Source organism: Paraburkholderia sp. BGA-UO-ETr-F21 (genome assembly GCF_059567925.1).
Genome location: NZ_JCAQOY010000036.1, coordinates 56714 through 172056, shown reverse-complemented (window position 1 = coordinate 172056; position 115343 = coordinate 56714). Strand labels below are relative to the sequence as shown.

98 protein-coding genes and 1 riboswitch (2 of these 99 running past the window's edge) are annotated in these 115343 nt (G+C 63.5%); of the genes, 62 read left to right on the top strand and 36 right to left on the bottom strand.

Annotation, left to right across the window (positions count from 1 at the left end; genetic code table 11):
- The 3 genes from AC57B1_RS21860 to AC57B1_RS21850 all read left to right on the top strand — a co-directional run.
- On the top strand, window positions 1-214 hold the 3' portion of the coding sequence (locus AC57B1_RS21860; protein WP_408346215.1) for a hypothetical protein. It extends 71 nt beyond the left edge of the window; 214 of the gene's 285 nt are visible here — the last part of the coding sequence; its start codon lies beyond the left edge, outside the window; it ends in the stop codon at window positions 212-214.
- A 67-nt stretch (window positions 215-281) separates the two neighbouring features.
- On the top strand, window positions 282-1484 hold the full coding sequence (locus tag AC57B1_RS21855) for a CpaE/TadZ family protein (protein WP_496418630.1): 1203 nt from the start codon (window positions 282-284) through the stop codon (window positions 1482-1484).
- 153 nt (window positions 1485-1637) lie between these two features.
- On the top strand, window positions 1638-3080 hold the full coding sequence (locus tag AC57B1_RS21850) for a nicotinate phosphoribosyltransferase (RefSeq protein WP_496418843.1): 1443 nt from the start codon (window positions 1638-1640) through the stop codon (window positions 3078-3080).
- On the opposite strand, the gene AC57B1_RS21845 is transcribed toward AC57B1_RS21850, so the two are convergent.
- Window positions 3062-4924 carry an ABC transporter ATP-binding protein/permease gene (locus AC57B1_RS21845; RefSeq protein ID WP_496418629.1) on the bottom strand — a complete coding sequence of 621 codons (1863 nt, stop codon included), beginning with the start codon at window positions 4922-4924 and terminating at the stop codon, window positions 3062-3064. The genes AC57B1_RS21850 and AC57B1_RS21845 overlap by 19 nt on opposite strands.
- 5 nt (window positions 4925-4929) lie before the next feature.
- On the bottom strand, window positions 4930-5820 hold the full coding sequence (locus tag AC57B1_RS21840) for an extracellular solute-binding protein (protein WP_408186228.1): 891 nt from the start codon (window positions 5818-5820) through the stop codon (window positions 4930-4932).
- Between the two features lie 167 nt (window positions 5821-5987).
- On the opposite strand from AC57B1_RS21840, the gene AC57B1_RS21835 reads away from it, so the two are divergent.
- The 3 genes from AC57B1_RS21835 (at window position 5988) to AC57B1_RS21825 (ending at window position 7643) form a co-directional block, all read left to right on the top strand.
- A complete protein-coding gene (locus AC57B1_RS21835; RefSeq protein ID WP_408346203.1) occupies window positions 5988-6476 on the top strand; it encodes a molybdopterin-dependent oxidoreductase in 489 nt (162 codons plus the stop codon).
- Between the two features lie 128 nt (window positions 6477-6604).
- A complete protein-coding gene (locus AC57B1_RS21830) occupies window positions 6605-7189 on the top strand; it encodes a nitrogen fixation protein NifQ (protein ID WP_496418628.1) in 585 nt (194 codons plus the stop codon).
- A 52-nt stretch (window positions 7190-7241) separates the two neighbouring features.
- Window positions 7242-7643 carry a winged helix-turn-helix domain-containing protein gene (locus AC57B1_RS21825; RefSeq protein WP_286162198.1) on the top strand — a complete coding sequence of 134 codons (402 nt, stop codon included), beginning with the start codon at window positions 7242-7244 and terminating at the stop codon, window positions 7641-7643.
- A 24-nt stretch (window positions 7644-7667) separates the two neighbouring features.
- Here the strand turns inward: AC57B1_RS21825 and AC57B1_RS21820 are convergent, their stop codons facing one another.
- Entirely contained in the window at window positions 7668-9011 is a 1344-nt protein-coding gene (locus AC57B1_RS21820; protein ID WP_496418627.1) for a DUF2325 domain-containing protein, read from the bottom strand.
- Window positions 9012-9157: 146 nt separating this feature from the next.
- A complete protein-coding gene (locus AC57B1_RS21815) occupies window positions 9158-9706 on the bottom strand; it encodes a hypothetical protein (protein ID WP_496418626.1) in 549 nt (182 codons plus the stop codon).
- A gap of 450 nt (window positions 9707-10156) precedes the next feature.
- On the opposite strand from AC57B1_RS21815, the gene AC57B1_RS21810 reads away from it, so the two are divergent.
- Together AC57B1_RS21810 and AC57B1_RS21805 are read left to right on the top strand one after the other, a co-directional pair.
- Window positions 10157-10636, top strand: a complete 480-nt coding sequence (locus AC57B1_RS21810; protein ID WP_091809265.1) for a nuclear transport factor 2 family protein — start codon at window positions 10157-10159, stop codon at window positions 10634-10636.
- A gap of 92 nt (window positions 10637-10728) precedes the next feature.
- A complete protein-coding gene (locus AC57B1_RS21805; protein WP_496418625.1) occupies window positions 10729-11607 on the top strand; it encodes a 2OG-Fe(II) oxygenase in 879 nt (292 codons plus the stop codon).
- Window positions 11608-11697: 90 nt separating this feature from the next.
- Here AC57B1_RS21805 and AC57B1_RS21800 read toward each other — a convergent pair whose 3' ends face one another.
- From AC57B1_RS21800 to AC57B1_RS21790, 3 genes are all read right to left on the bottom strand, one after another.
- Window positions 11698-12132, bottom strand: a complete 435-nt coding sequence (locus AC57B1_RS21800) for a GNAT family N-acetyltransferase (protein WP_496418624.1) — start codon at window positions 12130-12132, stop codon at window positions 11698-11700.
- A 37-nt stretch (window positions 12133-12169) separates the two neighbouring features.
- Entirely contained in the window at window positions 12170-13609 is a 1440-nt protein-coding gene (locus AC57B1_RS21795) for an MFS transporter (RefSeq protein ID WP_408186233.1), read from the bottom strand.
- A 357-nt stretch (window positions 13610-13966) separates the two neighbouring features.
- Window positions 13967-14848 (bottom strand): isocitrate lyase/PEP mutase family protein, encoded by an 882-nt coding sequence (locus AC57B1_RS21790; RefSeq protein WP_408297580.1) that lies wholly within the window; start codon window positions 14846-14848, stop codon window positions 13967-13969.
- A 159-nt stretch (window positions 14849-15007) separates the two neighbouring features.
- Here AC57B1_RS21790 and prpR point away from each other — a divergent pair, with 159 nt between their 5' ends.
- The 4 genes from prpR to AC57B1_RS21770 all read left to right on the top strand — a co-directional run bounded on the left by prpR (window position 15008) and on the right by AC57B1_RS21770 (window position 20996).
- On the top strand, window positions 15008-17041 hold the full coding sequence (gene prpR / locus AC57B1_RS21785; RefSeq protein WP_496418623.1) for a propionate catabolism operon regulatory protein PrpR: 2034 nt from the start codon (window positions 15008-15010) through the stop codon (window positions 17039-17041).
- 126 nt (window positions 17042-17167) lie between these two features.
- The gene (gene ahpC, locus AC57B1_RS21780) at window positions 17168-17731 is read left to right on the top strand and encodes an alkyl hydroperoxide reductase subunit C (RefSeq protein ID WP_408186236.1); all 564 of its coding nucleotides are present in this window, start codon (window positions 17168-17170) and stop codon (window positions 17729-17731) included.
- Between the two features lie 152 nt (window positions 17732-17883).
- On the top strand, window positions 17884-19476 hold the full coding sequence (gene ahpF, locus AC57B1_RS21775; RefSeq protein ID WP_496418622.1) for an alkyl hydroperoxide reductase subunit F: 1593 nt from the start codon (window positions 17884-17886) through the stop codon (window positions 19474-19476).
- 365 nt (window positions 19477-19841) lie between these two features.
- Window positions 19842-20996, top strand: a complete 1155-nt coding sequence (locus AC57B1_RS21770) for an alkane 1-monooxygenase (protein WP_496418621.1) — start codon at window positions 19842-19844, stop codon at window positions 20994-20996.
- An 85-nt stretch (window positions 20997-21081) separates the two neighbouring features.
- Here the strand turns inward: AC57B1_RS21770 and AC57B1_RS21765 are convergent, their stop codons facing one another.
- Both AC57B1_RS21765 and AC57B1_RS21760 read right to left on the bottom strand, forming a co-directional pair.
- Window positions 21082-21495 carry a DoxX family protein gene (locus AC57B1_RS21765; RefSeq protein WP_091808088.1) on the bottom strand — a complete coding sequence of 138 codons (414 nt, stop codon included), beginning with the start codon at window positions 21493-21495 and terminating at the stop codon, window positions 21082-21084.
- Between the two features lie 125 nt (window positions 21496-21620).
- Window positions 21621-22346 carry a pirin family protein gene (locus AC57B1_RS21760; protein WP_496418620.1) on the bottom strand — a complete coding sequence of 242 codons (726 nt, stop codon included), beginning with the start codon at window positions 22344-22346 and terminating at the stop codon, window positions 21621-21623.
- Between the two features lie 130 nt (window positions 22347-22476).
- Between AC57B1_RS21760 and AC57B1_RS21755 the strand changes: the two genes are divergently transcribed.
- Window positions 22477-23367, top strand: a complete 891-nt coding sequence (locus tag AC57B1_RS21755; RefSeq protein ID WP_091808092.1) for a LysR family transcriptional regulator — start codon at window positions 22477-22479, stop codon at window positions 23365-23367.
- A gap of 123 nt (window positions 23368-23490) precedes the next feature.
- Here the strand turns inward: AC57B1_RS21755 and AC57B1_RS21750 are convergent, their stop codons facing one another.
- Window positions 23491-24507 carry a 1-aminocyclopropane-1-carboxylate deaminase gene (locus tag AC57B1_RS21750; RefSeq protein ID WP_496418619.1) on the bottom strand — a complete coding sequence of 339 codons (1017 nt, stop codon included), beginning with the start codon at window positions 24505-24507 and terminating at the stop codon, window positions 23491-23493.
- Window positions 24508-24669: 162 nt separating this feature from the next.
- On the opposite strand from AC57B1_RS21750, the gene AC57B1_RS21745 reads away from it, so the two are divergent.
- From AC57B1_RS21745 to katE, 3 genes are all read left to right on the top strand, one after another.
- Window positions 24670-25203 carry an Lrp/AsnC family transcriptional regulator gene (locus AC57B1_RS21745; RefSeq protein ID WP_496418618.1) on the top strand — a complete coding sequence of 178 codons (534 nt, stop codon included), beginning with the start codon at window positions 24670-24672 and terminating at the stop codon, window positions 25201-25203.
- A 330-nt stretch (window positions 25204-25533) separates the two neighbouring features.
- Window positions 25534-26430 carry a MipA/OmpV family protein gene (locus tag AC57B1_RS21740; RefSeq protein WP_496418617.1) on the top strand — a complete coding sequence of 299 codons (897 nt, stop codon included), beginning with the start codon at window positions 25534-25536 and terminating at the stop codon, window positions 26428-26430.
- Window positions 26431-26730: 300 nt separating this feature from the next.
- Window positions 26731-28854: a catalase HPII gene (gene katE / locus AC57B1_RS21735; protein ID WP_496418616.1), complete on the top strand. Its 2124-nt coding sequence runs from the start codon at window positions 26731-26733 to the stop codon at window positions 28852-28854.
- A gap of 59 nt (window positions 28855-28913) precedes the next feature.
- On the opposite strand, the gene treF is transcribed toward katE, so the two are convergent.
- Complete coding sequence (gene treF, locus AC57B1_RS21730; RefSeq protein WP_408346160.1) at window positions 28914-30728, bottom strand: alpha,alpha-trehalase TreF; 1815 nt, start codon at window positions 30726-30728, stop codon at window positions 28914-28916.
- 264 nt (window positions 30729-30992) lie between these two features.
- On the opposite strand from treF, the gene AC57B1_RS21725 reads away from it, so the two are divergent.
- The 5 genes from AC57B1_RS21725 (at window position 30993) to AC57B1_RS21705 (ending at window position 38148) form a co-directional block, all read left to right on the top strand.
- Entirely contained in the window at window positions 30993-34577 is a 3585-nt protein-coding gene (locus AC57B1_RS21725; protein ID WP_496418615.1) for a response regulator, read from the top strand.
- Between the two features lie 30 nt (window positions 34578-34607).
- Window positions 34608-35453: a CheR family methyltransferase gene (locus AC57B1_RS21720; protein ID WP_091808107.1), complete on the top strand. Its 846-nt coding sequence runs from the start codon at window positions 34608-34610 to the stop codon at window positions 35451-35453.
- 10 nt (window positions 35454-35463) lie between these two features.
- Window positions 35464-36102 carry a chemotaxis protein CheB gene (locus AC57B1_RS21715; protein WP_408346154.1) on the top strand — a complete coding sequence of 213 codons (639 nt, stop codon included), beginning with the start codon at window positions 35464-35466 and terminating at the stop codon, window positions 36100-36102.
- Window positions 36099-37226, top strand: coding sequence for a hybrid sensor histidine kinase/response regulator (locus tag AC57B1_RS21710; RefSeq protein ID WP_091808113.1), 1128 nt, complete (start codon window positions 36099-36101; stop codon window positions 37224-37226). The genes AC57B1_RS21715 and AC57B1_RS21710 overlap by 4 nt, the downstream gene beginning before the upstream one ends.
- A gap of 103 nt (window positions 37227-37329) precedes the next feature.
- On the top strand, window positions 37330-38148 hold the full coding sequence (locus AC57B1_RS21705; RefSeq protein WP_408186251.1) for a helix-turn-helix transcriptional regulator: 819 nt from the start codon (window positions 37330-37332) through the stop codon (window positions 38146-38148).
- 37 nt (window positions 38149-38185) lie between these two features.
- Here the strand turns inward: AC57B1_RS21705 and AC57B1_RS21700 are convergent, their stop codons facing one another.
- On the bottom strand, window positions 38186-39127 hold the full coding sequence (locus AC57B1_RS21700) for a LysR family transcriptional regulator (RefSeq protein ID WP_408346148.1): 942 nt from the start codon (window positions 39125-39127) through the stop codon (window positions 38186-38188).
- Between the two features lie 268 nt (window positions 39128-39395).
- Between AC57B1_RS21700 and AC57B1_RS21695 the strand changes: the two genes are divergently transcribed.
- From AC57B1_RS21695 to AC57B1_RS21685, 3 genes are read left to right on the top strand one after another with little or no spacing between them, the layout of a single operon-like run.
- Window positions 39396-40595: an amino acid aminotransferase gene (locus AC57B1_RS21695; RefSeq protein WP_408186252.1), complete on the top strand. Its 1200-nt coding sequence runs from the start codon at window positions 39396-39398 to the stop codon at window positions 40593-40595.
- 44 nt (window positions 40596-40639) lie between these two features.
- On the top strand, window positions 40640-41431 hold the full coding sequence (locus tag AC57B1_RS21690) for a class II aldolase/adducin family protein (RefSeq protein ID WP_496418614.1): 792 nt from the start codon (window positions 40640-40642) through the stop codon (window positions 41429-41431).
- A 4-nt stretch (window positions 41432-41435) separates the two neighbouring features.
- Window positions 41436-42419 (top strand): 2-dehydropantoate 2-reductase, encoded by a 984-nt coding sequence (locus AC57B1_RS21685; RefSeq protein WP_496418613.1) that lies wholly within the window; start codon window positions 41436-41438, stop codon window positions 42417-42419.
- A 112-nt stretch (window positions 42420-42531) separates the two neighbouring features.
- Here AC57B1_RS21685 and AC57B1_RS21680 read toward each other — a convergent pair whose 3' ends face one another.
- The 3 genes from AC57B1_RS21680 to AC57B1_RS21670 form a co-directional block, all read right to left on the bottom strand.
- Entirely contained in the window at window positions 42532-42723 is a 192-nt protein-coding gene (locus AC57B1_RS21680; RefSeq protein WP_091808128.1) for a hypothetical protein, read from the bottom strand.
- Between the two features lie 18 nt (window positions 42724-42741).
- A complete protein-coding gene (locus AC57B1_RS21675; RefSeq protein WP_496418612.1) occupies window positions 42742-44487 on the bottom strand; it encodes an FAD-dependent oxidoreductase in 1746 nt (581 codons plus the stop codon).
- 187 nt (window positions 44488-44674) lie between these two features.
- On the bottom strand, window positions 44675-45610 hold the full coding sequence (locus tag AC57B1_RS21670) for a LysR family transcriptional regulator (protein ID WP_496418611.1): 936 nt from the start codon (window positions 45608-45610) through the stop codon (window positions 44675-44677).
- A 468-nt stretch (window positions 45611-46078) separates the two neighbouring features.
- Here AC57B1_RS21670 and AC57B1_RS21665 point away from each other — a divergent pair, with 468 nt between their 5' ends.
- From AC57B1_RS21665 to AC57B1_RS21650, 4 genes are all read left to right on the top strand, one after another.
- Entirely contained in the window at window positions 46079-47242 is a 1164-nt protein-coding gene (locus AC57B1_RS21665) for a porin (RefSeq protein WP_408186258.1), read from the top strand.
- A gap of 183 nt (window positions 47243-47425) precedes the next feature.
- Entirely contained in the window at window positions 47426-48679 is a 1254-nt protein-coding gene (locus tag AC57B1_RS21660) for an efflux RND transporter periplasmic adaptor subunit (protein WP_496418610.1), read from the top strand.
- A gap of 49 nt (window positions 48680-48728) precedes the next feature.
- A complete protein-coding gene (locus AC57B1_RS21655; protein WP_496418609.1) occupies window positions 48729-51959 on the top strand; it encodes an efflux RND transporter permease subunit in 3231 nt (1076 codons plus the stop codon).
- A 1-nt stretch (window position 51960) separates the two neighbouring features.
- The gene (locus AC57B1_RS21650; protein ID WP_496418608.1) at window positions 51961-53421 is read left to right on the top strand and encodes an efflux transporter outer membrane subunit; all 1461 of its coding nucleotides are present in this window, start codon (window positions 51961-51963) and stop codon (window positions 53419-53421) included.
- 151 nt (window positions 53422-53572) lie between these two features.
- Here AC57B1_RS21650 and AC57B1_RS21645 read toward each other — a convergent pair whose 3' ends face one another.
- Window positions 53573-55531, bottom strand: a complete 1959-nt coding sequence (locus tag AC57B1_RS21645) for an AI-2E family transporter (protein ID WP_496418607.1) — start codon at window positions 55529-55531, stop codon at window positions 53573-53575.
- A 137-nt stretch (window positions 55532-55668) separates the two neighbouring features.
- Window positions 55669-56949 (bottom strand): DUF445 domain-containing protein, encoded by a 1281-nt coding sequence (locus tag AC57B1_RS21640; RefSeq protein WP_496418606.1) that lies wholly within the window; start codon window positions 56947-56949, stop codon window positions 55669-55671.
- Window positions 56950-57153: 204 nt separating this feature from the next.
- Between AC57B1_RS21640 and AC57B1_RS21635 the strand changes: the two genes are divergently transcribed.
- From AC57B1_RS21635 to AC57B1_RS21615, 5 genes are all read left to right on the top strand, one after another.
- Window positions 57154-58296, top strand: a complete 1143-nt coding sequence (locus tag AC57B1_RS21635) for a metallophosphoesterase family protein (RefSeq protein WP_408346115.1) — start codon at window positions 57154-57156, stop codon at window positions 58294-58296.
- Entirely contained in the window at window positions 58293-60917 is a 2625-nt protein-coding gene (locus AC57B1_RS21630; RefSeq protein WP_496418605.1) for an AAA family ATPase, read from the top strand. Before AC57B1_RS21635 ends, AC57B1_RS21630 begins: the two co-directional genes overlap by 4 nt.
- A 259-nt stretch (window positions 60918-61176) precedes the next feature.
- Window positions 61177-61653 carry an Hcp family type VI secretion system effector gene (locus AC57B1_RS21625; RefSeq protein ID WP_496418604.1) on the top strand — a complete coding sequence of 159 codons (477 nt, stop codon included), beginning with the start codon at window positions 61177-61179 and terminating at the stop codon, window positions 61651-61653.
- A gap of 19 nt (window positions 61654-61672) precedes the next feature.
- Complete coding sequence (locus tag AC57B1_RS21620) at window positions 61673-62152, top strand: DUF2778 domain-containing protein (protein WP_496418603.1); 480 nt, start codon at window positions 61673-61675, stop codon at window positions 62150-62152.
- Window positions 62149-62760, top strand: a complete 612-nt coding sequence (locus AC57B1_RS21615) for a hypothetical protein (RefSeq protein ID WP_496418602.1) — start codon at window positions 62149-62151, stop codon at window positions 62758-62760. The genes AC57B1_RS21620 and AC57B1_RS21615 overlap by 4 nt, the downstream gene beginning before the upstream one ends.
- Window positions 62761-62769: 9 nt before the next feature.
- On the opposite strand, the gene cobJ is transcribed toward AC57B1_RS21615, so the two are convergent.
- Genes cobJ through cobG form a run of 4 tightly spaced genes read right to left on the bottom strand, consistent with a single transcriptional unit; the run spans window position 62770 to window position 67350 of the window.
- Window positions 62770-64491: a precorrin-3B C(17)-methyltransferase gene (gene cobJ / locus AC57B1_RS21610; protein ID WP_496418842.1), complete on the bottom strand. Its 1722-nt coding sequence runs from the start codon at window positions 64489-64491 to the stop codon at window positions 62770-62772.
- Window positions 64488-65219 (bottom strand): precorrin-2 C(20)-methyltransferase, encoded by a 732-nt coding sequence (locus AC57B1_RS21605; protein WP_091808162.1) that lies wholly within the window; start codon window positions 65217-65219, stop codon window positions 64488-64490. Before AC57B1_RS21605 ends, cobJ begins: the two co-directional genes overlap by 4 nt.
- Complete coding sequence (locus AC57B1_RS21600; RefSeq protein ID WP_091808165.1) at window positions 65220-65846, bottom strand: precorrin-8X methylmutase; 627 nt, start codon at window positions 65844-65846, stop codon at window positions 65220-65222. It abuts the gene before it with no gap.
- Complete coding sequence (cobG, locus tag AC57B1_RS21595; protein ID WP_496418841.1) at window positions 65839-67350, bottom strand: precorrin-3B synthase; 1512 nt, start codon at window positions 67348-67350, stop codon at window positions 65839-65841. Before cobG ends, AC57B1_RS21600 begins: the two co-directional genes overlap by 8 nt.
- Before the next feature lie 52 nt (window positions 67351-67402).
- Window positions 67403-67581, bottom strand: a riboswitch (cobalamin riboswitch).
- An 84-nt stretch (window positions 67582-67665) separates the two neighbouring features.
- Between cobG and cbiE the strand changes: the two genes are divergently transcribed.
- From cbiE to cobM, 4 genes are read left to right on the top strand one after another with little or no spacing between them, the layout of a single operon-like run.
- Complete coding sequence (gene cbiE / locus AC57B1_RS21590; protein WP_496418601.1) at window positions 67666-68910, top strand: precorrin-6y C5,15-methyltransferase (decarboxylating) subunit CbiE; 1245 nt, start codon at window positions 67666-67668, stop codon at window positions 68908-68910.
- Window positions 68910-70007 carry a cobalt-precorrin-5B (C(1))-methyltransferase gene (locus tag AC57B1_RS21585; RefSeq protein ID WP_408346097.1) on the top strand — a complete coding sequence of 366 codons (1098 nt, stop codon included), beginning with the start codon at window positions 68910-68912 and terminating at the stop codon, window positions 70005-70007. The genes cbiE and AC57B1_RS21585 overlap by 1 nt, the downstream gene beginning before the upstream one ends.
- Window positions 70004-70729, top strand: coding sequence for a cobalt-precorrin-6A reductase (locus AC57B1_RS21580; protein ID WP_496418600.1), 726 nt, complete (start codon window positions 70004-70006; stop codon window positions 70727-70729). The genes AC57B1_RS21585 and AC57B1_RS21580 overlap by 4 nt, the downstream gene beginning before the upstream one ends.
- Before the next feature lie 58 nt (window positions 70730-70787).
- Entirely contained in the window at window positions 70788-71513 is a 726-nt protein-coding gene (gene cobM, locus AC57B1_RS21575; RefSeq protein ID WP_408346091.1) for a precorrin-4 C(11)-methyltransferase, read from the top strand.
- An 84-nt stretch (window positions 71514-71597) separates the two neighbouring features.
- On the opposite strand, the gene metE is transcribed toward cobM, so the two are convergent.
- The gene (gene metE / locus AC57B1_RS21570) at window positions 71598-73892 is read right to left on the bottom strand and encodes a 5-methyltetrahydropteroyltriglutamate--homocysteine S-methyltransferase (protein WP_496418599.1); all 2295 of its coding nucleotides are present in this window, start codon (window positions 73890-73892) and stop codon (window positions 71598-71600) included.
- A gap of 135 nt (window positions 73893-74027) precedes the next feature.
- Between metE and AC57B1_RS21565 the strand changes: the two genes are divergently transcribed.
- Window positions 74028-74960: a LysR family transcriptional regulator gene (locus tag AC57B1_RS21565; protein WP_496418598.1), complete on the top strand. Its 933-nt coding sequence runs from the start codon at window positions 74028-74030 to the stop codon at window positions 74958-74960.
- 56 nt (window positions 74961-75016) lie between these two features.
- Here the strand turns inward: AC57B1_RS21565 and AC57B1_RS21560 are convergent, their stop codons facing one another.
- Window positions 75017-76510, bottom strand: coding sequence for an MDR family MFS transporter (locus tag AC57B1_RS21560; RefSeq protein ID WP_408346082.1), 1494 nt, complete (start codon window positions 76508-76510; stop codon window positions 75017-75019).
- 231 nt (window positions 76511-76741) lie between these two features.
- On the opposite strand from AC57B1_RS21560, the gene AC57B1_RS21555 reads away from it, so the two are divergent.
- From AC57B1_RS21555 to AC57B1_RS21545, 3 genes are all read left to right on the top strand, one after another.
- Entirely contained in the window at window positions 76742-77002 is a 261-nt protein-coding gene (locus tag AC57B1_RS21555) for a DUF1488 family protein (RefSeq protein ID WP_091808185.1), read from the top strand.
- Window positions 77003-77356: 354 nt separating this feature from the next.
- Window positions 77357-78508, top strand: a complete 1152-nt coding sequence (locus AC57B1_RS21550; RefSeq protein ID WP_408346079.1) for a porin — start codon at window positions 77357-77359, stop codon at window positions 78506-78508.
- 204 nt (window positions 78509-78712) lie between these two features.
- Complete coding sequence (locus AC57B1_RS21545; RefSeq protein WP_408346076.1) at window positions 78713-79021, top strand: DUF4148 domain-containing protein; 309 nt, start codon at window positions 78713-78715, stop codon at window positions 79019-79021.
- Between the two features lie 49 nt (window positions 79022-79070).
- Here the strand turns inward: AC57B1_RS21545 and AC57B1_RS21540 are convergent, their stop codons facing one another.
- A complete protein-coding gene (locus AC57B1_RS21540; RefSeq protein ID WP_177205168.1) occupies window positions 79071-79241 on the bottom strand; it encodes a hypothetical protein in 171 nt (56 codons plus the stop codon).
- A gap of 231 nt (window positions 79242-79472) precedes the next feature.
- On the opposite strand from AC57B1_RS21540, the gene AC57B1_RS21535 reads away from it, so the two are divergent.
- The 3 genes from AC57B1_RS21535 (at window position 79473) to AC57B1_RS21525 (ending at window position 82225) form a co-directional block, all read left to right on the top strand.
- On the top strand, window positions 79473-80108 hold the full coding sequence (locus AC57B1_RS21535) for a carbonic anhydrase (protein ID WP_091808191.1): 636 nt from the start codon (window positions 79473-79475) through the stop codon (window positions 80106-80108).
- Between the two features lie 118 nt (window positions 80109-80226).
- Window positions 80227-80946, top strand: a complete 720-nt coding sequence (locus AC57B1_RS21530; RefSeq protein WP_496418597.1) for a carbonic anhydrase — start codon at window positions 80227-80229, stop codon at window positions 80944-80946.
- 163 nt (window positions 80947-81109) lie between these two features.
- Window positions 81110-82225, top strand: coding sequence for an alkene reductase (locus AC57B1_RS21525; protein ID WP_496418596.1), 1116 nt, complete (start codon window positions 81110-81112; stop codon window positions 82223-82225).
- Window positions 82226-82268: 43 nt separating this feature from the next.
- Here AC57B1_RS21525 and AC57B1_RS21520 read toward each other — a convergent pair whose 3' ends face one another.
- On the bottom strand, window positions 82269-82850 hold the full coding sequence (locus AC57B1_RS21520) for an alpha-ketoglutarate-dependent dioxygenase AlkB family protein (RefSeq protein ID WP_408346067.1): 582 nt from the start codon (window positions 82848-82850) through the stop codon (window positions 82269-82271).
- 233 nt (window positions 82851-83083) lie between these two features.
- Window positions 83084-85408, bottom strand: a complete 2325-nt coding sequence (locus tag AC57B1_RS21515; protein ID WP_496418595.1) for a PA14 domain-containing protein — start codon at window positions 85406-85408, stop codon at window positions 83084-83086.
- 805 nt (window positions 85409-86213) lie between these two features.
- Here AC57B1_RS21515 and AC57B1_RS21510 point away from each other — a divergent pair.
- On the top strand, window positions 86214-87206 hold the full coding sequence (locus AC57B1_RS21510; RefSeq protein ID WP_496418594.1) for a DUF4148 domain-containing protein: 993 nt from the start codon (window positions 86214-86216) through the stop codon (window positions 87204-87206).
- A 69-nt stretch (window positions 87207-87275) separates the two neighbouring features.
- Here AC57B1_RS21510 and surE read toward each other — a convergent pair whose 3' ends face one another.
- The 3 genes from surE to AC57B1_RS21495 form a co-directional block, all read right to left on the bottom strand.
- Window positions 87276-88055, bottom strand: a complete 780-nt coding sequence (gene surE / locus AC57B1_RS21505) for a 5'/3'-nucleotidase SurE (RefSeq protein ID WP_091808204.1) — start codon at window positions 88053-88055, stop codon at window positions 87276-87278.
- Window positions 88056-88203: 148 nt separating this feature from the next.
- Entirely contained in the window at window positions 88204-88944 is a 741-nt protein-coding gene (locus AC57B1_RS21500) for an LrgB family protein (RefSeq protein WP_091808206.1), read from the bottom strand.
- Window positions 88944-89312, bottom strand: a complete 369-nt coding sequence (locus tag AC57B1_RS21495; protein ID WP_496418593.1) for a CidA/LrgA family protein — start codon at window positions 89310-89312, stop codon at window positions 88944-88946. Before AC57B1_RS21495 ends, AC57B1_RS21500 begins: the two co-directional genes overlap by 1 nt.
- Window positions 89313-89499: 187 nt before the next feature.
- Here AC57B1_RS21495 and AC57B1_RS21490 point away from each other — a divergent pair, with 187 nt between their 5' ends.
- A complete protein-coding gene (locus AC57B1_RS21490; RefSeq protein ID WP_496418592.1) occupies window positions 89500-90666 on the top strand; it encodes an epoxide hydrolase family protein in 1167 nt (388 codons plus the stop codon).
- Window positions 90667-91224: 558 nt separating this feature from the next.
- Window positions 91225-92199 carry a hypothetical protein gene (locus tag AC57B1_RS21485; protein ID WP_408346049.1) on the top strand — a complete coding sequence of 325 codons (975 nt, stop codon included), beginning with the start codon at window positions 91225-91227 and terminating at the stop codon, window positions 92197-92199.
- Between the two features lie 49 nt (window positions 92200-92248).
- Here AC57B1_RS21485 and AC57B1_RS21480 read toward each other — a convergent pair whose 3' ends face one another.
- Window positions 92249-93334, bottom strand: a complete 1086-nt coding sequence (locus AC57B1_RS21480) for a TIGR03118 family protein (protein WP_496418591.1) — start codon at window positions 93332-93334, stop codon at window positions 92249-92251.
- Between the two features lie 223 nt (window positions 93335-93557).
- Here AC57B1_RS21480 and AC57B1_RS21475 point away from each other — a divergent pair, with 223 nt between their 5' ends.
- From AC57B1_RS21475 to AC57B1_RS21420, 12 genes are all read left to right on the top strand, one after another.
- Window positions 93558-94172: an HAD family hydrolase gene (locus AC57B1_RS21475; protein ID WP_496418590.1), complete on the top strand. Its 615-nt coding sequence runs from the start codon at window positions 93558-93560 to the stop codon at window positions 94170-94172.
- A 46-nt stretch (window positions 94173-94218) separates the two neighbouring features.
- The gene (locus tag AC57B1_RS21470) at window positions 94219-94554 is read left to right on the top strand and encodes an ArsR/SmtB family transcription factor (protein ID WP_496418589.1); all 336 of its coding nucleotides are present in this window, start codon (window positions 94219-94221) and stop codon (window positions 94552-94554) included.
- Window positions 94551-95003, top strand: a complete 453-nt coding sequence (locus tag AC57B1_RS21465) for an SRPBCC family protein (protein ID WP_496418588.1) — start codon at window positions 94551-94553, stop codon at window positions 95001-95003. The genes AC57B1_RS21470 and AC57B1_RS21465 overlap by 4 nt, the downstream gene beginning before the upstream one ends.
- Before the next feature lie 39 nt (window positions 95004-95042).
- Window positions 95043-95681 (top strand): glutathione S-transferase family protein, encoded by a 639-nt coding sequence (locus tag AC57B1_RS21460; protein ID WP_496418587.1) that lies wholly within the window; start codon window positions 95043-95045, stop codon window positions 95679-95681.
- A 36-nt stretch (window positions 95682-95717) separates the two neighbouring features.
- A complete protein-coding gene (locus tag AC57B1_RS21455; RefSeq protein ID WP_496418586.1) occupies window positions 95718-95927 on the top strand; it encodes a hypothetical protein in 210 nt (69 codons plus the stop codon).
- 130 nt (window positions 95928-96057) lie between these two features.
- Window positions 96058-97047, top strand: a complete 990-nt coding sequence (locus AC57B1_RS21450; RefSeq protein WP_496418585.1) for an aldo/keto reductase — start codon at window positions 96058-96060, stop codon at window positions 97045-97047.
- A 582-nt stretch (window positions 97048-97629) separates the two neighbouring features.
- Window positions 97630-99813, top strand: a complete 2184-nt coding sequence (locus tag AC57B1_RS21445; protein ID WP_496418584.1) for a M1 family metallopeptidase — start codon at window positions 97630-97632, stop codon at window positions 99811-99813.
- A 212-nt stretch (window positions 99814-100025) separates the two neighbouring features.
- Complete coding sequence (locus tag AC57B1_RS21440) at window positions 100026-100970, top strand: metallophosphoesterase family protein (RefSeq protein WP_496418583.1); 945 nt, start codon at window positions 100026-100028, stop codon at window positions 100968-100970.
- 30 nt (window positions 100971-101000) lie between these two features.
- On the top strand, window positions 101001-101345 hold the full coding sequence (locus AC57B1_RS21435) for a cupredoxin domain-containing protein (protein ID WP_496418582.1): 345 nt from the start codon (window positions 101001-101003) through the stop codon (window positions 101343-101345).
- Window positions 101346-102036: 691 nt separating this feature from the next.
- Window positions 102037-102711 (top strand): hypothetical protein, encoded by a 675-nt coding sequence (locus tag AC57B1_RS21430; RefSeq protein WP_496418581.1) that lies wholly within the window; start codon window positions 102037-102039, stop codon window positions 102709-102711.
- 67 nt (window positions 102712-102778) lie between these two features.
- Window positions 102779-103816, top strand: coding sequence for a GGDEF domain-containing protein (locus AC57B1_RS21425; protein ID WP_496418580.1), 1038 nt, complete (start codon window positions 102779-102781; stop codon window positions 103814-103816).
- Window positions 103817-104047: 231 nt separating this feature from the next.
- Window positions 104048-104926 (top strand): phytochelatin synthase family protein, encoded by an 879-nt coding sequence (locus AC57B1_RS21420; protein ID WP_496418579.1) that lies wholly within the window; start codon window positions 104048-104050, stop codon window positions 104924-104926.
- 134 nt (window positions 104927-105060) lie between these two features.
- Here the strand turns inward: AC57B1_RS21420 and AC57B1_RS21415 are convergent, their stop codons facing one another.
- The 5 genes from AC57B1_RS21415 to AC57B1_RS21395 form a co-directional block, all read right to left on the bottom strand.
- On the bottom strand, window positions 105061-106485 hold the full coding sequence (locus AC57B1_RS21415) for a DUF1254 domain-containing protein (protein ID WP_496418578.1): 1425 nt from the start codon (window positions 106483-106485) through the stop codon (window positions 105061-105063).
- A gap of 195 nt (window positions 106486-106680) precedes the next feature.
- The gene (locus AC57B1_RS21410) at window positions 106681-107124 is read right to left on the bottom strand and encodes a VOC family protein (protein WP_496418577.1); all 444 of its coding nucleotides are present in this window, start codon (window positions 107122-107124) and stop codon (window positions 106681-106683) included.
- Between the two features lie 126 nt (window positions 107125-107250).
- Window positions 107251-108840, bottom strand: a complete 1590-nt coding sequence (glgA, locus tag AC57B1_RS21405; protein ID WP_496418576.1) for a glycogen synthase GlgA — start codon at window positions 108838-108840, stop codon at window positions 107251-107253.
- A 315-nt stretch (window positions 108841-109155) separates the two neighbouring features.
- Window positions 109156-110628, bottom strand: a complete 1473-nt coding sequence (locus AC57B1_RS21400) for a sodium:solute symporter family protein (protein ID WP_091808232.1) — start codon at window positions 110626-110628, stop codon at window positions 109156-109158.
- Window positions 110625-110840, bottom strand: coding sequence for a DUF3311 domain-containing protein (locus AC57B1_RS21395; protein WP_408346009.1), 216 nt, complete (start codon window positions 110838-110840; stop codon window positions 110625-110627). The genes AC57B1_RS21400 and AC57B1_RS21395 overlap by 4 nt, the downstream gene beginning before the upstream one ends.
- A gap of 359 nt (window positions 110841-111199) precedes the next feature.
- On the opposite strand from AC57B1_RS21395, the gene AC57B1_RS21390 reads away from it, so the two are divergent.
- The 3 genes from AC57B1_RS21390 (at window position 111200) to AC57B1_RS21380 (ending at window position 113659) form a co-directional block, all read left to right on the top strand.
- Window positions 111200-111877, top strand: coding sequence for a MarC family protein (locus tag AC57B1_RS21390; protein WP_091809292.1), 678 nt, complete (start codon window positions 111200-111202; stop codon window positions 111875-111877).
- A 70-nt stretch (window positions 111878-111947) separates the two neighbouring features.
- A complete protein-coding gene (locus AC57B1_RS21385) occupies window positions 111948-112781 on the top strand; it encodes a class II glutamine amidotransferase (RefSeq protein WP_091808237.1) in 834 nt (277 codons plus the stop codon).
- Between the two features lie 17 nt (window positions 112782-112798).
- A complete protein-coding gene (locus AC57B1_RS21380; protein WP_496418575.1) occupies window positions 112799-113659 on the top strand; it encodes an MBL fold metallo-hydrolase in 861 nt (286 codons plus the stop codon).
- 18 nt (window positions 113660-113677) lie between these two features.
- Here the strand turns inward: AC57B1_RS21380 and AC57B1_RS21375 are convergent, their stop codons facing one another.
- A protein-coding gene (locus AC57B1_RS21375) for a cobaltochelatase CobT-related protein (RefSeq protein ID WP_496418840.1) crosses the window boundary here: on the bottom strand, window positions 113678-115343 show its 3' portion. Its footprint extends 89 nt past the window's final position; 1666 of the gene's 1755 nt are visible here — the last part of the coding sequence; its start codon lies beyond the right edge, outside the window; it ends in the stop codon at window positions 113678-113680.

The following is a 115343-nucleotide window of genomic DNA, read 5'->3' as shown; positions in this document are numbered from 1 at the left end:
CGTTTATCAACGCCACGTGGCCGCGCCGCGCGCCATGTCCGCCGCGCCGCCGGCTGATCTGCTGACGCTGGTCATTGCCGAAGCAATCAAGCGTAAGGCGCAGGCGGAGATCCAGCGCGAGGCGTTGCGCGACGCCATGTATGAGATGCCGGCATCTCCGGACCGATACCACGATCGCGGGGCGGACATTCGCCCCTCCGATTCCGACGAATAATCAGAACATAGACCGTTATCGCGGTGGCCACGGCAACCGGACGGCGGCAGAGCGGCGGAGAGCCGGCATGATCGACATCTTCCTGATTTCATCCAGCATGGAGCGCGCGCCGCAAATCGTCGCGCGTCTCGAGGCAAGCGGCGTGGCTTACCGGCTGCGCACCGCCCGCGGCTCGGCCCGGCAGGTGCGCGCGCACGCCCGTGCGATCCGCAGCGCCGAGCTGCTGATCGTCGACGATGTCGATCTGAGCGCACGCGACCTGGACGGCATCGAGGAGGCGCTTGCCTGTACGCCGGCGCTGCATTGCGTGCTGATGACGCCGGCGCCATCCACGGCATTGCTGGGCGTGGCGATGCGTGTCGGCGTGCGGCACGTCCTGTCGTGGCCGCTCGACGCCGACGAACTCACTACCATCCTGATCCAGGTCGAGGCGCGAAAAAACGCGAGCGGACGCCGCGCCGGACGTGTCGTCTCGCTGGCTTCGAGCAAAGGCGGCAGCGGCACGACGCTGATTGCCGTCAATCTCGCCTATTCGCTCGCCGCGCTGAGCAGCCGGCGTGTGCTGCTGATCGACCTGAGCCAGCAATTCGCCGACGCCAGCCTGCTCATGGCCGACAAACCGCCGCCCACCACGCTTGCCGATCTCTGCTCCCAAGTGGAGCGCCTCGACGCCGCGCTGCTCGAATCATGCGTGATGCATGTCCACGCAAATCTCGATGTGCTGGCGGGCGCAGGCGATCCGCTCAAGGCCGCCGAACTGCTGCCGGCCCAGTTGGCGCGGATTCTCGCACTGGTGCGCGAGCGTTACGACGCGGTGTTGATCGACATTGGCCAGAGCCTCAATCCGCTCACGATCCATGCGCTCGACCACAGCGATGTGATCTGCATGGTGGTGCGCCAGAATCTGCTTTACCTGCACGGCGGGCGCCGCATGCTCGATATTTTCAGGGAACTGGGTTATCCGGCGAGCAAGGTGCGGGTCGTGGTGAATCAATACGACAAGAATGCCCAGATCAACCTGCCGAAGCTCGAACAGACGCTCGGCGCGAAGGTGGCGCATCAGCTTCCGCGCGACGAAAAACAGGCCAACGAGGCGCTCAGCCGCGGCGTGCCGCTGGTGACGTCGGCTAAAGACAGTACGCTCGCGCAAGGCATCAGCCTGCTGGCGGACATGCTCTGGCCGTCCAGCGCCGAGCGCCGCAAAGGCGTGCTCGGCCGGCTGTTCGCGTCGCGGCGGAACACGCCGCCGCAGCTCAAGCCGGGGCATTGAACTCCACGGGTCAAGCGCGATCTGCTACGTGTGAGCAGGGAATTCGCACGCGCGTGGCATGATCCTGAGTGGAAGGACGCACCGGGTGAAAGTCCGGCCCGCCCGATCCGCCCGATCACTCTCGAGAGCGCCACCGTGAGCGCCGCATCGACCATGCAAAACGAGTTCAACGGTCTCAACGATATCGCGTCGATCCTGTCCAATCCGATTCTCAACACGGATTCGTACAAGGCGTCGCATTACCTGCAATATCCGCCCGAAGCGTCGGCGATGTTCTCGTACATCGAATCGCGCGGCGGGCGCTACGACCGCACGCTGTTCTTCGGCCTGCAGATGCTGATCAAGGAGTACTTGTGCCGCCCGGTCACGCCGGCCATGATCGATCAGGCCAAGGCATTCTTCACGACGCACGGCGAGCCGTTCAACGAAGCCGGCTGGCGCCACATCGTCGAACACTACGGCGGCTATCTGCCGGTGCGCATTCGCGCGGTGCCGGAAGGCTCGGTCGTGCCGACGCACAACGTGCTCGTCACGGTCGAGTGCGACGATCCGCAAGTGTTCTGGCTGGCTTCGTATCTGGAAACCATGCTGCTGCGCGTGTGGTATCCGATTACGGTGGCGACGCAAAGCTGGCATCTACGTAAAACGATCCGCGACTATCTGCTCAAGAGCAGTGACGACCTCACGCAATTGCCGTTCAAGCTGCACGACTTCGGCGCGCGCGGGGTGTCGAGCGCGGAGTCGGCGGCGATTGGCGGCGCGGCGCACCTCGTCAGTTTCATGGGCTCGGATACCGTGCTCGGCGTGGTCGCGGCGAACCACTACTACAACGAGGCGATGGCGGCGTTTTCCGTGCCGGCGGCGGAGCACAGCACGATCACCTCATGGGGACGCGAACGGGAGACCGATGCGTTTCGCAACATGATCGCGCAGTTCGGCAAGCCAGGCGCGATCGTTTCGGTGGTGTCCGATTCCTACGATCTGTTCGCCGCGTTGCATGCCTGGGGTACGGAATTGAAGCAGACGGTGCTCGACTCTGGTGGCATGCTGGTGATCCGGCCCGACTCCGGCGATCCGCGCACGATCGTCCTGCAAACCATGCAGGCCCTGGAGGCGTCGTTCGGTTCGTCGGTGAACGGCAAAGGCCGGCGCGTGCTCGACAACGTGCGCGTGATTCAAGGCGACGGCGTGAATCCCGACTCGATCGAAGCGATCCTCGCCGCCATCGACGAAGCCGGTTTCGCGGCGGACAACATCGTGTTCGGCATGGGCGGCGCGCTGTTGCAGCAGATCAACCGCGACACGCAGCGCTTCGCGATGAAATGCTCCGCGATCCGTTTAGGCGATGAGTGGCACGACGTGCTCAAGGACCCGGTCACGGACGCTGGAAAGCGTTCGATGAAAGGGCGGCTCACCCTGCTGGTGAATCGCCATACCGGCGAGTATCGAACCGCGACGCTACCCATTGAGTGGAACGAAGGCACGGTCGAGGGCGATTGGGAAGAGGCGCTGGTGACGGTCTTCGATTCCGGCAAGTTGCTGATCGACATGTCGCTGGCCGAGATCAGGAGCCGGGCTCACGCGCACGAAGCCTGACGCGAGCCGCTCGCTTGCCAGACCGCAACGCCTGAAGCGCGGAAGTCCACCCTGCATGGCGCGCCTTCGCGCAGGCGGGTATCTTCATTGGCCATGTCGAACCGGACGCCGGCAATATTCACGCGGACATAACGCTCACCGCGCCGCAATTCGACCGCGTCGATCACGCCGGCATGCATGCCGGCGTCCGTCACGTGAATGGCGTGCGACGACACGCGCCACATGACCCGCTCGCCGGCGTCGAGCGCGAGCCCGCTGTCACCCGTGCCGATCACGAAGCCCGGAGCGATCTCCACGTGGGCCGATGCGCTCATCACCCCTTCGCCGACGTTGTGCAAGCCGAGCAGGGCGGCCACCCGCATCGACGCCGGCCGCTCGAACACGGCGTCGATCGGACCCGCTTGTAACACGCGGCCCTGTTCGACGACCAGCACTTCGTCAGCCAGCAAAGCGGCTTCATCCGGATCGTGCGTGACGATGATCGTCACCGCCGCGATCTCGCGCTGCAAGGCGCGCAACGACTGCTGCAAGCGGCGCCGCCGAGGCGTATCCAGCGCGGCGAACGGCTCGTCGAACAGCAGCAGTTCGCTATGCCGGGTCAGCGCGCGCGCAAGCGCGACCCGCTGCCGCTGGCCGAACGACAATTGATGCGGCAGGCGCGCGACTAGTTGCGCGAGACCCAGATGATCGAGCCAGTAACGCGCGCTGGCGGGATCGGCATCGACGGGGAAGGCCAGTTGCCGCGCTACCGTCATATGCGGAAACAGGCCGTAGTCTTGCGGCATATAACCGATCTGCCGACGCTCGGGCGGCAGCGTGTCCAATTGCGTCGTGCCGAGCATCACATTGCTCGACGCGTTGGACTCGAGCCCCGCAATCAGCCGCAGCGCCAATGACTTGCCAGAGCCGGACGGCCCGATGATCGCGAGACGCCGCGTGAGCGGCGTCCATGCAATGTCGAGATCGAACGCGCCGAGGCGGCGCCGCAAATGGAAGGCGAGGCGCAGGTCCGTGGTGTCGCCGCGGCTCGCGGTCAGGTCCGTGCCGGGTTCGAGCGCGTCGTCGCCATTTTCGGTCTGTGGGAGTGCGCGCTTCTGCCGAAGGCTGTAAATCGACAATGCCGCGCAGACGATCGCGATGCCAAGCGTGGGCAGCAGCAAGGGCATCATCGCCGGAAGGCCCTGGCCGCCGAATACGACATATGTATAGACCGGCAACGAATACGGGTGATAGGCGACCATCACGGTCGCGCCGAATTCGCCGAACGCGCGCAGCCACGCGAGCGCGAGTCCCGCGCGAATCGCCGGCCAGGCCACCGGCAACATGACCCGGAAAAAGCGGCTGGCGGCGTGATGGCCAAGTGTCGCGGCCACGTCGTCGAGTACCGGATCGACGGCGGCGAACGCGGATTTGGCGGCGATGATCAGGAACGGCGCGGCGACGAAAACTTCCGCGAGCACGATGCCTGCGAACGAATCCGTCAGCATGCCGTGAGTCAATTGACCGACCCAGCTATATGGGCCGAGCAGAAACAGCAGCAGCACGCCGCTGGTGAGCGGCGGCAACGCTAGCGGCAACTGCACGAAAAAACCGAGCAGCGCCACCTTCCGCGAATTCGAGCGCGCCAGAAAATAGCCGAGCGGCACGCCGCCCAGCAAAATCGCGAGCGAGGCCACGCTGGCGCTCGCCGCCGAAACACCGACTGCGGACCACGTGGCGCGCCAGTCGACGTTTGCCCAATCCGCTGCGCCGAGCTGCGGCACACTCGCGATAAACGGCGCGCACAGATAGACGGCCAGCAGCGCAGCTAACCACAGCAGCGGACGCGCAGCGGTGCGTTTCACCGCGCTTACCGCGTGGCGGCGTCGATCACGGCTTGCAGCGAGGGCGGCATGGCCTGCAGGTTACCGCTCACGGTCGGTTTGATGACGTCCACGCCATGTTGCTTCAGCAACTCGCGTCCTGTTGCGCTCAACAGGAAGTCGGCGAAGCTGCTCGCGCCTTCACGGTTCGGCGCGTCGCTGAGAATCGTCAGCGTATAGCTGGCCTTGGCCTGCAATTCGGGCGCCGGTCGGAGCGCCGGAATCTTCAGGTCGGATGTTTCGGTGGAATAGAAAAAACCGGCGTCGAGCTGGCCGGATTGCAGGCGGCCAACCAGCGTTTCCTCAGGCAAGACCTGCTCCGGGTTCTCCGCTGCGCCAAGCGTCTTTTGCACGAGGTCCGGCTGATGGTAGAGCTCGGCCGCCCTGTTCATCATCTCGACGGTGAATGCGCCTTTGGGGTCGAGCTTCGGATCGGTCCGGCCGATGCGGATGCCCGGCTCCTGCAGCACCTCGTCCCAGCGTTTGGTCTTGAACTGCGCGGCGAACCGGCTCTGCGGGTTATAGCCGATCATCAACGGCGATTCGGCGAAGTTCACATACCACGTAACGTGATCGCCGTTCGCCGCGCCCATCAGACTGTCATTCACCTTGGGGCTCGCGCTGATAAACACGTCGCCGCGACGCAGCTTGCCCTTGATCTCGTTGGCGATCTTGTTCGAGCCCGCTGCGTAGCCGCGGAAATGCTGGCCGGTGGCCTTCTCGAATGCCGGGCCGATGCTGCGCTCCATCAGATTGACGAGCGAGCCGGCGTACAGCACGTTGACCGTGTTGTCCTGCGCCAACGCGGGCGTCGCGGCCACGATGCCGGTGACAGCCACGAGTGGAGCAACGAGAGAAGCGAGCAGCTTGCGAATCATGCGACGACCCCGAAACGTTATTAAGAGCGCTATATTACGACGTCGGCGCGTTGCACGCCTTGCAGCCCCCACTGATTGCCTCGTTTGAGCAGCATCGTCGCGTAATATTTGCACGGACATAGCGCCCGGACCGGCCGCTCAGCCTTCAATGCTGGAGATAATTGCGTATGGACAGGATAAATGTGGAAGCGGCGCCCGCCGTGAAAGGCGCGCTCGTGCTGAGTGGACGATTCCAGCGGCCGCTTTCGCTCGACCTCGATCAACTCAGACGCCACGAAAGCGTGGTGGCCACGCCGTTCGATCTGCGGTGCTACACGACGAACCGCTTCATTCGCAGTGTCGAGCCGTATCGCGGCGTGCGTCTGACCACGCTCATCACGGAAGCGGGGCTGCCCGATAGCGTGCCGGGCGAATTCAAGCGCACGGTATTCGTCGCGGTGGGGCATGACGGCTACGTCGTGACGTTTTCATGGCATGAGCTCTTCAATACGCCCGTGGGCGAGAACGTGCTGGTCGCCTATGAATGCGGCGGCCGTGCGCTCGACGCTGACGACGGCGCGCCGATTCTGTTTTCCGGATCGGACATCCTGCCTGCGCCGCGCCATGTCAAACGGCTCGCGCGAATCGAGGCGCATGTTTTGGCACCTTTGGCGTAGCTGATGCGGCCTCTGCCTGGGCAGGCGTAACATGGTCAGCTGGCCTTTACCCGTTCGCAGCCATGCCTGACGATCCACTTGTATGCTTTGACGATGCTGCCGCGTCCGACCAGGAGCGGCGGCCGTTGATGTTGTCGTTGCCAGAGGATGCGCAGGTCGCCGCAAGCATGGCCGTTTGGCTGGGCGCCGCCACGAACGCTGCGTCGCCCGACACACAACTCTTTGCGAAACTGATCGCCACGCGCGACGTGCGCAACGAACTCGCCCTGCTCGGGCTCAAGGCGCCCTCCTGGCGCGCGCTGCTAGCACGGCATTTCGCGCGCGCCGCCGCGCCTGCTGCGCCCGCCGCCATGCCGCTGGTAGTCGACTCCGGCGGCCACGTCGAATTCGTCCATACGCTCCACGCGCTGTTGCTCACGCACGCCAGCGCCGCCGTTAATGCCGACGACGCACACTGCCTCGCCTCGATCATTGCCCATGCCTGTTTGCGCCCGGATCACCTGTGGCGCGACCTCGGCCTTGCCGGCCGCGACGAAGTCACCTGGATGCTCACGCGCTATTTCCCCACGCTCGTGGCGCTGAATGTCGCCAACTTGCGGTGGAAGAAATTCCTCGCCGAACAACGGGCGCTGTCGCTGGGTCTCGTGCCCGGCCCGTCGCCGGGTTGTCCGGGTTGTGAAGACTACGGGCACTGTTTCCCCAGCCTTCGCTGATGGCTATTCGCCCAGGGTGGCAGTACGGGGCCGTTCGTGTATGCTTTCGCGCATGGCCGACACCCCCAAAACCAAATCCGCACCCGCGGCAAAAAAAGCCGCGAAGGCGCGCCCCGAAGTGCGCTTCAGAATGCGCATTCGCAGCGCAGACGCGGTCGCTCTCGGGCCGGGCAAAGTCGACTTGCTCGAAGCGGTGCGCGAATTCGGCTCGATCTCGGCGGCGGCGCGCAGTCTCGGTATGTCGTACCGGCGCGCGTGGCTCCTGATCGACGAGCTGAACCGTTCGCTCAAGTCGCCTGCCACGCATTCGGAGCAGGGCGGGCAGAGCGGCGGCGGCTGCACGCTGACTTCCGTTGGCGAAACCATCATTCGCCTGTATCGCGACGTCGAAGTCGAGGCGCAGCGAAGTTGCGCGAAACAGATTGCCGAGCTGACCCGGTTGATCCGCTCCTGAACGGTTGAGTCCTTCAGGCCGTTGTTAGCCGTGTCGCAGGCAAAAAGCCGAAGACGGCGGATTGGCGAGTCGCGCGAGATTCTCGGGGTTCAGGCGGCCCATCAATTCGACAAAGCTCGCCACGCTAGCCGTACGTAGCGGGCGATAGTCGATCTGATGGCGCTCGCACACGCGCTTGAGCGTATTCATCGAATCATGATCGACGCAGTCAACCGGGAACACCACGAGATCCGCTCCCGGCAGAGCCGCGGCAAGCATGCCTTTGCGGTCTTCCACGCCGCCGTCGTGCACGACCAGATCGCCGCCGGCCGCTTCCACTAGCCGCTTGAGCATGTTGTTGGAGCCGGGCCTTCCGCCTACATACACGATCCGTTTGCCGCGTACGCTGCCGAGGCTCGCCGCGCGCGCGCCCGGTCCGCTCGCTGCGTCGGCGGTTGCGTGCTCGAGGGCGTCGCATTCGCTCTGGACCAGCTTGAGCAGCGTCAGCGTTTGATCGTAGCGCTTGCGCAGCGCGAGCGCCGCGTCCTGTTCCTGGAGCACCCGTTGTTCCGCGGCCTCGCGACGGTTCGTATGCAGCGCGACACGCTGATCGGCATCGGCCAGTTTGTCGCGTAGCCGGCGTATCTCGGCTTCGAGACCGGCGGTGTCGGCTGGTATCTGACGGGGTGTCCGTGCTGTGAGCCGGGCGATCTGCTCATCGAGCGCGGCACGCGACGCGTCGTGTTGCAGGGTGAGTTCCTGCATGCGGCGCTGCTGCTGTTCGACTTTGTCTCTCAAGGCGGCGTTTTCCTCTTCGAGCGCGACCAGCCTGCGAATGTCCGCGCGGTTGGCGGCGCCCACCAGATGCGACAGCATGTGCAAGTCGCCGAACGCCTTCTGGCGCACGGGCATGGTTGCACAGGGATGCGTCATCAACGCCCAATAGGCCGGTGGGATGTCGCCGCTTTTCAGCGCCTCATCCCAGCGATCGAGCAGGTCCGCGTCATTGGTGGCTTTGTCGAAGCGGCGGATCGCGCCGGCATAGTGGTCGTCGAGCAGCTTATGCAGCGCTTTGGCGGCCGCACCGCCTTCGATCGCGAGTTCGACCGCCGCGTGATGAATCTCCAGATCGCTCGCGTCGTGGCGATCGAGTCCCGTGAATTTCGGCACCAGCTTGCGCAATTCGTGCGTGCCGAGACACGTGCCGATGATCGAGCAATGCAGATGGCTGTCGAGTTCGCCGAGGCGCGCGCGCCGTTTGGTATTCGGGAGCGACACCTTGCCGGGCGTGCAGCACGGATCGGTGCCGCGCATGCCGGTCACGGCAAGCTCGTCGCCGGAGAGTTTCAGACGCGTGGGCTGGGCGAGGCGGAACGGGGGCGTGTGCATTGGAATCTCGAATCCGGTTTGGTCAGGCGGATTGAATGTGCGTGCAGAGCGCGTCGCGCACTTTCGCTGCGCGAGCGTGGTTACCGATATATTCGGAAAGATATAGCGGTGGGCGAGAGAAAGCGTTCATCTGTGGCAGTCGCGATTCAGTCGTTCGAGCGGGCGAGGGCGGGTTCGGCGGCGCGCAACTTGCGTCGGTCCACCGTGGCGTCTGTCGTGCCTGGGGCTGCGGCGCGTTTGCCGGCTGCCGGAGCCAGTTCGCCCGCCGCCCATGCGTGCTGGTCGAGCACATGCGCGACGCACAGGCCCACGAAGGCCGCATCGAGCCGTTCGAGTTCGGCGACCACCTTGCGTAGCGCCGCGAGGTCGTTGCTGAACGTGTCGGAAAAGATCGCGTCGCGCAACTGTTCGGCGCAGCGTGCTTCTTCGATCGTCGCTTTCAGATCGCGCAGACGCACGAACGCCGCGGCTTTCGCCTGCTCGGCGAGGACCGATAGCAACTGGTTCAACGAGTGCGAGCCGGACGTGCCGACCGAGGCGAAATTCCACTGCTCGTCGGTCAGCATGAGCACGAAGCGCTGCACGCTGCCGTAGAGGCGCCGGTAAGCGTCGACGACATCGCGGATCGACTCGGCGCGACCGCGCTCGGACGCCGACTTCACCGCGACGATGGTCGACGAAAGCTCGTTCGGCAAGCGACCGAGGCGTCCTGCTGGGGCGGATGAAATGGATCGGCTGCGCACCGCTACTGGCTCCTGCTTGCTTGTTTTGCTTCGTCGCGCGCGGCGGGGAGGCGCGATGAAAGACACGCCGCCACGCACTACGAAGCCTACCGTGATATTCGGCAGGATATAACGAAAAGCAAAAGGTGTGTTGAATAGACGCCGTTTCCCGATGCATTACGCCAGATTTGAATCGCGATCGGCGAATCGCGCGATCCCAACTCCGGTCCGCTTTCTCTCGCCAGCCGCCCTCTGTTCGGCACCGCGCTCTGCCGCGCAGCGTGGCGTCGAACGGATAGGCGTGCCGGGCCGCCCACGTGGGTCCGGTTTTCCGATATCGTGTGCTGCGTGTCCGTCGCCGAGTTTTCGCCGGGCCGCTTTCCGGATCGCATTCACGACCGGGCAACGCAAAACATCAAAACAATGAGCCATCCCAACACCGAACTGATCCAGCGTTTCTACACGGCGTTCCAGCAACGCGACGCCGAAACCATGGTGGCCTGTTATGCCGACGACGTCGTCTTCAGCGACCCGGCGTTCGGCGAGTTGCACGGCGACGAAGCGCGCGACATGTGGCGCATGCTGGTGGCGCGCGCGCAAGACTTCTCGCTGACGTTCGAAGGCGTCGAAGCGGACGACCGTCACGGCCGCGCGCACTGGGTGGCCAGTTACCTCTTCAGTCAGACGGGCCGTGCGGTGGTCAACCGCATCGACGCGCGGTTCGTGTTCCGCGACGGCCGTATCGTCGAACATCGCGACAGCTTCGATTTGTGGAGCTGGACCCGTCAGGCATTGGGCCTTAAGGGAACGCTGCTAGGCTGGTCGCCGCTCGTGCAGCGTGCCATCCGCGCCCAGGCGAGAAAGGGGCTCGACCTTTACCGGCGGCGGCAACGGCGCGCGTGAGACGCGCGTCGCCTTCAGGTCGAGGGCGGCGCGCTTGCTATCATTCAGCCACGTGATGCTGTATTTCTTCAAGCGGACGAACGAGGAACGTTATGCCAGTAGTGGATGCCGCATGGGAAGAGTGGCTGAGCAGCAACGTGGCGCGCGGCTGCAGTCCGGATTCGATGATCGACGCCATGGTGCAGGCCGGTTTCGCCACCGAGGCCGCGCGCTTCGCCGTGCACCAGACCTTCGGCCTGAACCCGGCCAATCCCGCCTTTGCCGCAGCCGCCGCGACCGAGGCGGCGCTAGCCAGGGCCGCGCCGCAAACGTACCGGTACGACGATCCTCCCGTTGCGCGCGGCAACGTGATCCGGGCGTACGATCGTGACGTGCGCGTGCTGATGCGCTGCGAGCGGCCACAGGTGATCGTGTTCGGCGACGTGCTGTCGCCGGATGAGTGCGCCGAGATGATCGAACGCTCGCGGCATCGGCTGAAACGGTCCACGACTGTGAATCCGGACACCGGCAAGGAAGACGTGATCCGCAACCGCACTAGCGAAGGCATCTGGTATCAGCGCGGCGAAGATTCGTTTATTGAGCGGATGGACCGGCGCATATCGAGTCTGATGAACTGGCCTGTCGAAAACGGCGAAGGGCTGCAGATTCTGCATTACGGCACGACCGGCGAATACCGCCCGCATTTCGACTACTTTCCGCCGGATCAACCCGGCAGCGCGGTGCATACCGCGCAAGGCGGGCAGCGCGTGGCCACGCTGGTGATCTATCTGAACGACGTACCCGACGGCGGCGAAACGATCTTCCCGGAAGCGGGCATGTCGGTCGCGGCACAGCAGGGCGGCGCGGTGTATTTCCGCTATATGAACGGCCAGCGTCAACTCGATCCGTTGACCTTGCACGGCGGCGCGCCGGTGCTCGCCGGCGACAAATGGATCATGACGAAGTGGATGCGCGAACGTGCTTACGGCTGACGCACGCGCACTCCATGCAGCCACCTGAGCGGCGCCAGCGGATTTGCTCGCCGGCCTGATTCGTTGTGGTGTGGTTCGCCCGCGCCGTGTTCAAGCTGTCTTGTAGACGTCGGGGTTGTGCAACTCTATATAACGCTCCGGATTCGCCGGTGCCCGGAAGCCATGCGGCTCGTAGACGTGATGCGCGTCCGTCGTCACCAGCATGATTCTCCGCAAAGCCTGGAGCGAGGGGCTCGCGAATACGTGCTTCATCAATGCGGACGCATATCCCTTGCCGCGATAGGCCGGCAGCACGAAGACATCGCACAGATACGCGAAGGTCGCTTCGTCCGTAATCAGGCGCGCGAACGCGATCTGCCGGCCTTCGATATAGCCGCCGAAACATAGCGAGCCCGCGACAGCCCGCTCGAACGTCTCGCGCGGCATGCCCTTGGCCCACGTGGTTTCCTGCGACAGGAACGCGTAGACCGTTTCCATCTCGAGATCGGCCTTGTTGCTCGAAATCGTCAACTCGTGTGTGTGCACTGTGTCTCTCCGCCTGTTTTGTCGAAGCGTGCCGCCGTCAACCTTTCGCCGGATCCTCGCTGCCGCGCGACCCGCCGCCTATGCTCTGGCCGGCATTTCGTGCGAGACCCATGTAACCGGTCACGGATACCAGTGTCACCACGCCCGCGAACAGGAACGCGAGGCGAAAATCGTCGAGTGTGAACAGGCGGCCCGTGGTCTCGCCGTTGAAGAAGGCCGCCGCGCGCAACGACACGGCGCCGAATGCGATGCCGAGGCCGATCGTCATCTGCGCCGCCGCGCTCCATAGCGTGCTGGCCGCGCTCATCTGCGGTTGGGCGACGTCAGCGTAGGCCAGCGTGGCGAGTGTCGAGAACTGCATCGAACGCGCCACGCCGTAGACGAATACGACGAACAGCACCAGCACGAGCGGCACGTTCGGCGTCAGCAACCCGCACGCGATGATGAACACACCGGCCACCGTCACGTCGACGATCGACACCATGCGGAAACCGTAACGCTGCAGGATGCGCGTGGTCAGCGCCTTCATGCCGAGATTGCCGAGCGCGCTCGCGAGCAGCAACAGCCCCGACTTGAACGCCGACAAGCCAAAGCCGACCTGGAAGAGCAGCGGCATCAGATAAGGCACCGCGCCGATGCCGATGCGCGTGAACGACCCCGTCACGACGGTCACGGAGAAGGTCGGGATCTTCAGCGTCGAGACATCGACGAGCGGATGGGGATGACGCTTCGCGTGCTGGAACGCCACCACGCCCATCAGCAGGCCGCCGAGGATGATCGCGCCGGCGACCCACGGATTCTCGCCGGGCTGGCTCGCCAGTTCCGCGCCATAGAGAATCGCCGTCAGCGTTGCGCCGCTCAGGAGCAGGCCGACCACGTCGAGCGGCTTGCGTTCGGTGCCGCGCAGGTTCGGCACCAGCACGAGCGCGATCGCCATGGCCGCGAGGCCGAATGGCACGTTGAGCAGGAAGATCCAGCGCCACGACGCGTAGGTGGTGATGAAACCGCCGATCGGCGGCCCGACCACGGGAGCTGCAATTGCCGGCCATGTAATGGTGGAAATCGCCTGCATCATGCGGCTTTTTTCGGTGCTGCGGACCACGATCAGGCGGCCCACCGGCACCATCATCGCGCCGCCCATGCCTTGCAGCAGACGCGCGGCGGTGAACTCCACGACGTTCTGCGAGAGACCGCACAACACGGAGGCCACGGTGAATATGCCGATCGCGCTGAAGAACACCGTGCGTGAGCCGCAGCGGTCGGCGACCCAGCCGCTTGCCGGAATGAAGATCGCCAGCGCCAGCATGTAGGCCGTCATGCCGAGGCTGAGACTGTTGGGACCCACGCCGAACGAGTGCGCCATCTGCGGCAGCGCAGTGGCGATCACGGTGGTGTCGAGGTACTCCATGAAGAAGGTGGCGGCGACGATATAGGGCAGCCAGCCGACATGCGCGTTGCGCGTATCCGTGCCGCTCATTGCGCTGTCTCCGCCGCGCTGCGTGCCGTGTCGTGTGAACGCCGGTGGGCGTCGATGCGGTGAGCGCGCCGGTGCGTTGGGCGCGATGGTTTGGCCTTCATGTTCTTGCGACTACCTTTCGAAAACGTGTTTCCGGGATCCGCGCGAGGCGGACGAGCGACGCGAACGCAGCCGCGTTTGACGCCCCCGCGCAGCCATCCTGGATGACACGCGAGCGCCAGCCCTGAATCCTAACGCAATAAATGGCGCCACACCGAAGGCGAGGACGGTCGCCGCGCATCACGCAGGCGGCGCACGCGGCATGCCTGCAAGCCGGCGTGCGCCCCTTTACCGGAAACCCTGCTTTCTATAAACCGCTCAGTCTTTCGCGGCGTACTCGCGGTCCAGCTTGTCGTACAGCGGCTTGTTGACGAGCCGCTGACGTTCGCTAAACGGCGCGACGAGCGTGGCGTCCTCGTCGAGACGGCCATTGCTCTTCAGCGTGCCGAGCGCGCGCTGCATGCCGAGCACCGCGCCTTGCAGCGCCGCATTCGCGTACAGCACGATGCCGTAGCCGAGCTTGGCGAGCGCCTCGCGCGATTGCACCGGCGTCTTGCCGCCGATCACGATATTGATCAGTTGCGGCTTGTCGAACAGACCCGGCAGACGCTCGATGTCGGCGAGCGATTCGGTCGCCTCGATAAACAGAATGTCGGCGCCGGCTTCGATGAAACGATGGCCGCGCTCGATTGCGTCTTCGATACCGTGGACCGCGGCCGCGTCCGTGCGCGCCATGATCTGCAGGTTGCCGTCTTCGCGGGCATCCACGGCTGCGCGAATCTTGCCGACCATCTCGCTCGCGCTCACCACTTCCTTGCCGGCGAAGTGGCCGCATTTCTTCGGCATGATCTGGTCTTCGAACTGGATCACGTCGGCGCCGCTACGCTCGAGCACGCGCACCGTCTGGCGCACGTTCAGCGCGTTGCCGAAGCCGGTGTCGGCGTCGACGATCAGCGGCAGCGCAACCGCGTCGCGAATTCGCGCCGTGTGTTCGGCCACTTCGGCAAGGCCGATGAAACCGAGGTCGGGCAGGCCGAGCGACATATTGGTGACCCCCGCGCCCGTAATGTAGATCGCCTCGAAACCGGCGTCCTCGATCACGCGCGCGCTCATCGCGTTGAAGGCGCCAGGCACGAGCAGGCCCTGGCGTTGGTTGACTTTGGCGCGGAAGGCGGCGCGGCGGGTAGCGGAAGTGCTCATGACAGTGTGTCTCCAGAAGGAAAAGGCAGGGCGTTGTTTCGCAGGAAGCGTGCCATTTGGTGGTTTCGGTGATTTGGTTCGAATAATCATCAGGTTAGCTGGAAAGCTGAGGCGTAACGGTTCGTGGCACAATGGAGCTCGTGTTCCGTGGAACGTTTCATGGAACGTTCCAAAAAAGAACGGAGCGCTGCTGTGTCCACTTTCCCGTCGTCCCTCGCGAATGCCGATCCGGGCCGCCCAGGCGTTGCATTGGTGAGTATCAGTCGGTTGCAGTCGCTTTGCGAGACCGTCGCGCCGCGCTATGCCGGGCGCGCGAAATTCTTTTCAGTTCGGGAAGGCTACGGCGCCGCGGTCACCGCCTTGCAGGCGTACGTGGACGCGGGTTCGGTGGACGTCGTGCTGGCCGCCGGCTCGAACGGCGCGTACCTGCGCGATAACCTGAATGTGCCGGTGGTGATGGTCAAGGTGAACGGCTTCGACGTGCTGAGCGCGATTACCCGCGCCACGACCAGCTGGCCCAACGCGCAGATCGGCCTCGTCCTGCACGAAACGATCTCGCATGAACTGGCCGACCTGAGCGCGTGGTTGAAAGTCGGCCTGAAACAGCGCGCCTACCGTTCGATCGACGAAGTGCGGCTCGCGGTCGACAACCTCGCCGCCGAAGGCTGCAGCGTCATCATCGGACCCGGCATGGCCTGCGATTTAGCCCAGCAGGCCGGCCTCGCGAGCGTGTTCCTGTATTCGCTGGGCGCGGTCGAGGAAGCGTTCGAGCGATCCGTGGAACTGGCGCGCGTGAGCCGTCAGAAGGAATCGAAACGCGTGCGCCTGAATACGATCGTCGCGCATCTGCGCGACGGCGTCGCCGCTTTCGACGACGCCGGCCAGGTCGAGGCCGTCAACCCGGCCATGCTCGATCTGCTCGGCATCGACCGCGAGCGGGACGTGTCCGCGCAAGTGGAGCGCGCCGTCGGGCCGCTGTTGCGCGAGACGCTCGACCATGACCTTCCCATCGAGGAGCGTATCGAGCAGATCGGCGCTCGCGCGCTGATCGTCAATTGCGTGCCGATCGTCGAACAGGGCGTGCGCTCCGGCTCCGTGGTGACGCTGCAGGACGCGCTGGTCGCGCAGCGGATCGACCGCTCGCTGCGCACCAGCCAGCGGCCGAAACATCTGGTGGCGCGGCATCAACTGGACGATCTGATCGGCGATTCGGCGGCGCTCGGCCGCGTGCGGCGGCTCGCGCGCGCAGGCGCGGCGCACGACGCGACCGTGCTCCTTACCGGCGAAAGCGGAACCGGCAAGGAGCTGGTCGCGCAGGGCATCCACAATGCGAGCCGGCGGCGCGGCAATCCGTTCGTCGCGTTCAATTGCGCGGCGCTGCCCGAAGGGCTGATCGAGAGCGAACTGTTTGGCCATGAGGAAGGCGCATTTACCGGCGCGCGGCGCGGCGGCAAGCCGGGCCTGTTCGAAATCGCCCATACCGGGACGATTTTCCTCGACGAAATCGGCGAGATGCCGGCGGCGCTGCAAAGCCGTCTGCTGCGGGTTCTGCAGGAGCGCGAGGTGATGAAGCTCGGTTCGGGACGCGCCACGCCGGTCGACGTTCGAGTGATCGCCGCCACGCACCGCGACCTGCACGCGCTGGTCGAGCAGGGCGGCTTTCGCGCGGATTTGTATTTTCGTCTGAATCTGCTTCAGATAGAATTGCCGCCGCTGCGCGAATGGCGTGAAGACGTCCCGCAACTGGCGCGGCACTTGTTAAGCCGCAGCGCGCTCCAATATGGGTTGTCGGAGGCCGCGGTGGAGCGGGTGCTGGCGTTTCTTGCGCCCCTGTTCGCCCGTTACGCGTGGCCCGGCAACGTCCGGGAGCTGGAAAATCTGTTGACGCGCGCCGCGATCTATCCTGGCGGCGCTGCCGGCGAAGCCGGTGAGGATTGGCAGGCGGTGTTTCCGGAATTCGAACGCATGGAGCAGGCGACGGCCGGCAAAGCGAGCATCAGCGGCTCAGGCATAAGCGGCCCGAATGGCTCGAACACCACCGCCGAAGCCGTCCCGGCCCGCTCGAGCCCGACCCGGAAGGACGTTCTGGACGCTCTCGAAAAGGCTGGCGGCAACCGCGCAGCGGCCAGCCGGGCGTTAGGAATCGGCCGCACGACCCTCTGGCGGCTCCTGAAGGACCAATCCACGGCGTGATAGCCCGCGAGGGATGGTAAATAGTGTCAGACTATCGCCATCATTAAAACAATCCGCTTTACCTATTAAGCGCCGTCTGACATACTGACTCCACTTTCCAACCACTCAGAAAGAGGACTCAGCAAAATGCCGATCATCAATAGTCAAGTCAAACCGTTCAAGGCACAGGCTTATCACAACGGCGATTTCGTGACCGTCACTGAAGAAAGCCTGAAGGGCAAGTGGTCGGTTTTCGTTTTCTACCCGGCCGACTTCACGTTTGTTTGCCCGACCGAACTGGGTGACCTGGCCGATCGCTACGCCGAATTCCAGAAGCTCGGCGTGGAAATCTACAGCGTGTCGACCGATACGCACTTCACGCACAAGGCATGGCACGACACGTCGGACACGATCCAGAAGATCAAGTACCCGATGCTGGCTGACCCGACGCTCGCAATCTCGCGCGCATTCGACGTGCTGATCGAAGAAGAAGGCCTGGCACTGCGCGGCACGTTCGTGATCAACCCGGAAGGCGAGATCAAGCTGAGCGAAGTGCACGACAACGGCATTGGCCGTGACGCCGGCGAACTGCTGCGTAAGGTGCAAGCCGCGCAATACGTCGCGGCTCACCCGGGTGAAGTGTGCCCCGCCAAGTGGACGCCGGGCGCAGAAACGCTGACCCCGTCGCTCGACCTGATCGGCAAGATCTAAGGTCTCAGGACCAGTGTTACCGGGCGCCTCGCGGCGCCTCATCGTGCGGACCGCTTCTTACAGTGGTTCGCGCGTCCCCGGACCGCACCTGTCCTATCCGGATGCGTGCGGCGCCGGGAACCCAACACCCATCGTCACGGAATCGAATAGCCATGCTTGATGCCAATCTCAAGACTCAGTTGAAAACGTACCTCGAAAAGGTTAGCAGGCCTATCGAGATCGTCGCATCGGTCGACGACAGCGCAAAATCGCAAGAGCTGCTGGCATTGCTGAACGATATCGCGACGTTGTCGGAACGCGTCACGGTGATCGAACGTCGTGGCGACACCGAGCGCAAGCCGTCGTTTTCGATCGGCGAGCCGGGCAAGGAAACGGGCATCCGTTTCGCCGGTATTCCCATGGGGCATGAATTCACGTCGCTCGTCCTCGCGCTGTTGCAGGTCGGCGGCCATCCGGTCAAACTCGAAGACGCCGTGATCGAACAGATCCGCAATCTCGAGGGCGACTATCAATTCGAAACGTATTTTTCGCTGTCATGCCAGAACTGCCCGGAAGTCGTCCAGGCACTGAACGTGATGGCGCTGATCAACCCGCGCATCCGCCACGTGGCGATCGACGGCGCCCTGTTCCAGAACGAAGTCGAAGCGCGCCAGATCATGGCGGTACCGACCATGTTCATGAACGGCGAAGTGTTCGGCCAGGGCCGCAGCGGCGTGAAGGAAATTCTCGCGAAGCTCGACACCAACGCTGGTGCGCGTGCCGCGAAGGAACTGGAACAGAAGCCGGTGTTCGACACGCTGATCGTCGGCGGCGGGCCTGCGGGCGCGGCTGCGGCTATCTACTCGGCGCGCAAGGGTATCGCGACGGGCGTGGTGGCGGAGCGCTTCGGCGGCCAGGTGCTGGATACGCTGGCGATCGAGAACTTCGTCTCCGTGACGGAAACTGAAGGGCCGAAGTTCGCCACGGCGCTCGAACAGCACGTGAAGAGCTACGAAGTCGACATCATGGACGTGCAGCGCGCTGAAGCGCTGATCCCGGGCCGCATCAACGAGGTGCGTCTCGCGAACGGCGCGGTGCTGAAGGCGAAGACGATCATTCTGGCAACCGGCGCGCGTTGGCGCGAAATCAACGTGCCGGGCGAGCGCGAGTACCGCAATCATGGCGTGGCGTATTGCCCGCACTGCGATGGTCCGCTGTTCAAGGGCAAGCGTGTTGCGGTGATCGGTGGCGGTAATTCGGGCGTCGAAGCGGCAATCGACCTCGCGGGTATCGTGCGTGAAGTGACGTTGTTCGAGTTCGGCGCCACGTTGCGTGCTGACGAAGTGCTGCAACGCAAGTTGCGCAGTCTCGCGAACGTGACCATTGTCACACAGGCACAGACCACGGAAATCACCGGCGACGGCAAGAAGGTCAACGGTCTGGTCTATAAGGATCTGCGTTCGGGCGAAGTGAAGCAGGTCGAACTGGAAGGCGTGTTCGTACAGATCGGTCTCGTGCCGAATACCGAATGGCTCAAAGGCACGGTGGAGTTGTCGAAGCACGGCGAGATCGTTGTCGATGCACGCGGCGCAACCTCAGTGCCGGGCGTGTTCGCCGCGGGCGACGTGACCACGGTGCCGTTCAAGCAGATCGTGATCGCCGTGGGCGAGGGCGCAAAGGCATCGCTCTCGGCATTCGATTACCTGATCCGCAATAGCGAAGAAGTGGAAGTGGCTAATGAGGCTGAGGCCGAAGTAGCGGCTTGAGGTGGTGGTAGGGAAAGTGGACGGCGGCCTTCGGGCCGCCGTTTTTGTTTGAGGTTGCCGTGCAGGGCTGTTGCGCGCCTAAAAAGACCAACGGCCGCCTTATATGGATTCGCCCAGCAAGGGTCAAGCCGCCTTGCGCGAGGCGAGCCGCTTCCCAAACACCCGTTTCATTCCCCCGCTCGATCCACACTCCACAAGCCTCTTCAGCGCCCCCTATGTTTGGAGACTCCCGCCTGGCGCAATTCCTTGGCTATCCCGCTCGCCAGGCCATATAAATCTGGGAGTCGGGAAAAGTCCCGCCGACCCGTGCGTGCGCCTTGCCGCCACGCGTGGACACCGGGCGACATAAAACAAGGAGGGAGACAATGGCAACATCGCAAGCGGCGCCCGCGCGGTGGGTCGACGGCAAGCGCTATTGGTGGCTGCTCGGCGCGCTCACGATCACCTTGCCGCTGCACGCCGCAAGTCTGGCGCTGCACACCGGTTGGCACATCTTCTGGTGGTTCGGGCCGATTTTCGTGTTCGGCATCATTCCGGTACTCGACTATCTGATCGGCGACGATCCCAGTAATCCGCCCGAGGAGATTGTCCTCACACTCGAAAAAGAGCGTTATTACCGCCGTGTCGTTTATCTCGCCACGTTCATCGAGTACGTGTCGTTTTTCGGCGCGCTATGGATCGTGGGTACACATGCGCTGAAATGGTACGACTACCTGGGCTTCGCGCTCTCGCTCGGCGCGGCGACCGGCGTGTCGATCAACACGGCGCACGAACTCGGCCACAAGACCGATCGCTTCGAGCGATGGCTCGCCAAAATCACGCTGGCGCCGGTCGCTTACGGACACTTTTTCGTCGAACACAATCGTGGACATCATGTGCGGGTGGCCACGCCGCCCGATCCCGCCAGCGCGCGCTACGGCGAATCGTTCTGGGCCTTTCTGCCGCGCACGGTGTCGGGCAGCATCGCGTCCGCGTGGCGGCTCGAAAAACAGCGCCTCGCGCGTCTTGGCAAGTCGCCGTGGACGTGGCGCAACGAGGTCCTGCATTCATGGGCCATGACCGTGGTGCTGTGGGGGGCGATGCTCGCGCTATTTGGCAAAACGGTGCTTCCGTTCCTGCTGATTCAGGCGGTGTATGGTGCGTCGCTGCTCGAAGTGGTCAATTATCTGGAGCACTACGGACTCGGCCGCAAGCAGCTTGCGAACGGCCGTTACGAGCGTTGCCAGCCGCAGCACTCGTGGAACAGCAATCGCATCGTGACCAATCTGTTTCTGTATCAATTGCAACGTCACGCCGATCATCATGCGAATCCGACGCGCTCGTTTCAGGCGTTGCGTCATTTCGACGGGGCGCCGCAATTGCCTTCCGGCTACGCCACAATGATCATGCTCGCCTACGTGCCGCCACTCTGGTTTCGCGTCATGAATCCGCGTGTGGTCGCGCACTATCGAGGCGACATGGCACAGTCGAATATCCGCCCGGCCATTCGCGAGCGCGTCCTCGCGCAGTTTGCGGGCTAGCGCTGACGGGTTGATACAAATAAAAAGCCGCCCGGGGTCAACCGGGCGGCTTTTTTGTCAGTGTGCTGTGCAGCGGCGTGCGGATTCAACGGCGGTCGATCGAATACTTCCCTGCGCCTGTCACGCACAACAACAACAGCCCGCCGATAATGCTGATGTTCTTGTAGAAGTGAATCATATTGTCGTACTGCATCGCACCAGTCATATTCCAGTAATGGTGGCCGATGATCGCGGTGCCGAGCGTATACACCGCCAGCAACAGGGCAAGCGGCCTGGTGAAGAAACCGACCAGCAGCGCAATGCCCACCACCAACTCCATCACCACGGCAATCACTGCCGACAACTCGGGCACCGGTGCGCCGCTCGAAGTCATATAAGCCACGGTGCCGGCAAAGCCGGTCAGCTTCGACCAGCCGAACATGATGAACAGCACCATCAACAGAATGCGGGCGACGAGAATGACCGCGTCTTTCTGATTTTCCAATAGCGTATAGCGCATGATTTTCTCTCACAGGATAGGAAGAGTGGGGCTCGCCAGTGCTTTCCGGCGAGTCCCGCCCAGATTCTGGACACTCGGGCGTTCAGGCCTTTAGGCCGCGAGGCCAGTCAAGTCACGCAAGCCGCTTAGGCCCACAACTCCGACATCTCGATGTCGCGCAGGTCGAACACCAACACTTCCGCGTCATGCCCTTTCGTGAAGGTTAGCGCTTCTTCGCCGCGCACACGCGCACCGTCGCCTTCCTTGAACTCGACGCCGTTCACGCTCACGCTGCCACGCGCCACGTGAACATACGCATAACGATTGCTGGCCAGTTCGAGCCGTGCGGTTTCGTCGCCGTCGAAGAGACCGGCATAGACCCGGGCGTCCTGTTGCAGCACCAGCGAGTCGTTCGCGCCATCCGGCGAGAGCACGAGGCGCAAGACACCGCGCTTCTGGTCGGCGCCGAAGTGGCGCTGTTGATAACGCGGCGCCGTACCCTTTTGCCCCGGCGCGATCCAGATTTGCAGGAAGTGCACCGGCTCGCTCTTCGAATGGTTGTACTCGCTGTGCGCGACGCCGGTTCCTGCGCTCATCAACTGGATGTCGCCAGGCACGATCACCGAGCCGGTGCCCATCGTGTCCTTGTGCTCCAAGGCGCCTTCCAGCACGTACGAGAAGATTTCCATGTCGCGGTGCGGATGCTTGCCGAAACCTTGTGCCGGCGCGACACGGTCGTCGTTGATGACGAGCAGGTCGGAGAAGCCATTCTGCTTCGGATCATGATAATTCGCGAAGGAAAATGTGTGACGCGAACTAAGCCAGCCGTGCTCCGCGCGGCCGCGTTGATTGGCCTGTCTGATTTCAAGCATCTTTTTTCTCCTGGGTTGTGCGATCCGGCCAGATGTTTGTCCGCGATCCATGAACGACAGTGTAGGTCAATCCGGATGGCTATAATCGAGCTTAAAACGGAAACACTGTCACTATGGAGTGGACAAAACAATGCAGCTCGACGACATGCGGATTTTCGTCGCCACGGTCGACGCCCGAAGCTTCACGGCGGCCGCGAACCGGCTATCGCTGTCAAAGCAGTTCGTCAGCCGGCGGGTAATGGGGTTGGAAGAGACGCTGGGCGTGCAATTGCTGATCCGCAATACGCGCAAGCTGGCGGTGACCGATCTGGGACAGGAGTTTTACGAACGCGCCAAACGCATTCTCGGCGAGGTCGAAGACGCGGAGCAGGCCATGTCGCTGCGGCGCGCCGGACCGCGCGGGCTGTTACGCGTGAGCGCGCCGATGTCGTTCGGCATGGCGCATCTGTCGCCGCTCGTCGCGACCTTCCTGCGGGAACACGGCGACGTGCACATCGAGATGGACTTGAGCGACCGTACCGTCGACGTCGTGGGCGAGGGCTTCGACATGGCGATCCGGATCGGCACCTTGCCCGATTCCACGCTGATCGCGCAGAAGCTCGTGGACATCAGGGTGGTGGCGTGCTGCAGTCCCGGCTACGTGCGGCGCCGGGGTGCGCCTGTGGTGCCAGGCGATCTGACGCGTCATTCGTGCCTGTTGTATGGCCACGGCGGGGCGGTGAGTTGGGAGTTCGTCGTCGATGGCGTGACGAAGGGCGTCGAAGTGCACGGTCCGTTGCGCGCCAACAATGGCGAGCTGGTGCGCGATGCGGCCGTTGCGGGTTTGGGGATTGTTCGGCTTCCTGACTTTATCGTCGCAGACGCGCTAAGGAGTGGTCAGCTCGTGCCGGTGCTCGAAGATTTTCTGCCCACCGCGACGAGCGTCTACGCCGTTTATCCGCAGCACAGACAAAGCTCCCTCACGATCCGGGCGTTCGCGGAATTCTTGAGGGAGCATCTGAAGGCGCGTTTGATGGCGTGAAGCCGTGGGTGCCGCGCGAAGATTCCATGCGGGCGGCAATCCGGTTCAGCCGGACGATTGACGCGGCGACCCGCTTGACGGGAGCCTGCCGCAGCGCGTCATTGCCGCCGCCCGTCCCGGCGTTTAACCGTCGCGGAAAATAAAGCTATAGCCGTTCAACGCCGGCACGCCGCCCAGGTGAGCGTACAGCACGCGCGACCCTTCCGGAAATTCGCCGTTACGCACCATCTCGATCATGCCGTGCATCGATTTGCCTTCGTAGACGGGATCGGTCAGCATGCCTTCCGTGCGTGCACACAGGCGGATCGCTTCCAGCGTGCCTTCATTCGGCAGCCCGTATTCCGGACCCGCGAATCGCTCGTCGAGCACCACGTCCGCGCTCGTGATATCGCGCTCCAAACCGACTTTTTCCGCGGTCTGTCTGGCGATTCTTGTGATCTGCTCGCGCGTTTGCGCGGGCTTTGCCGAAGCGTCGATGCCGATCACGCGAGCGGCGCGCTCGTCAGCGGCGAAGCCCACGACCATGCCGGCCTGCGTGCTGCCGGTCACGGAACACACTACGATGTAGTCGAACTTGAAGCCCAATTCGGCTTCCTGCTCGCGCACCTCCTCCGCGAAGCCGACGAAGCCGAGGCCACCGAGCGGATGGTCCGAACAGCCGGCCGGAATCGCATACGGTTTGCCGCCGGCGGCCCGCACGCTTTCTAGTGCATCCTCCCAGCTCTTGCGAAAACCGATGTCGAAGCCGTCGGGCACGAGCCGCACATCGGCGCCGAGAATGCGCGACATCTGGATGTTGCCGACCCGGTCGTAGACCGCGTCCGAATAGTTGACCCAGTTCTCCTGGACCAGCACGCACTTCATGCCCAGGTGCGCCGCCACGGCCGCGACCTGGCGCGTCTGGTTCGACTGAATTCCGCCGATCGACACGAGCGTGTCGCAACCCTGAGCAAGCGCTTCAGGGATCAGATATTCGAGCTTGCGCGTCTTGTTGCCACCAAATGCCAGGCCGCTGTTGCAGTCTTCACGTTTCGCATACAGATGCACTTTGCCGCCGAGGTGCTTGCTCAGACGCGCCAGCGGTTGGATCGGCGTCGGCCCGAAAGTAAGCGGGTAACGAGGGAAACGTTGCAGGTTCATGGCCTCTCCTTGGCGGGTAAGTTTCACGCGAACAGCATCTCGTCGCGTTGGAGAGATAGTAGGTAAAACCGTTGGAAATGTGCTTGCAAAAAAATTGTCCACAGCATACTTTTTAGACGAGAATGACTTAAAGTAATTAACAAAATCGGTATTAAATGACATATGAGCGCAACAAAATTTCGTAAGACCCACGGCGGCACCATTGCTGCTGCTGCCGCCGTTCAGGCCGATCCGCTGCAATCGCTCGACCGCATCGATCGCGCGATCGTGCGGCAACTGCAAATCGACGCGTCGATTTCAAACGTGGCGCTGGCGGCCAAGGTCAAGCTGAGCGCGCCGGCGTGCTTGCGGCGTGTCGAGCGACTCAAGGAATCCGGATTGATCCGCGCGGTCGTCGCGCTGATCGACCCGAAGGCGGCGGGGGCGGGAATGCTGGTGATCATCGGCGTGGTGCTGGATCGCTCCACGCCGGATTCGTTTGCCGAGTTCGAGAAGGCGGCGCAGAAGGTGACCGGATGCATGGAGTGCCACGTCGTGACCGGCGAGTTCGACTATTTCATGACTATCCGCACGCGCGACAGCGACAGCTTCAACCGCCTGCACGCGGAGCAGTTGCTCTATCTGCCGGGAGTCCGGCAAATCCGCTCATTCATGGTGCTCAAGGAAATTCTCTCGACCACGAAATTTCCGTTGTGATCGTGCTTCCATCCGCCGGCGCGCGCCTGCCCGCGCGCATCCGATCTTCGTCACCCCTGATCCGAACCCGCCTTCTAAGGGCTAGGCCCGCATTTTGCAATGGTGCGTCCATCGGCAAATCTTTCGGACCGGTCTGCTTAGACAAATGCCTGATTGACGGTGTGTCGGCCGCGTGCGAGTCGTGTGTTTTGCCGGGTAGCGGGTGACGTTCGCTGAAAAAGTTACATGCCGTACGTAGTTAGGCGGCGGCCGCCCTCGGCTTTTTTATCCATTGCGGACCGAGGGCGAAAACATAACCATCCTCGCGATTCGCGAGATCGGAGAACTCTGGTGTTCAAGAACCATAAGAAGCGGGGCGGCAGGCTCCGCAATAAACAGGCAGGCATTGCAGCAACGTCACTCGTCGCCGTGACCATTGGCGGTGTCGCCGCGCTACCGGGTTCGGTCTCGGCGCAGACACCTTCGCCGCTCGGCGAATGGCAATATTCGGTCGGCATTCCGCTACAGAAGATGTGGCAGCCGAATATTCCAGACTGGCAGGTGCGGGTCGGCATGGCAACGTCGTTCCAGCCGCGCTACGAGGGCTCCGACCGGTATCACTTGATGGCCGGTCCAAGTGTCGACGTGCGCTACAAGGATCTGTTCTTCCTATCGAGCGGCGAGGGTTTCGGCGTGAACTTCGCGCAGGGCCCGAACTGGCGCGCCAGTCTTGCGGCCGTCTACGATCTCGGACGGCGCGGCCATGACGACCCGCAGGAACTGAACGGCCTCGGTAACATCAATCCCGCTCCAGGTATCAAACTGGCCGGCGAATATGTGGTTTCGAAGGATTTCCCGCTGGTGCTGCGTGCCGACGTCAGACGCTATTTCGGCGGCTCGAATGGCTGGACTGGCGATTTCGGCGCTTATATGCCGATGCCGGGCAGCACCAAGCAGTTCTTCTGGTTCGCAGGTCCAAATGTGACCCTTGCGGATTCGACCTACATGAATAGCTGGTTCGGCGTGAATCAGAGTCAGGCGGCGCATTCGCAGTATTCGCAATATCACGCGAGCGCGGGTTTCAAATCGGTGGGCTTCGGCATTAGCGCGGTGTGGCTGTTCGACAAGCACTGGTTCGCCACTGCGGACGGCGCATTCGAACAACTGGTGGGCAGTGCGGGCAATAGTCCGGTGACGCATCGCAAAGCCAACGGCGTAGCCGATATTTCCATCAACTACCGCTTCTGATAGTGGGCGTTCAGGGCTGAGCTGCGGCGCCCAAATGCGGCGCGCTGCAGCGCTAACTATTGGCAATCGGCAATCGCCACGGCAATCGGTGATTGCGAGGGCATAGGCAATTTCAGCGGCATAGGCCATTGCGTGGGATAGGCAATTGCCACGACATCAGCAATCTCTACAGCAACCGGCATTAACAATAATCGCGCCGCTCGCGGGGCTACCCGCGGGTACACCGCTTGCTGCCTCACTCCAATGCGTCAGACCGGATTCCCCCCGCCGGCACGCCCCGAACGCAAGGAGCAGATTCTCATGGCAGGAAAAACGAACGCACAGAAGCCCGCAGCGAAGAGCGCGCAGGCGAATGGTCCGCAATCGGATGCGAAATCGAAGGATCTCGAACAGTTTCGAGTCAGTCCGGAAGGCGAAGCGCTGAGAACCAACCAGGGCGTCAAAATCTCCGACAACCAGAACACCCTGCGCGCGGGACCGCGCGGCCCTTCGCTGCTGGAAGATTTCATCATGCGTGAGAAAATCACGCACTTCGACCATGAGCGTATTCCCGAGCGTATCGTGCACGCGCGCGGCTCGGCGGCGCACGGTGTATTTCAGGTCTATGAGTCGATGCGGGAATACACCAAGGCGGCGTTCCTGCAGGACCCTGCTGCACAAACGCCGGTTTATGTGCGCTTTTCCACGGTACAGGGCCCGCGCGGCTCCGCCGATACGGTGCGCGACGTACGCGGCTTCGCTGTGAAATTCTACACCCAGGAAGGCAATTACGATCTCGTCGGCAACAACATGCCGGTGTTCTTTATTCAGGACGCCATCAAGTTTCCCGACTTCGTGCACGCGGTGAAACCGGAAGCGCCGAACGAAATGCCCACCGGCGGTTCCGCACACGACACCTTCTGGGACTTCGTCTCGCTGGTGCCCGAATCCGCGCATATGGTGCTGTGGACCATGTCGGACCGCGCGATCCCGCGCAGCCTGCGCACCATGGAGGGCTTCGGGATTCACACGTTCCGCTTCGTGAATGCGCAAGGCAAGGGCCGCTTCGTCAAATTTCACTGGCGTCCGGTGCTGGGCTCGTACTCGCTGCTGTGGGACGAAGCGCAGAAGCTGGCGGGCAAGGACCCGGATTTCCATCGACGTGATCTGTGGGAGTCGATCGAACGAGGCGACTACCCGGAGTTCGAACTCGGCGTGCAGATTATCGAAGACGCGGACGAACACAAATTCGATTTCGACCTGCTCGATCCGACCAAGCTGATTCCCGAAGAGCTGGTGCCGGTCAAGATCATCGGCAAGATGACGCTCAACCGCAATCCCGACAACTTCTTTGCCGAGACCGAACAGGTGGCGTTTCATCCGGGTCATGTCGTGCCGGGTATCGACTTTTCGAACGATCCGCTTTTGCAAGGGCGTTTGTTTTCGTACACGGATACGCAGATCAGCCGTCTGGGTGGCCCGAACTTCCATGAGATTCCGATCAACCGTCCTGTGTGCCCGTTCAACAACAATCAGCGTGACGCCATGCACCGCCAGACGATCAATGTCGGTCAGGCCTCGTATGAGCCGAATTCGCTGAGCGGCGGTTGGCCGAAGGAAACCGATCCGGCGCCGTCGGACGGCGGCTTCGAAAGTTATCAGGAGCGCGTGGAAGGCACCAAGATTCGCGTGCGCAGCGAATCGTTCGCCGATCATTTTTCGCAGGCGGCGCTGTTCTACAACAGCATGTCCCAGCCGGAGAAAGACCATATCGCCGCGGCTTATCAATTCGAACTCGGCAAGGTGACGAAGCCTGAGATTCGCGCGCGCGTGGTCAACGAAATTCTCGCCAACTTCGACGCGGGACTCGCAGCGCAGGTGGCCGCCGGGTTGGGTTTGCCGGCGCCGAAAAAGGGCACGGCGAAGCTGTCCGGTCCCAAGGATTCACCGGCGCTGAGCCTGCTCAACCGGGTGAAGCCGGGCATCAAGACCCGCAAGATTGCGTTGCTGGCCGCGCCCGGCTCCGACGGCGCCGCCATCAGGAAGCTTCAGCAGGCGCTGCAAGGCGAGGGCGCGGCGCCCATGTTGATCGCGCCCACGCTTGCCGCGATCGACGGTATGGCCCCGGACGCCACGATTGCCGGATTGCCGTCGATCATGTTCGACGCGGTCATCGTGGTAGGTGGCGACCAGGGTGCGAAGACGCTCGCGCAATCGGGCGATGCGCGGCATTTCGTGCTTGAGGCGTTCAAGCATCTGAAGGCGATTGCGGCGATCGGCGCGGGGCGCGATGTGCTCGCCGCCGCGCACCTGCCGGACAATGCCGACGGCGTCGCCACCGGCGATGACAAACAGGCCGCCGACGTGCTGAAGGCCTTCATCGAGGCGGCCGGACAGCATCGTGTGTGGTCGCGTGCGCAGCAGGCTGAAACCGTGCCGGCGTGAGCGTCTCGCAAGTCGTGCGAAGCCTTGGCCAGTGCGAACCGGCCAGGGCTTTTTTCATGCTATGGCGCGACTCGCGCGCCATTCAGCCGGTGCGTATTCTTCGGCGCGGCAGCGGCAGCAGAGGCGGCCGCCGACACGCCCGCCGGCCCTTCGGGAATATCGCCGGGACGCGAGGCCTGCACCGCTTGCGGATACAGCACGAGCAGCGCGCGCAGCACGCCGTTGGTCCAGCCGAACCCGTCCTGCAGCGGATACTCGCCGCCGCCCGCGGAGACGCCGGGTGTGGCCGCATCGATATCGTATTTCTCGACGAGCTTGCCCGTGTGCTGGTAGTACGACACATTGGTTCTGATCCAGCGCGTCGCAATGGTTTGCGCGAGCGCCGGTTCGCTGTAGCGCCGCAAGCCGATCACGGCCAGATATTGCAGCGGCGCCCAGCCGTTCGGCGCATCCCATTGCTGCCCGCTCGCCACCTGTGTAGTGGCGAGACCGCCGGGGCGCAGCAATTCGCGCTGCAACGTGGCGGCGACGGTCTTCGCCTGCTGACGGCTGGCTATTCCCGTATATAACGGATACACCGTCGCGGCGGTGAGCCTGTGCGTGAGCGTGTGATGCACGAAGTCGTAGTCGCCGAATGCCTGCAACTGCGGGTCCCACAACACGCGGCGAATCGCGTCGGCGCGGGTGGCGGCGCGCTGCTCCATATTTTCCGCATGCGTGACGTCGCCGCGCAGACGGTAGGCCTTCGCCAGCGTGCGTTCCAGATCGGCCAGCAGGCAATTCAGATCGACGGGCACGAGAGAGGTCACGTCCACGGTGGCGAGCATCTTGCCGTCGGCGAACCAGCGCGAGCTGAAATCCCAGCCGGTTTCGCCGCCCGCGCGCAGATTGCGCCACAGATCGGCGGCATCGCGTTGCGGAGTCTGCTGCGCGGTCAGGACGTCTTCGCGATACGACTCGTCGCGCGGCGTCGCGCGTTCGTCCCAATACCGGTTGAGCAGCGTGCCGTTGGGCAGGCGTACCACATGCCGGTTTGCGTGACCGGCGGCGAGGCCTTCGCTGCCGTCCATCCAGTACGCGTATTCGCGCTGCAATTCGGGCAGGTATTGCGCGTAGACGGCGTCGCCGTCTTTTTCGGCCACGAGGCGCACCATCTGCGCGAAAAACGGCGGTTGCGAGCGGCTCAGATAGTAGGTGCGATTGCCGTTCGGAATATGGCCGTAGCGGTCGATCAAGGTCGCGAAGTTCTTCAGTTCGTCGACCACCAGCGCATGCTGGCCGCTCTGTTCGAGACCGAGCATGATGAAGTACGAGTCCCAGTAGTAGATCTCATCGAAGCGGTCGCCCGGCACGATATACGCATACGGCAGCGGCAGCAGCGAGGACCACGGGCTCGCGGTCGCATCGGGCTCGCGGCGCAGCACATTCCAGAGCGTATCGATATGGCCGACCACGTCCTGATCGGGATCGGAGACATACGCTTTCGCCGTGCGCGTGGGCAACGTGAAGTTGTGCTTCACGAAGTCGGCGAGACTGAAATTGCGCTGGTGCTTCGCGGTGGCATATGCGGCGGCGATCTCAGCAGGCGATGCAAGCGGCACCATGTCCGCGAAAGTTTTGCTGTCGGGAAACAGATGCGCGAGCTGCACATCGCGATAGAGCGTGGGGTATTGCTCCGACGGTGGAATCGGTACGACGGGCGACGGCTGCGTGGGCGGCTCGACGTGCACGGCGGCGGCCATGATGCCGTCTTGTACAGCGGGCGCAGTGGCCACCAGCGCCGCGCCGCTCGCCGACGCATGCCATACGAGCGCGGCGGCGACGAGGGTGCGCAACGGAGCGCGGGAGAGTGCGATGAAGGCGTGAGAAGGCATCGGCTACCAGATCGAAGTGGGCGGCGATCGAATGATCGAACGGGGCGAAATCGCATTCCTCGCATGATTGACCCGCGTGTGTCGCGCAAAGTTGCGTCGGCCGGCAACAGCCCCGCCCAGTAAGCCTAAAACCGCGTTTGGGCACCTCAAAACAAACACCCATCCTGTATGATTACGCCCGTCGTAGCGCGACAAAATGAATCACCCGAAATACCCGAAAAATATTCCGAATCGACACGATTCGCCCAGCCGAAGACAGAAAAAATGACCGCATCTCAGGCCGTCGACCAGAATCGTTTTCGCAGCATCATTCGCCGCAATATTGCGTTGCCCCTGGGTGTCGGCCTGGTGACCATGGCTGTCTTCGTCGGACTGATCGCGTATCTGGTTTCGACCATGAACTGGGCCGAGCACTCCGAGCGCGTGATTGGCCAGGCCAATGAAATGCTGCGCCTCGCGGTCGATCGCGAATCCTCCATGCGCGGCTTCCTGATCACGGGTGACGAGAGTTTCCTCACGCCGTATGAAGAAGGCGGCCCGCGATTCAAGACTCAGATCGAGGCCCTGCAGGAACTGGTCTCCGACAACTCGCCCCAAGTCGAAAAACTCAAGCAGATCGCTGCGATTCAGCAACGCTGGAGTAACTTCGCCGAACAGATGATCGACGCGCGCCGGCGTAATCAGGATTTCGAAAGTGCGGTGGCGAGCGGCCGTGGCAAGATCGAATTCGATGAGACGCGCCGTGAATTCGGCGATTTTCTCGATGTCGAATTGCGCCTGCGCCAGGAACGCGCGGAAGCGACGCGCCGCGTCACCACCACGCTGGTGAGCGTGTTTCTGCTCTTCAGCCTGAGCGTGAGCGGTCTGCTCGCGTGGATCGGGCGGCGCGAACTGATGAGCCTGTCGTCCACCTATGACAGCGCGCTGCGGCAGCAGGCCGACCAGACGGAGATGTTGCAGGAGCAGGTGTGGTTGCGCTCGGGGCAGCGTCTGCTCGCCGAAAGGGTCGTCGGTCAGACTACCTCGCCGCTGGTGGGCCGCGCGATGCTCGACTTCCTCGCGCAGTATCTCGACGCCGTCGTCGCCGCGCTCTACGTGCGCGACAAACGGCATGGCACGCTGCGCCGCATCGCGACCTATGGGTTTAGCCGTGAAAGCGAGCAGGCCGCGGCGCGCAATTTCGAAGAAGGCGAGACGCTGATCGGGCAGGCGGCCTCGGCGCGCCGTACGCTGGTGTTGCGCGATGTGCCGGCCAATTACGTGCAAGTGGTGTCGGCCACCGGCAAGAGCGTGCCGAAGAATCTGCTGATCATGCCGATCGAAAACGACGGCGAGGTCAACGGCGTCGTCGAACTGGGCTTTGTGCGCGAGCTGACTGTGCGCGACCAGGAGTTCATGGAACTGATCGCGAACAGCATGGGCGACTTCGTCGAAGCGGCGCTGTATCGCGAGCGGTTGCAGGACGCGCTGGCCGAAACGCAGCAGCTGAATGAAGAGTTGCAGGTGCAGCAGGAAGAGTTGCGCGTCTCCAATGAAGGGCTCGAAGAACGCGGCCGCGCGCTGATGGAGTCGCAAACGCGGCTGGAAGCGCAGCAGGCCGAACTCGAACAGACCAACGTGCAACTGGAAGAATACGCGCAGCGTCTCGAGCGGCAAAAGTCCGATCTGCTGCGCGCGCAGGACGACCTCGCGGCCAACGCGGCGCGCCTCGAACAGTCGAGCCGCTACAAGTCCGAATTCCTCGCCAATATGTCGCACGAACTGCGTACGCCGCTGAACAGTTCGCTGATTCTCGCCAAGCTGCTGCAGCAGAACCGCACCGGCAATCTGACCGAAGAACAAGTGCGCTACGCGGAGACGATTCACGCTTCCAACAGCGACCTGCTGGTGCTGATCAACGACATTCTGGATCTTTCAAAGGTCGAAGCCGGCCAGGTCACGGTCGAACTCGAAACGGTATCGATCGACGCGACCCTGCAGGCGCTCGAGGAAATGTTCAAGCCAATGGCCGGCGCGAAGCATTTGCAGCTCAGCTTCGACCGCTTGCCGGGCACGCCGGATACGTTCATCACGGACGGCCAGCGTGTCACGCAGATTCTGCGCAACCTGCTCTCGAACGCGGTGAAGTTCACCGAACACGGCGAGGTGGCGCTCTCGGTTGCACCCGCTGAAGGCGGCATGCTGCGGGTCGACGTGCGCGACTCCGGCATCGGCATCGCGCCCGACAAGCTGGACATGATCTTCGAAGCGTTCCAGCAGGCGGACGGTTCGACCAGTCGTCAATATGGTGGCAGCGGTCTGGGTCTGTCGATTTCGCGTGAGTTTTCGCGCTTGCTGGGCGGCCGCATTACTGTTGCCAGCGAGATCGGCAAGGGCAGCGTGTTCACGCTGTGGCTGCCGGTCGATGCGGAAGCCGCCTTGAACACGAACTCAGGCGCGTACAATCCGGCGCCGGTGTTCGCACCGGCCGTGGCGCCAGCCGGTCCGCAGGCCGCGGGCGGATCGGCGGTAGAACCGCTACTGGCGCGGACGTCTTCGGTCGGCAGTCCGCCCACGGTGATCACGCCCGCCAATGGCCTCATGAACGTCCACACTGGCGGTCACGGCACGGGCACTACGCTCGAAACGCCGATTCGCCCGATTGCCGACGACCGTGACAACCGCACCCGTGCGGGCCGTCTGATCGTGGCCGTGGAAGATGATCTCGCGTTCGCCGAAATCCTGCGCGAGCTGACGCATGAACTCGACTTCGATTTCGTCCACGCGAGCGACGCCGCGAGCGGCCTCTCACTGGTGCGCGACATGCGCCCTGCGGCCGTGCTGCTCGATGTCGGCTTGCCGGACCGCTCCGGCCTGACCGTGCTGGAGTGGCTGAAGAACGACCCGCTCACGCGGCACATTCCGATCCATATCGTCTCCGCCACCGATCACGCCGACAAGGCGCTGCACCTCGGCGCTATTGGCTATACGCTGAAGCCGACCGCGCGCAGCACGATGGAAGCCGCGATCCGCCGCCTCGAAGCGCGCTTGCAGCAGCGCCTCAAACGCGTGCTCGTGATCGAGGACGACGCGCCGATGCGCGAAAGCATCCGCGCGCTCCTGCAAAGCGAGAACACCGAGATCGTTGCGGTCGCAACCTTGGCCGAAGCGCTCGAATATCTGGCGAAGGTCACGTTCGACTGCGTGGTGACCGATCTCGCGCTGCCCGACGGCACCGGCTACGACCTGCTCGAACGGCTCGCAACGAACACCGCGCATGTCTCGCTGCCCGTCATCGTTTATACCGGCCGGATGCTCTCCGACGAAGAAGAGCACCGCCTGCGCCGCTATTCGAAATCGATCATCATCAAGGGGGCGAAGTCGCCCGAACGGCTGCTCGACGAAGTCACGCTGTTCCTGCACAGCGTCGAGTCGTCGCTCGCGCCCGAGCAGCAGCGCATGCTGCGCACGGTACGTCAGCGCGATAATGCGTTCGAGGGCCGCACGATCCTGCTGGCCGAAGACGACGTGCGCAATATCTTTGCGCTCTCGCATGTGCTGGAGCCGCTCGGTGCGAAACTGCAGATTGCGCGCAACGGCCGCGAAGCGCTCGAAGCGCTGGAAAACGGTCCCGAAGTACATCTGATCCTGATGGATATCATGATGCCGGAGATGGACGGTTTGACTGCGATGGGCGAGATTCGCCGCCATCCGCGTTTCGCTCATCTGCCGATCATCGCGCTGACCGCGAAGGCGATGGCGAACGACCGCACGCGCTGCCTCGAAGCCGGCGCGGACGACTACGTTTCCAAGCCGATCGACGTGGACAAGCTGGTCGCGCTGTGCCGCGTGTGGCTGCGGCAACGCTAGCAGGAGAAGGGAACACGTGAGCGAGTGCCAATGAGTCAGTCCGAATTTGACGCGCCGCAACGCATCAGCGATTTCGACATCGAGTTGAAACTGCTGCTGGAGGCGATTTATCTCAAGTATCAGCACGACTTTCGCCACTATGCGATGTCGTCGCTGCGGCGCCGCCTGTCCCAGGCGCTCGACGAGTTCGGGCTCAAGACGCTGTCGCAGTTGCAGGACCGCATCATGCGCAACGGCGACGAGTTCTCGCGGCTGTTCCAGTACCTCACGGTACAGGTGAGCGACATGTTTCGCGATCCGGCGTATTTCCTCGCGTTGCGCGAACATGTTCTGCCGCGTCTGCGCACCTATCCGTCGATCAAGGTGTGGGTAGCGGGATGCAGCACGGGCGAGGAACTCTGGTCGCTGAAAATCCTCTTCGACGAGGAGGGTCTGACCGAGCGCACACTGTTCTACGCGACCGACATCAGTCCGGACGCGCTGGCGCGCGCCGAGTCCGGCATCTACGCGCTCGACCGGATTCAGGGCTTCACGCAGAACTATCTGGCGGCGGGCGGCAAGCGTTCGCTGTCCGACTACTATCACGCCGCGTATGGCGGCGCGCGCTTTGCCGGTTCGCTGAAAGAGCGCGTGGTGTTCGCCGACCACAGCCTTTCCACCGACGAAGTTTTCCTCGAAGCGCATCTGGTATCGTGCCGCAACGTGTTGATCTATTTCGATCGTGGTTTGCAGGATCGCGCGCTGGGTCTGTTCGAGAACGCGCTCGTGCGGCGTGGTTTTCTGGGTTTGGGCAGCAAGGAAAGCCTGCGTTTTTCCCGTCATTACGAAGCGTTCGACGAGTTCCGCCCGAGCGAACGCATTTATCAGAAGCGCTAGCACGCTCACCATGCCAAGCTCATCTGTTCAACCTGCTGCCGACCCTCAACCGCGTGCCGAAGCGGCACGCGGCTACGAGCTCGTCGTGATCGGCGCCTCGGCGGGCGGCATCGAAGTGCTGAACGTGCTGCTCGGCGCGCTGCCCGTGGACTTTGCCGCGGCCGTCATGATCGTCACGCACCTGCCGCCTGATTCACCCAGCTATCTGGTGGGCGCGTTCGCGCACCGCTGTGCTTTGCCGGTGCTCGAGCCCGATGCGGGCGAACGCATCATGGCGGGCCGCGTGCATATTGCACCGCCTGGCTATCACATGCTGGTGGAAGTGGACCGCACTGTCGCGCTCTCCACCGACGCCGCCGTGCGCTTTTCGCGCCCCTCGATCGACGTGCTGTTCGAGTCGGCCGCCGCCGTGTATGGCGAGCGCCTGCTGGCGATCCTGCTGTCCGGCGCCAACGACGACGGCGCGCAAGGCCTGAAGCGGGTGCGTGCGCTGGGCGGCGCCACCTGGGTGCAGGCGCCGGACACCGCCGGCTCCCCCGAAATGCCGCGTGCCGCGATTGAGCGCGGCGCGGCGCAATTTATTTACACTCCTGAAACCATGGCCCGGCGGCTTGCCGCATTGCCGGCCTCTCTTGACCCGATGCCATGACGAATTCACCCGTGAACATTCTCATCGTCGACGACATCGTCCACAACATCACGGCGCTCGAGGCCTTGCTGGCGCGGCCGGATCTGGCCGTGCTGGTGGCCGATTCGGGCACGGCGGCGCTCGACCTGCTGCTCAAGCACGAAGTCGCGCTGGCGATTCTCGACGTCAACATGCCCGGCATGAACGGCTTCGAACTGGCCGCGCTGATGCGCGGCAGCCCGCGAACCTCGCACGTGCCGATCATCTTTCTGACGGCGACCGCCCAGGATGCTTCGCGCACCTTCCGCGGTTACGAGGCCGGCGCGGTCGATTTCCTGTACAAGCCGTTCGATCCGCGCATTCTGCAATCGAAGGTCGACGTGTTCGTGCAACTCGAACAGCAGAAACGGCAACTGGCCGCGCAGCTCGTCACCACGCGACAAATGCTGGAAGCCAACGAGATGCTGATGGCGGTGCTGAGTCACGATTTGCGCACGCCGCTCGGTGCCGTGCTGGCGTCGGCGGAATACCTGATGCGCACGGCCGCCGACGAACAATCGGCAACTGTCGCCGCGCGCGTGAAGAACAGTTCGCTGCGCATGGCGCGCATGGTCGACCAGTTGCTCAATCTGGCCCGTTTGCAGGGCGGGCGCCTGCCGTTGCAGCCGCGCTCGATCGAATTGGCGACGCTGTGCCGCTCGGTGATCGACGAGTTCGCGTCGCGGGAAAACGGCAAGCGGATCGTGTTCGCGAGCCGCGGCAATACCGCGGGCGCGTGGGACACCGACCTCGTCTGGCAGGCCGTGTCGAATCTGGTGAGCAATGCGCTGCATCACGGCGTGCCGGGCGGCGATATCGGTGTCGAAGTGGATGGCGAAGCGGTCGATTCAGTGCGCCTGAAGGTCGCCAATCGCGGGACTATTCCGCCCGAGGTGTTTCCGCACCTGTTCAAGGCGTTCGGGCCGAACAATAGCGGCGCACGCTCGCGTGAAGGGCTGGGGCTCGGCCTTCATATCGTGCAGGAGATCGCCCGCATGCACGGCGGCAACGTCAGTGTGCATTCAGACGAAGCCACGGGCACGGTCTTCACGATCGAGTTGCCGAGAATGGTCACGTTCCAGCGCGGGTCGTTTACGCGCAAGTGAGCGCGCCCATCCGGGGTGCTGAACCGGCAGTGAAAGACGGCTCGCGCGTGGCGCTGTGCTACGCTTGCCGGATCGAACCCGGCACGGCGACCCGAATCCCATCATGCGTTCCTGGCGCATTTCTCCACCGCACCGCAGCGAACAGATCAGCACCTCGCGTGCGACTGAACTCGTCATGTCGATTTCGCATGCGGATGCCGATGCGCTGGCCGCCAGCATACTGAAAACGGTCGGCGATACGCTGCCGGTTTCGCAGTGCACCATCTTCGCGTACGAATTCGACGCGCGGCCGCGCACGGTTTCCGCGGCCGATCATCGCGGAGGCCGTTTTCTGCGCGACATCGCGGATCGCTATGCCACGCATTTCTATGCACTCGACGGCAACCGCGCGATCATCGGCCGGTCGCATGAAAAACCGGCTCGCGACGCGCTGGTGCTGCACCAGCAGCATAGCGACGAGATCGAAAACGAGGCCTATCGCGCCGCCTGCTACGCGCAGCCGAATGTGTCCGACCGGTTATCGTTGCTCGTGCAGCCCATGGAAAGCGTCTGGCTGTCGATCAACCTGTACCGCGACCGTGCCTATGGCGTGTTTCAGCCAGGTGAACTGGAGCGCGTGGAGAGTCTCGCGCCTCTGTTCGCGCACGCGGCCAAGGGCCATTACGCGTTGAATGGGCAGCATCAGCAGGGTTCGGCCGCGGCGATGCTGGCGCGTGTCAGGCGCGCTTGCCCCGCACTCACGCCGCGCGAACTCGACGTGCTGCGCGGCACGCTCGAAGGCGCGAGCGCCGTTGAAATCGCACAGCGTATGGGCGTCAAGCCTGCCAGTGTGATCACCTACCAGAAGCGCGCTTACGCGCGCCTCGGGATATCGAGCCAACGCCAGCTGTTCGCGTTGTGCATGGTGCCCGAGCGGGCCTGAGCCGACGGGCTGTCGCTGCTGCCGCTGCTGCTGCGCGTCATACGCGCCTTGATCGCGCGTCGGCCTGTGTCTCGCGATCCCAGCGTTTCAACCACGGCATGATGAAATCCGCGAAGCCGTCGGCGGGCGGCGACAGCGCTCGCTCGGTGGAACGATACACGCACACTTCGCGGATCGTTTCCGGATCGACAATGCGCTTCATGACCAGCCCGAAGCTGCGCGCCAATGGCGCAACGTAGGCGGGCGCGAGCGTGACGGCCAGCCCCTGCGCGGCAAGGCCGAACGCCGTGGTCACATTGTCTACGACATCTACGGGAATGATGCGCGCCTCCACCGGCAGGTTAGCCAGCATCTGCCCGACTGCGCGTTCGTGGTCGCGGCCGGTGGCGATGATCGGCACGCCGCGCAAATGCGGCCACTGCACGCGGCGGCGCGCGCTCAACGGATGGCTCGGCGCGCACCACATCACCCAGGGGCTGGCGAACGCCGGATCGCAACGCACGCGCGCGCCGCTTTGACGGTCGGGGCCGATTGCGAGGTCCACGTCGCCGCTTTCCACGCGCTCCACCAGTTGCTCGACCACGGTGTCGCAAATGCGGACCACGACCTTCGGTTTGTCGCGTGCGTAGTCGGCGATGGCGGCGGGCAGCGCGGTCGCCGCCAGTACCAGGGGCGCACCGATCCGCACGATGCCGGCGGCGCGGTTGCGGATATCGTCGGCGGATTGCGCGGCGGCGCGCACATGGCGCAACACCGATTCCGCCGACGACAGAAAATCCTGGCCCGCGCTCGACAGATTCACGCGCCGTGTGGTCCGGTCGAAGAGCCGGAAGCCGAGTTCCGTTTCGAGGTCGCCCAGCAGCTGGCTGACCGCCGAAGAAGTCAGCCCGAGCCGTTCCGCCGCCGCGCCGATGCTATGCAAATCGACGATGGCGAGAAAGGCTTCGAACTGGCGGATGGTGACGCGCGTGAGTGGCATCTGGCGATTCTAAAGAAAAACTAACGAATCGTGAAAAATCGATTGATTGTGTACCGCGTGCGGTTCGCGGAGACTTGTCCCAATCGACGCACTCAGCCAAACCCGCTTAGACTTCCGTCTCGCCGTGTCGTGAGCAAAGCCGCCGCGCACGCCGCTGCACAAGTCGGGACGCAAGCCGCTGCACAAACCGGGATGCGCCGTGCAGTGCAGTGCGGTACGCCACTGCGCCAAACCGAGGCCGCCACGAGGCCCTATTCAAGGAATCACCATGTTCGACCATATTCCCGCTTATCCAGGCGATCCGATCCTGAGCCTGAACGAAGACTTTCAACTCGACCCCCGGTCGAACAAGGTCAATCTGAGCATCGGCATCTATTTCGACGACGCTGGCAAGCTGCCGGTCATGGACGCCGTGCGCCGGGCCGAAACCGCGCTGCTCGACTCGATCGGCCCGCGCTCGTATCTGCCGATGGCCGGCCTGCCGCTCTATCGCGATGCGGCACAGGCGCTGGTATTCGGTGCGAACAGCGAGGCGCGCGCGGCGGGGCGGATCGCCACGTTGCAAACCATCGGCGGATCGGGCGCATTGAAGGTCGGCGCCGATTTCCTGAAGCGCTATTTCCCGGGTTCGCAGATCTGGATCAGCGACCCGAGCTGGGAAAACCATCGCGTGGTATTCGAAGGCGCGGGGCTGACGGTCAACACCTATCCGTACTACGACGAACTCACCGGCGGATTGCGTTTCGCCGACATGATCGACACGATCAGCCGCTTGCCGGAACAGAGCGTGGTGCTGCTGCACGCCTGCTGCCATAACCCGACCGGCGTCGATCTGAGTCCGGCGCAATGGGCGGAACTGGTGCCGGTTCTGCAGCGCCGCAAGCTGATCGCCTTCGTGGATATGGCTTACCAGGGTTTCGGCGCGGGTCTGGAAGAAGACGCCGCCTGCGTGCGCCTGTTGGCCGACGCGGGCGTTCCGCTGATCGCCGCGAATTCGTTCTCGAAGAATTTTTCGCTGTATGGCGAGCGCGTCGGCGCGTTGAGCGTAGTCTGCAAGAGCGCGGAAGAGGCTGGCCGCGTGCTCGGTCAATTGATGTCGACGGTGCGCGCGAACTACAGCAATCCGCCCACGCACGGCGCGCGGCTCGTCGCCAACGTGCTGGCCGATGCGTCGTTGCGTGCTTCATGGGAAGCGGAACTCGCCGCCATGCGCGAGCGGATTCTCGCCATGCGCGGCACGATCCACGCCGGCCTCGAAGGCCGTGTGGACGAAGTCATGCGCGCGCGCTACCTCGCGCAGCGCGGCATGTTCACCTACACCGGCTTGAGCGAAAGCCAGGTGGAGCGCCTGCGCAGCGAATACGCGGTGTACGTGCTGCGCTCCGGGCGCATGTGCGTGGCCGGACTGAACGCACGCAACGTGGATTATGTGGCGTCGTCGATCGCGGCCGTGGTGTCGGGCGCATAAGCGCGATACTTTCGATCAATAGAACGATAACAATGGAGCTGCACATGACCACTCTCGACATCCAGGCGCCGAGCGCGCCGAAGGCCCACGCGATGCATCCGGACGAATGGCAGGCGCGCGTGCAGCTCGCCGCGTGCTATCGCATTTTCGACCTGCTCGGCTGGACCGAAATGATCTACAACCACATCACGCTGCGCGTTCCCGCCAGTGTGAGCGGTGGCGAACGCCAGTTCCTGATCAATCCGTTCGGGCTGCACTATAGCGAAGTGACGGCAAGCAACCTCGTGAAGATCGATGCACGCGGACGCGTGCTCGACCACTCGCCATATCCGGTGAATCCGGCCGGGTTCGTCGTGCATGCGGCGATTCACGAAGGCTTGCCGGATGCGCACTGCGTCATGCATACGCACACCACGGCGGGCGTCGCCGTGGCCTGTCTGGAAGACGGTTTGCAGCAAACCAATTTCTACAGCGCGCAATTGCACGACCGCATTGCGTATCACGACTTCGAGGGCATCACCGTGCATGCGGAAGAAGGTCCGCGGCTGCTCGAACATATCGGCAACCGGCAGGCGGTGATCCTGCGCAATCATGGCCTGCTTGCGTGGGGCCACACGTTGCCGCAGACTTTCGCGATTCTGTGGACGCTGAACCGCGCCTGCGAAATCCAGATGGCGACGTTTGCGATGGGCCGGGCGCGGCCGGTGCCGGAAGAGGTCGCGATTCGCTGTTCGCGCGACGCGCTGCAGTTCGATCCGCGTCACGGCGCGGGGCAGGATGTGTTCGATGCGCTGGTGCGGCGAGTGGACCGCATCGACGCCAGTTACAAGGATTGAAACGATGAAAGTAGCTATCTACGGCGCAGGCGCGATCGGCGGCTGGATGGGAGTGAAGCTCGCGCAGGCCGGCCATGACGTGAGCGTGGTGGCACGCGGCGAGACGCTGGCCGCGCTGCGCGAGCACGGCCTGCGTCTGATCGAAGGCGGCGTGACGCATGCTGTGAAGGTGAAGGCGAGCGACAATCCCGCGGATCTCGGTGTGCAGGACCTCGTCGTGGTCGCCGTCAAGGGGCCGGCCATGGCATCTGTGGCCGGGCAGATCGCGCCGCTGCTCGGCGCGCAGACCATCGTGCTGACCGCGATGAACGGGATGCCGTGGTGGTTCTGCGACGGGCTCGGGCGCGACTTCGCCGGCAAGCGCCTGAAGTCGATCGATCCCGACGGTGCAATCGCCGCCGCGATTCCGACCGCGCAAACGGTGGGCTGCGTGGTGCATGCCAGTTGCCTCGTCGAAGCGCCGGGCGTGATCCGTCATCATCAGGGCAACGGGTTGATTATTGGCGAGGCGTCGGGGCAGGCGAGCGAGCGCGTCGCGTCGCTCACGGGCACGCTCGCGGCCGCCGGCTTCAAGGCGACAATGTCGGCGCAGATTCAGCGCGACGTCTGGTACAAGCTGTGGGGCAACATGACGATGAATCCGATCAGCGCCATCACCGGCGCGACCACCGACCGGATTCTCAGCGACGAACTGGCGCGCAACTTCGTGACGAGCATCATGCTGGAGGCCAAGGAGATCGGCGCGCGCTTCGGTATTCCGATCGAACAGGAGCCGGCGGACCGGCACGAGGTCACGCTCAAACTCGGCGCGATGAAAACCTCGATGCTGCAGGACGTGCAGGCGGGTAAAGCGGTCGAACTCGACGCGCTGGTGGCGGCGGTGCGTGAACTGGGGCAACTGACAGGCGTTGCCACGCCGAACACGGATGCGTTGCTCGGCCTCGCGCGTCTGCATGCGAGCACGCTGGGGTTGTATCCGAAGCAGTGACACCTGCATGAAGGATGAGCCGCACGCGCTGTGCCGCACGGTGATATCTGCCTGACGGAAAGGCAGAAGGAAAGCCGCCGCGCCCATACCGGGCGCGGCGGCTTTTTTCGCTTTATGCGGTCACCGCGGTCGAAGCCGGCAGCCGTGCCGCTTCGATCAACGACAACGCCCGCTGCGGGTCGTCGAGTTCGGTGAGGCACAGCATCGCGAGGCGCGCCAGATATAACGGCGCTTGAGCTTCGCCTTCGTTAGTGAGGGTCTTGCACAGCGTCGTGTAGACCAGGTCGAGGTCGCTGTCCGTCATGATGTGAGTCTCCGTGAATCAGATCGTCAGCGCTGCGCTGATGGCGCGCTGCGTGGCCGCCGCGCTGCCGTTGCGCCAGCGGGCGAGTACATGGCCGTCGGGCCGGATTAGATAGACCGTGCCGGGCGTGGCGTCGAGCATGTCGTGCAGGCGGCCGGTGTGATCGAGCATCGTCGGGTTGGCGGCCTGTGCGGTTTCGTCCTTAGCCAGCGTGATGGCTTTGAACGGAATCCCTTTTTCGGCCAGCGTGCCTTGCAATTCCTGCCACGCATGCTCTTGCACAGAATCGGCATTCGCGCCGAAGCGCAGCGCCGTGAAGCAAGGCTCGAGCAGATCCGTGAGATGGATATCGACGCTCGCGCCGCCGTCCAGTCGTTTGAGCCGGCATTCCGGCAACACGGCGCCGGGCGCCGGGCCTCGGCTGAACGAGCCGGCGGCGTCCGCGGCGGCCTCGTTCAGCGGCGACTGTGTATAAGCGATGGCATGCGTCTGCCGCGGATTGATCAGCGGACGCACGGCGGCGTGCCGCTCGGCGAGTCCGAGCACGGCCTCGCGCATCAGATTGAAGGCGAATGACGGCGGCGCCATGAACTCCGTACTCTTCATGCCGTAGCTGAGGTTTTCACGCGCCGCGAAGACGCGCTCCACGCTGTAGCTGTCGAGGAGCCGCGGCGAAGCCACGCCGTTCACCACGCAGGCCAGCTTCCAGCCGAGGTTGTCCGCGTCGTCGATACCGGAATTGGCGCCGCGCACGCCGAAAATCGGCACGAGATGCGCGGCATCGCCCGCGAACAGCACCGAGCCGTGCCGGTAGCGTTCGAGCGTCAACGCGTTCGCTTTGTAGACGGTGATCCAGATCGGCGACCACTCGCCCGTCTCGCCCATCGCGTCGAGCACGCTCTGCACGCGCGGCAAGACGTTCTCGGGCAGAACGGCGGCTTCCGGGTCTTCGTCGTCGCGAAGCTGGTAATCGATACGCCAGACGTTGTCAGGCTGCTTATGGACCAGCACCGTCGAACCGGGGTTGGACGGCGGATCGAAATAGGCGAGGCGCTCGGTAGCGCGCTTGCTGTTCAGCTCGATATCCACGATCACATAGCGGCCTTCGTACGTGGTGCCGGTGAGCTTGAGGCCGAGTGCCTCGCGAATCGTGCTGCGGCCGCCGTCGCAGGCGGCCACCCAGTCGGCGTGCATCTGCCACGCGGTGTCGCCGGTGCGCAGCGTGAGCGTCGCGCCCGCCGTACGGTCCGGCTCGCCGCGGCCGTCTTGCGCCGGTTCCTGCTCGATGCCGGTCACGCGAGTCTGCCAACGCAGATCGATCAGGTCGGCATGCCGCTCCACCTCGTCGAGCAACAACTGTTCGATCTGGTATTGCGCGATATTGATCATGGGCGGCAGCGATTGTTCGTCGTCGTGATGCATGGCGAAGCGAAACACTTCGGTGTCGCGATAGAAGCTGCGGCCGCCGGCCCACGGCAAGCCTTTTTGCAGGAAGCCTTGCACCACACCGAGGCGCTTGAAAATTTCCAGACTGCGCCGCGAAATGCAGATCGCGCGGCTGCCGGTGCACACGCTGTCGTCGGCTTCGATCAGTACCGAGCGCACGCCCTGGCGAGCCAGCGCGAGCGCCAGCGTCATGCCGACCGGGCCGCCGCCGACGATTGCCACGGGCCGCCTGAGCGGGTCGCGCCCGTCGACCAGCGGCGGCACCATGCCCTCGTGACGACGGGGCGAAAACGGATAGGGTTTGAAGGGGCGGTTCATGCGCGTCTCCTGAATCTTCGCTGCCGGGATTGCCCGCCGGGGCCGGTTGGCTCTTCACAGGCGGTGCGAATCGATAACGAAGTATGAAGGAGGGCGCATGCGGCGCTGTCCTCATTTTGGGTACGGACATGGATGGCGCGGCCGCGCCGCCTGCTCGGAAAGGCCGGACGAAGGGCGGCGCGCCGCACTACTTGGTAGCGGGCGGCATGGAGGTCAAACGGTCCGCGTTGGTACGAAACCACTCGACCGAAAAGTCGACGAATGAGCGGGTTTTTGCGGAAATGTGACGGCGATCCGCATACACCAGCGCTAACTCCTTGTCGGCATTCGTGATACGGAAGTCTGTCAGCACCTGCATGAGTGTGCCGTTGCGCAAATCGGTCAGCACATGGTTCTCAGGCAAGACCGCGATCCCCATGCCCGCAAGCGCGGCTTGCCGCAGCATCAAGGCGTTGTTCACCACGAGCGCGGCGTCGAGCGTGACGCGTTTCTCGCGCCGATCCGGCGAAACGAAGATCCAGTCGCCGTCATGCGAGGCGGCGCTGAGGGCGAGAAACGTGTGGGGGATCAGATCCGCCGGCCGCGACGGCACGCCTTTCACGGCAAGATAGCTGGGGGACGCGACCGCAATGGGACGGACACTCAGCAACGAGCGTTTGATCAACGTGGTGCCGCTGATCTGCTTGGGCAGCACGATGCCGACGTCGAAGCCCTCCTTCACAAAATCGACGTGCTGATGCAGCAGCGTGACCGAGAGTCTGACGTTCGGATACTGCAATAGATACTCCTGTAGCAGGGGTGTCAGGCTGGACAGTGAGAACGACGCGCCGGCAGCGATTCGCAAGGTGCCGGACGGCTCGATCGTGCCGCGTATCGCAACCGTTTCGATCTCCTCGATTTCATCGAGAACGTTGCGGCAGCCCTTCGAATAGATCTCTCCCTCTTCGGTCAGGGAGAGGCTGCGGGTATTGCGATTGACGAGTCGTGTGTTGAGGTGAGCTTCGAGTTGCTCGAGGTAACGCGTGGCCATGGCATTCGAAATGCCGAGATTGGCCGCGGCCTGTCCGAATGACATGGTTTCTGCGATGTTGATAAATACGCGCATTGCCTGAAGCTGATTCATGATATCACCAACGCTGTAACGGATAGGTGCGGAAAAATTGAGATATTAGTTTTTAACAGATAATCAATGGTCTCCCGGCCTGCGATTTATAGGCGGGTTAAATGTGAATTAATTTTGATTTACGGTATCGGTATTTCGTTCTCAAAAAAAGACGGGGTTTTGTTTTGTTGGTCTTCAGCAACGGTCAATCCTGGCATCGTATCGAGTGGCAATGGGTGTGGGCGATGCGCATCCTGCGCTGCGTGGGCCTCGCCCGTCCTTCACAAGAATATCTCAAATATAAGTTGAAAATACTTTTGCATAGTTTTGCGCGGTTACGTCAAAGGCGGGCGTCTAAAATCCAAATCGCACGCAGAATCTGTCTTCAATGCGAATTTAAATGAATTGGAGATGGGTGCATCCTGGTTGCGGCAAGTTTGTTCTTATGTCGGCAACTTAGTTTTAAGATAAAACGCCAAGGTATTCCAAATGAAAAAAATCATTACTGCGACCGCCGTATCCGCCACTTTTGCGTGCGCGGCGCACGCCCAGAGCAGCGTTACGCTTTACGGCATTGTCGATGCCGGTCTGACGTACGTGAGCAACGAAGTCAGCAAGGATTCCACCGTCACGTCCGACGGGCGTGTCACGAATGGCAAGGCCATGTTCGGCATGACCGGCGGCAACATCCAGCCGAGCCGCTGGGGTCTGCGCGGTGTCGAAGATCTGGGTGGCGGATTGAAAACGGTCTTCAACCTGGAAAGCGGTTTCAACATTGCCAACGGCAACCAGGCGGTGTCCAACAAGCTGTTCAACCGTCAGGCGTACGTCGGCCTGTCTAACGATTACGGCACGGTTTCGTTCGGCCGCCAGTACGACTCCGTAGTCGACTATCTTGCACCGCTCACGGCGGCCGGCAGCTGGGGCGGCACGTATTTCGCGCATCCGGGCGACAACGACAACGCCAACTCCTCGATTAGCGTCAACAACTCGGTCAAGTTCCAGAGCGCGAACTACGGCGGCTTCTCAATGAGTGGCCTGTACGGCTTCTCGAACAATGCGGGCTTCGCCGACAACCGGGCGTACAGCGTGGGCGCGGGTTACCGCAACGGTGGCTTGCAACTGGGTGCGGCCTATCTCCAGTACCAGGGCATGGACCTGAACCAGAGCAATGGCGCGGTCAGTGGCGGCACCTTTGCGGCGTCCGCCATCAGCGGCGTTCAGAATCAACGCACCTGGGGTCTCGGCGGAAGCTATGCGTTCGGTCCGGTCATTCTTGGCACCGTATTTACGCAAAGCCGCTTCCAGGACAAGTTTTCGGATATCTCGGTTCGCTATAACAACTACGAGGTCAATGCACGCTACAACCTGACGCCGGAACTGGGTCTGGGCGCGGCCTACACCTACACGCAGGCATTGCGCGCGGCGCCGGGCACTAGCGACACGAATACCGGCGCGGCCCACTGGAATCAGTTCGGACTGCAGGCTGACTACTCGCTGTCCAAGCGTACTGACGTCTATGCGGAAGCGGTCACGCAGCTTGGCGCGAACAACGGTCGCGGCCTGAACACCGTGCAGATCAACGGCACCTCGGCGCCGTCCACGGCGAGCAATCAGTTCCTCGTGACCACGGGCATCCGTCACCGGTTCTGATCTGACTGCTGTTTCCGTTTGCAGGGCTGATGCGACCGACCATGTCTTTCGGGGTGTGAGCGGTTTCCAGCCAGCGCAATTGATTCGCGCACAACTAACGGCCGCGCCTTGCGGCGCGGTCACACGCAATCAATTGCTTTGGCGCGCATGCCCGGCTGTTGAACTATTTTTCACGGACCGTTCATGCCAGTTTTGCTGTTGCGATGCCTGATTCGCTCGTTGAACGCACCGAAACGCCCGCTCGGTGAGACGCGGGGACGGCCGGCGCTTATGTTGGGTCTGTTCGCTTTACTCACCGCCTGCGGCAAGCCCGCCGCTCCCGAAGCCTCCCAGCCGGTCGACGTAACGGTCACGACCGTGACGCCACGCGATACGCCCGTGGACTTCGAGTTTGTTGCCCAGACCCAAAGCTCGCGCGCCGTGGAAATTCGCGCCCGCGTGGATGGTTTTCTCGACAAGCGAGCCTACACCGAAGGCGAGATGGTCCGTCAGGGGCAGACGCTCTTTCTGATGGATCCCAAGCCATTCGAGGCCGCGCTGCAATCGGCACAGGGCGCGTTGGCCCAGCAGCAGGCACGGCTCGGTGTCGCGAAGGCGAATCTCGCGCGCGTCATGCCTCTCGCCGCGCAGAACGCCTTGAGCAAGAAGGATCTCGATGATGCGACCGGCAGCGAGCGCGAGGCCGCGGCCGCGGTCATCGCCGCGAAAGGGCAGGTTGAGGCCGCGCGATTGAACCTCGGCTACACCACAATCAAGTCGCCGCTCGCCGGCTTGTCGAGTTATGCAAGACAGCAGGAAGGCAGTTATGTGACGCCCGCCCAGTCTGGCCTGTTGACGTACGTGTACCAGATGGATCCGATGTGGGTCGAATTCAGCATCTCGGAGAACGAGATGCTGCGGTATCGCGACCAGATTTCAAAAGGCCAGTTGCGCTTTCCCGCTAACGACCAGTTCGAGATCACGCTGTTGCTGGCTGACGGTTCGACGTTTCCCGCGCGCGGGCGTATCGACTTTGCCAATCCCGTGTTCAGTGCGCAAACAGGCACGTTCCTCGTACGAGCCGTATTCGCCAATGAAAAAGGTGCGTTGCGTCCCGGCCAGTTCGTGCGCGCGAGGGTGTCCGGCGCCGTGCGGCCGAATGCCGTTCTGCTTCCCCAGCGGACCGTGCAGCAGGGCGTAAAAAGCCATTTCGTATGGACGGTCGACAAAGACAACAAACCCCGCCAACGGGTCGTCGAGATGGGCGAATGGCAGGGCGATGACTGCTTTATCAACGACGGCTTGCGCGCTGGCGACAGAGTCGTTGTGGACGGGGCGCTACGGTTGTCACCCAATGCGGCGATCAGCATAACGGGGAATGCTTCTTCCGCGGAGCATCGCGCCAAAGTCATGCCGCCCGTTGCGCAACAGCAATCCGAACAAAACTCCGCGCGTTAACTCCGCGTTAACTCTGCGGACTAACTCCGCGCTCCAGGCGGCAAACCGGATGAAGCTCTCCCATTACTGTATCGACAGGCCGATCTTTGCGTCGGTCATCTCCATCGTCATCGCGCTTGGCGGCCTGTTGGCCATGTTTGCCTTGTCCGTCGCCCAGTACCCGGACATCACGCCGCCGCAAATCACGATTACCGCCAGCTACCCGGGCGCCAGTGCCGACGTGGTAGCGAACAACGTGGCCGCGCCTATCGAGCAGCAGGTCAACGGTGCGGACAACATGATCTACATGACCTCGTCGAGTTCGTCGACCGGCAGTTTGACGATCAACGCGTTCTTCCGCAACGGCACCAATCCGGATCTGGCTCAGGTGGACGTGCAGAACCGCGTCAACCTCGCGTTGCCGCAACTGCCGCAGTCCGTGCAATCGCAGGGCGTGCAGGTGCAGAAGAAATCGTCCGCGTTCATGATGGTCGTCGCGGTGTACTCGCCCGATAACCGCTTCGATTCGACTTACGTCGCCAACTACGCGAACGTGTACGTGCTCGATGCGCTCAAGCGCATTCCGGGCGCGAACCAGGCCAGCATCTTCGGCACACCCGACTACGCGATGCGTATCTGGTTGCGCCCGGATCGCATGGCGCAGCTCGGTATTACGGCTACCGACGTGCAAAACGCGGTGGCGAACCAGAATCAGCAGTTCGCAGTCGGGCGTCTCGGCCAGGCGCCGACGGGCCTGCCAGTTGAACAGTCGTTCGCGGTGACGACGAGCGGGCGCCTCGCCAATCCCGCCGAATTCGACAACATCATTATTCGTGCGTCGAGCGACGGCGCGGCGATCGTCCGTTTGAAAGACGTCGGCCGCACCGAACTCGGGCAGAAAGACTATTCCATACGAAGCCGGTTCCAGGGCAAGCCCGCTACGGTGATCGCGATCTATCAACAGCCCGGCGCCAATGCGCTGGATGTATCGAAGCAGGTGCGCGCAACGCTGGCTGAGATGAAACGGTCGTTCCCGGAGGGTATCGACTACAACATCGCAATGGATACCACCGATTTCACGCGAGCCTCGATTGCGGACGTGGTAAAGACTTTCTTCGAAGCCGTCGTGCTGGTGGTGATCGTCGTATTCATGTTCTTGCAGAGCTTTCGCGCCACGCTGATTCCGGTGCTGGCGGTGCCGGTCTCGATCCTTGGGACGTTCATGGGCATGGCCGCTCTGGGTTTCTCGATCAACATGCTGACCATGTTCGGCATGGTTCTGGCAATCGGCATCGTGGTGGACGATGCGATCGTCGTGATCGAGAACGTCGAGCGCAACATGCGTGAGTTCGGCCTCTCGCCGAACGCGGCGGCCAAGCGAGCCATGGACGAAGTATCGGGCCCGGTCGTCACGATCGTGCTGGTCATGTGCGCGGTATTTGTGCCGGTTGCATTTCTGGGCGGCATTACCGGGCAGATGTACAAGCAGTTTGCCATCACCATTGCGATTTCCGTGGTCCTTTCCGGCGTCGTGGCCCTGACATTGTCGCCAGCGCTCGCTGCGGTGCTGCTGAAACCGCAAGCGCATGCAAAACATCGTTTTTTCAGGTGGTTCGATAACGCATTCGCTCAGGTCACGGCGGGCTATGGCCGCGCCGTGTCGCTCACCATCAGACGCTTTGGCGTTGCGCTGCTGCTATTCGCCGGCATGCTCCTGCTCGCCGTCACGATGATGCGCTCCATTCCGCACGCTTTCCTGCCGCCTGAAGATCAGGGCTACCTGCTCGGCGCGGTCATCATGCCCGATTCGGCGAGTCTCGATCGCACCGGGCGGGTGTCGTCGCGCGTGACCGACTACTTTGCGAAGCAACCCGGGGTGGGCAGCGTCACCGTGGTCGACGGTTACAGCCTGCTCGACAATCAGACAATGAATAACGCATCGACATTCTTTGTCGGCCTGAAGGATTTCGACGAACGGTATGCATGGGCGAATATTCGCACGCAGAATGCGCGTGCGTTGCTGCTCGGCGCTTACCGGGCGCTGTCGCGCGTGAAGGAAGGTATCGTCGTGCCGGTCAACCCGCCGTCGATTCCCGGGCTCGGCACGACGGGCGGCACCGAAATGTGGATTCAGAGCAAAGGCGACGGGACTACGGCGCAGCTCGCGCAGGTCGTGCAGGATTTTGTCGCGAAGGCGAAGGCGCGCCCCGAACTGGCGGGCGTCACGTCGACCTTCAACGCAACTTCGCAGCAGTTGCGTGTCGATGTGGACCGCGACAGGGCGGCCACACTGGGCGTGCCGATCGACGAGGTGTACAGCACGATGCAGACCCTGTTCGGCTCGCTGTACGTTTCGCAGTTCAATCAGTCGAGCCGTCTTTGGCAGGTCATTCTCCAGGCAGAGCCCTCATACCGGGTGAAGCCCGCGGATCTCGAGCAGGTATTCGTGCGCAGCGCCACGGGCACGATGGTCCCGCTCAAATCGGTCGTGACGTATCGGTACGTGACCGGACCGTCCCTGATGACGCGCTTCAACGATTTCCCCGCCGTGCTGATCACCGCCAATGCGGCACCGGGCCACAGTTCCGGCGAGGTGATCGCCGTGCTGGAGGAGCTTGCGCGAACCATGCCGGCGGGATATGGCGTGGGGTGGAGCGGCGAAGCCTATGAGGCCCGCCAGTCAGGCAGCACGTCGGGCCTCGTTTTCTTGTTCGGTCTGGTAATGGTGTTCCTGATTCTGGCCGCGCAATACGAACGCTGGAGCTTGCCCGTCGGCGTTCTGATGGCGGTGCCGTTCGCCCTGTTCGGCGCTTTGCTGGCCATCCTGATAAGAGGCTTGAACAACGACGTCTATTTCCAGATCGGTCTCACCATGCTCGTCGCACTCGCGGCGAAAAACGCGATCCTCATTTTCGAGTTTGCAGTGCTGAATCGCGCCCAAGGCGCATCGGCGTTCGATGCGGCGGTGACCGCCGCCCGCGATCGGCTGCGGCCGATCGTCATGACGTCGTTCGCCTTCATTCTTGGCTGCGTTCCGCTTGCTATCGCGACCGGCGCGTCGCAAAACAGCCGGCATTCCATCGGCACCGGGGTGATCGGCGGCATGTTGGGGGCGACCGGCGTCGCCGTGTTCTTTATTCCAATGTTCTTCTTCCTGCTCGAATCGGTGAACGAGCGGCGCGCCGGCAAAAAGAACGCAGGCGCGGTGCCGGAGAGGCAAGGTGAAGGGAGCCTGGCCGATTCGCCCTCATTGGCTAACAGATCGACCGGTATGGACCCCGGCACGAAGCGGGGTCATTGACATGCGTCCAGCCGGTTCAAATGTTTCCTGGGTGTCGGCACTCGGGCTTTGCCTGTGTCTGAGCGGGTGCGTGATGGGCCCCGACTACGCGCGGCCGTCAATCGCCACGCCGGCCACCTTCCGCTTTTCGGATGGCGCGCAGGCGCAAATCGTCGATACGGCGTGGTGGGCGCAGTTCGGCGATCCAGTGCTGAACGAACTCATTGCCACGGCGCTCGCGCAGAACAGGGACCTGAAAATCGCAGCCGCCCGCGTCGACGAATTTCGCGGTCAATTCGTCACCACGCGCTCGCAAATGTTTCCGCAAGTCAGCGCCGGTTTCAACGCCGGTCGCCAGCATGTCTCGCCGCTTGCGCAAGCCTCGTTGCCGGCGGGCCTTGGCTCGGCCTACAACTCGTTCAATGCCACGTTGCCCATCTCATGGGAGATCGACGTTTTCGGCCGTGTGCGGCGTCAGACCGAAGCCGCGCGCGCGAATCTGCTCGCTAGTGAGGAAGGTCAACGGGCCACCATGCTCACGCTGGTGGCGTCGGTTGCCACGTCCTACATCAATCTGCGCAGCCTGGATCGGCAACTCGAGATTGCAAAGGCAACCGCGGCGAGCCGCGAGAGTTCGGTGAAAGTGTTCGAACTACGCTTCAAGGGCGGGCAGATTTCGCAGGTCGAACTGGCCCAGAGTCAGTCGGAATACGAGGCGTCGCTGGCGGACATTCCCGCCATCGAGGCGCAGGTCGGGCAACAGGAAGACGCGCTTTCGGTATTGCTCGGCCGCAACCCCGGTCCGATTCTTCGCGGCCGTACGCTCGATGAACTCCAGTCTCCCAACGTGCCGGCAGGCTTGCCATCCGCGCTGCTCGAGCGCCGTCCGGACGTGCTGCAGGCCGAGCAGAACCTGATTTCCGCCAACGCGTTGATCGGCGCCGCGCGCGCGCTTTATTTTCCGCAGATTTCGCTCACGGGGCTGCTGGGCTCGTCGAGTACGCAGTTGAGCAGGCTCTTTAGCGGACCGGCGAACACATGGGCGTTTGCAGGCGCACTGACCCAGCCGATTTTCTCCGCCGGCAGCATTGCCGGGCGGGTCGAGCAGGCCAACGCGCGTCAGCAACAGGCGCTGTATGCGTACCAGAAGGCTGTTCAGTCCGCATTCCAGGAGGTCAGCGACGCGCTTCTCGGCGTCGAGAAGTCACGTGAAAGGCTGAGCGCGCAATCTCGCCAGGTGGACGCGCTGAGCGCCTATGCAAGACTCGCGCGACAACGCTATGAAGGCGGTTATACGAGCTATATGGAAGTTCTCGATGCCGAGCGAAGTTTGTTCAGCGCGCAACTGGCTTATGCGCAGACCCGCAGCAATGAGTACACCTCTCTTGTCACGCTTTACAAGGCGCTTGGCGGCGGTTGGGGCGCTGACATGCTTGCCGGATTGGAGCGGGACCGAGCGGCTCTACAAGGCGACACAAGATAGTCGTCGAGCGATTAGAGTTTGTGGCCAGCAGGTGGCGGGGTACAACGCGCAGACTGGCCGGGCAGGTCCGCGGTCGGTTCACGAGCTAAGGCTTGCGCGCACGCGTACCCGCCTGGACTCTCTGGTCGCGCGCGTGGTTGCCGGCGTGCGATCAATCCGCTCCGCCCACATGCAAAGGGTGGCGCGCATGCTGCAAGGTGGACGCCGCGAGGCATTCCTCGATCATCGCGCGGAAGGTGGGCGCCGCGTGAGAAGCGCCGGTCGCGCCCGACTCGGGGCCGCCCTCCGCCGCGCCGCCCACGCCGACCACGAGCGTCGCGCGGGGGCGCCATTCGCGCGTGCGTCGCAGCATGTTGCGCAGGTACGGCGGCGATTCCGGCGCGTCGAGCGAGACGATGCAGATGACCGACGCATCCTTGAAACTCGGCTCGTCGGCGCGCGCGCTCCGGTAGCCTGAGTGAGTGGCCATCATCGGCGCGAGATTCTGGCGGCCGAGCAATTGCACGGCGATCGCGGTCGTGACTTCGTCGAATGAACCGCGACCGGGCACGCATAGCACGGACGTTTTTTCGACTGCGCGCGGCATCGGCGGATGGGCCGAAACAGGGCTGCCGTGCCGCTCGGAAAGATCGGCCGAAGCCGAGGCCGACGCGTGCAGCGCGCTCGCGGCGTCGGCGGCTTCGGTGCGCGCGAGGCGCTCCGGCAAGCCGTCCGCGATCTCCAGGTTTTCGACGATGTCCACCAGCGCGTCGTTGACGCGCTGCAACTGGTCCGGCATCAGCACGCCGCGCATTGCATCATTGCGGGCGAGCTTGAGGCCTTCGAGCACGACTGTGTCGTAGTAGTCGATCAGCGACATCTCGCGCAGCAACCGCTCCGCCTGCACGATGGCCTCGTGCGGATCGTCCGCGAGCAGTCGCTGATAGAAGTTCTGCGCGGGTGTGAGCGCGGGCTGATCGCCGAGCAGCACCGTGAGGAAGTTCAGCCGGTCCGCGTAGCGCCCCATCGTGACCACGCACAACGTGAGCGGGGTCGACAGGACGAGGCCGATCGGCCCCCACAGCCAGCTCCAGAAAATCGCCGCGACCACCACCGCGAGCGGCGACAGCCCGGAGCGGTGGCCGTACAGCAGAGGCTCGGCGATCTGCCCGGCCACCAGGTCGACCACGATGAACAGAATCAGCGTATAGACCGCCATGGTCCATTGCGGCTGAATCGCGGCAGCAAGGAAGACCGCGAGAATCGCGGCGATCCAGATGCCGATATACGGCACGAAGCGCAGCAAGGCTGCGATCACACCGAACAGGAGCGCACCCGGCACGCCGATAATCGCGAGCCCAATGGCGATCACCCCGCCCGCGCTGAGGTTCACGCCCAGTTGCGCGACGAAGTAGCGGCTTAGGCGCACGGCGGCGTCGTTGATCGCGGTCGTGGTGCGGTGAAGATCGCGCGAACCGAACAGGCTGATCAAACGGTCGCGCAGATCCTCGCGTTGCAGCAGGATAAATATCGTCACGACCAGCACGATAAAGGTCGTCTCGATCGGCGCGATGGCCGGCGACAACGCGCGTTGCGCGAGCTGCATCGGCGTGGGCGCGGGCTCATGCACTTCCACCGGCTGCGGCACGGCGGGCGCGTTGCGCGCCGCGCGTCCGGTGGGGCGCGGCGGGTTCGGTTTGGAAGGGGCCACACGCTGCAGTGCGACGGCGGCGCGGCTCATCAGCGAATCGGCGCGGCCGACGGTCTTTTCCTGAACCGTTTCAATCTTCTGCTCGATCGCCACCTGATACTGCGGCAGGTCGCCCGCGAGTTGCACCAGCTGCGCGCCGATCAGCGCGCCGACCGCGAGCAGGCTCGCCAATGCGAACAGCACGGCAATGAAAATGGAGGGCAACTGCCCCATGTGCAGACGCCGCAACATTTGCACGAGCGGCGCGAGCAGGAAGCTGAGCAGCACAGACAGCGTAATCGGGATCAACACCGCGCGGCCGAAGTACAGCCCGCACACCACCACCACGCCGGTGATCACCGAAGCGAGGCCATGCAGGCTGGGCGTGCCCGGCGGGTAAACGCGGTTCGGCCGCCCATTTGGCGGTAACGAGATTTTCATGAGCACACGTTCCGATTCAGAAGCGCTGTTGTTCTTATGCTGATCGCTCGCGGACAAACTGATGGCGTCCGGGCAATGCGCTGGAGCAAGTCATATGCCTGGATTGTAGGCGCTTTGACGCCTCACGGGTCTATCGCCTATCGCAAGTGCAGGCGCAGCAACTCGAACAGTTGCGAGCTCCCATACAGCAGCAGGCCGATAAAGCCGCCGACAATCGTCCCGTTGATCCGTATGTATTGCAGATCCTTCCCGATGTTCAGTTCGATCTGCCGTGACATGTCGCGCGAGTGCCAGTTCTTGACGGTATCGCTGATATGCCGCGTAAGGAATTGCGCAAAGTCCGGCGCCATGGTGCGCGCCGCTTCTTCGAGGTGGTCGTTGAGCGACTGGCGCAACGCCGGATCGTGCGCGAGTTCGCGTCCGACCCATTGACCCATCGCCATCACGCGCGCATGCAAGGCCGAGTCGCTGCTTTGCAGATCGCGCTTGAGCCACGCGCGCAATTCGCCCCACATGTCTTTTACATACGAACTGAGCGCGTCGCCTTCCACCAGATAGCGCTTCAGTTCCTCGCCTTTTTGCAGGAAGGCGGGATCGGTCTTGAGCTTGTCGATCAGTTTGTGCGCGGCGTCATCGAACTTCTCGCGAAGCTGATGCGTCGGGTTTTCGCTGATCTGTTCGAGCATGCGGTTCACCGCGTTGGCAAGCGCTTCCGCGCCTTTCTCGCCGAGCCATACCGAAGGCAGGATCATCTCCATCTTCGGGTATTCGCTCTTCACCCAATCGACGATGCGCTCGGCGATGAACTCGCGCGCCTGCGGCTCGCGCAGCAGCGCGATGACCTGTTCGATGCCGGCGTCGAGCAGTTCCTGATGGCGGCCGTCCTTGGTGAGCGTGTCGAGAATGGCGCCCATCGACTGCGACAGGTCCACCTTGGCCAGCACGTCGCGCAGCGCGTCCTTGATGAAGACATGAATGCGCACGTCGTCGGTCAATTCCAGAATGCCGCTGGTCAGTTTGACGACGTAGTCGCCCAACCGCGCGGTGTTGGCCGGCTGCGTGAGCCAGCCGGTAATGCTTTGCGCCGGGTCGTGTTTCTGGATCAGGCCGACCAGCGAAGGCACATCCAGAAACTTGTCCTTCACGAAGACCGCGAGGTTGTCGGCGATCTTGTGCTTGTTCCTCGGAATGATCGCGGTGTGGGCGGAGACGAGCGGGATCGGCACGCGGCGAAACAGGGCGGCCACGGCGAACCAGTCGGCGAGCGCGCCGACCATCGCGGCCTCGGCGACCGCCTTGATGCCGTCCACCCAGACGCCGCGCGGCATGAACGCGGTGACCACGAAAACGCAGGCGGCCGCGAGCAACAGGAGTAAGGGTGTGCGCTTGGCTTTTTTCAGTTCGATGGCTTTGTTCATCGGCGGCAGGGCAGCGGGTTCGGGGCGATTGAAATCATGCGGCGCGCTTCACGCGCGTCCAGAACCGCGAGTGTAGCGCCGCCCGCCAGCCCATGTACCAACCGGCTGGGACTATCTTTAGCGCGCCGGCACGGTAACATCTACGGCCAGGCTGCGCGGGCTCGCCCGGCGAGGCAGATTGCAATTGAATGGAATGGAGGCACAGTGATCAGGTTTCTGCACACCGCGGACTGGCAGATAGGCACGCAATTCGGCCAGTTCGAGCCGGACGAGGCGGCGCACCTTGCCGAAGCGCGCTTCGAGACCGTGCGCAGGATCGCCGCCGAAGCCGCCGCGCGCAAAGTCGACGCCGTGCTCGTGGCCGGCGACGTATTCGATCTGCAAACGGTCTCGGACACGGTGATTCGCCGTCTGTTCGGCGCGCTGCAAGGCTTCAGCGGACCGTGGATCATGTTGCCGGGCAATCACGACGCCGCGCTCGTCGAGAGCGTATGGACGCGTGCCCAGCGCCTGAACTGCATTGCGCCGAATGTGCGCGTGGTGCTCGAACCGGGCGTGGTGTTGCTGGACGACTGCCGGTGCGCGTTGCTGTGCGCGCCGCTGACGCAACGCATCACCTACGACGACACCACCGGTTTCTTCGATACCACGCAGACGCCACCCGGCTATCACCGCGTCGGGCTCGCGCACGGCAGCGTGAGCGGGATTCTGCAGGAGGGCATCGACTCGTCCAATCCGATCGCGCCGACGCGTGCCGCGAGCGCCCGTCTGGACTATCTGGCGCTCGGCGACTGGCACGGCCATCTGCGCGTCGACGAGCGCACGTGGTATGCCGGCACACACGAGCAGGACCGCTTCCGCGCCAATGATCCGGGCTTCATGCTCGGCGTCACGCTGGCTGAGCCGGGCGCGTCGCCGGTGGTCGAGCCGGTGCGGGTCGGACAATATCAATGGCATCGCTGGGACGAAACCATCGCCGTGCCGACCGATGTGGATGCGCTAAAGGCACGCCTCGCCACCCTGGGCAGTCACGACGTGCTGCGCGTTGCAGTCGGCGGCACGGCCGCGCTCGCCGATGCCGAAGCGCTTCACGTCGCGGTGGAAGAAGCGCGCGCCCGCGTGCGGGCCTTGCGCGTCGATCTGAGCGGCCTGCAAGTGCTGCCCACCGCCGACGACCTCGCCGAACTCGGCGCGCAAAGCGGCTATCTCGCCAAGGTGGTGGCGCGTCTGCGTGGCTTGCAGGAAGACCCGCAGTCCGACCCGCAAGAGGTCAAGCGCGCGGCGGAAGCATTGCTGCTTCTGGCGCGTTTCCAACGTGAACTGCCGCGCGAAGCGAGGTCCGCATGAAGCTGCAAAGTATCGCGATCCAGGAATTCAAGCAGTTCACCGGGCGGCTCGTCATCGACGATCTGCAGCCTGGTCTCAATCTTTTTGTCGGCCCGAACGAGGCCGGTAAGAGCACGATTGCCGAAGCCGTACGCGCCGTGTTTCTGGAGCGCTACAAGGCCTCGCATCTGAAAGACCTGTTGCCGTGGGGCAAGGCGAGCGGACAGCCGTCGGTCGAAGTGAGTTTCGAGCTTGACGGCGCGGCATGCCGGCTGTCGAAGCAGTTCGTCACGCGGCAGCGCTGCGAACTCAAGATCGGCCAGAGCGTGTTCGGCGAGGATGAAGCTGAAGACAAGCTCGCGGCCTTGCTGGGTTTTTCGCGCGCCGCGCGTGGACCGCTGAAGGCAGAGAATGCGGGCGTTCCTGGTTTATTGTGGGTGCAGCAAGGCGGCACGCAGGAAGTGCGCGATTCCACCGGTCACGCCGCTCAGTATTTGCGCGATGCGCTGTCGCAACTCTCGGGCGGCAGCGAATCCGCCGGTGAGGACGCGCTGATCGCCGCCGTGCAGCGCGAGCTTCGGCAACTGCTTACCGCGCGCACGCAGAAGTCCACCGGGCCGCTCGCCGAAGCCGAACAGACCCTCGCCCGGGTGATCGAAGAGCGCGATGAGCTGGAGCAGCAGCGTCAACAGTTCGAGGAGAACATCGCGCGGCTTGCCGCGCAGCAGGAAGCCTTCGACGACACGCAGCGCAAGCGCCCCTGGGAGCTTCACGAGCAGAAAGCCTTGCAGGCGCAGCAGCGCGCCGATGCCGCGGCTGAACTCGAACGCAGCCTGCAAGGGCTCGCGCAAGCGCTGAAGGCGAGTGAGGCCGAACTGGCGCTGCCGTTGCAACAGGAGCAGAACGCACTCGAACTGGAAGCCGCCGTCGCGCGCGAGCGGCAGCAACTCGACGCGCTGCGGGCGAGCGTGGCGGCGGTGCAAGCCGAGCACGCACAAGCCGCGGCCAGCGTGGCGCAATTCGAGCAGGCTTTCGCCGATGCGAACCGCGCGCTGGAGTTGGCCAATGCGGCAGTGACGGTGGCCGATCTGCGCAGCCAGATTGAGCTCTATCGGGCCGAGAGCGAGCGGCTCGAAGCGTCGATCGCCGCTGCCGCCAAAGCTAACGACGCAATGCTGGAGGCTGCGCGCGTCGCGGCCACGCTCGAAATCGACGAGGCGAAACTGAAACGGCTCGCTGCGCTCGGCAGCGAGTTGAGCGTGCTGCGCGCGCGCACCGAAGCCGCGATGACGCGCATCGAATACCGCCTGCACGGCGCGATGACCGTTGACGATAAACCGGTGAGCGGTGAAGGCGTGCTACGTCTGGACGGGGAGAAGCGGATCGGCCTCGGCTCGCTCGGCGAATTGCGGGTAGTGCCGGGTGTCTCCGATCTGCCTGCGCGATTGTCCGAACTCGCGTCGCTCGAAGCGCAACATGCGCAGTTGTTGCAGGCGCTCGGTGTGGCGTCGCTCGGCGCGGGCGAATCGCGGCATGAACAGTGGAAGGCGCTGGTCGCCCAGCAGAAAAGCCAGGCGAAGATTCTTGAGGTGCACGCGCCGCAGGGCATCGAGACACTGCGCGCGGCGGCGGCAACGGCCGCGGCGCGCATGCAGGCGGCCAATGAGCGGCTGGCGAGTCTGCCCGACGTCTCGACCGCGGCGCCGCTCGACGAGGCTCGCCGCAACGCCGAAATCGCACGCGACGCGTTGGAGGCTGCGCGAAAAGTGTTGACGCAGGCGGCCGAAAAAAGATCGACCGGCATGGCCAATGCGGAATCACTTGCGGCTCAGTTGCAGCGGAAGGATGCGCAATTGAGCGACGAAACTTTCCGTCGGAGCCGCGAACAGTGGCAGACGAAAATCGTCGAACAGCGCGTGCAGCTCGAGTCGTTGCGCAAGCAGCGCGAAGGGCGTGAGCGCGAGCTGGAAGCCGCGCGCCTCGATGATCCGGCGGCGGAGGCGAAGCGCTATCGCGCGTCGGCGGAACTTGCGCGCAGCGAGCAGAACGAGCGGCAAGTGCGGATCGCGGGCTTGCGCAGTCAACTGGAGACCGTGGGCGCGTCGGGGCTTGGAGAGCGTCTGGCGGTGCTCAAGGCCAAAGTCGAACAGGCCACGCGGCGCCGGGACGAACTCAGCTTGCGCGCGAGCGCGTTGAGTCTGCTCGACGAAGTGCTGGTGGACGAACGCGACGCCGCAGTCGCGCAATTGCGCGCGCCGTTGACCGAACGGCTCGGGCATTATCTGAAGCGGATTTTCCCGCAGTCGACGATCGCGCTCGGCGACGATTTGAGTCCCGCCACGCTGGATCGCTTTGGCCGTGCGGACACGCTCGATGCGCTGAGCTTCGGCACGCGCGAACAGCTCGGCATTCTGACGCGGCTTGCCTATGCGGATTTGCTGAAGGCATCGGGCCGGCCGACCTTGTTGATGCTCGACGACGCGGCCGTGCATACCGACGCCGCGCGACGCGACGCCATCAAGCGCGCGCTGATCGACGCGGCCACGCGGCATCAGATTCTGGTGTTCACTTGTCATCCTGAGCTGTGGGACGATCTCGGCGTGAGGCAGCGGGCGATTGATGATCTGAAGGTGGCGGCCTAGCTGCCGCGCCACGCAAGCACGGTGTCAGCGATCACCGCGCAAAGCCGCATGAATTGCCACATGCGGCCGATGAATACTCACGCAGATTTGCAGAAAGATCCGATCTCCATCGATAGACATTTCCCCTGAAACTATTGCTTCGAGTCTTCGCTGCGGTCTGAGCCTTCCGCCAGGATTGGTTACCCCTGCTTGTGCCGAATGCGTGCGCATGTCCGCGTGACGACCGTCTGAACAGTCGCACGGATCACGGGGATCGCTCATGGCGCAGGATACCTTCATCAAGATTGACGGCATCGACGGCGAATCGCAGGACGCGTCGCATCTGAACGAAATCGACGTTATTGGTTGGCGTTGGAAGGTTTCGCAGACCTCGACCATGATGTCGGGTTCCGGCGGCGGCGCGGGAAAGGCTACCGTTTCAGACCTGGAGTTCACTCACAAGCTCGACCGCGCGAGTCCGAATCTGACCAGGTTCTGTTTCACGGGCAAGCATATTAATCAGGTGCGGTTGACCGTGCGCAAGGCCGGGGGACTGCCATTCGAATACCTGAAGATCACGATGCACGACGTGGTCATTACACAGGTCGAACCGATCGGCGGTGGCGACGAATGCCACGAAGAGGTTCATCTTTCTTTTTCGACAATGAAGCATGAGTACTTCGTGCAGAACGCGCTGGGGGGAAGCGGCGGTGCGGTGACCGCGACGCTTTATATCAAGAACAACACTGCAAATTGACAGGGCAGGGGCGGAGGAAATGCCGGTCAAGTGTACTTTTGTTCTTAACCGGGAGGTCACTTCCTGGTTCATTTGCGACGGAACCGTGTCGGTAGCCGCGTTTTCTGGAAACGGTCGGGGCCGGGACAATCCTGACGATGTTGCCGTGCCGAATGTCGGCCCTTTACCCAAGGGTGTCTATTACCTGGTCGATCGACAATCAGGCGGATTCATCGGGCCGATGCGTGACTTATTCAATCAGTATGGCGTGTCCACCGACAGGCGGAGCTGGTTTATGTTATGGAATCCTGTCTCTGGAGACACGACTAACATTGATGGCATTAAACGCGGCAATTTCAGGTTGCACCCAATGGGGTCACTCCGATTGAGCGAAGGATGTATCACCGTCAAGGATCCGAACGATTTTGACCGCCTACAAAAGTACATTCGTTCGCGCGGTCGCACACTGCCCGTCCCTCGAACGACAATGAAGGCCTATGGAACGGTCGAAGTGAAATGATAAGAAAATACGCGCTGACAGCATTTTGCATCGTTGCGTGTCTTTTCGGCTCCGTGGTTGGCGGATGGTATATCACGTGTCTTTTCACGTTGTTGCCTATGGAAATGCCGCTTTCTGTCGAAAGATCCATTCGGTTTGCACTGGCAATTACCGGTAGTGATGATCTGGCAAATCCTGACGATATGGAAATGCTGGCGTTGCTTCTCTACTGGGCGATTGCCACGTTACTGACCGCTGTAGTACTGATCGGGTTCAAACGATGGGGCTCCCGTTACAGCATGGCGAGGAAGAGCGCTGAAGCGATTCCCAGACTGCCTTTGCCTGTAACACTTGCAGCGTCTCTACTCGTGCTTGTCGTTATTAGCTTTCTGGGTTGGCAACTGTCGAGTCCACTTACGAGATACCCCCTTCATATACCCGCTCCAGTCAAGGCAGTAGTCAAATTCTACCTATCAGCCACAGGCCAAGGCGCCGGGTCAGATCTCGACGAGAACCTGATTTTGTACGTCATGGACCTTTATTGGGCAATAGCTACCCTGTGCATCGGCGTACCGGTCGTTCTTTGCTGTCTGGCGATACGTCGGTTCATGCGCAGAAAAACCTCATAGCGCACACGTTCACTCATACCAGCGCGGCGTATAAACCCACTCGCCGCCTTCGTCCGCGTTGCCGAACCTGCGCGTCGTGGACGACCCCACGATTACCATCGTGCGCATATCCACATCAGACGAACGCAGTTCGCCCAGCGTGATCGTCCTCAGCGTGCTACCAGGCCGACCAATGTCCCGGCCCAGCACTACCTGCGTTTGCGCACCCCGATATTCCCGCACGATGTCCAGGGCTTTATCCAGTTGCCAGGGCCGTGCGCGCGAGATCGGGTTGTAGAACGCCATCACCAGGTCCGCTTCGGCCGCGTGCCTAAGGCGCTTTTCGATGATCGCCCAGGGCTTCAGGTTGTCGGACAGCGACAGCATGCAGAAGTCGTGGCCCAACGGCGCACCGGCTTGCGCCGCCGTTGCCATCGCCGCCGATACGCCCGGCACGATCGATAGCTCGACCGCCGCCCAGTCGGTGTTCTGCGAGGCCTCCAACACTTCTAGCACCGCCGCGGCCATCGCGAATACGCCGGGGTCGCCCGAGGACACCATCACCACTGCGCGTCCGTCGCTCGCCAACTCGAAGGCATGTCGCGCGCGCTGCAGTTCCTCGCGGTTGTCCGTGCCATGCACGCGTTGGTCGGCGCGCAACGGGCCGGCCATTTTCACGTAGGTGTCGTAGCCGAGGATATCGGTGGCTTCATTGAGCGCCGTGCGCGCGGCGGGCACCATCAGGTCGGCGCTGCCAGGGCCGAGGCCGATTACGGTCAGGCGGCCGCGCGCGCGGCCGATCGTGTCCGGATCGATGGCGAGCGGCGCCAACGCAAGCGCCACGCCCGCCGTCGAGTCGTTGTGCAGCGTTTCGTAGGGAATGCGCAGCGCGGCATGCAGCAGGTTGCCCGGCGGTTCGCCATCTTCGGGACGCGTCAGCGCGAAGCGCAACGGCACATTCAGGTTCGCCGCGGCCTCGGCCAGCGCCGGATCGCCCATGCGCTCGGACGAGGCTAGTAACGTCGCAAGGGACAGCGGCGCGAGACCGTGCGTATCGAGTGCCTCCTGCACGCGGGCCACAATCCCGGCACTGGCAGTTGGCACCGCACCCGCGCCCATGACCGCCGCGACCACACTTCGCGGATGAATCACCAACTCATCCTCGCGCCCGTCCCACGCACGCGGCGTCACGCGAATCGCGAGGCGCGCCGAGTCGGAGCGGGGCAGTTGCGCGTCATCGAGCCACGGCGCTTCGCCTTCGATACGCGTGCTTGCACCAGCCAGCAGATCCGACACGAAGCGTTTGCCTTGCCCGACGTCGGCGAGCGTATAACCATCAGGCGGATTGAGCACGCAGGTGCCAAAACGCAACTCGCCGCTCGTCGTGATGGCAGGCGGCACGGCCAACATCGCGGCCATCTCGCGCGCCATCACGTTGACGCCGGCGAGACCGCCGAGCAGCGGGACGACCGCGCTGCCGTCTTCGGCAACGGCCAGCACCGGCGGCTCGACGCCCTTGTTCGCCAACAACGGCGCGACGCAGCGAATCACGATACCCGCCGCGCACAACGCGACGATCGGCGTGCCGCGCGCATACAATTCCCGCAAATGCGCGCCGAGTTCGCTGTAAGCCACGTCCGCCTCGACGCGTCCGCGCAAGCCGTGCACCCGGCTATCCGCATACAGCGCCTGAATGCGTCGCGCTGTCGCCAACGCGCCTGCGCCGAGAATCACGATCGCGGGCGCGTTCATCCTTGCCATTTTTCCCCCGGCACCACGAGCAGCGAAAAATACGGCGACGCCATCGGATCCACGTCGGCGAGCGCAACGATGCGTTGATTGCCCATCGTCGCGCGTTCGACGTAGAGCGCGCGGTCCGCGAGGCCGAGTTCGCCCAGCACGCGCCGCACCTTGTCGAAGTTGCGGCCGAGTTTCATCACGACGGCGGCGTCGGCATCGGCCAGACGCCGGCGCAATTCGTCTTCGGGCAGCACGCCCGAGAGCACCGACAAACTCTGATTGCGGTACACGAGCGGCGAACCGAGCACCGCCGCGCCGCCGAGCATCGAGCACACGCCGGGCACGACTTCGCTCTCGTAGCGCGCCGCGAGCCGGTCGTGCAAATACATGTACGAGCCGTAGAAGAACGGATCGCCTTCGCAGATCACGGCGACGTCACGACCCGCGTCGAGATGCGCGGCGACGATTTCGGCGGCGGTGTCGTAGAAATCGGCAATGATTGCTTCGTAGGAAAGCGGCGGTTCGAGCGCTTCCGTGGTGACGGGATAAACCAGCGGCAGATGCTGCTGCGCGTCGTGTAAATGCGCTTCGATAATGCTGAACGCGTTGCCTTTCTTCCCCTTCGCGACGAAGTACGCGACCACCGGCGCCGCCTTCAGCAAACGCAGTGCTTTCAGCGTGATGAGTTCCGGGTCGCCGGGGCCGACGCCAAGTCCGAACAAACGTCCTTGCACGGTCATTTATTCGACCTCCGTTGCCAGCGCGTTCACGGCGGCCGCCGCCATGGCGCTGCCGCCGCGACGGCCGTGCACGACCACATAGGGCACACCGCGGCTGTTTTCCGCGAGCATGGCTTTCGATTCGGCCGCGCCGACAAAGCCCACCGGGAAGCCGAGGATCAGGGCAGGCCGGGGCGCGCCCGCGTCGAGCATATCGAGCAGATGAAACAGCGCGGTCGGCGCATTGCCGATCACGACGACGCTACCCGCCAGATGCGGCCGCCACAATTCGAGCGCGGCCGCGGAGCGCGTATTGCCGAGTTCGCGTGCGAGCGACGGCACGTCCGAGTGCGTGAGCGTGCAGATGACTTCGTTGTTCGCCGGCAACCGCGCGCGCGTGATGCCTTGCGCGACCATGCCGGCATCGCACAGGATCGGCGCGCCTTGCGCGAGCGCCGCACGGCCCGCCGTGCCCGCGCCTGCGGAAAACTCCAGATCGTCGATCACATCGACCATGCCGCACGCGTGGATCACACGCACCGCGAGTTTTTCGAGGTCGGCGGGAATGCGCGACAAGTCGGCCTCCGCGCGGATCGTCGCGAAGGATTGGCGATAGATCTCCTGACCGTCGCGAATGTAATCAAGCATCGGTGTTACTCCGGGCCAGGCGTTCGAACATGTCGGCGGCCTGGTCGATCGTCAGTTGGCGCGCGACGCACTGGCCGAAACCGGGCCGTCCGTCGCGTCGATAAAGGTCGTAGAGGCCGGGCGCCGCCGCTAGCAGGGTATATGGCGCGCAATGCGCGGCGGCGCACGAGCGGGAACAGCCGCTCAGATGCACGTCGACGCCGTCAGGCAGGCGGGCGGCGAGGCGCAGCGCGTCGGCCTTGGTGTCGGCGAGGCTCTTCGCACAGCCGCTCGATCCGGCGCAGGCAATCAGGCGCGTGATGGCTTGCGCGGGATCGGTGGCGAGGCCGAGCGTGGTCAAGCCGGATAGCACAGCGGGAACCGCGTGCGTTGCGATGTCGGGCAGCAGCACGCTTTGCCAGGGTGTGAAACGCAGTGTGCCGTTACCGTGCTGCTGGGACAGCGCGGCGAGGGCGCGCAGGGTGCCGGCGTCGAGGCGTCCGAGCGTTGGCTGGCCGCCTACGTGCGAGGCTCCGGGCCCCCGTTGAGGGTGGACGCCGAGGCGCAGGCTCGCATCGGCGGGCGCGGCTCGACGCCAGTGGGCCAGCGACGCGTCTCGCGTCAGCGGAAAATGGACGTACCGTTGAGCGTGATGCAAGAGCGCGTCGGCGCAATGGCCGGCTAGCAGGTGACGCATGCGCGTGGCGTCGGCGGGGGCGAGCTCGAGGAAGGTGAGCAGCAGCGCGCGCACCAGAGCGGGGACCTGTGAAGGCAGAACCGCGGCCAGTGCAGCCGTGCTGTGCGCACCGGGTTTTGCAGCAAGATCCGGCGAACCGGTATCGTCGTGCTGCGTTGGCGAGCCCGCGCACGCACTCGCGGGCGGACAACCCGCCAGCCCGAATACGAATCGCACGCCGTCAGACTCCTGCGACGCCGCCAGCCAGACATCGTGCGGATGATCCACTCTCGCGAGCCGTTCACCGCCGTCCAGCAGCAGCGCGAATTTCGGCGACAGCGCCGCGAAACGGGTTTCGCTTTGCAGCATCGAAAGCAAATCGGCGCACAGCGGGCGCGTGTCGAACAGGGCTGACGGATCGCGTCCGGCAGCGGGGCTGATCATCACGTTGCGCACGTCGTCGGCGGCGATTGCCGCTGCTGTGTCCGGTGCCTTCGCCGCGCCGCTCGACGGCCTCGGCCCGAGCCCGGCAGCCACGAGCGCCGCAATCAACGCCGCTTCGTCACCCGGCTTGACCCCACGCACCTGCAGATTTGCCCGATTGGTCAGCTCGATTGCCCCGGCAGCGTGACGTGCGCAGGCATCCGCGAGCGCGCGCGCCTGCGCCGCGCTCAACTCGCCGCCAGGCAGTTTGATGCGGCAAAGCCCGCCGTCGCGGGCGGCCACGATGCGCAGCAGCCCCGGACACGCCGAGGGCCGCGGCGTCGCGGCCGCGTCGGAGACAATGGTGGAAGGCGAAGCATGATTCAAGACGGACACCGGTTTAGCGTCGCGCGACGGCCCGAGCATGCCGTGAAGCGGCATGGCTGCGGCATCGGTACACCCCGCCCGATGTTGGCTGGCACGAACAGTCTCGCCGGCAGGTCTCCTGGCTGGCAGGTCATGGGCCGCCGCTGCCTTCCCGGTAGAGCCAGTGGCGTGGAGCGCAGGCGGACTCGCTGCATACAGTTGCGGGGGCAGCCACAGTGGCACTGTGTTCCCTCTTCGGCCCCGAAGGGCACCGGCGGCTGTATTATGCCTTTTTTCGAACAGCACAACGAGGCTGGGCGCTTTGATCGGCGCGGTACAGCGGACTATTTGAAGACACAGAATGAGGATGGGTGCATGCCGGCGTGGCTGACGGTGGTGGGCATAGGCGACGACGGTTTCGCCGGTTTGGGAAGGCCCGCGCGGCGTGCTTTGCTGGAAGCGTCGGTGGTCTACGGCGGCGAACGTCATCTGGCGATGCTGCCCGCGCGGCTCGCCGCGCGCCGTGCCGCGTGGCCGCGTCCGTTCGATCTCGCGCCTTTGCTGGCTGAGCGTGGCGGCGCAGTGTGCGTGCTGGCGAGCGGCGATCCGATGCTGTTCGGCGTGGGCGCGACGCTCGCGCGACAGTTGCCGGCAGGAGAGTTGCGCGTGCTGCCCGCGCCGTCATCGTTGTCGCTGGCCGCTGCGCGCCTCGGCTGGCCGTTGCAGGACGTCGCGACGGTGTCGCTGGTGGGCCGGCCGTTGGCGACGTTGAACGCGCATCTGCACGACGGCGCGCGCGTGTTCGTGCTGAGCGCGGACGGTCGCACGCCCGCCGCGCTCGCGGAGTTGCTCAACGCGCGCGGTTTCGGTGCGACCCGTATGAGCGTGCTGGAACACCTGGGCGGCGAGTTGGAGCGGCGCATCGACGGCCGTGCGGATCAATGGCCGGCGGGTGAGGTGGCCGCGCTGAATCTGATCGCACTCGACTGCCGTGCCACCGAGGGCGCGCCGCGTTTGCCGCTGACCTGCGGTTTGCCCGACGACGCCTTTCGCCACGACGGCCAGTTGACCAAACGCGATGTGCGCGCGATCACGCTCGCGCGTCTCGCGCCGGCGCCGGGCGAATTGCTGTGGGACGTGGGCGCGGGCAGCGGCTCGATCGGCATTGAATGGATGCGCGCGCATCCGACGTGCCGGGCGATCGCAATTGAAGGGCATGCGGAGCGTCAGCGCTTCATCGAACATAATCGCGATGCGTTGGGCGTGCCAACCCTGCAACTCGTCGCGGGCCGCGCGCCTGCCGCGTTGCAAGGGCTGCCGGGGCCGGATGCCGTGTTCATCGGCGGCGGTGCGACGGTGCCGGGTGTGCTCGAAGCGTGCTGGGTCAGTCTGCGTGAGGGCGGCCGGCTGGTCGCCAACGCGGTCACGTTGCAAGGCGAAGCGGCGCTGGCGGCATGGCGCGAGCGGCACGGCGGCACGTTGACGCGGATCGCGCTCGCGGACGCGCAACCGCTCGGCGGGTTCGATACGTGGCGGCAGGCGCTGCCAATCACGCTGCTGGATGTGACCAAGCCGGCCGGAGGTGCTGTGAGGAACCCCGACTCACCCCAAGAACCCTGATGCGCGAAGAAACGCCCGAACAACCCGCGCCGCTGCGTAGCGGCTACACGACCGGCAGTTGCGCCACCGCGACGTCGCTGGCGGCGGCGCGTCTGCTGCTCGCGGGCGTGGCCAGCGACGTCGCGGAGATCGTATTGCCCAAGGGCCAGCATGTGCCGATGCCGCTGGTGTTCTGCCGCCTGATCGACGATGGCGCCGGCGGCGCCGAAGCCGGCACCATCAAGGACGCCGGCGACGATCCCGACGTCACGCATGGCGCGCTCGTATTCGCGCGCGTGCGCCTCGTCGCCACGCCGGGCGTGACGTTTCGCGCGGGGCCGGGCGTCGGCACGGTGACGCGTGCGGGACTGACGCTGCCGGTTGGCGAACCGGCGATCAACCCCGTGCCGCGCAGAATGATGACCGAGCATCTGGCCGAACTCGCGGCGGAGCATGCCTATGGCGGCGGCTTCGAGGTCACGATCGGCGTGGAAGGCGGCGAAGCGCTCGCGCTGAAAACGATGAACCCGCGTCTCGGCATTCTCGGCGGTCTGTCGATCCTCGGCACCACCGGCATCGTGCGGCCGTTTTCGTGCTCGGCGTATATCGCGTCGATCCATCAGGGCATCGACGTCGCGCGCGCCAACGGCTACACGCATCTCGCCGCCTGCACCGGCAACGCCAGTGAGGACGCGATGCGAGCGCACTACGGTCTGCCGGATATCGCGCTGATCGAAATGGGCGACTTCGTCGGTGCGGTGCTCAAGCATATGAAGCGCGCGCCGGTCGAGCGTCTGAGCGTGTGCGGCGGCTTCGGCAAACTCAGCAAGCTGGCGGCGGGGCATCTCGATCTGCATAGCCGTCATTCGAGCATCGATCTTGAACGGCTCGCGCAGTGGGCGGCCGCACACGGCGCCGACGCCGCGCTTCAGGCGGCGATTCGCGCGGCCAATACGAGCCAGCAGGCGGTTGCATTGGCGCGTGAGCAGCAGGTGCCGCTCGGCGATATCGTCTGCCGGCATGCGCTGGCCGTGGCGCGCGATATCGTGCCGCCGCAGGTCCAGGTGGAAATGTTCGCGATCGACCGCCAGGGCAACCTGATCGGAGCCGCGCAATGAAGCGGATTCTGCTGCTCGGCGGCACCGGCGACGCATTGCGGATCGCTCGCGAACTCAATGATCCCGTCCACGTGTACAGTCTCGCCGGCCTCGGCAAGGTGCCGGGCGATCTCTCGTGCTCGGTGCGCGTGGGCGGTTTCGGCGGCAGCGAGGGCCTGGCGCGTTACATCGACAGTGAGGGCATTGGCCTCGTGCTCGACGCGACGCATCCGTATGCCGCGCAAATCAGCGCGAATGCGGCACAGGCGAGCCGCGTTGCGCGTGTGCCGTATTGGGCGCTGCGCCGTCCCGCCTGGCAGCCGCAAGCCGGCGACGATTGGCGCATGGTCGGTGACTGGGCCGCGCTCGCGGATGCGCTTGCGCCGTTCAGGAAGCCGCTCTTCACGCTCGGCCGCGAACCGCTTGCGCATCTCGACGAGATTCCCCCGCAGCAGTTCTGGACCGTGCGTTGCCTCGATTCGCACGAGGACACGGCGCGTGCGCGCATTATCGCGGCGCGCGGCCCATTCACGCTTGAAGGCGAACGCGCGCTGTTCGCCCTGCAAGCCTTCGACGTGGTGGTGAGTAAAAACAGCGGCGGCAATGCGACCGAGGCAAAACTCGAAGTCGCGCGTGAGCGGGGACTGCCGGTCGTGATGTTGCGCCGTCCCGAGTTGCCGGCGGCGGATCGGGAGTTCGAGCGCATAGCCGACCTGCTCGAAGCGCTGCAAGCGGCGCATTGAGCTTCCGCCTGAATCGCGCATGCCTGCCATGCCGCGCTAACGAATCATGGAGTAGTGAATGACGGTGTTTTTTATCGGCGCGGGTCCGGGCGACCCGGAACTGATTACGGTGAAAGGGCAGCGGCTCGTGCGCAGTTGCCCGGTGATCCTGTACGCGGGTTCCCTCGTGCCGGCCGCGGTGCTCGAAGGTCATGCGGCCGCGCAGGTCGTCAACACCGCCGAACTCGATCTCGATCAGATCGTCGCGCTGCTCGCGGCGGCGCACGCCAAAGGCCAGGACGTGGCGCGCGTGCATTCGGGCGATCCGTCGTTGTACGGCGCGATCGGCGAACAGATTCGCCGCCTGCGTGAATTGCATATCCCCTATGAGATCGTGCCGGGCGTGACCGCCACGGCCGCCTGCGCGGCGGCGCTGGGCTGCGAACTCACGCTGCCCGATGTTTCGCAGACGCTGATTCTCACGCGCTTCGCGAACAAAACCAGCATGCCGGAAGGCGAACAGCTCGCTGACCTTGCGCGGCACCGCGCGACGATGGCGATTCATCTCGGCGTGCGGCATCTTGCGCGCATCGTCGATGAATTGCGGCCGCATTACGGCGGCGCGTGTCCGGTCGCGGTGATCTATCGCGCGAGCTGGCCGGACGAGGAGAAGATCACCGGCACGCTCGACGATATCGTCAACAAAGTGCAGTCGAGTTCCATCGAGCGGACCGCGCTGATTCTGGTCGGCCAGGTGCTCGCCGCCGAAGGTTTCGCGGATTCGACGCTGTACGCGAAAGACTGAACCGCCGAACGTGGAAACGCCCATTCGCGCGGCACGATACCGCGCGCGAATGGGCGTTCGACGCTGGTTCAACGACCGATCACATCACGCAGGCAATTCTTCCGGCTGCTTCGCCGCGAGCTTCGCGCGCAACGCCCTGGCGGCCCGCACCATATTTGCGAGCGCGGCTTCCGTTTCCGGCCAGCCGCGCGTCTTCAACCCGCAATCGGGATTGACCCACAGGCGCTCGGCCGGAATCACTTCGCATGCACGTTCCAGCAGACGTTGCATCGCGTCCGCACCCGGCACGCGCGGCGAGTGGATGTCGTAGACACCCGGGCCGATTTCGTTCGGATACGAGAAGGCGCCGAAGCCGTCGAGCAGTTCCATCGCCGAGCGCGAGGTCTCGATGGTGATCACGTCGGCGTCCATTGCGGCGATCGAGGGCAGAATGTCGTTGAACTCCGAATAGCACATGTGCGTATGAATCTGCGTCTGATCGGCGACGCCCGCCGCCGAAATGCGGAACACACGCGTGGCCCAGTCCAGATAAGCGGCCCAGTCGGCACGACGCAGCGGCAAGCCTTCGCGAAAAGCCGGTTCGTCGATCTGGATGATGCGAATGCCGGCCTTTTCCAGATCCACGACCTCGTCGCGGATCGCGAGCGCGAGTTGCAGCGCGGTGGTCGAGCGTGGCTGGTCGTCGCGCACGAACGACCATTGCAGCATCGTCACAGGGCCGGTCAGCATGCCTTTCATCAGACGCTGCGTGAGTGATTGCGCGTAACGGGTGGTCTCGACCGTCATCGGTTCGGGACGGTAGACGTCGCCGTAGATGATCGGCGGCTTCACGCAGCGCGAGCCATAGCTCTGCACCCAACCGTTTTCCGTGAACGCATACCCCCACAACTGTTCGCCGAAATATTCGACCATGTCGTTGCGCTCGGCTTCGCCGTGCACCAGCACGTCGAGGCCCAGTTCTTCCTGTTTGCGCACGGCGATCTCGATCTCGGCGCGCATGCGCTGCAGATAGTCGAGCGCGCGCAGTTCGCCGCGTTTGTAGGCGGCACGGGCCTGGCGGATCGTCGGCGTTTGCGGGAACGAGCCGATCGTGGTGGTCGGCAGGAGCGGCAGGCCGAGCGCTTCGCGCTGCACGCGGTTGCGTTCGGCAAACGGGCTTTGCCGTTGCGCCATCGCGCTGCTCACCGCGGCCACGCGTTTTTGCACGAGTGCGTTGACCACCGCGCTGGAGTGGCGGCGTGCTTCGAGCGCGCGGTCTGCGGCGGCAAGCATTGCTTCGGCCGCGGCAGGATCGCGCAAGGCGAGGGCGAGCGTGGCGACTTCAGCGAGTTTTTCGGTGGCGAAGGCGAGCCACGATTTCAGATCGGCGTCGAGTTTTTTCTCTGCGTCGAGCGAAACCGGCACATGCAGCAGCGAGCACGATGGCGCGATCCACAAGCGTTCGCCGATTTCCGCATGCAGGCTTTGCAACGATTCGACGATCTCGCCGAGATCCGCGCGCCAGATATTGCGGCCGTCGATCACGCCGGCCGACAGCACCGCATGCGCGGGCAATGCCGCACGCCACGCGTCGAGCTGTTGCGGGGCGCGCACCAGGTCCAGATGCACGCCGCCAATAGGCAGCGCGGCCACGCGCGGCGCGTGTTCCGCAGCGCTTTCGAAGTACGTGGCGAGCAGCAGCTTCACGCCCGACGCGCCGAGCACGTCATACGCGGCGGAAAACGCTTCGAGCCATTGTGCGGGCAGATCGACGCACAGCGCCGGCTCGTCGATCTGCACCCACTCGATACCGAGCTGCTTGAGCTTGTCCAGCAGGCGGCTGTAGCGGATCACGAGCTTCGGCAGCAACGACAAACGGTCGAAGCCGCCGACATGGCTCTTGGACAGCCACAGGTAAGTGATCGGCCCGATCAGCACCGGCTTGACCGGCAGATTCAGCGCGAGCGCTTCGTCGATCTCCTCGAACAGCCATTCGACGCCGCCGTCGAAGCGCGTCTGCGGCCCGAGTTCGGGGACGAGGTAGTGGTAGTTCGTATCGAACCATTTGGTCATTTCCATTGCCGGTTGCGCGGCGTTGCCACGCGCTAGCTCGTAGTACTGGGCGAGCGACAGCGCCTTCGGCTCGAAGCCGAAGCGCTGCGGCAAGGCGCCGAGCAACGAGCTCATGGTGAGCATCTGGTCGTAGTAGGCAAAATCGCCGACGGTGACGAAATCGAGTCCGGCGTCCCGCTGCAATTGCCAATGACGGGCGCGCAATTCGCGCGCGACGCCGCGCAGATGCTGGTCGTCGGATTCGCCGCGCCAGAACGATTCCTGCGCGAATTTCAGTTCGCGTTGTGCGCCGATGCGAGGAAAACCGGGAATGTGCGTGCGGGCCATGTGAAGTCCTGTTGTGCGTTGTATGAATTGGCGTCCAGTGTGAAAGTCGCGCTATGATTCATCAAGCGACATGTTTTCACCAATGTATGAGCCAAATTCATATCCACACTGATTCGTTCTACGCGGAGCCAGTCCATGCTTGAGCTTCGCCACCTGCGTTCGCTGATCGCCATTGCCGATTCTGGCAAGCTGGTGGCAGCCGCCGAGCGTGTCCATCTGAGCCAGTCCGCGCTGTCTCATCAGATTCGCGATATCGAGACGCATTACGAGGTGTCGCTCTTCGAGCGCACCAAGCAGGGTCTGCGTTTTACCGCCGCCGGCGAGCGGCTGCTGGCGCTCGGCCGCGAGACCATCGCGGCGGTGAGCGCGGCGGAACGCGATCTCGTGCGCCTGAAGGGCGACACGCGCGGCGAGTTGCGCATCGTGCTGGAATGCCACACCTGCTTCGACTGGCTGATGCCGGTGATGGACGAATTCCGCCGGCGTTGGCCGGAAGTCGAAGTGGATCTCGTCGCCGGTTTTCATGCGGACCCGCTGCGTCTGCTGAGCGACGGCAAAGCCGACGTGGTGATCGGCTCGAAACCGGCCACGCGGCGCAGCCTGCATATCGCGCCGCTGTTCCGCTTCGAGATTCTGGTGGTGATGGCCAACGAGCACCGGCTACGCAACAAGCGTCGCGTGGTGGCGGACGACCTGCGCGACGAAACGCTGATTACCTATCCGGTGCCCGAGGCGCGCATCGACCTGATCCGTGAAGTGCTGGAGCCGGCCGGCATCAAACTCGAACGGCGCACGGCGGAACTGACTATCGCCGTCATGCAACTGGTGGCGAGCCGCCGCGGCATCGCGGCGCTGCCGAACTGGGGCGTGAAGAACTACGTCGACCACGATTACGTGCTGGCCAAACGGGTCGGCGCGCAGGGGCTGTGGAGCGAGTTGTACGCGGTGGCCGCGAAAGGCTTCGCGAACCGGCCTTATTTCGATGATTTCGTCAGAATCGTGCGCGATACCTGCGCGGCGCAACTCGATGGTATCGAGTTGCTGACGGTGGAGGGGCAGGCGGGCTGATGGGTGCCGCCGTGTCCAGCGCAGCGTCATGAGCCCGATCCGAACGCACATGCATGTCAGTCCTCCAGCGGCGAGAACGCCTCGAGCGGCACCTTCTTTTCCGTCCCGATGCTGATGGCGGGCACGAATGCGAGCAGCACGACCACGAAGATCCCGATCACGAAGATCGAGAGAAAGGTCAGGTGCAGCGACTGATGCAGCACCATGCGGATCATCTCGCTGTTGCCGAGACTGGCGGCCTGATTTTGCAGCAGCGCTTTCAACTGATCCGACGTGACCACGGCGACTCCTTTCGCGTGGCTCAATCCGAAGTTGAGCACCGCGCCGAACAGCGTCGCGCCCAACGTACTGCCGAGATTGCGCGAGAACAGATTCGACGCGGTGGCGCTGCCGCGTTCTTCCATTCTGACGATCTCCTGAATCAGCACCAGCGAACTGACGCTCGAGGTGCCCATGCCGAAGCCCATGATGAGCGAGGCGAACGCGGCAACGAGCGGCGAGCCGCCGGGCGACAGAAACAGCAGCAATACCGCCCCGAGCGGAATGGACGCGCTGCCGCCGATCAGAATGCGCCGCAAGCCGAGGCGCTGAAACGACTTTGCCGCGAACGTGGCGCCGGCGGGCCAGCCCACCATCATCATCGTCAGCGCGAGGCCGGCGATCACCGGCGAGCGATGCAGCACGCCCTGCACGTACATCGGCAGAAACGTGGTGGCGCCCATCAGGATCATGCCGGACAGCAAGGTTGCGCCGTTGCAGGCGGCAATCGGCCGGCGGCTCCACAGCGCGAAGGAGATCATCGGCTCGGCCGCGCGGCGTTCCTGCCACACGAACAGCAGCACGCACAGCACGAAGACGCCGCCCGCCAGCGCGGCGCGCGACACCATGTCGTCGCCGGCGTAGGTCAGCGCCATCATGAGCGCGGCGATCGCCGCCATGAACAGCGCCGCGCCGCCGAAGTCGATCGACGGGCGCGCATGCCGTTCCGATTCGCGCAGGAACGCGATGAAGCCCGCCGCGGAGGCGAGGCCGATCGGCACGTTCATCCAGAAGATCCATGCCCACGACATGTTGTGAATGATGAAGCCGCCCACCATCGGACCCACCACCGCCGAAATGGCCCAGACGCTCGCGAGGTAGCCCTGCACCTTGCCGCGTTCGCGCGCGGGATAGAGGTCGGCGACGATGGTCAGCGTGACCGGCTGGATCGCCCCCGCGCCGACGCCCTGAATCAGGCGGAACGCGATCATGGCCGGCATCGACCAGGCGAAGCCGGCCAGCACCGAACCGATCAGAAAGATCGCGATGCCGGCCAGTACGACCGGCTTGCGGCCGTACAGATCGGCGAGTTTGCCGAACACCACGGTCATCGCCGTCTGCGTGAGCAGGAACGACGAGAAGACCCAGCTATACAGATGCAGATCGCCGAGTTGCGCGACGATCTGCGGCATGGCGGTGGAAACGATGGTGGCTTCGATGGCGACCATCGCCATGGACGCCATGACGGCGGCAATGACGAGTGCACGCGACGATTGAGGGTTGCGGGACATGGGCCGGAAGTTAGTATTAGGATGTTAGACACGTCGGGTAGCGTGGCCATGAATCGGCCACACAGGTTGGCACACGCCGCGACGCTTCAGCGCGGCCGCACGAGGACGGCAGGTGTCGAGTATGCACCCTGGCGGGAATATGCGCTTGAGCCTGGCGGCCCGGTAATACCACGCCGCCTTGGCACAGCGTTTGCGCGATTGATGGTTTCTTTCGACACATGGAGGGTCATTATGAGGATCGAATTCACCGGACGCCGCGAAGTGGTGGCAGCGGCGCGCGTCGCCTTCGAAGCCAATGTCGACGGGGCAGACGTCTGGTGCAGCGTGTCGCTGGATGCGCTGAACGACCATTTCGGCAACGATGGTCCGTCGGCCCACAACCTCGTCAATACTTTCGAGGCGAATCGCGCGCGGATTGAAAACGCTACACGGCGCGTGCTGGAGAAAAACGGCGGACAGTCCGTGGAACTCGAAACCGGCGACTTCAACTGAGGCCTTGCCGGCCAGGTGTCTGATTGACGGCGAGTCCGGCGCACACGCCGGGCTCGCCAGCCAGATTGGCGGTGGCTGTCTGGTCTCTGATCCTCCTCGCCACGGTTCCGCCAGCCGCGCACGGCTGTTGTTACCTTGCAACCCTTTCATTGCGCGCAACCCCAAACTGCGCCCGTCTTGACCGTTCAAATACCCGTCCGGGCGCGGCGCGTCTCGATTGCTGCGTTTAGATGACGGATTCTTAGAGATTTCGTAAAGGTCTGCTCCAGAGCGTGAACGTTCGTTTTGACCGCCCGCGTTTCTATACTCGCGTCGCTGTTCAACATGACATTCCAGCTACGCAGGAGCATTGACGTGAAAAAGATTTCCGCCGCAGTCGCGGCATTCGTAGGCCTCGCCGCCACCGCGGCGCATGCGCAAAGTTCGGTTACGCTGTATGGCCTCATCGACGCCGGCGTGATGTACACCAATAACGTGAAGAAGAGCGGCTCGCAAGGCGCGCTGGTGCAGGCGACGAGCGGCAATATCAACGGCAGCCGCTTTGGCTTGCGCGGCGCCGAGGATCTCGGCGGCGGCCTGCAGGCAATCTTCGTGCTCGAAAACGGCTACAACGTGCAGAACGGCAAGCTCGGCCAGAACGGCCGCATGTTTGGTCGTCAGGCGTATGTCGGCCTGAGCAACAAGGAGTACGGCGCGGTCACGCTCGGCCGGCAGTACGACTCGCTGGTCGACTTCGTCGCGCCGCTCTCGGGCACGGCGGGCACCTTCGGCGATACCGGTTTCGCCCACCCGTTCGACAACGACAATCTGAACCACTCGGTGCGGATGAGCAATGCCGTGAAGTACATGAGCGCCAACTATGCCGGCCTGAAGTTCGGCGGCCTGTACGCGTTTTCGAACAACACCGATTTCGCGATCAATCGTGCCTACAGCGCGGGCGTGAGTTATGCCAATGGCCCGTTCAAGGCGGCCGCGGGTTACTTGCAGATCAATGGTTCGAACTCGACCACCAACACGGGTGGCGCGGTCGATCTCGGCGAGTCCACGGCCAACGGCACGGGCGGCTTCCGGCTCGGCGCCGATGTGCAGCGTACGGCCGGCGCCGCGTTGAGCTACGGCTTTGGCCCGGTGACGGCCGGCTTTGTCTACACGCATAGCCAGTTCCAGAACACGGCGTCGTTCGGCGCGACGCACGGCTCGATGCGCTTCGACAACTACGAAGTGAACGGCAAGTACGCCGTCACCCCGGCGGTGACGCTCGGTGCGGCTTACACCTACACGGACGCGCACGTGGGCGGCACGTCGACCTACGGCTCCGATCCGAAATGGAATCAGGTGAACCTGCAGGCCGTCTATGCGCTGTCGACGCGCACCGACGTGTACGCCGAAGCGATGTACCAGCACGTCAGCGGCACGGGCTACACCGCGTTCATCAACACGGCCGGCGGCGCGTCTTCGACGGGCAACCAGGTCGTGGGCACCGTGGGCCTGCGCGCACGCTTCTGAGCGTGACGATCGTCCGGCCGCGTACCGCGTGATATCGCTCGATATCGCGTGCCGCGCGGCCGGCGATTTCTCCAGATTCAACAACAATCCCTTCGGTGGGCGGCCGTTATTCTACGAGGATACGGCTCCTATATTGAATTCAGCGCTTGCGCGGAGAGTGATTCGAAGCGCCGCTCATCATCAATTATCGGAGGTAGTTTCATCATGAAGTCCCTGATCAAGGCCGTCGTTATCGTTGCCTCGCTGGCCGCTTCGGCCACGGTTTTTGCCCAATCGAATTCCGGCCTCACACGCGCACAGGTGCGCGCCGAACTGGTTCAGCTCGAACAGGTCGGCTATCACGTCGGCGACGGCGACGAAGCCCATTACCCCGACGCGATTCAGGCCGCGGAAGCCCGCGTCGCCGCGCGTAGTGGTGGCAACAGCGGTTACGGCGGCAGCGTGGCGGGTGCGTCGCAAAGCGGCCGTCCGGCGGTATCCGCAACCGACTGGAACGCCATGTACAGCCGTTGATGCGACCGGCTCGCTCCGATCGTGCAGTGAGGCGCAACGAGGTTCGATGTCACGGGCTGCGTTGCGCTGATGCGTTGTGCGGGTGTGTGACGATGCGCACGAGTCCGCCCGCCGATAGACGCATGAGCGCAACGCTGCGCGCGCCGGGTAGGGTTGGAAAGGACTCTTCCAGCGTGGCGTATATATCCGCTTCGGCGGCGCCGGTAAAGTAGTCATGCACGCACGGTTCCCGGTGTGCGAGCGAGAGAGTTTGCCCCGGCTGGAGACAGCTGGGGCTTTTTTATTTGGCGAGGCGGATGAAGGCAGGATGGCGGCGGCACATCGTTGCCGTTCGTGCATGGGTGGTCGACCAGTACCCGGCTGCGGTATAGTCGCGCGAATAGGCCGCCTGCAGTGATCTCGCCGCTCGTCGAGGGCACTGCAGGCTTATTCTTCGATCTTGGAGAACACCGTGCAGGAAATCATCGAGGGTTTGATCCGCTTTCAACGCGAAGTCTTTCCGCAGCAGAGCGCCTTGTTCAAACGTCTGTCGGCGGCGCAAAGTCCCAGCGTGCTTTTCGTGACGTGCTCGGACAGCCGCGTCGTACCGGAACTGCTCACGCAGACCGAGCCCGGATCGCTTTTTGTGATCCGCAATGCGGGCAACATCGTGCCGTCTTATGGTCCGGAGCCGGGCGGCGTTTCGGCCACCGTCGAGTACGCGGTGGCCGTGCTTGGCGTTCGCGATATCGTGATTTGCGGCCACTCCAATTGCGGCGCGATGACGGCGATCTCCACCTGCACGAATCTGGACCATCTGCCGGCCGTGGCGAGCTGGCTGCGTCACGCGGATGCGGCCAAAGCCATCAACGCATCGCGCACCTATCATTCGGATGCGGAGTGCCTGGAGGCGTTGGTCAAAGACAACGTGATCGCACAGCTCGCGAACATTCGTACGCATCCTTCGGTGGCCGTCGGACTCGCGAACAAGAAGCTGAATCTGCACGGGTGGATCTTCGATATCAAAAGCGGTGTGATGCTCGCGCTCGACGGGCGCACCGGCGAGTTCTTGCCGCTGGTGGACAACCCGGACATCTACGCCGTGTAACTTGAAGTTTGAACCTGTGAGGCGCACGATGAGGCGTTGCCCGTGCGCCACCAGGCTTTCACGATTCAGACCCATTCGGATGGTGCCGCGGCATTGCGCGTGACATAGGAGGCGAGCCATGTGCGAGCGTCATCTGTCTTCTCCTGCGCGGCGGAACTTGCTGCTGGCCGGTGCGTCTTCGCTCACGTTGGCAGGCTTGTCGCGACGCGATGCGAGGGCGGCGCAGCCGGCCGTCGGCAATGCACCGAATTCGATTCCACCTGCGCAGGCGCTCGACCGGCTCATGCAGGGCAACGCCCGCTACGCCGCGAATACCTCTTCAAACAAGGACTATTCCGCTGGCCGCGCGGCACGCGTCTCGGCGCAATATCCGATTGCCGCTATCGTCGGATGCGCGGACTCGCGTGTCGCGCCGGAGCTGGCTTTCGATCAGGGCCCGGGAGATCTGTTCGTGGTGCGCGTAGCGGGCAACTTCGTCAACGACGATATTCTCGCGAGCCTCGAGTACGGCGTCGAATTCCTCGGCGTGCCGCTCATCATGGTGCTTGGACACACGCAGTGTGGCGCGGTGGGCGCCACGGTCAAGGTGCTTCAGGAGGGCGCCCGACTGCCCGGCCACCTTCCGGAACTGGTCCGCGCAATCAGGCCGGCCGTGCGGATCGCGCAGGCGGAGCACGGCGCCGATCTCGTTGCGCAAACCACGATCGAGAACGTGAGGTTGAACACCAACCGGCTGACTGTGTCCAAACCGCTCATCGGGCCGTATGTGAAGAGCGGGAAGGTCAAGGTGGTCGGCGGCATTTACGATCTGGCAACAGGCAAGATCGCGCTGGTCTGACGCGCCGCGGTCCGCATCTTGCTGTCACTGCTCGCTCCGCTTGGCGATTTGCCTTCGTCTGGTTAGCCAATTGCGGCGCCAGATATTCCAAAGCCCGACGGGAAAGCCCGGCAAGAGTGCCAGGCGGCCTTGCCATGTTTTGCCTCTACTTTCAGGGAGTGCCATGTCGACTGATTCCGCGCGTATCGATAGTTACCTGTTCGAACCCGTCAAGCTGGGACCGCTGCAATTGCCCAATCGCATCGTGATGGCGCCGCTCACGCGCAGTCGCGCGAAAGAGGGCGATGTGCCGAGCGAACTCGCCCTCGAGTACTACGCGCAACGCGCGTCGGCGGGGCTGATCATTGCGGAGGCGACGCAGATTTCGCCGCAAGGCAAAGGCTATGTGTTCACGCCCGGCATCTATACCGACGCCCAGGTGCAGGCATGGAAGCGCATTACCGACGCGGTGCATGAGAAAGGCGGGCATATCTTCCTGCAACTGTGGCACGTGGGCCGCGTTTCGCATCCGTCCTTGCAGCCGGGCAACGCGTTGCCGGTAGCGCCCTCGGCGATCAAGCCGGAAGGCCAGGCTTATACCGACGAAGGCTTCGTGCCGCTCGTCACCCCTCGTGCGCTCGAAACGTCGGAAATAGCGGGCATCGTCGAGCAATATCGGGTCGCTGCGCAAAACGCGAAGGCCGCCGGTTTCGACGGCGTGGAAATTCACGCGGCAAACGGCTACCTGCTCGACCAGTTCCTGCGCGACAAGACCAACCGGCGTACTGACCAATACGGCGGCTCAATCGCAAATCGAGCGCGTTTCCTGCTCGAAGTGGCCGATGCAGTGACGGGCGTGTGGGGCGGCGAGCGGGTGGGCGTGCGGATTTCACCGCTCAGCAGTTTCGGCGATATTGCCGACAGCAATCCCGAGCCGCTTTTCAAACATGTCGTGCAGCATCTCAATGCGCGCAAGCTGGTGTATCTGCACGTGATCGAGGGCGACACCGGTGGCTCGCGCGAAGTGCCCGGCGGCTTCGATCTGCAGGTTCTGCGCGAGGCGTTCGACGGCCTCTTCATGGCCAACAACGGCTACGACATGGAACTCGCGCAACGAACGCTCAAGGCGAAGCGGGCGGACCTGATCGCCTTCGGGCGGCCGTTCATCTCCAATCCGGACCTGGTGGCCCGTCTCAAGAGCGGCGCACCGTTGAACGAGCCCGATCAAGGCACGCTGTATGGCGGCGGCGCCGAAGGGTATATCGACTACCCGACGATCGAGCAGGAGGCGCAGCGCTGAGTGGATGAGCCGCGCTCGCCCTGCGCTCCCCCTGCGCTCCCCGTTAGCCGGCGAAGCAGCGAAACGCGAGGCTGATGCGCGGGCCGGTCACGTCCGCGAGCTTGGGAATACCATGCTCATGTGTGAATTGCGACGCATAGCTCATGACGAGGCAACTGCCGGGCTCCAGTTCGATATGTACGATCCGGCCGGAACCTGCCTTCGGGCGGATCGTCATGCGGCGGCTCGCGCCTAGCGAGACGATGGCGATCGGCTGGGCGGCCACGAGCTTGTCTGTCTTGTCGCTATGAAGCGCGACGCTGTCGCTGCCGTCGCGATAGAGGTTGAGTCCGACGCGATTGAACGGCGCACCCACGAGCGCGCGAACGGCCTCGAAGGCTTCGCCCAGCGGCGCGGGCAGATCACCGGCTTCGCGCGCGAAGGTGGCGAGCAGGCGGGGTACGGCGACTTCGCGGTCGTACATCATGCGCTGCTGGCTGAGCCAGCCGATGTTCTCCAGTGCCTCGTGGAACCACTGCTGCGCCGTGGCGGCGGGAATCGACTCGGGCAAATAGCGAATTCCGCCTTCCTCGTCATGAACGAGGGAGACAGGCGCGGGCGCGAACAGGGCTTGCTGGGACACCATGGTTCCGGGATTGGCGGGCAACCACCGCACGATCAGGAAGAGACGGGCGGTCAGGGCAAGTCATTATACTGTGTTTTTATACAGTATTTTGGTCTGCCTCGGCCGCCCGGCTGAAACATGGCGGACTGCACCCGTTTTGCTGTCTTCAGCGCGCCAACCGGACACGCCGCTGCGCTGCACCGGCCGACCGGCGGTGTTTCATCCGCTGCCCGCCGGCTGACTCAGGACCTCTTTCAGTTCGACGTCACGAGCGAATCGGACGGCACGATCCGCAGTGCGCCAGGATTGCTCGCCGCCGGATTCGACCACAGCAGATGCATGCTCGCCGCTCCCGTGCCGTGCACGTACTCGACCTTGATCGACGCGCGCTGCTTCGCGGCGAGCCAGGTCTTGCCGCTCACGGTCGATTGCGTCGCGGTCTTCTTGTCGATGATCTTCACGCCGTTGATCCACAGGCGCGCCACGTTGTCGCTGTCGATCGAGAATGTGTAGAGCCCGTCCTGCGCCGCCTGGATTGCCCCGGTCCAACGCACCCCGTAGTTCGTGGCATTGATGCCCGCGGAAGCGTCAGGCGAATCGGTGCCGCGCTCGGTGTTCAGGTCGAAGTCGATCAATGGCGTGATCGAGGTTTTGACGGGCGCGCTCGCGAAGGTCGGGTCGTTGTAGTAGCCGACCTGCAGCACCGGCAGCTTCACGTTGAAACCACCTGTCAACGCCTGAGTCTCCGAGGTCTGCCACGGATGGCCGTCCGGATAGATCGTTCCCTGGAAGGGCGTCGCCGGTTCGACCGTGGCGGGCGCGCCCGGCACCTGGCCCCAGTGGAAGCGCGTGTTGGTGCGGCCGATCATCAACTCCCACACGATAAAGCCCGTGCTGCCGCCGTAGTTCGAGATGATGCCGGGCATGGTTTGACCGGTGGTGCCAGCAAAGCCCCGTTGCAGCGTTTCGGAATTCAAGGCGCTGACATTGCTGCCGTTCACCGGACCCGTGTACGGGTTGCCGTACGGATGGAACGCGTAGAAGTCGGAGAAGTACGTGCCTTCGTCCTCCTGGACCTGTGGTGCGTTGATCGGCTGAGTAGCGCCTGCGTTCAGGATGGCGATGCGCGCGTCGTTCATCAGCACCGCGCGCGTTTCCTGCAATGCACCATTGCCGCTGCAACCCGGCTCGTTCATCGTTTCCCAGAAGATGATGCGTGGGTCATTGCGATGCGGCGCGACGAAGTCGGTGATGTAGCTCGCCAGACTCGCCTTGTACGTGATGGCGGAGTTGGCCGCCATCGGCTGGAAATACGCCTGTTCCACCGGCGTGCCGGGCGACTGAACCCATTGGCTGTTGTGCACGCCCCAGACCGGCGCCGGTTGCGGGCCGTATTGCGGCGTGGGGTTCCAGCAGTCGTCGTAGAAGATCGGCGAGACCTTGATGCCGTGGCGCGCGGCGATTTTCAGCAGATTCTCGAACTTGCTCAGGAACGCCACACGATCGTTCGCCCACACGAGATAGTGCAGGTAGACCGCAATCGTGTTCATGCCGTAGGTCTGCGCGTACGTCAATTCGCGGTTGACGATCTCCGGATCGTAGTTCTGCCAGAAGTCGATGGCGTTCACCGCATTGGACGGCGTGTAGACCGCGCCGACCACCTTGGAGAAGTCGTAGCTCGGCGACTTCACGCTCGGGTACGTGCGGATCGTCATGTTGCTGAACGTCGCGCCGACGCCGAAACGTCGCAGCCCGAAGCTGCCCGACTGGAACACGGCGGGCAGGGCGTTGGTGGCGTCGTTCACGCTGATCACGCGCTGCTGGTCGAGGTCGACGGTGATGGCCGTGCCGCTCGTCGTGACCTTCAGATGGTGCGTGCTGCCGCCCACGATCGTACTGAGCGGATACGCGATGAAGTTGGTCCAGTTGTTGTTCTGACGGCCAACCACCAACGAATGTGTGCCCGTGTCGAGGCCGATGTAGTAGCCGGTCAGGCTGTCGGGACCGCCGGCTGTCGGATTCGTGGTGCGCACGATAAAGCCCGCGTTCGCGGCGCCGCTGCCGACCGGCGCGCTGACCGTCACGTCCGCTTCGTAAGACGCGGTGGCATAGGTGCTGGCGAGCGCCACTGTTTTGTCGCCCGCGCCAGTGCCGTTGGTGGGCGGCGCGGGGATGGTGATGGTGGAGTTGTTGGCGCCGGGGCCCCAGCCTTGCGTCGATCCCGGTGCGAGGTAGTTCGTGAAGTCGCCGAACGAGAGCGTGGTGGTCGAAACCGGCGCGGGCGGCGCCGGCGGCGTGTAGGGCGGAAGGTTGAGCGTGGGGTCGGCGATCACGAGCGGCGGGGTCGTTGTCTTCATGCCGACCGGAATGGCCTTCGCGGCCCTGAATTCGCTTTCGACGTTGGCCGTGTCGGGCAGCGCCGCGGCCGAAGCGCCCGACGCGGCTGAGGCCGCGGTGGCCGCTGTGGCATCGATCGCCGTTGCCTGCTTGTCCGCCGAGGCCGTCGCGTTCGGCGAACCGTCATTGCCACCGCAAGCGCCCAGCATGGCGAGCGCCGCAAGCACAAGGTAATTGCGCACCTGTATCTCCTGAAGTCCCCGCTTAATTGATGGTCATAATTATTATTAAATCTCAATAGGGCCAACAGCAGAGAAGTTGTTGGCCTCGTCGTCGCCTACCTCTGCTGAAATCGATATGAATAATATTATTAATGACGCCGACCTGTATCAGTACTTCCCCCGGATTGTTCGGCGGCGAAGATCGCGCTAAGCGAAGTCGGGAAGGGGGCTGGATATGCGGATCGGGTCAATGTCATGCTCGGCGTCGATGCTGCGCCGGGCCGCAGGCATAATCCGTTTTCTAACGACGCGGGCCGCGCAGCCGGCACGCTCGCCGTACAAACACGCGAGCACGGGACCGGCGGCCGGGTTCGGCTATATGGAGGTAGGGCGAGACGGTCGGCACGAAGCCGATGTTCGACATCACGCGGATTATCGGCAGCTCGATTGACGACGCGACGCGCGGCACGCAGGGAGAGGGGCCGCGCATATAGCGGGTCTTTCGCTAGGCGTCTGCAAACGCCACGATTCCAGATCGTTTCGCAGTTCCAACAATCCTCGGAAGAAAGCCGGGCGAACAGGCTTTTTCGGCCAGCAAGACAGGCGTCATCAGACAATTCGACGTCCGAAGCATATAAATGGAAAATGAACGCATCCAGTTCGCGCGCGCTTTCGTAGGTGCCTCATTCGGCCGGACCTTGCGGCCGCGATTCGCGGTCGTCTCGGCGGCACTGCGCGCTCGATCGCCGCTTACCCTCTGATGATTTCGGGCGCATTTGCAAAACTCGCAACCGCGCACGCTCCACGACTGGAAAGGGGGCATCTCATGCATAGCGAACCCAGGAAGATCGTTCTTACAGGGCTCGTCGTCAGCGCTGTTGCAATCGCGGCATATGTCTCGCATGCGGCCAAACCGTGGCTGTCGACGGACGAATTCGACACGGCGCGCAATGATGCGCCAGTTCATCAAACGCGCGGCGACACCACCAGCGGCGCCGTGATATCCGGACCGGCTGCCGCTCGCAGCGATGCAAAGAGCACGACGGGCACGACGGGCACCACCGCCACGAGCCTGCAGGCGGCGCGCGACAGTCTGCAACGCAACGATCTTGCCGGCGCGCAGGCGCAACTGGACGCGGCTCGTTCCGCACATCAGGACGATGCTCAGGTGCGCGCACTGCAAAGAGAAGTGCAGGCGCGTGCGGATAATGTGCAGCACGCATTGACGGTAGACCGTGTCGAGAAGACGCTGCAACCTGCATCGAAGGCGGCACGAACGTCGTCGTCATCGATAAGACACGGCCGGTCGCGCGATAGCCGAGTTGCCTCCCGCGAAGCAACCCATGACGCGTCGAATCATGTCAGGAGTCAGGCGGCGCTGGACAAACTGGTGGCGAGCCTCGACAGCCGTAGCGCGCCGAACTCGAGGACGATGGTCAACGGTGGACCGCCTGCAGTCGGTCAACCGACGACTTCCGCTGCGGCGCTGAATGCGCCGCCGAGCGCGATCAGCGCGCCCGTTGCCGCGCCGGCACTATCTATCCAACCAGCGCCGCAAGCGCCGCTGGAGGTACCCACAGCACCCGCGCGCCCGCAAGCCGAACTGACGGCGCAAACCACGGTGCTGTCAGCGCCGGTGCTCCAGTCCACGCCCGCGGGCAACGCAGTGCTGAAAACAGACGGCGGCCCGAAAACGCGTGCACAGGTGCGCGCGGAGATCGAGCGTGCCCGTGAGAACGGCAGCCTTCCCGCGTTCGGCAATCCCGATCCCGCGGGGCCAGGTGGCGCGCCGAGCATCACCGGCGCGCCACGTCCCTAAGGCCAGGGAGACGGACGATTGCCGATGTGCTGACCGGCTGACGCGCTGAATATCTGCGATATTGAAGGGCTAACTCAACGAAGCCGCGAGCCGCGCGAAGATGGGCTCGTCGGTGCGGTCGAAGGCGAGCGGCGTGACCGACACGCGCCCTGACGCCACCACAGCCGTTTCGCTGTCGGGGTCGTTCGCGCGTGCGCCCCGTTGAAAGCGCAACCAGTGATAGGCCATGCCGCGTGGATCGACTTGCGGCAACACGTCGATATCTTCGACGAGCCCGACGCCCTGGCGGGTCGGCGTGAGTGGGCCGGCGTGGGCCGCGTCGACATCGGGGAAGTTGATGTTCAGGCAGGTGGGCGCGGCATGCTCGATAGCGAGCAACTGGCGGATCACGCCGGGCGCGAGCGCGCGAGCCGTGTCCCAGCGCACGTTGTCGCGGTTGCTGAAGGTCTGGCTCAGTGCGAACGACGGCAACCCCAGCAGCAGCCCCGTCATGGCGGCGCCGACAGTGCCCGAGAACATCGTTTCCACGCCAAGATTGCCGCCGCGATTGATGCCGGAAAGAATCAGCGTGGGCGGCGCGTCGCGCATCAGGTGGCGGACGCCCATCACGACGCAATCGCCGGGCGTGCCCACCACGCCGAAACGCCGCTCGCCCTGGCGGCTCACCCGCAGCGGTGAATGCAGGCTGATCGAATGCGACGTGCCGCTCTGATCGTGCTCGGGCGCGACCACCCAGACTTCGTGCGCGAGCTCGGCAGCGACCGCTTCGAGTACGGCGAGGCCGGGCGCGTCGATACCGTCGTCGTTCGTCAACAGCACGCGCGGCACTTTGGATTCATAGGCAGACATCGCAGCAAACTCCGTTCAGTCGGTGAGGGAATCCGTCATTATCCAGCCAACGGCAGGTGCATGCCAGGAGGCGGCCGGCGAGCCTTGCAGCCAGTCGGCGGTTTCAGCATCATTTAACCGGCCAGGCAGCATTTAGTCGCTCAGCGACTCACCCAATCACCCACCGCGCCGCGAGCGGCATCAACACCGGCACCACGAACGCGGTGAACACGCCGTTGAGCCCCATGCCCAGGCCGGCGAACGCGCCCATTTCCTCGCTCACCTGAAAAGCGCGCGCCGTGCCGATGCCATGCGACGCGATACCCAGCGCGAAACCACGCACCTCGGGTTCCGCGATACGCAGGGCGTTGAGAATGGCGCGCGCGAACACGGCGCCGAATACGCCCGTCGAAATGACGAGCACGGCCGTCAACGAGGGAATGCCGCCGATCTCGGAAGCGACCGCCATCGCGATCGGCGTGGTCGCCGATTTCGGCGCAAGCGACGCGATCGTTTGATGCGACGCGCCGAACAGCGCGGCCACGCCGACCGCCGAAACGATGGCCGTCAATGACCCGGCGACGAGCCCGCCGATCAGCGGCAATGCGGAGCGGCGCAGTTTCGGCCACTGCCGGTAGAGTGGCAGCGCGAGCGCCACCGTCGCGGGACCGAGCAGGAAGTGGACGAATTGCGCGCCTTCAAAGTAGGTCGCGTAGGGCGTGCGCGTCACTTCGAGCAGCGCGACCAGCAGCGCCACCGCGATCAGCACGGGATTGGCAAGCGGATTGAAGCGCGCCTTCGCATAGATGGCCTGGGCGATGAGGTAGGCGATCAGCGTGATCGTCAGCCCGAGCAAGGGAGTCGCGGCGAGATAGACCCAGATGGCGCCGAGCTTCGGAATGGCGGTCATTACACGGCCTCCGTAACGGATGGATCGCGGCGCTGGCGGCGCATCAGCGCGCGCGTGACGAGTGCCGCCACGGCAATGGCGAGAGACGTGCTGATGGCAATGGAGACGATCACCGCGACGGCGTCGCCACGAATCCGGCTCGCCGACACCATGATGCCGACGCCCGCCGGAACGAACAGTAAGGACAGATGGCGCAGTAATTCGAGCGCGGTCGGCTCGATCGCATCGGCGGATTGCGGGCGCAGCATGAGGAAGCCGAATAACAGCAGCATGCCGATCACGGGCCCGGGCACCGGTAGGTGGAACACATACGAAACACCTTCGCCGAGGCACTGGAAGGTGAGCAGAACAGCGAGCGCTCCAAGCATGGCAGTCTCCAGGACGCAAAACAGAAAATGCGCCATTGTGTACCATGCAGTTTGCCCTGTGCTCGCTCGATGACTCAATGCCGTGACTCAGCCGGCTAACTCAGCCTCCTCATTGAACGGCGTGTGCGAAGTTCGTTGTCGAGTCAGGCGAGCACGCTAACCTTCCCGCTGCGCCGGACGACTTGCCATGCAGATAGAACCGTTTCAGATTGCCATTGCGGATCATGACGTCGACGATCTTCGTCAGCGTATTCGCGCGACCCGCTGGGCGCCGGCAACGGCTTCGCCAGCCTGGCAGCAGGGCATCGACGCGACGTCGCTGCGCGAACTGGCCGCGTATTGGGCCGGGCATTTCGATTGGCGCGCGGCCGAGCGCGGCTTGAATCGGCAGCCCCAGTTTTTCGCCAATGTACAGGGTCAGCGCGTGCATTTCGTGCACCGGCGCGGCGTGGGTCCCGCGCCTTATCCGCTGGTGATCACGCATGGCTGGCCCGGATCATTCATGGAGTTCCATGCGCTGCTCGACCGCTTGTGCGACCCGGCCGAGTTCGGTGGCGATTCCGCCGATGCTTTCGATGTCGTCGTGCCTTCGCTGCCCGGCTTCACGTTCTCGCAGGCGCCCGCTCGACCTGGCATGTCCGCGTTTCAGGTGGCGGACATGTGGGCGTCGCTGATGCACGGCCTCGGTTACGAGCGCTTCGGCGCGCAAGGCGGCGATCTGGGCGCCGGGGTGTCGATCGCGCTTGCCGCGCGGCATCCGCGAATCGTGGACGGCATTCATCTCAACTTCCTGCCGAGTTCGTATGAGCCGGCCATCGGCGCGGCGCAGATGCCGCTCACGGCGGCAGAGGAAAGATTCTTGCGGGAGAAGAACGAATGGGCCGCGCTCGAAGGCGGTTATGCCCACATGCACACCACCAAACCACAGACGCTGGCAGCCTCGCTCAATGATTCGCCCGTGGGACTGGCGGCATGGATCGCCGAGAAGTTTCGCGCATGGAGCGATTGCGAGGGCGACGTCGAGAGTATCTTTTCGAAGGACGAACTGCTCACTAACATCTCGCTCTACTGGCACACCCAATGTATCGGCACGGCGATTCAGATGTACTGGGAAAACCGTCTGCAGCCGATGCGCTTCGCCGAAGGACAACGTGTCGTGCCGCCTGTCGGCTTTGCGCACTTTCCGAAGGAAATCAATCATCCGCCGCGCAGTTGGCTCGAAAGAACTTTCAATGTCGTGCAATGGACCGACATGCAGGCGGGCGGACACTTCGCAGCGATGGAAAAACCGGATTTGCTTGCCGCCGACATTCGCCAGTTCTTCAGGCCGATGCGGCAGCCACATCATTGCTAGGTTGATTGCGACTGCGCTGGCGCCGCAAAGCGGTGTTTGTCTAGACAACACATTGCTGCCGAGCTATTGAGGCGCCTGTTTTCTTTTTCGATGAAACGCGAAGCGGAGGCGGGCACGCCGGAATCAGGCAATCATCGGACTTTAGCGTCGCAAGCGGCCCGCGGCGGCAATCCGAAAAAACGCGTGTGCAGGTAGCTAACAAGTAAGTTATTCGCGGACGCTCAGTCATGCATCTGCAATTATTGCGAGAAGCGCACGGTCCATGTGGACCTCGGCGGCTCACGCGTCGCGTCTCTCTGCTTTTTGGCGGAAAGGCAATGCAAGGACGTGAAACGATAGATCAAACGTGATATCTGCGCCCCGGCTCATCCGACTCCATCGCCGCAGATCAACGTACCCGGTTCGAATATGACGCCGAGATGGCACGAATCGCGGTTTCCAATACTGCGCACCTTGCGGGGCTGTTACGCCTCAAGGCAAGAACATGTAGATCAACTTCGGCCAGCAACGGCGGCGCGCCAGAAGGCGATCTGTCGCTAGCGCATGGTGAGGAACAACGTGAATCTTTTTCCTTGCACTCTCGTTTATGTGGATGTCGATGCGGAGCCGGGGCCCAACTCGACGAATCGCGATCCGCTCTCGTACGTAAGCCAGGCGATCTGCCTGAATAACAGCTTACGGCGCGTGGGCATGCCGACCCTGACCATCATGACGAACGCGCCGGCGCTCGTCGCGCGCCGTCTGGAAAGTATGCCGGCGGCGAACCGGCCGGCAGTAGTGACACTTACGGCGACGATCGATCTGCCGAAGAACACGCCGTTCTACGCCGCGCATTTCAAACTCGATCTGATGGATCAGGTCGCGGCGACTCTACCCGCCGACACGATGATGCTATTGCTCGACGCCGACATGGTGGCCCTGCTGCCGCTCGCGCCCGACCTGATCGAGCGATGCGCGCAAGCCGGCCTCGGCGTATTCGACATTTCGGATCAGGTCTTTCCGGCCTACGGCAGCGAGCGTGTGGTCGCGGATCTGGAAATCGTCGCTGACCGGCGGCTCAAAAATCCTCGCTGGTATGGCGGCGAGTTCATGCTTGCGACGCCGGCTTCGCTGCGCCGGCTCGTGCCGCGCGCGCGAGCCAGTTACGCGCGCTACCTAAGCGAAAGCGCGCGCCTGAGGCATCACGGCGACGAAGCGTTCATCTCGGCCGCGCTCAATGCGCTGGGCGACGAAGGGCAGGTGCTGATCGAGGTCGGCGCATATCAGGCGGTAGGTCGTCATTGGCCAGGCAACAACTATCGAGACGTCCGGTGGTTTCGCTGCTGCTCGTTCGTCCATTTGCCGGGTGGCAAGGCGTTGCTCGAAAAGGAAGGGCGTTTCGACGATTTCGTGCCGGACCGTTTCTGGCGCCACATGCGCGTCGCGCATGTGCGTGGCCGCGTGCGCCACGCCCTGAAGCGGATCGCGAGGATGCTGAGCGTAGGGCGGCTCGCGTCGTTGTCCGCGTATGCGTTGCGCAGCGTGAAGAGCTAGCCGCGTCGCTTACCTATGCGCCGCGGCAAGCGCTCCCGCGCGCCGCTGGTCACATTTTCACGTCGATGCGTCCATAGACGCCGTTCGCTTCGTCATTCGGACCGGCCGCGAAAAACAGCGTATTGACCGGCTGATTGCTGAGCCCGTTACCGAATGCGATACCCCACAGGCCGTGCTGGACGAACGCGCTTCCGTCAGGCAGATTGATCGCGCCAAGCGATTGACCGCTGACCGGATCGAAGGCGTTGATCGTGCCGTCGCCGAAGTTCCCAACCAGCACGTCGCCGCTAAACCGTCCGAAATTGGCCGGCGCCTGCGTGATTCCCCACGGCGCATTCAGCGCGCCCGCCGAAGCGAACCGCTGCAGCAGGTTGCCTGCCGTATCGAAGATATCGACGAAACCGAGGCCGGCGCCGTCGAGGTTGTCGTGCGCCTCTGCGTCCTGCTTGGCGTAGGTCACGAAGAGCTTCGTGCCGATTGCCTGAATACCGAACGGCGCAAAGCCTGCCGGTATCGACGCATCCTGAAACTTGCCCGGCGTTGCAAGCTTCGTGAAGCTTCTGTCGAATACGTCGATTCTGTTGTTGTGAAAGTCGGTGGCGTAGAGAAAGTTGGCGCCGCCGTTGCTGGCCAGCGCCAGACCTTTGTAGACCGCGCCGCTGCTGCCGCTGTCGAACACGACGAATGCGGTGGTCGGGGCGACCGTCGGAGCCCACGCCGTAATCGTGCCGCCTTCGCCGGCAAAGATGAATGCGCCCACGCCGGACTTGCCGCCTTGCGTCACGACGAAGTCCGTCGTGCCGTTGAAGACAATGCCGGTCGGATTCGCCGGACCGTTCGTTCCATTCGGAATGCTGACGACTAGAGACTGTGGCGTGCCGTTGCCATCGTAAAGCGTCGCGCGCGAGGTGGCGTTGTCCGCGACCCAGACGAAACCCTTCGGATTAAACGCAACGCCCCACGCGTTTTTCAGGTTAGGGTCGGTATGCGCTGCCGCGACTGCGCCGTCCGATACGAGCGCCGTCGATGTATACGACTGCATACTGACCGAGTTGGAACCGCCGCATGCCGCGACGAAACTCACCAACGCCGCGCCGCCCACGGCGACGCCCAATGCCTTAAGCACAGATTTCATGGCCACACCTCTCTGTTCTGACCGATGGTCATTGCGCTTATTGAACGCGCGGTGTTGCAGCTTTATTCCTGTGGCGGAAAAGAATTTTTCGGTTTGTCCCGGTAAGGGTTCGTTGCAGGCATTGGCGGTTTTGTCGAGGCACAATGGAAAGCGGCGACCGTTCGGCGTCATCGCGCCAGGTCGTCTCTCCGTTCCTGAAACGTTTCGACGTGAGGCCGATAGCATGACCGCATCCATCACGCTGGTTCTGTTCGACATGGAAGGTGTTCTGTCCCATTACGACCGCGACGCGCGGGCTGAACATCTGGCGGCGTGCGTGGGGTGTACGCCGCAAGCCGTGCGTCAGGCGATCTGGGGTTCTGGTCTCGAAGCGCGTGCGGACGCTGGCGAGATCAGCGATGACGAGTATTTGCGCGAGCTAGGCATTCTGTTGAATCACCCGATCAGCCGCGACGACTGGCTTGCTGCCCGTCACGCGTCGATTACGCCGAACGAGGACGCGCTCGCGCTGGCCGCGAAAGTCGCCGAACGCAGTCGCATCGCGGTGCTGACGAACAATTGCCGGTTGTTGACCGATAACATTGGGTATCTGAATCCGCCGGTGGCGCGGCTGTTCGGCTCGCATGTCTATTCATCGGCGCTGTACGGTGCCGCGAAACCCGCACCGCAGACCTATTTGCGTTGCGTCGATCAGCTTGGCGTACCACCGGCCGAAACGCTGTTCGTCGATGACACGGACGCCAACGTGAACGGCGCGATCGATGCGGGACTGCAGGGTCACAGGTTTGTCGGTGTCGACGCTCTGTCGCACGAGTTGCAAGCTCGTGGATTGATCTAGCCAAAACGACCTTGACTCCGCGCGTTCAGCGTCTATAGTTCACCATATGGTGAAGTCTCCAGTCAGTCAACTTGATCGTACGTTTTCCGCCCTCGTGGACCCCACGCGGCGGGCCATCCTCACGCGTCTCGAGCGCGAGCCCGGTCTGTCGGTCACGGAAATCGCGCGTCCGTTGCCGCTCAAACTGCCCGCCGTCATGAAGCACCTCGACGTGCTGAGCGACGCGGGTCTGGTGGCGCGCACGAAGCATGGCCGAACCGTCACGGTGGAACTGGTCCCCGGACCGATGGAAGAGGCCATGGCGTGGTTGCGGCGCTATGAACGCTTCTGGTCCGCGAGCCTCGACCGGCTTGCCGATTTTGTGGAGGGTAACGAAGAATGATCGAGGAAAAGCCCAGCCTGACCCTCGTGCGGCGCATTAAAGCGCCACCCGAAAAAGTCTACGCGGCATGGACGCGGCCGGAGTTGATGGCGCGTTGGTGGGGGCCCGACGCCGGACCGGTGTTGAGTGCCGAAGCGGACCCTCGCGTGGGCGGTCGCTTTCGCGTGGTGTTCCAGACGCTGGATGGCGAAACGCACGACTGTCGCGGTGAGTACCGGGAAGTCGAAGCAGACCGCAAGCTCGTCTTCACATGGGAGTGGGTGACGCTGCCCGAACGCAGGTCGCTGGTCACGATCAGGTTTCGGCCGATTGAAGAAGGCACGGAACTGAATTTCACGCACGCGCAGTTCCTCGACGAAGCCGCGCGCGACGGTCATCGCACCGGCTGGAGCGGTGCGTTCGAGAAGCTGGAAGCACTGTTCGCCGAGCTGGAAAACGCGGGCGAATAAAGCACATTCCGGGCAAGTCAACGCATATCGAGGTCCACCATGAAGCTCTACTATGCCGAAACGCTGTCTCCCAGAAAAGCCTGCGCAATGGCTGGGTACTTAGGTTTGCCAATCGAATACGTCTTTGTCGATCTACGCAAGGGTGAGCATACTAGGCCCGCCTATCTGGCGATCAATCCGAACGGCAAGGTGCCATGTCTCGTCGACGGCGATAAGAGCATTTGGGAATCCGATGCGGTTATCTGCCACCTTGCGCAGCGCGCCGAATCCAGACTGTGGCCGCGCGACGCACAGCAGCAGATCGAAATCACGCGCTGGTTCAGCTGGAATAATCAGCACCTATACCGGCACGCGGGTTCGCTTTATTTCGAGTATCTGATCAAGCCGTGGGTCGGACTAGGCGAGCCCGAGCCTTCGAAGGTTGCAGAAGCTCAAGGGTTTTTCCGCAAACATGCCGCCGTGCTGAACCAGCATCTGAAGGGGCGTAAGTGGCTGCTGGGTGATGACATGTCGGTCGCGGATTTCTCCGTGGGCGTCACGCTGCCGTACGCAAAAAGCGCCGCGATGCCGCTTGACGAGTTTCCGGAAGTGCAGCGCTGGCACGATCAGTTGAACGCGATCGATGCATGGCGCAATCCTTTTCCGGCGCGGCCGGAGCGCGCCACGGCGAATGCTTAAGGAGGCGCCATGTGCTGCGCGATAGTTGCCCTCACAATGACCTTGCTGTCCAGTTGGCAGAGCGTGTCGGGTTCGCTCGCCGGTCGAGGCGGGCGGCTGCGCCGGATCGCGATCGTGGTCATCGCGATCGGCGCCGCAGCGGGCTCCGCCATGGCGGCGGATCAGTTCGCGACGGCAGGTCGTGGCGAGTCGTCTTTTATGGCGTGGCTTGGCAGCATGCCGATCTGCGGTCGCTTCATCCGCTAGCGGGGTGTTGCGCACGATCGCGCAAGTAGAACACATTGCGGCTGCGCCGCATTAGCCGGCGCTCAACGTGCCATGCCGATTTGCCGTATCGTACAGAGTCACTGTATTGCGCGCGAATGGAGGGCACGTCATGGCACTTTCTTCGAAAGACGCAGCAAGGCTTTCCGGCAGACGCCGTTTTCTGCACACAGCGAGTAGCACGGCAATCGGCCTGTCGGCTTCGCTTGCTTTGCCGAGGCTGGCCCCGGCGCAAACGCCAGATCAATCTCAAACCGAATCCACGACGCCGTTGCCGCGCATGGCGCAACGCGTGATTCCCGCGACAGGCGAGCGACTGCCTGTGGTCGGCTGCGGCACATGGCGTACCTTCGATGTCGGCAACGATCCCGCCGCTCGCGCACAACTTGCCGGCGTTCTGCGCATTCTGTTCGAGGCCGGCGGTTCGACGATCGATTCTTCGCCGATGTACGGTTCTTCGGAAGCGGTCGCCGGTGCGTTGCTCACGCAACTCGACGCGCACAATAAAGCTTTCGTCGCCACCAAAGTCTGGACCGAAGGACGCGAAGCGGGCATCGCGCAAATGGAAGAATCATTGCGTCGCTTTCAGCAACCGCGCATCGACCTGATGCAGGTGCATAACCTGCTGGACTGGCGCACGCAACTCGCCACATTGCGCGACTGGAAAGCGCGCGGCCGGATTCGCTATATCGGCATTACGCACTACACGTCTAGCGCATTCGATGAAGTGGCGGCCGTCATGCGCAACGAAAAGCCCGACTTCGTACAGGTCAACTACGCGGCGGACGACCGCGCCGCAGAGACGCGCATCTTGCCGCTTGCGGCGGAGTTGGGCATTGGCGTGGTGATCAATCAGCCCTTCGGCGGTGGCGGCCTGCTTGCACGCGTCAGCAAAACGCCGCTGCCTGGGTGGGCTGCGGAAATTGGCTGCACGAGTTGGGCGCAGATTCTGCTGAAGTTCGTGCTCGCGCAGCCGGCGGTGACGGTGGTGATTCCGGGCACCGGGCGTCCGCAATACATGGCGGACAATGTGCGGGCCGGTTCGGGCCCATTACCCGACAAGGCCATGTGCGCGCGAATCGTAGCGGCGGTGAACGGATAGCGCATTATTCGCGCCGATTCCTTTTCTGAACTCTCCAGCTAGTTCAAATTAAAACCTCGCCGTAGGTTATTCAGCTGCATGGTCGCGCCATAACATAATCCGAACAAAAGAAAAATAAGCTTTCCCGTAGTTGCAGGCGATATTGCGAGTCTTAGAGGATTAACTCGATCTCATTACCGAAGCCATTCGGTTCGCATACGCATTGCCCGGCTGAAAGAAAGTTTGTGAAAGGAAGTTGACACGGGAACGTTTGCCAAACTAGGCTACGCACTGTCGTCAAAAACTGATCTCGGATTTCGCTATCTGCCCGGAGACGCAGGTAAGCCGCCGCTTTGCCGGTCAGTTAAACGATTGAATGAAAGCCGACAAAAACGGCCGAAGCTGTCTTTGTGAAAGCATTGTAATAAACGCGTAGCGCGATTTGAAAATCAGCCACAAGTGCTGAGGCGCCAACACGTCCAAATATTCTCGCTAGCAATTCGGTGCTAGTGCGGGAGACCTTTTTCTCTGAAAGACAGAGAAAACAAGCTGAACCACTCAACGCACTTTCTTTATACCGATATTGTCAGTCGAGGATTAATAATGCGTATAAATTTCCGATTGCAGATGCAGTGCCTCGCACTCGCCGGAATTGCGGTTCTGGCGGGATGCGGCGGCAGCGACGGCTCGTCGTCGTTGGCGAGCAAATCCGGGCAGACACCCGCGACCGCGCCGGCTGCCTCCGAGGTGGCGCTGACCCCGCCCGCCGCGCCGGTCGTTGCGGACACATCGATCAACAAGTCGGTGCCACCGGTCGAATTGCCCGACACGGTTACGCCGATCAACTACAAGCTCTGGTTCCGGCCGAATCCCGCGCTGTCTTCGTTCGATGGCCGGGCCGACGTACAGATCAAGGTGCAGAAGGCGGTCAACGCGATCACCATCGCCGGGCACCGGGTCAAGTTCACGAATGGCACGATCACGCTTCAGCCGGGCAACATTGCGTTGATCGCCACGCCGCAGGACGACGGCGATTTCTACCAGCTTCGCCCCGTGAGCGGGCAGATCGCCGCCGGCAACTACTCGCTGCATATGGAGTGGAGCGGCATCATCAACTTCAAGACTTATGACGATCCGGTCGCGAAGACCGGCGGCAGTTGCGGCGATGATCCCTATCCGGGTTGCTCCGCGGCGGAAGGCGTGTTCCGCGTCGATCTGAAGTCAACGGATGGCACCACGAGCGGCGCGATTCTCACACAAGGCGAATCGAACCTGGCGCGCCAATGGTTCCCCGGCTGGGACGAGCCGGCCTTCCGGCCGACCTACGAGGTGAGCGCGGAAGTGCCGCAAAACTGGAACGTGGTCTCGAATGCGGCGGAGAAGCCCGCGGTCAACGTGGATGCAGGCTACAAGCTGGTGTCGTTCGAAAAGACGCCGCCCATGCCGTCGTATCTGCTGTTTTTCGGCGGCGGCCAGTTCGACATTCTCGAGGACGACTTCACAAGCCCGCTGCCCGACGGCAAAGGTCTGCATCTGCGCATCTTCACACCGCCCGGCATGCGCGATTGGGCCAAACCGGCCATGCAGCAAACCAAGCAGGCACTCGATTACTACTATCGCTACACCGGCATTCCGTTGCCGCTCACCAAGTTCGACACGATCGCGGCCAACGACGCGTTCAAGGAGCAGAAGGACCTGAACTTCGGCGGCATGGAGAACTGGGGCGCGATTCTCGAATTCGCCGACGATATCCTGCCGGCGCCCGGCACCACCATGTCCGATTACGGCGTGACGGTGCTCACGCACGAAGCCGCGCACCAATGGTTCGGCGACCTCGTCACGCTCGACTGGTGGGACGACGTCTGGCTCAACGAATCGTTCGCGACCTTCTTCGAGAACAAGACCAAGGTGCGCTTCTTCCCGGAGCGCTTCAGCTGGGTCGACGACGTGAAGAATAAATACGCCGTGATGAATGCGGATCTGAAGTCCACCGCGTTCCCGGTGCAGCCGAACTTCAACGGCTGGGCCTCGAACGACTTCGTGCTGAGCGCGAGCGCCTTCACGTACGACAAGGGTGGTCACGTGCTGAAGATGCTGGAGAACTATCTCGGCGAAGAAGTCATGCGCAAGGGCCTGCAGTCGTACCTCGCCGACTATTCGCTCGGCAACGTCACGCCGAAGCGTCTGTGGGACGAACTGGCGAAGGTTAGCGGTCAGCCGATGGTGGCGATCGGCGACAGCTTCGTGCGGCAGACCGGCGTGCCTCTGATTTCGCTCGATACGCAATGCGATCTGACGACCAATCAGACCGTGGTCACGCTGAAACAGGCGCCGTTCCCGAACCAGAATCAGTATCCGGGTACGCAGTGGACCATTCCGTTGACGCTCGCGTACGGTGACGGGCTGACTTCACGCAAGACGCTGGCAATGAAGGACACGCAAACCCAGGTGCGTCTGAACGGCTGTTCCGCGGTGCTCGCCGATCCGAGCGGTCTCGACTACTACGTGACCAACTACAGCAACAGCGCATGGAGCCAGCTGCTGGCGCAGGGCAATGCGCTGAAGGATCCGGTGCTGCTGACCAGTCTGCAACTCGAGGCGAAGCTGCTCGTGAAAAACGGTCTGGCAGATCCGTCGCGTGAAACCAGTATCGGCTCGCTGAGTCCGGCGGCCGCACCGCTTGCCCATCAGTTGATGATGGCAACGCCGACGACGCAGTCGCTGCGTCCGACGATCCGCTATCAAGGCAAGTTGCGGCAGAAGCCACAGGCGCAGCAAGCTCAGTAAGCAGAAGGTCAGAGTAGCGCAGCGGCCCGCCTCGCCATGCAGCGAGGCGGGCCGCTTTTTCGTTGCAGCTGTGCCGACTGACAAAAAAGACCTGCGCGATGGATTACCCCGGGAATAAAACCGGGGCCGGTCCAGTCATGCCTGACGAACCGATCCGCAAGGGCCGCCGGATAATCCGCGGCCCGTCTGCGACTCTTTATCGTGAGGTCAACATGTCGTCAGATCATTCGTTCGACGCGTCGCGTCGCGGCGCGCTGAAGTGTCTTGCATTCGGTGGCCTGGGCACCGTATTCGTTTTGTCCGGCGGGATACTGACGCCGGTGGAACTGGCGCTCGCCGCGGACCAGAAATCGTCCGCGGCTAGCTCCGGCGTGCCGCTTTTCCTGCAGATCAGCGACTCGCACATCGGCTTTAACAAGGAAGCCAACCCGGACGTGGCGGGCACGCTGAAGCAGACCATCGAGTACGTCAACGCGATGCCGGTCAAGCCCGCGCTGACTATTCATACCGGCGATATCACGCACCTTTCCAAACCTGCGGAGTTCGATCTCGCGGCTCAGTTGATGTCCGGTCTGAAGATCACCGAGCTGCATACCGTGCCCGGCGAGCACGACGTGACGGACGGCCCCGGAACGGAATACTTCAGCCGGTTCGGCAAGCCCTCGGACAACAAGGGCTATTACAGCTTCGACCACCAGGGCGTGCACTTCGTCGGCCTCGTCAACGTCATGCATTTCAAGCCGAACGGGCTGGGCGGTCTGGGCGACGAACAACTCGAGTGGCTCGAAAACGATCTGAAGGGGCGTTCGTCCAGCACGCCGATCGTCGTGTTCGCGCATATGCCGATGTGGACGATCTACGAGCCGTGGGGTTGGGGCACCGGCGATGCCGGACAGGCGATGAGCTATCTGAAGCGCTTCGGCTCGGTGACGGTGCTGAACGGCCACATTCATCAGATCGTGTCGAAAGTGGAGGGCAACATCACCTTCCATACGGCGCGCTCGACGGCCTATCCGCAGCCGACCGCCGGCAACGGCACCGGCCCCGGACCGTTGACGGTGGCTAGCGACCAGCTTCCGAAAATGCTTGGGGTCACCAGCATCAAAGTCACGCGGCATCCGCTGAAGGCGACGCTGAACGACACGACACTGGTTTGATCATCACTTTCTTCTTGCAGGAGATCAGTTATGCAAACTAAAAATATTCGCCGCGTTTTTCTCGTAATGGCCGCCAGTTCGGCATTGTTTGCGGAATTTTCCGGGTTCTCGGTGGCTCGGGCGGAGACGTCGAACGCGGTCGTCATCAAGAACTTCATGTTCTCGCCGATGGAACTGACGGTCAAAGCCGGCTCGACTGTGACCTGGAAAAATCTCGACGGCGAACCGCATACCGTCGTGAACGACGCGGGCATGTTTCGCTCCGCCGCGCTCGATCAGAACGACACTTACCAGTTCAAGTTTGACAAGCCGGGCGTGTACAAGGTGTTTTGCGGCATCCACCCGAATATGAAGGAAACGATTACCGTGCAGTAAGCGCCGAAATGGGAGAGATGCCGGCGCGGCGTTCGCCGTGGCGAACGGCGGGATGCGACGACCCGGGTCTCCACACGCAGTCTCCACACTCAAAATAACAGTAGCCGCCTCGCGCCTAAACCGAGCTTCCATACGCCAGCGCGAGCGCCGCCGGCCGCGGCGATACGACATGCTCGCCTGGTGGTCGTGGAGGCGGAACGCGGCGTTCGCCGTGCCGATCAAGGCGAGCCACGCGCGCCGCGATTCCATCTGATCCCGCGCGAGTCCGGCCCGCGCCTGTCATCGATTGCAGCCAACAAGCGGCTATCAGGAATGGCACTTGCGTTTAAGACGCGAGACGTCAAGCGCGAGCGAGCGATTGTGACTGAGCGCGGCTGTCGCCTCACCTCACAGCCGTCCGCTCGCCGCCCGCCGCGTGCGGCTTGCACGGCCTGCAGACGCACCTTGCGAAGGCTGCCGACATTGCGCGCGACTACCAGCGTCGTAGAAGTTTTACCTGTTTCTCCAACGCAACCCTGCCTCGCCAAGACGCCGTTTAAAGCGCAGCATGGCCGTGTTGTTCTCGTGCGTTGAGGAGGCTAAATTCGTCGAACGGCTTTGCGCGGATCACCAGGATCGTGTGAACAAAGCCTGCCGACAGATCAGACATAAGGATTTTGTGGAGAGTACTGCGATGTTCAATGATCCCAACTTGCCCCACTCTCTGGCCGCCGGTCCGGATGCCGGCGGCCGGGTGAACGGTCTGCCACGTTCCGCTGCGCCGCCGCGGTTCGGACGCTTCGCCATGTGCGTGGCTGTGGCCAGCGCGCTCGCGATCGGCGTGATGGGTACGGTGGCGTACGGTGTCTGGTTCAATCACGATCAGAAGGCCTACACCGAAGCAATGGCCGGCGCACGGCAAGCGCTCGGCAGCGGCGCATCGGGGAGTGCGGCGGTGGTTGCACGAACCAGCGGCGCGACATCGTTGCCGTCAGCGTCGGCGGAACGCAGCCCGACGGTGACGGCAGCACCCACCGTCGACGATCCGGAAGCGGGCGGGCAGTTAGCCACCTGGTCTGGTGAGGTCAAACGGCATTCGCCACCGGCGCTCCAGACAAACTTCGTGACAGATGCGGCGCCCGACGCGCCTGCTTCCTCTGCCAGCGCGGCCCGACGTTCGGCAAGCGTCGGCGCGCCTGCCGTGCAGCAAGCGGTCCCGTCGCGAGCGGGTAAAGATGGCCGTGCAACTCCGCAGGAGCGCCGTACGACCTTGGCGAACGCGAAGCATAAAGACAACGCGTTCACCCGCATCGGGCTCTTTTTTCGTCGAGTGAACTATCGGCAGCATGGCAACGCAAATCGGCAAGACATCTATTCCCATCCCTGAGCGACGACGTGGCGCTCGCGTTGGTGCGGCAGGCGCCTTCATAACCCGGTTCAGGCGGGCGCCCGCCATGTTGGCCGGCGCCTCGCTGGTCTGTCTGCTGGCTGGTCTTCTGTATCTCGCCTCGCAGATCAGAACGATCTTTTCCGATCAGTTGAAACAGGAATACGCCGGGCTCGTGCTCGAAGCGGCAGGCCGCGCGGACAGTGCGCGTGCCATGGTGGACGTATGGCGGCAACGCCCCGGTGATCGCGAGGCGCAAGCGCAGGGTTACCGGCAGGCACGTGCCGAACTCGCCGATCGCCTCGGGGCGCTCGCGGCATTGGTGAACGCCAGCCCGTCTGCTGCGCCGCACATGCCCGGCTCGGCGTTGATGGCTGACGCCAGTCTGAGCGAGACCGAGGCGCTGCTGGCCACGGTCTCCGCGCATTGGCGGGCACAGCGCGATGCCGATGGCGCGGACATACGCCTGCGCGTCGCCCACGTCGCGAACGTGCTGATCGCGCTGGCTGCGCTGCTGTTCTGTTTGTTGCTCACCGCGCTCGGCATGTACGCCAAACGCAATCGTCAACTGGTGGGCCAGTCGTACGAATTCGAGTACGCCGCGTTGCACGATCCGCTCACCACGCTGCCGAACCGGCGCCAGCTGTTCGCCGTGCTCGACGATGCAGCGGCGAACCCGCAGCCAGGGCCGGCGCCTCGCAAAATCGCCGTGCTGTATGTGGATCTGGATGGTTTCAAGCAGGTCAACGACTCGCATGGCCACCGTGCCGGCGACGAATTCCTGATCGCGGTATCGCGGCGTTTTCGCGAGTCGGTGCGCAAACGCGATGTTGTCGCGCGCATTGGCGGCGACGAATTCGCGGTACTGATACACGAATTCTCAACGGCCGACGAACTGGCCGAAGTCGCACGTCGGCTGATTGCGTGCGTGGTGGCGACCGATGAGCAGATGGGACTCGGGCTGGTGCGCGCGAGTATCGGCATTGCCAGCTTTCCCGACCTCGTCGGCGATTACCAGCGTCTCGTGGCCGCGGCGGACGAGGCGATGTACCGCGTCAAGCGCAGCGGCAAAAACGGTTACGCATTCACAGCGAAAGCTGACTGAGCGCACACTCGGCGCGTGTGTGCATGTTTGCGTGTGCGCATCCTCGGTGCGGAGCAGGGTTGTGCCTCTTCGGCTTCACTTTCCGCCCCGGCATTCGAATACCCCTACGCGATGACCTCGCGCACGCTCAGCTTTGTTTCGTGTTACAAAAACGAGGCTCGACGACGTATGCATGATTCATGCGCCGGCGCGATCGTGGTCGATGCGAATTCGGTCCCAGCGGAAAGATCCATGTCCAGATATTCGATGATGCGCGCCGTAAGGCGCTTGAAGCAGCCGGAGTGGGGCGTCGCCATTCTGGTCGCGGCCTTGGCTGCCTGCGCGCCGGTGCCTCCCGCGCCTGTTCAACCCGTCGCTCAATCCGTCGCCCAACCGGCTGTCATTCAACCGGCCGCACAGCCCGGCAATCAGGCCGGCGCTCAGGCCGGCGCTCAGGCTACAGCCCGCACCACCGCAGGGTCGCTGCCGGTCCCGCCAAACCTCGTTGTGCTGGCGCAGCCGGCCGGTCAGAAACGATTGACGGGTGCAGCGTCCAACCAGTCATACTGGCCGCTCTCGCAGTATTTCGAAACCCAGCGTAACGAAGCCTATTGCTCCGTGGCCACGTCGGTCATGGCGCTCAACGCATTGGGCATCCGCCGGCCCGAGACGACGCAATACCCGGATTTTCCGTTCTTCTCGCAGGACGATTTTTTCCGCGCAATCGATCCGCAGGTCGCCAACGCCGCGCAGGTGTCGAGAGAGGGCATGACGCTCGACCAGCTCGGCACGGCCCTCACTGCATTTCCGGTGGCGGTCAGGAAATATCACGCCGCGGACCTGTCGCTCGGCCAGTTCCGCGATATCGTGCGCGCGACCACGGCGCACAACGACCGCTTCGTGCTGTTGAATTTCCGGCGCATGGAAATCGGCGAAGCGGGTGGCGGACACTGGTCGCCGCTCGGCGCTTACGACTCGGCGAGCGACAGCGCGTTGCTGCTCGATGTGGCGCGTTACAAATATCCGGCCGTCTGGGTGCCGGTCGCGCAGTTGTACGCAGCGGCGCTGGCGGTGGATAGCGTGAGCGGACTGTCGCGCGGCATCGTGATTATCGGCAAGCGGCAGAATTAGAAGCGGGTTGCCGATGCATCGAGAAGACTTCGACGTGACGCGTTCAGTGCGAGCCATTCATGGCTCGCACCAGGCAACTGGCACCGGCATTAGACAGCAAGCAGCACGCAGCACGCATTACACACGCGCCAAACCTATTTCACCCGCTTCACCACCGGTGTCTTCCACTTGCCGTCCAGCAGCGCCGGTTTGGGCCAGTAGAAGCGCATGGTGATCATGAACGGCCCATCCGGCGCCGGCAGCCAGTTGGCCTCTTTGCCCTTGCCCGGCGACTTCGCCTGAATATAGATCGTCAGGCCGCCATCGCGATCCTTCCTGAGTTGCGGCAGCATGGGCGAATTGATCAGATAGCGATCGATCGGATTCTTCACGAGCAACTGACTGGGCAGCGCGTACATGGTCACCGACCAGAACGCATTCACTGGCGGCAATTGTCCCTTCGGAAACCGCAGCACGTAGCGACGCTGACTGCCGTCGAGGGGCTGGCCGGCCGAATCCTTGTCGAGCACCGGATACAACGCCTCCTCGCGCGAGTTCGCGCCGATGCCGACCTGGGTGCCGGTGGCGCGCGCCACGTAGTCGTTCTTCAGATACTCGCGCGAGCCGAATAGCGTGTCGGTCTTGCCGCCGAGTGAAGCGCGCTTGTCGTCGATCGCCTTCTGACCATCCTGCATGCCGGCCTGAAAGGCCGCTTTCTGCTCGGGGGAGAGCGCGTTGACATCGAACCGTTTGCCGGGCACGACGCCGATCTGTGCAAAGCGGCTGCGCAGCCCCGCTTCGTCCGGATTGACCGGCGCGAACTGCAGCACGAAGGCAAGTTCATTGAAGAACTCGAGCGATGTCCGCGCGGTGGCCGGTGCGATCGGCTTGATCCACTGCACTGGCGGCGCGGTGGGTGCGGGTTTGCTGCCGGTGAACGCCGACAGCGTTTGCACCTTGTAGCCCGCCTGAATCTGCTTGACGTTGTCGAGGTCGTCCGGATTGAACAATTGCGTGCGCCCGACCACGTTCACGAGATCGGTCTCGGAACGGATGACCTGCGTGATGCCATTGGGCGTCTGCCCGTTCCAGCGTGGTCCCGCGATCAGGAACGTGCCGCCGTTGTTGCCCGTCGTGCGGCTGCCGATATACGCGAAGTTGAAGGTGTAGAGGTCCATCAACTGGAACACGAAGTAGCGCTTCGGGTCCATCGGCGGGATGGTGATCACCACCGGTTCCGCGCGCAGGTCGAGGCCGGCGAACGAGTAGGGTGTATCGGAGTTGGGCGTGACGAAGGCGGTGTCGTCCGGCGTGAAAACGCGCGAGATGTTCAGGATGGAATTGAACGGGCCTTTGTATTGCGGGTTGGTGGAGTCCACCGAGAACGCATACATGATGCCGTATGAATCGACCATTGGCGTGCCGTAGAGATAGGCGTCTTTGGCGATCGAGCGGATGTCGGTACTACTGGCGGTGACCGGGGCGACAGGGGCTCTGGCGAAGTCGTTGGTAGGCGCCGTCTGGCAGGCGGCGAGGGCGATGGCCAATAGCGCGGCAGCGATAGTTCGTGTTCTGTACATTGCGACCCTTGCGAATGCGCCGTGCAAGACGGCAGCGTGATCATTCGGACAGCGCGGGACAACAGAGGCAACAGTAAACCGGACTCGCAGTGCAGACGTTCTGCACGCCGCAGCTTGCCTAATGCCGGGGCAAGCTGTCAAGCGGCTTTCGGCAGGCGGGGTGGACAAAGTGTGGGAGCGCGAAAGGCCCGCGCGTCATGACGTCATGCGTGGCGAATCGTCCGTATGCGCAGAAGAAGCCGGTGACGTGTCGATCCATGAACTGTTCTGTAAAACGATCCGATAGCCATCCGGATCTTCGAAAGTTTTGCCTTGACGGTCCCAATAGGGATTCTCAGATTCGCAGGCCATTGCGCCGAGCGCTTCGAGCCGTTCGACGGCCGCACACCATGCATCGCGCTCAGGCAGATAGAGCACGAGAAGGTGCTCGGTGGTCGGCGCCCGGTCCACGGTCACGCCGTGTTGATGCGTGAACTCGATGTGCCAGGGGCAGCCTCGCCGTCCCACGATGACGCCATCGAAGCCCGCGTGATTCTCGAAGCGCGCGAGGACTTCGAAGCCCAGCCCGCGGGTGTAGAAATCGGTGACCTTATGCAGATCGTTGGTGGGGCGGGCGACCCGGAGAACGGGCGAATGCATCGGCGACTCCACGAAACATGGGCGGGCCGCATAGCATAACGTGTCAGTTGCGGCGCGTAGCCGATAACCTTAGCCGGGTGCCTCAAACCGATTACGAAACTTGATTACGAATCCCCCATCACGCCACTACGCGCTGCGCGCCATCTCGCCGAGGCCCGCATTGAAGTCTTCCCTGCGGCCACCCGCAGCGGCGGCCGCCCGAGCCCGAACCGCAGTCTTGCGAATCCGAGTATCGCGCAGCGCCGGACGTGCATCCACCAGATCCGCGTACAGCGCGAGATAGTTCGAAGTCGACGTGTCCCAACCGAAGTCGCGGCTCATCGCGTTACGCTGCAACACGTGCCACGACGATGGCTCAACGAACGCGGACAGCGCGCGGCCCAGTGCATGCATGACGTCGTCCGGGCCTTCGCCGTCGAACAGGAAGCCGGTTGCCTTGCTGTCGCCGCGGGGATCGTACGGCAGATAATCGACGATGGTATCGGCCAGGCCGCCGACACGCGACGCCACCGGAATCGTGCCATAGCGCATCGCGTAGAGTTGCGTGAGTCCGCAGGGTTCGAAGCGGCTGCCATGCAGCAGAATGTCCGCGCCCGCATGCAGCATGTGCGCGCGCCGCTCGTCATAGCCGATCTGCACGCCGACGCGCCCCGGCCATGCCGCCGCGATGTCCTGCAGTGCCTGTTCAATACCATGCTCGCCCTGACCGAGAATCGCGAACTGCAAGCGCGGATGCCGTTCGAGCAGCGCCGGCAGCGTATGCACGACGACATCGGCGAGCTTCTGTTCGGTAAGCCGGCTGCCGATCGCGACCAGCGGCGCGAACGGATCGCGCGTGAGACCGAAGGCCTGCTGCAGTTCACGCTTGCAGGCCTGCTTGCCGGCGGTGTCGTCGACGGAATAGGGGCGGGCGATGAGCTTGTCGGTGGCGGGATTCCAGACCGTGGTGTCGATGCCGTTGACGATGCCCGACAGCTTGCCGGCCTGCGCCTGCAATACGCCTTCCATGCCGTGGCCGAAACGCGGCGTCAGGATTTCGCGTGCATAGCGGCGGCTCACGGTGGTGACGCGATCGGCATGCACAATGCCGGCTTTCATCATGCTGAGCGAGCCGTAGAACTCGATGCTGCGTTCGTCCGACAGCGCGGGCGCCAGCAATTCGGGCGGCACGCCGATCCAGCCGCCCATGGCGAGCGGATGGTTGCCCTGGAACGCGAGGTTGTGAATCGTGAACACGCTTTTCGCGGCAACGCCCGCGAGCCGCAGGTAGAGCGGCGTGAGTCCTGCATGCCAATCGTGCGCGTGCACGATGTCGGGGCGCTTCACGTTGCGCACGCCGCGCGCCACCCGCGCGGCCGCTGCCGCGAGCGAGGCGAAGCGGGTCAGGTTGTCCAGGTAGTCGCGCCCCTGCGGATCGCGGTACAGGCCTTCGCGCGCGAACAGGTGATCCATCTGCAGAAGCAGCACCGGTATGCCGGTGTCGGGCATCTGGCCGCGCAGGAGCCGTGCGTCGCCGCCGGGCAGGCCTATCATGCGCGCGACCGGCGCGACCTCGACGGCGCGTTCGAGCGCGGCCGGATAGGCGGGCATCAGGATCGAGACATCGACGCCGGCATCGCGCAGGGCGGCGGCGTATGCGCTGACCATGTCGCCGAGTCCGCCGGACTTGGCGAGCGGCAGGGCTTCGGAAGCGACGAGAAGAACGTTGAGCGGCAAAGCGGCCCCCAAGGACGGGATTTGTGCACTTGCACAGTGCGGTGAGATGCGTTGAGCTGTCCTTTCAGCAAGGGGTGTGCCTGATGTTTGGGTCGTTATTGTGGCGGCGCGCAAGGTTTGTGTTGCAGTGCGGACAAGCGGCTTTTTGGCTGCGGGCGCCTATTTAAATGTCTTGACCGTGCGCCGCACGGCGATGCGTTTTCTTCATTCGTGTGTAGATTTGACTTTCTGTTTCTCGACGCAGGCGCGGGGCTTGAAATGAAAAGGGGCTGTCGCCGAAGCGACAGCCCCTTTCGACAACTGCCGGAAAAAGTCTTAATGCACCGGCGCGTGGGTCTGCTCGACCGGCCGCGGCTGCGTCATCGCGCTCACCGCCGCGAACACGATGATATTCACCGCCAGCGCGAGGAACCCGATATTGACGTCCTTCAACGCGTCGGGCAGGAACGGCATCAACTGACCGACGCTCAGGTGCATGGTCGTCGTCACGGCCACCACCGCCACGCCCGCCAGAATCCCGCAAAACGCGCCCTGTTTGGTCGCGCGGTTATGCGGACGCAGGCTGCAGATCACCGCAGGGAAGAGCTGGGTCACGAAGCTGTAACCCATGAGCAGCAACGCCACGATGGTTTCGCCGCCTTGCAGCGTGAAGCCGACCGCCACCAGCGCCACGACCGGCACGAGCACACGCGCGAGCGTCGCCACCGTGGCGTCCGACGCGTTGCGGTTCACCATGCCGCGATACACGTCGTTGGCGAGCAGCGTGGACGCGGAGGTGAGGATCATCGAGCCGGGCACCAGCGCGGTCAGAATCCCGGCTGCGCCGATCACGCCGACGAACCACGGGTCGAAGGTCTGCAACGACAGGCGGAACAACGACAGGTCGATGTCCCCGCCCTTCAGACCCGGCACCTTCAGCGTCGCCGCAAAGCCCACGAAGAACACGAACAGCAGAATCAGCTGGTACAGCGGCAGGACCATCGCGTTACGGCGGAAGATGCGTTCGTCCTTCGCGGTGAAGATCGAACCGAACGTATGCGGCCACATGAAGAAGCCGAGCGCTGTGAGCAGCACCGTCGACTGGAACCACGTCACGCTCGAACCCTTGGCCGGGAAGGTCAGGAAGCCGGGGCGCGCGGCGTCGATCGCGTGGAACATCTCGCCGAAGCCGCCGTAATAGTGCAGCGGCAAATAGATGCCGAGGAACAGCACGATCGCCAGAATCAGCAGATCCTTCACCACCGAATTCCACGCCGAACCGCGCACGCCCGAAACGATCACATAAGCGGTCACGACGCACGCGCCGATCCACACGGCCGCCGTCGACGAAATCGCGCCGTACGAGGCCGTTGCAACGATAATGCCGAGCCCCTTCAGTTGCAGCACGAGGTAGGGAATCAGCGCAGCGACGCCGACCAATGCGACCAGCGTGCCGAGCGCCGGGCTTTCGTATTTGCGCGTGAAGAAGTGCGGTTGCGAGACGAGCCGGTGTTTTTTCGCATAACGCCAGATGGGCGGCAGCATCCAGTACGAAAGGATGTACGCGAGCGTGCCGTAGGCCAGAATGTAATAGACCGGCGCGCCCTTGCCATAAGCAAAGCCACTGCCGCCGAGGAAGGTGAAGGTCGTATAGATTTCCCCTGCCATCAGCAGGAACACGAAGGCGGTGCCGAAGCTGCGGCCGCCCACGGTCCATTGTTCGAGACTCATGTCGTGGCCGCGCTTGGCGCGCACGCCCAGGTAAAGCGCAAACAGCGTAATCGCCGCAATGATGATGAGTGCGCTCATGAGCTAGCCTCCTCGCCATCCACGGCGAGCTGACGGTTGGAGGGGTCCAGACGGTAGACGATCGCCATGATGATCGAACTGAGCACCACCCACATGACGATCCAGGCCAGCACGAATGGCATGCCGAGCATCAGCGGCTCGACACGATTCACAAACGGGACGCCGAGCAGAATGCCGATGAACGGCAGCGCGGCGAGTACACGAAGCAACATGGGGGCAACTCCTCGAACTGGTAAGTACGTCTCGTTGAAAGTGCGGCTTCGCTGGGGACTGTATGCCGGATGCTTTGGTCGCGTAAAGCAGGTCAAAAAAGTGTAGGCTTTCTGAAAGTTGCGGGCGCACCTTCATGGGTTCCGGTTGCTGCGTTGCAAGGCGGCAGGCGCGGCGCGGCGCGGCACACGCTCAGGCGCCAGGCTTTTTTACGATTCTGGTTGGCGCGCCGCGATATGATCTCGCCACGCAACGCAAGCGTCATCGGAATCGCCGGAGAGACTCCGGTTTCATCAACATGGCGCGGCGCGCCGGGTACACAGTCGAGCTACCCGAGCCGCCGCTCGACACGGAAACGCATATGGTCGAAAGTCTGATCCCGGACATTCTGTTTGGCTTTACCGGGCTGATCAGCATCATCAATCCGATCGGCATTGCTTTCGTCTTCCTCGACCGGACTGCTTCGTTGAGCACGGAAGAGCGCACGTTGCTGGCCCGCAAGATCGCCATCAACGTGGTGTGTGTGCTGCTGGTGGCGTTCTTCATCGGAACGCCGATCCTGCATTTCTTCGGCATCTCCATGCAGGCGCTGCGCATTGGTGGCGGCCTCGCCGTCGCCGTGGGCGGCTGGCAGATGCTCAACGCGCCCGACACGCAACCAGGCGAGCAGCCGGCAGTCAAACGGGTGGACGCGGACAACGCAATGTCGAAGGCGTTTTTCCCCTTTACCATTCCGTTGACCACCGGGCCGGGCTCGATCGCCACCGCCATTGCGCTAACCGCGAACCGCACGCATAAGCTCTCGGAGTTCGTGATTTCGAGCATTGCGTCGGTCGTGATCTCGCTCGCGGTGGCCGTCACGGTGTATCTGGTCTATAGCCGCGCGGTGATTTTCGCCAAGTATCTCGGCGTGGAAGGCACCAAGGTCGCCATGCGTGTATCTTCCTTTTTGCTGCTGTGCATCGGCGTGCAGATCATGCTGACCGGCTTCTCCGAATTCCTGATTCCGATTGCGACCCTGCAGCCGGTGGTCAAATAGACGCATCCCCGGCGGCCTGCTGTTCCATCCGGCACCGGGGGCGCTCACGCACCCGACAGGAGAACACTCCATGTGCCGTTGGCTCGCCTATACGGGCAACCCGCTTCAACTGGAAACGGTGCTGTTCAACGCCAAACATTCCTTGATCGACCAGAGCCTGCATTCGCGGCTTGGCTACACCACGACCAATGGCGACGGCTTCGGCATCGGCTGGTACGGCGATCCGACGGATATTCCGTTTCGCTACCGCTGCATCCAGCCGGCGTGGAGCGATCGCAATCTGCGCGAAGCCGCGCGGGCGATCCGCGCACCGCTGTTCGTCGCGCATGTGCGTTCGGCAACCGATACGCCTTCGCAGGAAACCAACTGTCATCCATTCCGACACGGCCGGTGGCTCTTCGCACACAATGGCCTGATCCGCAACTATCCGGCCGTGCGCCGCGATCTGATGGTGAAGATCGACCCCGATCTGTTTCCGTCAATCGAAGGTTCGACCGATTCCGAGGTGATGTTTTTCCTCGCGCTGACCTTCGGTCTGGAACTGGCGCCGGTCACCGCGCTAGAGCGGATGGTGGCCTTCGTCGAGCAAACCGGCCGCGAGCACGGCGTGGATGAACCGCTGAACATGACGGTGTGCGTCACCGACGGCGAGCAGATCGTAGCGGTGCGCTATTCGAGCGAAAGGCAGTCACGCTCGCTTTTTCACAGCACCTCGTTCCGTCATCTGCACGAGCTGTATCCGGACGATCCGCGCATTGCGGCGGTCGGCGCGAATGCGTTTCTGGTGTTGTCCGAACCGCTCGCGGACTTGCCGGGCTGGTGGGAAGAGATTCCCGAAAGCACGGTGGTGGTGGCGCGCGGCGGCCAGATCGAACAGTATCCGTTCAAGCCGCAAGCGGCGTGAGCGTCGAGGAGCCGACCATGACACCTCAGATAGAAGCGTTTTACGATGCCACCACCGGCACTTTCACCTATGTCGTCTACGCGTCCGAAGGCTCGGCGTGCGCGGTGATCGATCCGGTGCTCGACTACGATCCGAAGTCGGGCGGCACGTCGACGGAGTCGGCGGAGCGCGTCGTCGCATTCGTCAACGCGCATGGGCTGCGTGTGCAGTGGCTGCTCGAAACGCACGCGCATGCCGATCACCTGTCGGCCGCGCAGTATCTGAAGGAAGCTCTGGGCGGCAAGATTGCCATTGGCGAGAGCATTCGGATCGTGCAGAGCACATTCCGGCGCATCTTCAATCTCGGCGAGGACGTGCCTGCCGACGGCCGCCAGTTCGACCATCTGTTCCAGCCGGGCGAGACGTTCAACATCGGCGAGTTGAGCGGGGAGGCGTTGCATGTGCCGGGCCATACGCCGGCGGACATGGCGTACCGGATCGGCGATGCCGTGTTCGTGGGCGACACGCTGTTCATGCCGGACGTCGGCTCGGCGCGCTGCGACTTTCCCGGCGGCGATGCCCATACACTGTACGAGTCCGTGCGCAGGCTGCTCGCGCTGCCGCCTGACACGCGGCTGTGCATGTGTCACGACTATCCGCCGCCGTCACGCGGGCCGCAATGGCAGACCACGGTGGCTGCACAGCGGCACGGCAATATTCATTTGCACGACGGCGTGAGCGCGGCGGAGTTCGTGGCGATGCGCACCGCACGCGATCGCACGCTCGGCATGCCGACGCTCATTCTGCCGGCCATCCAGGTCAATATCCGCGCGGGCAGGTTGCCGGAGCCGGAAGACAACGGCGTGCGCTACCTGAAGATTCCACTGAACGCGTTTTGAGCCGCGTGGGCGCCGGCGTTACCGCGTGAGCAGCATCGCACTGAGTACGGAGAACACCGTCGCGGGCAGTTCGGCAAGGCGGCTCACCACCACGTTGTGCGGATAGAAGTCCTCGACCGCGTCGGTCAGCACGCCGATTCCGACCAGTTCGATACCGCGCTTGCCGATGGCCGCGACGCGCTCGCGCAAATCGCTGCGCAACACCCGCGGATCGCCGTCGCCGGTGGACGGGTAGCCATCGGAAAACACCATCAGAATGCGCCGTTCGGCCTGGTGATCGGCAAGCCGTGTCGCGGCCCAGGCCAGCGCCTCGCCGTCCGGATTCTCGTGCCCGCAGTCGATGGCGGCGATCCCGCTCATATCGGTCGCGCCGAAGCGTTTATAGACTTTCAGATCGAGCCGTTCGACGAAACGGTTATAGCGCCGTAGGTCCGCGCCGGTTGCACGCTGCCGCTCATAGAGCTGCTTCATCGGCGCGGATTCGACCGAACAATAGCCGAGTACTTCGCAGTCGAACGATAACTGCGTCAGTGCATCGCACAAGGCGGCCGCGCACTGGCGCGCGAGTTCGATCTTGCGCCCGGCCATCGAACCGCTGCGGTCGATCAGCAGCGTCACGGCCACGTCGCGTCCTTTGGCGGGCCGCTGCGTGCGAAACGGCGTGCGGTAGCCGGGCGAGGTCGCGAGCTTCGCCAATGCGGTGCGATCGATCTCGCCGCGCTCCTGCTCGCGGCGCCAGCGCGTGCGTTCGTCGGCGCTCAGCGCGCGTTCGAGCTTTTCCTTGAGCGGCGCGGTGTCCGCGCGCGCTTGCGTGCGTAGTTCGCGCCACGCGGCGCTGTCGCCCTGGCCCGTGAGATCGCGGATATCGTCGAATTCGGTGGCGAGCGGAATCGACAGCCGGGCTCGTGACGCGTCCGCTATCGAGCCGGCTGCTTCGCCTTCGGAACGCTCGGAGGGCTGCTGCGCGTCCGCGAGCGATTGACCCATGCCGACCGCGTTGTCCGCCTGCGCGCCACTGCTTCTATCGGACGGCGGCGAGGTCGCGCTGTTCTGATCGGGCCGCGTGGTTTCGTCATCGTCGCGCGGTGCGGACGACGACGCGGCCGTTTCCGTATCGATGTCTTCGAGCGGATCCGCGGTGAACGCCATGCTGTTCGCCTCGCCTGCCGACAGCGCGCGCACGCGCGCCACGAGCGCCTGCGCCGCAGCGATGCTCTGCGCGGTCGAACGGCTCGCGCGCGCCTCATCGAGCAAGTCCTGCGCGGCATGCAAGGCGGCGAGCAGCGACTGGCTCGCTTCGTTCCGCGTGGGCGGCTCGTCCCACAACGCACGCTCCACCAGCCAGACCAGCCGGTCGCGCCAATGCAGCTTTGGCCAGCGTTGCCGCACGCGCTCGGCGGCATGCAGGCGCAACTTGCCGATGAACCAGCGCGCGCCCGGATATTCGTCGAGCAATTGCCCGCACACGCGGCGGTATTCGACAACTTGCGCGAGAGTCGCGGCGATGCCCGCGGGCAGCGCGTCGAGTTGCGCGAGCGACGCATGCTTGGCGCGCGCGACCAGCAGGTCGAGATAGCCGATCAGCACATCGCGCTCGACCTCGCCATTCAACTCGTAGTCGGGAATCACGATCCGGCCGGGCTCGACGCGCGGACCGTCCGGACTGAACGCGACCGTCACGCCG

Excerpts from the sequence above, each read along its gene's own strand:
- AC57B1_RS21525 (WP_496418596.1), top strand. The coding sequence starts at position 81,110 with ATGTCGACTGATTCCGCGCGTATCGATAGTTACCTGTTCGAACCCGTC.
- AC57B1_RS21680 (WP_091808128.1), bottom strand. The coding sequence starts at position 42,723 with ATGACGGACAGCGACCTCGACCTGGTCTACACGACGCTGTGCAAGACC.
- AC57B1_RS21760 (WP_496418620.1), bottom strand. The coding sequence starts at position 22,346 with ATGCTTGAAATCAGACAGGCCAATCAACGCGGCCGCGCGGAGCACGGC.
- cobJ (WP_496418842.1), bottom strand. The coding sequence starts at position 64,491 with ATGAACGCGCCCGCGATCGTGATTCTCGGCGCAGGCGCGTTGGCGACA.
- AC57B1_RS21445 (WP_496418584.1), top strand. The coding sequence starts at position 97,630 with ATGCGTATAAATTTCCGATTGCAGATGCAGTGCCTCGCACTCGCCGGA.
- AC57B1_RS21390 (WP_091809292.1), top strand. The coding sequence starts at position 111,200 with ATGGTCGAAAGTCTGATCCCGGACATTCTGTTTGGCTTTACCGGGCTG.
- AC57B1_RS21520 (WP_408346067.1), bottom strand. The coding sequence starts at position 82,850 with ATGGTGTCCCAGCAAGCCCTGTTCGCGCCCGCGCCTGTCTCCCTCGTT.
- AC57B1_RS21490 (WP_496418592.1), top strand. The coding sequence starts at position 89,500 with ATGCAGATAGAACCGTTTCAGATTGCCATTGCGGATCATGACGTCGAC.
- AC57B1_RS21835 (WP_408346203.1), top strand. The coding sequence starts at position 5,988 with ATGGACAGGATAAATGTGGAAGCGGCGCCCGCCGTGAAAGGCGCGCTC.
- AC57B1_RS21470 (WP_496418589.1), top strand. The coding sequence starts at position 94,219 with ATGGTGAAGTCTCCAGTCAGTCAACTTGATCGTACGTTTTCCGCCCTC.
- AC57B1_RS21715 (WP_408346154.1), top strand. The coding sequence starts at position 35,464 with ATGCCAAGCTCATCTGTTCAACCTGCTGCCGACCCTCAACCGCGTGCC.
- treF (WP_408346160.1), bottom strand. The coding sequence starts at position 30,728 with ATGCCTTCTCACGCCTTCATCGCACTCTCCCGCGCTCCGTTGCGCACC.
- AC57B1_RS21530 (WP_496418597.1), top strand. The coding sequence starts at position 80,227 with ATGTGCGAGCGTCATCTGTCTTCTCCTGCGCGGCGGAACTTGCTGCTG.
- AC57B1_RS21675 (WP_496418612.1), bottom strand. The coding sequence starts at position 44,487 with ATGAACCGCCCCTTCAAACCCTATCCGTTTTCGCCCCGTCGTCACGAG.
- AC57B1_RS21825 (WP_286162198.1), top strand. The coding sequence starts at position 7,242 with ATGGCCGACACCCCCAAAACCAAATCCGCACCCGCGGCAAAAAAAGCC.
- AC57B1_RS21565 (WP_496418598.1), top strand. The coding sequence starts at position 74,028 with ATGCTTGAGCTTCGCCACCTGCGTTCGCTGATCGCCATTGCCGATTCT.
- AC57B1_RS21620 (WP_496418603.1), top strand. The coding sequence starts at position 61,673 with ATGCCGGTCAAGTGTACTTTTGTTCTTAACCGGGAGGTCACTTCCTGG.
- cobG (WP_496418841.1), bottom strand. The coding sequence starts at position 67,350 with ATGCTCGGGCCGTCGCGCGACGCTAAACCGGTGTCCGTCTTGAATCAT.
- AC57B1_RS21830 (WP_496418628.1), top strand. The coding sequence starts at position 6,605 with ATGTTGTCGTTGCCAGAGGATGCGCAGGTCGCCGCAAGCATGGCCGTT.
- AC57B1_RS21480 (WP_496418591.1), bottom strand. The coding sequence starts at position 93,334 with ATGAAATCTGTGCTTAAGGCATTGGGCGTCGCCGTGGGCGGCGCGGCG.
- AC57B1_RS21435 (WP_496418582.1), top strand. The coding sequence starts at position 101,001 with ATGCAAACTAAAAATATTCGCCGCGTTTTTCTCGTAATGGCCGCCAGT.
- AC57B1_RS21710 (WP_091808113.1), top strand. The coding sequence starts at position 36,099 with ATGACGAATTCACCCGTGAACATTCTCATCGTCGACGACATCGTCCAC.
- AC57B1_RS21460 (WP_496418587.1), top strand. The coding sequence starts at position 95,043 with ATGAAGCTCTACTATGCCGAAACGCTGTCTCCCAGAAAAGCCTGCGCA.
- AC57B1_RS21420 (WP_496418579.1), top strand. The coding sequence starts at position 104,048 with ATGTCCAGATATTCGATGATGCGCGCCGTAAGGCGCTTGAAGCAGCCG.
- AC57B1_RS21605 (WP_091808162.1), bottom strand. The coding sequence starts at position 65,219 with ATGACCGTGCAAGGACGTTTGTTCGGACTTGGCGTCGGCCCCGGCGAC.
- AC57B1_RS21400 (WP_091808232.1), bottom strand. The coding sequence starts at position 110,628 with ATGAGCGCACTCATCATCATTGCGGCGATTACGCTGTTTGCGCTTTAC.
- AC57B1_RS21745 (WP_496418618.1), top strand. The coding sequence starts at position 24,670 with ATGAGCGCAACAAAATTTCGTAAGACCCACGGCGGCACCATTGCTGCT.
- AC57B1_RS21650 (WP_496418608.1), top strand. The coding sequence starts at position 51,961 with ATGCGTCCAGCCGGTTCAAATGTTTCCTGGGTGTCGGCACTCGGGCTT.
- AC57B1_RS21440 (WP_496418583.1), top strand. The coding sequence starts at position 100,026 with ATGTCGTCAGATCATTCGTTCGACGCGTCGCGTCGCGGCGCGCTGAAG.
- AC57B1_RS21625 (WP_496418604.1), top strand. The coding sequence starts at position 61,177 with ATGGCGCAGGATACCTTCATCAAGATTGACGGCATCGACGGCGAATCG.
- AC57B1_RS21810 (WP_091809265.1), top strand. The coding sequence starts at position 10,157 with ATGAGCCATCCCAACACCGAACTGATCCAGCGTTTCTACACGGCGTTC.
- AC57B1_RS21820 (WP_496418627.1), bottom strand. The coding sequence starts at position 9,011 with ATGCACACGCCCCCGTTCCGCCTCGCCCAGCCCACGCGTCTGAAACTC.
- AC57B1_RS21770 (WP_496418621.1), top strand. The coding sequence starts at position 19,842 with ATGGCAACATCGCAAGCGGCGCCCGCGCGGTGGGTCGACGGCAAGCGC.
- AC57B1_RS21655 (WP_496418609.1), top strand. The coding sequence starts at position 48,729 with ATGAAGCTCTCCCATTACTGTATCGACAGGCCGATCTTTGCGTCGGTC.
- AC57B1_RS21475 (WP_496418590.1), top strand. The coding sequence starts at position 93,558 with ATGACCGCATCCATCACGCTGGTTCTGTTCGACATGGAAGGTGTTCTG.
- AC57B1_RS21725 (WP_496418615.1), top strand. The coding sequence starts at position 30,993 with ATGACCGCATCTCAGGCCGTCGACCAGAATCGTTTTCGCAGCATCATT.
- AC57B1_RS21425 (WP_496418580.1), top strand. The coding sequence starts at position 102,779 with ATGTTGGCCGGCGCCTCGCTGGTCTGTCTGCTGGCTGGTCTTCTGTAT.
- AC57B1_RS21410 (WP_496418577.1), bottom strand. The coding sequence starts at position 107,124 with ATGCATTCGCCCGTTCTCCGGGTCGCCCGCCCCACCAACGATCTGCAT.
- AC57B1_RS21660 (WP_496418610.1), top strand. The coding sequence starts at position 47,426 with ATGCCAGTTTTGCTGTTGCGATGCCTGATTCGCTCGTTGAACGCACCG.
- AC57B1_RS21415 (WP_496418578.1), bottom strand. The coding sequence starts at position 106,485 with ATGTACAGAACACGAACTATCGCTGCCGCGCTATTGGCCATCGCCCTC.
- AC57B1_RS21640 (WP_496418606.1), bottom strand. The coding sequence starts at position 56,949 with ATGAACAAAGCCATCGAACTGAAAAAAGCCAAGCGCACACCCTTACTC.
- AC57B1_RS21395 (WP_408346009.1), bottom strand. The coding sequence starts at position 110,840 with ATGTTGCTTCGTGTACTCGCCGCGCTGCCGTTCATCGGCATTCTGCTC.
- AC57B1_RS21580 (WP_496418600.1), top strand. The coding sequence starts at position 70,004 with ATGAAGCGGATTCTGCTGCTCGGCGGCACCGGCGACGCATTGCGGATC.
- katE (WP_496418616.1), top strand. The coding sequence starts at position 26,731 with ATGGCAGGAAAAACGAACGCACAGAAGCCCGCAGCGAAGAGCGCGCAG.
- AC57B1_RS21555 (WP_091808185.1), top strand. The coding sequence starts at position 76,742 with ATGAGGATCGAATTCACCGGACGCCGCGAAGTGGTGGCAGCGGCGCGC.
- AC57B1_RS21670 (WP_496418611.1), bottom strand. The coding sequence starts at position 45,610 with ATGAATCAGCTTCAGGCAATGCGCGTATTTATCAACATCGCAGAAACC.
- cobM (WP_408346091.1), top strand. The coding sequence starts at position 70,788 with ATGACGGTGTTTTTTATCGGCGCGGGTCCGGGCGACCCGGAACTGATT.
- AC57B1_RS21795 (WP_408186233.1), bottom strand. The coding sequence starts at position 13,609 with ATGAGCGGCACGGATACGCGCAACGCGCATGTCGGCTGGCTGCCCTAT.
- AC57B1_RS21705 (WP_408186251.1), top strand. The coding sequence starts at position 37,330 with ATGCGTTCCTGGCGCATTTCTCCACCGCACCGCAGCGAACAGATCAGC.
- AC57B1_RS21510 (WP_496418594.1), top strand. The coding sequence starts at position 86,214 with ATGCATAGCGAACCCAGGAAGATCGTTCTTACAGGGCTCGTCGTCAGC.
- AC57B1_RS21695 (WP_408186252.1), top strand. The coding sequence starts at position 39,396 with ATGTTCGACCATATTCCCGCTTATCCAGGCGATCCGATCCTGAGCCTG.
- AC57B1_RS21545 (WP_408346076.1), top strand. The coding sequence starts at position 78,713 with ATGAAGTCCCTGATCAAGGCCGTCGTTATCGTTGCCTCGCTGGCCGCT.
- AC57B1_RS21645 (WP_496418607.1), bottom strand. The coding sequence starts at position 55,531 with ATGAAAATCTCGTTACCGCCAAATGGGCGGCCGAACCGCGTTTACCCG.
- metE (WP_496418599.1), bottom strand. The coding sequence starts at position 73,892 with ATGGCCCGCACGCACATTCCCGGTTTTCCTCGCATCGGCGCACAACGC.
- AC57B1_RS21850 (WP_496418843.1), top strand. The coding sequence starts at position 1,638 with ATGCAAAACGAGTTCAACGGTCTCAACGATATCGCGTCGATCCTGTCC.
- AC57B1_RS21455 (WP_496418586.1), top strand. The coding sequence starts at position 95,718 with ATGACCTTGCTGTCCAGTTGGCAGAGCGTGTCGGGTTCGCTCGCCGGT.
- AC57B1_RS21665 (WP_408186258.1), top strand. The coding sequence starts at position 46,079 with ATGAAAAAAATCATTACTGCGACCGCCGTATCCGCCACTTTTGCGTGC.
- AC57B1_RS21685 (WP_496418613.1), top strand. The coding sequence starts at position 41,436 with ATGAAAGTAGCTATCTACGGCGCAGGCGCGATCGGCGGCTGGATGGGA.
- ahpF (WP_496418622.1), top strand. The coding sequence starts at position 17,884 with ATGCTTGATGCCAATCTCAAGACTCAGTTGAAAACGTACCTCGAAAAG.
- AC57B1_RS21765 (WP_091808088.1), bottom strand. The coding sequence starts at position 21,495 with ATGCGCTATACGCTATTGGAAAATCAGAAAGACGCGGTCATTCTCGTC.
- AC57B1_RS21790 (WP_408297580.1), bottom strand. The coding sequence starts at position 14,848 with ATGAGCACTTCCGCTACCCGCCGCGCCGCCTTCCGCGCCAAAGTCAAC.
- AC57B1_RS21840 (WP_408186228.1), bottom strand. The coding sequence starts at position 5,820 with ATGATTCGCAAGCTGCTCGCTTCTCTCGTTGCTCCACTCGTGGCTGTC.
- AC57B1_RS21630 (WP_496418605.1), top strand. The coding sequence starts at position 58,293 with ATGAAGCTGCAAAGTATCGCGATCCAGGAATTCAAGCAGTTCACCGGG.
- AC57B1_RS21600 (WP_091808165.1), bottom strand. The coding sequence starts at position 65,846 with ATGCTTGATTACATTCGCGACGGTCAGGAGATCTATCGCCAATCCTTC.
- AC57B1_RS21385 (WP_091808237.1), top strand. The coding sequence starts at position 111,948 with ATGTGCCGTTGGCTCGCCTATACGGGCAACCCGCTTCAACTGGAAACG.
- AC57B1_RS21560 (WP_408346082.1), bottom strand. The coding sequence starts at position 76,510 with ATGTCCCGCAACCCTCAATCGTCGCGTGCACTCGTCATTGCCGCCGTC.
- AC57B1_RS21450 (WP_496418585.1), top strand. The coding sequence starts at position 96,058 with ATGGCACTTTCTTCGAAAGACGCAGCAAGGCTTTCCGGCAGACGCCGT.
- AC57B1_RS21805 (WP_496418625.1), top strand. The coding sequence starts at position 10,729 with ATGCCAGTAGTGGATGCCGCATGGGAAGAGTGGCTGAGCAGCAACGTG.
- AC57B1_RS21495 (WP_496418593.1), bottom strand. The coding sequence starts at position 89,312 with ATGCTTGGAGCGCTCGCTGTTCTGCTCACCTTCCAGTGCCTCGGCGAA.
- AC57B1_RS21500 (WP_091808206.1), bottom strand. The coding sequence starts at position 88,944 with ATGACCGCCATTCCGAAGCTCGGCGCCATCTGGGTCTATCTCGCCGCG.
- AC57B1_RS21720 (WP_091808107.1), top strand. The coding sequence starts at position 34,608 with ATGAGTCAGTCCGAATTTGACGCGCCGCAACGCATCAGCGATTTCGAC.
- AC57B1_RS21615 (WP_496418602.1), top strand. The coding sequence starts at position 62,149 with ATGATAAGAAAATACGCGCTGACAGCATTTTGCATCGTTGCGTGTCTT.
- AC57B1_RS21750 (WP_496418619.1), bottom strand. The coding sequence starts at position 24,507 with ATGAACCTGCAACGTTTCCCTCGTTACCCGCTTACTTTCGGGCCGACG.
- AC57B1_RS21755 (WP_091808092.1), top strand. The coding sequence starts at position 22,477 with ATGCAGCTCGACGACATGCGGATTTTCGTCGCCACGGTCGACGCCCGA.
- AC57B1_RS21465 (WP_496418588.1), top strand. The coding sequence starts at position 94,551 with ATGATCGAGGAAAAGCCCAGCCTGACCCTCGTGCGGCGCATTAAAGCG.
- prpR (WP_496418623.1), top strand. The coding sequence starts at position 15,008 with ATGGAACGTTCCAAAAAAGAACGGAGCGCTGCTGTGTCCACTTTCCCG.
- cbiE (WP_496418601.1), top strand. The coding sequence starts at position 67,666 with ATGCCGGCGTGGCTGACGGTGGTGGGCATAGGCGACGACGGTTTCGCC.
- surE (WP_091808204.1), bottom strand. The coding sequence starts at position 88,055 with ATGTCTGCCTATGAATCCAAAGTGCCGCGCGTGCTGTTGACGAACGAC.
- AC57B1_RS21855 (WP_496418630.1), top strand. The coding sequence starts at position 282 with ATGATCGACATCTTCCTGATTTCATCCAGCATGGAGCGCGCGCCGCAA.
- AC57B1_RS21585 (WP_408346097.1), top strand. The coding sequence starts at position 68,910 with ATGCGCGAAGAAACGCCCGAACAACCCGCGCCGCTGCGTAGCGGCTAC.
- AC57B1_RS21700 (WP_408346148.1), bottom strand. The coding sequence starts at position 39,127 with ATGCCACTCACGCGCGTCACCATCCGCCAGTTCGAAGCCTTTCTCGCC.
- AC57B1_RS21690 (WP_496418614.1), top strand. The coding sequence starts at position 40,640 with ATGACCACTCTCGACATCCAGGCGCCGAGCGCGCCGAAGGCCCACGCG.
- ahpC (WP_408186236.1), top strand. The coding sequence starts at position 17,168 with ATGCCGATCATCAATAGTCAAGTCAAACCGTTCAAGGCACAGGCTTAT.
- AC57B1_RS21380 (WP_496418575.1), top strand. The coding sequence starts at position 112,799 with ATGACACCTCAGATAGAAGCGTTTTACGATGCCACCACCGGCACTTTC.